This window comes from Mycobacterium sp. IDUB_39 (genome assembly GCF_055419205.1).
The window spans coordinates 568,649-657,807 of record NZ_JBVAXF010000005.1 but is presented as its reverse complement, the minus strand read 5'-3'; the positions used below and the strand labels follow the sequence as shown (position 1 = coordinate 657,807).

Sequence of the window (89,159 nt, the reverse complement as noted above, 5' to 3'; positions counted from 1 at the left end):
CACAATCGAGCACATCCACCGACGACAACGACCGCAACGGATCAACCACCATCGCCACCAACACCCGCTCCAACCGCTTCGCCAGTTCAGCGACTTCGACATTCGGAAACGGCTGCCCAGTACCCATCGTGCTGAGAAGGAGTTGAGTGCCTGCGCCCGAGAAGATCAGCCCCAAACCGCCCACCAGGCCAGCATTGGTCAGGGACGCCGACGCTGCCGAACCACCGAAATCCAACGTGAACGTGGATGGAAGGAAGTTGACGTTGACCCTGTTGGTCAACCGGCCTGCCGCCCGGGAGTTGACTCGGCGCTCAAGGCCATGCACCGGAAAGCGCTGATGCTCCAACGCTTCCCGGATACGGATGTCGACATGTTGACAGAAGCTTGCAACCGAGGATCGCGGACACGCCTTCAGTACAAGGGGCACGACCCCGGCGACCATCGCCGGGAGCGTCTTCGACTCCGGCTGCACGCGCCGACTGACCGGGAAGTCGAGCACCACCTCTGAGCCCTCAGTACCCCATCCACGTACCAGAAGTGCGCACGCCGCGGTGAGGACCGCCGATCGAGGGAGCTTCCATTCCTCGCAGAACGCCTCAACCCGGCGAAGCACAGCTGAGTCCAATGGCACTGGCACAGAGGGCCAACATTCATTGTCGGCTACTGCGGCTTGGGGTAGGTGCTGATCCGGTTCACGTTCGCCGGGAAGGTTGCGGCTCCAGTATTCCTGGTCCTCACGATGATCATCGGATGCTTCGTAATCCAGCTCGCAGTCGACCAGATCAGCCAATGAGCCGAACAATGGAGGTGTGATTGGTTCACCAGCAATGATCGCCGAGTAGACAGAAGCGACCCGACGGCCAACCAGGGCGATACCGGATCCATCCAGGACGATGTGGTGGCAGCACGCGAACAAACAGAAATCGTCGACTTGAGTCTGGAACAGTGCGAACTTGAACAATGGGCCAGTCAATGGCATTGGTGTGCGTTGCATCTCGGCCGCGCGCTCACGGGCCTCTTGCACGGGATCGGATGAGCCACTCAGGTCATGGAACGCCAGCTCGACATCGGGGTAATCGACCGGCCTCTGAAAAACCTGGCCGTCCACCTCGAAGAAGGCGGCTCTGACGGGTTCGGCCTCCTTTATGACCCGACGAATCGCCCACTGAAGGGCGTCATGTTCGACCGGCCCCTCGATTCTCACGAACAGCCCGATTTGCCACTCCGTGCCGGAGTGGCCCTTTTCCTGCGCAAGCCAGATGTCTAGCTGTGCACGTGTTACGGGCAGTGACCAGTCATCCAGCTGCATCGAATTCCCCCACCGCAAGATTCAATGTCCATGGCCCCCCATGGCCTCACCTGTTAGGCCCCCCGGCCTGTCTGTTAGACGCCTGGCCCGCGCGCCAGCCTGTCGCGCAGACTCTTGGGCCGTATATCCGGCCAGTTCTGTTCGATGAAGTCCAAACACGCAGCGCGGTCCGCTTCGCCATAGGTCACCCTCCAGCCGACAGGCACGTCGGCGAAGGTCGGCCACAGGCTGTGCTGTTCCTCGTCGTTGATCAAAACGACGAAGGTGCCGTTGTCGTCGTCAAACGGATTAACACTCACGCGATCCTCCCCACCTAGGGTGGACCGTGAAACTGACCAACGCTCCCGGATACAAGGCGATTGCCCCCAATGCCTTGCACCACGCTGTCCGCCTCGGCGGCCCCACCCAGCTATGACGCTCCTATTGCAGATCGTCAGCATATCCACTTTATCCGACGGGAGTGTCGAAATCATCAAGCCAGGCATAGTCTGTTGCTATGCCGCGGTCATTCGACTTCTCGGTTGACTCGTCGTCGACCGTCGAGCAAATCCACCTGGCCTTTGCCGACGAGGACTACTGGCGGGCGCGACTGGCGAAATTCGGCGGTCTCGGCAGCCTTGACTCGTTGAGCGTCGACTCCGATGGCTTGGTGACCGCGGTCGTCGTCACGGCGCTGCGCCATGACGGACTACCAGGGCCGGTCGCCAAGTTCTTTCCCCGCGAGTGGCGGGTGGTACAGAACGAGAAGTGGAATCCGGTGTGTGAGGGCCGGATGAGCGGGGAGGTCAGCGTCATCTCCCACGGAGCGCCGATGTCCGGGATCGGCACCGCCTTGATATCGCCGACGAGGAGCGGATCGCGGCTGAAATGCAATGCAACCGTGGGCGTTAAGGTTCCATTGATCGGCGGCAAGGTCGAAGGCATCGTGGGCCGACTACTGGTTCAGAACATCTCTGCGATGCAGGACTTCACGACGGAGTGGCTCTCGGAGCAAGCGTGAACCGCAGTCGGCGCCCAGGAGCGATGCCCACACGAATGGATTGCGGGCCATTGCCGAGTCCTGCGCCATCTGCGGGAGTTCCCATCCCCCGAGACGGTGGATGGGGCGCACATCCAGCTGGGCGTGTCGCGGCCCAGCGAGGGCGCCCATCGCGCAGCCTCTCGGATGGCGGAGCAAACGCGAGCTAAGCCGAAATAGATTTCTATTCGCAAATAGTTGGCGCAAATTGCAATCGAAACTATTAGCCAGTCACACCGAACCGGCAGCGGACTAACAGTTTTTTCAAATGATCAACGCATTTTGCGTCCGCAAACAAAATTCGGCGCCGACGGGCGGGCCGGCGCTGCGGTCCCAATGCCCGCCAGTACTCGCTAGCTGACCGCCGCCACGGCGAACGGCAGAACCTCGGTTGCGCCGGCCTGGCGCAGCACACGCGTCGCCATCGTCATGGTCCAGCCGGTATCGATCAGATCGTCGACCAGCAGCACCGGACCCTCAACCGTCGCAAGCAGGCCGGCGTCCGGCGGATCCCATGAACCAGTGAGGGCGGCAACTCGATATGCGGAGTTGGCTGCAGTGACTGGTCTGCGCTCGACGCCGTAGCGGAGCACGCCCAGGTGCTCGAGCCGGCCCACCTCCGCCAGCCGCCGTGTCAGCGAGGCAATGAGCTTCGGGTGCCGTTCGGAGTCAAGCCCCATGACCGCCGTCGGCCTGGTCTCCCATTTCCACGCCGCAAGCACGCCCACCGCGGCGCGCACCACGTCGTCGGGAACGTCGGCGTCGGGCTCATCGAGCACCTGGCGCAGGCGCGCACCCCAGCCCAAATCGGTCATCCTGCCGATCACCCGACCCGAGGCGGGACCGTCGGAGATCTTGCCGCTCAACGTGACTCCGAGCTTGCTCAGACCTGACGGCCACTGCTTGCGTGGCGTGACGTCGACACCGGGACGCATCAACCGCGCCCGTGTGTCCTCCGCGGCAGACGGGTCCACGTGGGCGTCGTAGTGCGCGCCCGCGCAATTGTCACACCTGCCGCAGCGATCGTCGGCTGCGAGTTCGGGATCGTTGAGCTGGCTGCGCAGGAACGTCATCCTGCACTCATCAGTGTCCAGATAGTCGAGCATCGCCTGCTGCTCCCTGGTGCGCGCCTCGTCGAGCCTGCGATAGCGGTCCTCGTCGTAGTCCCAAGACTCGCCGGTGCTGATCCAACCGCCCTTCACACGACGCACAGCACCGTCGACATCGAGCACCTTCAGCACCATCTCCAACCGCGTCCTGCCCATGTCCACCAGGGGCTCGAGCGCAGGGGTGGACTGTGCCCGGTCGGGCTCCAATGCACGAATAACGTTGCGCACCATGGCCTCGGACGGGAACGCCACAGAGGCGAAGAAGCGCCACACGTCGCGGTCCTCGGCGCCGGGCAGCAGCACGACCTCAGCGCTCTCGGTGGAGCGGCCGGCGCGGCCCACCTGCTGGTAGTAGGCGATCGGTGACGGCGGCGCGCCGAGGTGCACGACGAAGCCGAGGTCGGGCTTGTCGAAGCCCATACCCAACGCGGACGTGGCGACCAGCGCCTTGACCCTGTTGTCGAGGAGATCGGATTCCAGCTGTTCGCGTTCGGCAGCCTCGGTGGCACCGGTGTAGGAGGCCACCGCGTGCCCACGGTCGCGCAGCATGGCCGCGACATCGTTGGCCTGCGCCACCGTCAGCGTGTAGATGATTCCCGAACCCGGCAGCGAGTCGATGTGCGCGGCAAGCCATGCCGCGCGTTGCGCGGGGTTGCCCGCCTTCACGACGGCCAGCCTCAGCGACTCGCGATCCAGGCCACCACGCAATACCAGGGTGTCGCGCCCGCCGACACCGAGCTGACTTCGGACATCCTCCACGACTCGGTCATTAGCCGTGGCGGTTGTCGCCAACACCGGAATACCGCTGCCCAGCTCTCCGATCAGCGTGCGAATGCGCCGGTAGTCGGGTCGGAAGTCGTGACCCCAGTCCGACACGCAGTGCGCCTCGTCGATCACGACAAGGCCCGCGTCACGCGCCAACTCCGGAAGCACCTGGTCGCGGAAGTCCGGGTTGTTCAGCCGTTCCGGGCTGACCAGCAGCACGTCCAGCTCACCCGCCCCGACGGCGCGGTGCACATCCTGCCAGTCTGCGACATTGCTCGAGTTGATGGTCGCCGCGCGCACACCGGCCCGCTCAGCGGCGACGACCTGGTTGCGCATGAGCGCCAACAGCGGCGACACGATGACCGTCGGGCCGCGGCCCTGCGCACGGAGGAGCTTCGCGGCGATGAAGTAGACCGCGGACTTGCCCCAGCCGGTGCGCTGGACGACGAGCGCCTGGCGACCGTGCACGACGAGCGCCTCGATGGCCGTCCACTGGTCGTCTCGCAGTGTCGCCTGTGGCCCGGCCAACTGCTCGAGGAGGGTCTGAGCCTGTTCGCGGGTCGCCATGAGGCCATCCTGCCCGCTCGGTCCGACGGGGTCAGAACCCAGCAGCTCAGGTCACTCGGCTGCGGAGTCCGTGCCGCCGCCGGACTCCGAACCCGCACCGGAGCCGCCGTCCGAGCCCTGAGGGCCTGACGTGGCGGTGCCGCTGGGTGCTGCCGCCGGGCGCTTGCCGGTGATGGCGCCGATTCCGTTGGTGATCATGTCCTTGATCGGCTTGAACGGGTTGCTCCCAGGCGCACCGGATTTCGCGGTTGTCGGCGGCTTGGCCAGCGGGGCCCCGTTGACACCGGGTATCACGGTCGCCGGCTTCTTGGCGGAGGTCTGGGTGGTCTCGGATGCCGCGGTCTCCTCAACGGAGTCCTGCGCCAACGCCTCGCTGCCGGTCGCGGCGCGCTCAGCTGGCGCAGCGGGCTCGGCTGGCGCAGCGGGCTCGGCTGGCGCAGCGGGCTCGGCTGGCTCCGGCGCTGCGGCGACAGCCGCCGGTGCTGCTGCTGGTGCCGGTGCGGGAGCCGCAGGCGCAACGGCTGGTGGAACCGGAAGTCCGCCATTGGGCTGGACCACCCCGGGTGTCGGCGGGGTGAAGAGCGCGAACGGAGTGTTGGCGGCCGTCATGCCGGGCGCCAGTCCGAAGGAGAGAGTGGGCGGGAGGAGGAGACCGGTCTTGATGTACGGCAGGAATTTGAATTCGAAGGTCATCGGACCGATCTGGGTGACGGTGTGCAGGCCACCGACGCGGTAGTCGTAGAAGGGTCCGTTGGCGAAGTCCTGGTAGGTGACGAAGCCCGTGGTACCGGAATTGGTGAACACTCCGGGAATTCCGGCCGTCCACCGCCCGATGTCCACCGAGCTGAAGTTGTCCGGCTGACCGTTCACACCGGTCTGGCCGGTCGGGGCCTGGGTGAAGCCGATGGCCTTGAGCACGTTGAGGTCGAAGACGAACGGGCCGACTCTGTTTGCCATCTGCAGGACGCCGGCGTGGGTGGCGACGTAGGGGTCGTAGGACACAGCGTTGTCGGTGAAGCCCAGCGCGCCGGTGCTGCTGATCAACCCGGTGACGCCGGCCATCCACTGATCCATCTGGGTGTAGTTGGCCGTGCCGGCGGTGCTGCCGGGCGGTGGTCCACTGGCGCTGAACGACCTCAGCGAGTCGAGATCGAACTTGACCGGACCGAGCTGGTTGACGGTCTGCAGTGCGCCCCGCACTCCGGCGGCGGCGTCGGTGACGACTGCCGACACGGCGGCAGCACCCGTGGTGCTCGTCGACGGCGACGGCGCGACCGCCCACGGGAAGAGGCGGTAGAAGCTGGCGTTCGCCGTGGGCTGGACCTCCGGCATGGCGCGCTGGCCAGGCTCGGCCGCGAGGGCACCGTGCCCACCGAGCAGCAACGCTCCTGCACCGAAGGTGGCGATCCCAACACTGCCGGAGCGGCAAACGGTCTTCAACATGGACTTACCAGGCCGACGGTGTTGTGACATGACACCAGGGAACACTATTCACCCCGGCCAGGTCAAGATGGAACCGCCAAACAGCTAATTGAAAACGCTGCCATCTCGCCGTCCAGTGTCCGGACACGAAAGAGCCCACCGCGTCTAGAGGGATCGACGCGGTGGGCTCCTCCTGAACTCATTCAGGACATGCGGTCAGCGACTAGGCGGTCTTCAGCGCATCGGTGACCAGATTCGGTGTCACCTGGGTGCCGCACTGGCTGACCAGGTCTGTCACGGGCTGCTGGATATCCCGCAACTCATCGGCCACCTGCGAGTTCTCCGCGAAGTACGCACGGTAGGACTGCGTGGCCTCCGACACCGGCTGCTTGGCGATGTCCGAGAGTTCCTGGTCGGTCTGGGGGTGCGCCTGCAGGTATGTGCTCATCAGCGCCGACACTGAACTCTGCGTCGTGGCCATATCGCTCACGGAGCACGCACCGGCGGCGGGCTCTGTGGGCTGGGCGGGCTCGGCGTTGGCCATCGGCATGGCGATGGCTGCGGATGCGATGCCACTGAGCAGGCCGCCGGCGAGCATGCCGTACAGGCCGCGTCGCACGGTCGTTTCGGTCATCTTGTACTGGGTCATTCGACCCTCCCTTCGGTCTGCGATGCGGTGATCGCAGTCCTAGGCCTAACCGCGAACCGGGGTCGGCTAAACCACCCCGTGCCAGTCCCGGAGCGGACGAAGAAGCGTCCACCCAGGTCAGCTCACGTGTCGGAGGACCGAAAGTTTTTCATCCCGAGTGTGAATCTGACGACGCGATTACCTATCGGAGCGTCGTCAGATTCACACTGGGCACAGGATTTGCACCGAGGCCGGCTATCCAGCCGCGGCCGCGGCCTCCTGCTCGCGCTTGATCTCGAGGGCGATGTCGATGAGCTGGTCTTCCTGGCCACCGATGAGCTTGCGTTGACCCGCGCGGTGCAGCAGTTGATGCGCCGGGACGCCGTAGCGCTCGGACTGGCGGATGGCGTGCTTGAGGAAGCTGGAGTACACCCCGGAATAGCCCATGATCAGCGCATTGCGGTCCAGCAGGCACTCGGCGGGCATCGCAGGCCGCACCACGTCCTCGGCCGCGTCGGCGATCTCGAAGAAGTCGATACCGGTCTTGACGCCGATCTTGTCGAACACCCCGATCATGGCCTCCACCGGCGCATTGCCCGCACCAGCGCCGAACCGACGAGTGCTGCCGTCGATCTGCTTGGCTCCCGCACGCACGGCCGCCACGCTGTTGGCCACGCCCAGACCCAGGTTCTCGTGGCCGTGGAAGCCAACCTGCGCATCCGACCCGAGCTCGGCGACCAATGCCGCGACCCGGTCGGTCACGCCTTCGAGCACCAGGGCACCCGCCGAGTCCACGACGTAGACGCACTGGCATCCCGCGTCGGCCATGATGCGGGCCTGCGCGGCCAGCTTCTCCGGCGGAATGGTGTGGGACATCATCAGGAAGCCCACGGTCTCCAGCCCGAGTTCACGCGCGAGGCCGAAGTGCTGGATCGAGACGTCGGCCTCGGTGCAGTGCGTGGCGATCCGGCAGATCGACCCGCCGTTATTCTGGGCTTCCTTGATGTCGTCCTTGGTGCCCAAACCGGGCAGCATCAGGAAGGCGATCTTGGATTCCTTGGCCGTCTCGGCGGCCAGCTTGATCAGTTCCTGCTCGGGCGTCTTGGAGAAGCCGTAGTTGAAGCTCGACCCACCGAGGCCGTCACCGTGGGTGACCTCGATGACCGGGACACCCGCGGCGTCCAGCGCCGCGACGATGGACTGCACCTCGTCCTTGGTGAACTGGTGACGCTTGTGATGACTACCGTCGCGCAGCGACGTATCGGTCATCCGCACGTCCCAGACAGGGTTGAAGAAGATCTCTTCGCTGATGCTCATGCCTGGCCTCCAGCGGTTGCGGCGGTAACCCGTTCCTTGGCGATCTCCTCGCCGACCTTGGTCGCCGCGGCGGTCATGATGTCCAGGTTTCCAGCGTAGGGCGGCAGGTAGTCGCCCGCACCCTCCACTTCGACGAACGTCGTAACCAGCGCATAGCCACCCGAGTGCACCGATGGTGGGTCGAACTGCGGCTCGTTGAGCAATCGGTAGCCGGGCACGTAGGTCTGCACCTCGGCCACCACCTCCTTGATCGACCGGGTGATCGCGTCCTGATCGGCGTCCTCGGGAATGGCGCAGAAGATGGTGTCGCGCATGATCATCGGCGGTTCGGCGGGGTTGAGGATGATGATCGCCTTGCCGCGCGCGGCACCACCGATCTCCTCGACGCCCTTGCTGGTGGTCTTGGTGAACTCGTCGATGTTGGCCCGTGTGCCCGGACCCGCTGACGCCGAGGACACCGACGCCACGATCTCGGCGTAGGGCACGTCCACGACGCGGCTGACCGCGTAGACCATGGGGATGGTGGCCTGCCCACCGCAGGTGACCATGTTGACGTTCGGCGCATCCAGGTGCGCACGCAGATTCGCGGGCGGGATCACGCCGGGGCCGACGGCGGCCGGGGTCAGGTCGATGGCCCGGATGCCCGCCTCCTCGTATCGCGGCGCGGCGGCGCGGTGAACGTAGGCGCTGGTGGCCTCGAACACCATGTCGGGCCTCTCGTCCAGACCCAACAGCCAGTCCACACCCTCGTGGCTGGTCTCCAGGCCCAGCTTGCGCGCCCGGGCCAGGCCCTCGCTCTCCGGGTCGATGCCGATCATCCAACGCGGCTCGAGCCACTCCGAACGCAGCAACTTGTACAACAGATCGGTGCTGATGTTGCCCGACCCCACGATCGCCACAGATGCCTTATCAGCCATTGTTCGGCTCCTAAACTCGAAACATCACTCGAATGAAAGACGCACTGAACCCAGTCCGTCGAAATCTGCTACGAAATTGTCGCCAGGACGTGCATCTATCGCACGCGTGCACGACCCCGGCAACACGATGTCGCCGGCCTTCAGACGCACCCCGAACTGATCGACCTTGCGGGCCAACCACGCCACGGCGGTCACGGGATTACCCAGCACGGCGTCACTTCGCCCCTCGGCGACGACCTCGCCGTTGCACTTCAGTACGGCGTCGATATTGCGGATGTCGATGTCCTTGGGCGACACGCGCTCCTTGCCCAGCACCCAGCCCGCCGACGAGGCGTTGTCGGCGATGGTGTCGCACAACTTGATCTTCCAGTCGGTGATCCGGGTGTCGATCAACTCGATGGACGGCGCGAACGCGGCGGTCGCGGCCAGCACGTCGTCCTCGGTGCAGCCCTCGCCCGGGAGGTCGTCGGCCAGGATGAACCCGACCTCCACCTCGACCCGTGGATAGAGGAAGCGGCCCGCCTTGACCGGGACATCCTCGAAGACCTCCATGTCGTCGAGCAGGTGACCGTAGTCGGGCTCGTCGACGTTCATCATCTTCTGCATCGCCTCGGATGACAGGCCCACCTTGTGGCCGATGACGCGGGCGCCCTCGGCAACGCGCTGCCGGATGTTGATGAGCTGGATCTCGTAGGCGTCGACGACGTCGATACCAGGAACCCCGTCGGTCAACGGTTTCATGGGCACCTTGCTGCGCTCGGCCTGGGCCAGCTCGGCGGCCAGCTCGTCGCGCACCTCAAAGGACAGCATTCGTGAAGTCCCCTCGTTTGTTCGACCGGCACAGTTGTGGGTCGGCCGGGCAATTCTATAACGTGTTCTACATGACTGAGCAGGAGTACGACGTCGTCGTGGTCGGCAGTGGCGCGGCCGGCATGGTCGCTGCCCTCACCGCCGCCCACCAGGGACTCTCGACAGTAGTCGTTGAGAAGGCCCCGCACTACGGAGGTTCCACTGCGCGGTCAGGTGGCGGTGTGTGGATCCCAAACAATGAGATTCTGCGGCGAGACGGGGTCAAGGACACGGCTGAAGCCGCACGTACCTACCTGCACACCATCATCGGTGACGCCGTCCCGGCGGAGAAGATCGACACATATCTCGATCGCGGACCCGAGATGCTGTCGTTCGTGCTGAAGCACTCGCCGCTCAAGCTGTGCTGGGTGCCCGGGTACTCCGACTACTACCCCGAGGCCGCGGGCGGCAAGCCCACGGGCAGGTCGGTCGAGCCCAAGCCGTTCAACGCCCGCAAGCTCGGTCCCGACGAGAAGGGCCTGGAGCCGCCGTACGGCAAGGTCCCGATGAACATGGTCGTGATGCAGCAGGACTACGTCCGGCTCAACCAGCTCAAGCGCCACCCCCGCGGGCTGGCCCGCAGTCTCAAGGTCGGAATCAGGGCGACGTGGGCGAAGGCCACCGGCAAGAACCTGGTCGGCATGGGTCGCGCGCTCATCGCGCCACTGCGAGTCGGGCTGCAGAAGGCGGGCGTGCCGGTCCTCCTGAACACCGCCCTGACCGACCTCTACGTCGAGAACGGTGTCGTCAAGGGCATCTACGTACGTGACACGAATGGCCCCGAAAGTGCTGAGCCCCAGCTGATCAAGGCCCGCCGCGGTGTCATTCTCGGTAGCGGCGGGTTCGAGCACAACGAGCAGATGCGGGTGAAGTACCAGCGCGCCCCGATCACCACCGAGTGGACCGTTGGCGCGGTGGCCAACACCGGTGACGGCATCCTGGCGGCCGAGAAGCTCGGTGCGGCACTGGAGATCATGGAGGACGCCTGGTGGGGCCCGACAGTGCCACTCGTGGACTCACCTTGGTTCGCCCTTTCCGAGCGCAACTCCCCCGGCTCGATCATCGTGAACATGGCGGGCAAGCGATTCATGAACGAGTCCATGCCGTATGTCGAGGCGTGCCACCACATGTACGGCGGCGAGCACGGCCAGGGTCCCGGACCGGGTGAGAACATCCCGGCCTGGTTGATATTCGACCAGCAGTACCGCGACCGGTTCATCTTCGCGGGACTGCAGCCCGGCCAACGGATTCCGAAGAAGTGGCTGGAGTCCGGTGTCATCGTCAAGGCCGACACCCTCGAGGAACTCGCCGAGAAGACCGGGCTACCCACCGACGCCTTCAAGGCGACCGTGGAGCGGTTCAACGGCTTCGCCCGCAGTGGTGTCGACGAGGACTTCAAGCGCGGCGAGAGCGCCTATGACCGCTACTACGGCGATCCGACCAACAAGCCCAACCCGAACCTCGGCGAGATCAGCCACGGCCCGTACTACGCGGCGAAGATGGTGCCGGGCGATCTGGGCACCAAGGGCGGCGTCCGCACCGATGTGCACGGCCGCGCGCTACGAGACGACGACTCGATCATCGAGGGGTTGTACGCTGCGGGCAACGTGAGTTCGCCGGTGATGGGGCACACCTACCCCGGACCCGGCGGCACGATTGGGCCCGCGATGGCCTTCGGATATCTGGCGGCGCTTCACCTCGCAGGCAAGGAGTAACGGTGCCAATCGACCTCGACGTTGCACTGGGCGCGGAGCTGCCCCCGGCCGAATTCTCTTGGACCAGTAGCGATGTGCAGCTCTACCACCTCGGCCTCGGTGCAGGTTCGGATCCCATGGATCCGCGCGAGTTGCGCTACCTGATCGACGACAAGCCGCAGGTGCTTCCGACGTTCGGCAACGTCGCGCAGACCTTCCACGTGACGGAGCCTCCGGCGGTTAAGTTCCCGGGCATCGACATCGAGCTGAGCAAGGTGCTGCACGGCAGCGAGGCCGTGACGGTTCCGGGTCCCATTCCGGCGTCGGGAACGGGTATCGCCGTGACCCGGTTCACCGACATCTGGGACAAGGGCAAGGCCGCGGTGATCTGGTCGGAGACGACGGTGAAGTCACCCGAGGGCGCTGTGCTGTGGACCCAGAAGCGGTCCATCTTCGCTCGCGGCGAGGGCGACTTCGGCGGCGAGCGCGGGCCTTCCACGTCATCAGAACCTCCTGCGCGGGCACCGGACTTCGAGCTGACCATCCCGGTCTCACCGCAACAGGCGCTGCTGTACCGGATGTGCGGAGACCGCAATCCCCTGCACTCCGATCCGGCGTTCGCCTCGGCGGCAGGATTCCCAAGGCCAATCCTGCACGGCCTCTGCACTTACGGCATGACCGCCAAGGCGATGACCGACTTGCTCCTCGACGGTGACACGTCGCGGGTCGGGACTTACGGCGCCCGGTTCGCGGGTGTCGTGTTCCCGGGCGAGACACTCAAGGTGAGCATCTGGAAGGCGGGCGACGGCTTCCAAGCGGTCGTCACCGCACCCGAACGCGATGATGCGGTGGCGCTCGCCGGCGTCGAGTTGATTCCCGCTTAGCTCTGCGGGATTTGAATTAACCTCGTGCCCTGCGGCGATGGCTCCGCCATCGCAGTACCCGACGGTGACGTGGGGTGCGCTGGCGAATTCAGCGGCTCTTGCTGCGGCCGACGAATTCGAAAGCTACTCCCGTTCGCGCTGGTCACCGATGCCGCCCCGCCTTTGCGATGAATGCGCACAGCATCAAAAACCAATACCTCAAGCGAGGTTTTGACCGAAAGCCAATTGGGTATTGGGCTGTCGCGCACTGGCTTGTGGGGTATCCAACGGACTCACGAGTACCCCCAAGCCGACGGCGTCAAGCTGCTAGTTTCGACTGACGTGACTATTCCCGTCGGGGGATGACGCCAGTCGAAATGACTGACGAAACGATTCAGGAGGGCACGAAACCGTGAAGTACACCATGACGATCACCAAGTTGGCCGCCGCTGCGGTCGCCGCAGGTGCGATCGGCGTCGCCGGCGCTGGCATCGCCGCCGCAGAGGTAGCCGCAGAGGGTGCCGCCGCAGCAGCCCCCACCACCCAACCGATCGGCTCCCAGGGCAAGTTGGTGGAGGGCAACGTCGTTCAGGGCTGGACCGTGACGGGCCTCAAGCAGAGCACCGACGTCATTCCGTACCAGGCGGCAGGCACGCTTTGGGAGGTCACCGCCACCGACAAGGCCATCGAGGGCGGCGCCACTCCATTCGTGTCGAACTTCAATGCGCGCGCGAAGGACGGCCAGACCTACCGGGCGTTGTTCGGTGTCGCCACCCCCGAGGGCGTCAACCCGTCGACTCTCGCCCAGGGCCAGGAGACCAGCGGCAAGATCTACTTCGACGTGACCGGCGCCCAGCCGGACAGCGTGGTGTACAACGCAGGTGGCCATGACTTGCTGGTGTGGACGCCTCCGGCTCCGCAGCCCACCCAGTCCTCCCCGTCCACGCGGGGTGGACAGACCGCGTCGACCCCGGCGGCCTCGCCCGCCTCAGTCGAGACCAAGCCCGAAGGCACGATCGTCGAGCCAAGCACCGTGACCGAGGGCGCTCCGCTTCCCGCGAGCGCCGGTACCGTTCCCGGCGCGCCGCTTCCGGCGGGCAGCTCGGGAACTCCACTGGCGGAGACCGTCCCGGTCGCCGAGGGCACGCCGGCCGCCGCAGGTGTTCCGGCCGCCGTCCCAGCCACCGAGGGCACGCCGGCCACCGCTGGCGTACCCGCAGCCGTCCCGGCGGCCGAGGGCGCACCGGTCCCCGCAGGCAGCCAGGGCACACCGCTTCCGGCGGGCGTACAGGGTGAGCCCGCACCGGTTCCCGCTGCGGCCCAAGAGGTTCCGGCCCAAGAGGTTCCGGCCCAGTCGGATGCACCCGTGTCGCACGGCACGCCGGCCTCGATCGCACCCAGCACCACCGTGGTGGTACCGCCGCCGAGCTGATCCTCGTCGACGCGACACCTACAGTGGCCGCCGATCTGCCTCCGGGCAGGTCGGCGGCCATCGTCGTATCAGGCCCGTCATATGGGGCCCGATATGGGCACGGATCAGGAGTGCGATGTCCACCAGGTGTAGAGCTGTGGCAGCGTCGGCCCCTTCTCGTCGCCGCGGATCGCACTGACCAACAGTTCGGCGTCATCGGTCCACGCCACGAGCGGCAGGTCCCGCTGGTATCCGCAGAAGAGCGTGCCCGCGACCTTCTGCGGGGTGGCATTTCGCCGCCAGGGGCCGGGTGACTGGATCGAGCCCGGGCAGACAACCACGTTGGACCCCTTGATGATGTCCTCGAACGCGGCCTTGAGCGCCGCCTTGTCCGGGACCAGCGTGTAGGTCGCCAACGGAGGACCGCCCTCATCGAGGTTGCGCTCGCAGCCGAACTTGGCCACGGCGCCCTTCGGGGTCGCGACGGGCTCGCAGGCCGCATCGGAGTAGCCAGGGGGCAGCAGCGTGCGCAGTCGCTCCCGGGCGTCGGCGACCGGTGATGCCGACACCGTGGTCGTACTCGGCTCCGCCGGCGATGCGTCGTCGTCGGACGAGCCGAACATCCAGAAACCAAGTCCACCCAGGACCACGACGACCGCGGCCGCGATCGCGATGGGCCGCACGGGGATACTGGGCTTGACCCGGATCGGCACCTGGCGCGGGATCACCGGAGGCGGTGGCGGTGCAAACCCACCCGACCACGGGCCATCGTCATGCGGCTCGAAGCGACGGATGGGTCGCGACGGATGCTCTACGCGGTGGCCGAACTCGGGTGCGGGGTCTGGAGTGGGCACGTCGGGGGGCAGCTGGTCAACCCCCGACTCGGCATGCCACTCGTCCTCCACGACCTCCCAATCAGGTTGCTCGAGAGGCGGTTCCGCGGGAACGCGTAAGGGCCCGGTGTCCTCGTGGCCGCCCTCTTCGTGGCCGCTCTCTTCGTGGACGTCGCTATTGGGGTTGTCTTCATCCGATTCCAGCGAGTCTGGCTGGCGCGGATCCGATGGTGGGGGCACTGTCACGCCCGCACCTCGGTATGGCTCGCCATCACTTCACAACTCCTGCAATCCGCCCCCGGGTGGTGACTGGGGCCCTCCTGGCACATCCCGGCGCGGGCCGGGCTGCGGTACTGCAGCCCGAACCTAGCCGGGCCGCGGTACTGAGGGTAATAGTTGAAGGCGCCCGGCGCGGGTCGCGCGCAGAACGCGTCTCCGCAGCGGCGCTACATCCGGCGCGCGAGGTCGTCCTCGCCGCTTTGACGCGGCGGCTGCGGTGACTCGACGGGTGCGGGACCCACTCCGTGGCTCCCGGGTTCGGGTCCCGACGCGCCTACGGGTCCCTGCTCGACCGGGGGCCGTTCGACCACGTCATCGCGCCGTTCCTCGCGATCTTCGCGAGCCTCGGCGCGCTCCTGCCTGTCACCGGGGTTCTCCTCGCGCGGTGCCTGTGCGGGAGCCCCGGCCGGACCCTGTCCCTGGCCCATCGAGGCGGGCGCGCCACCGCCCTGCGGGGCGCCGCCCTGCGGAGATCCACCACCTTGTGAGCCACCGCCCTGCTGACCGATGCCCTGCGCGGCCTGCATGGCCTGCTGCATCATCTGGCCGAACATGCCGGAGCCGCCGCCCGCACCCTGGCCCGCCTGGCCCGCCTGCTGGCCCATCTGGCCCATCTGGCCGAGCATGCTGCTCAGTTGTCCGACCGACTGCCCTCCGGACTCGTCGGCGCCCTCATAGGCCGCCTGTGCTGCGCCCAACTTGCCGGAGAACATCGTCTCCTTCGCCTGCAATGAGGCGACACTCGCCTGTAGCGGAGCGGCGAGCATGGGAAGCAGAGCGGAAATCGTCATACTCATGGCGTCCTGCCCGGGCGGCAGCATCGGCACGGGGGGAAGCTCCACCGAGGCTGGGTCCCAGCTGATCCCCTGGGGCTTTTCGAACGTTGACATCAGCGCTCAACTCCTCTGATCGATTCGCTTGTGGCGCACCGCCGTTCACAAGTCATCGTCGTTCACCAGTCATCGTCGACGTCGTCCTCGGCCAGGTCGTACTCGAGAGCGGCAGGCGCCGCGAGCGACGAGGAGGAGCCACCGCCGGACTCCCCGCGGTGGGGCATCATGCCCATGCCGCCCATGCCCCCGGCCCCGACCGGGGCCAGACCGCCAACCGCGCCTCCGCCCGCACCGGCGCGCATGGCGGAGGCGTCCATGGAGGTGCCCATCAGACTCGCCATCATCGGGGTCTGCGCCCCGATACCGCCGGAACCCGGCAGCGACGCCGCCTTGACCATGCCGCCGCCGGAGCCCGCGCCCGATCCGCCGGCCAACGGGTGGTTCGAGAACGATGAGAAGGGCATGGCCCCAGCGCCGCCGGAACCCCCCTTGCCGCCGAACATCGATGTCAGCTGTTGCAGCGGCTGCGCCAACTGCTGCAGCGGCTGCATGAGTTGTTGCGGGGCCTGCGTCAGCATCCCGCCGATCTGCTGCGGCAGTTGAGCGCCCATCGAGGCCATCTGCATCATCATCTGCATGCCCTGCTCCGAGCCCATCCCACCGGCTTCCTCACCCGCCTTGGCCGCCTTCTCGGCGCCCTGTTGCATGGGCGCGGTGGGGGCTCCGGTCGGCGGGAGGGTGGGAGACACCCCGAGGCCGTTGGCGAGTTCGGCGGTGTTGGCGTTGACGTAGGCGGTGTTCTGCGCCAGACCCATCTTGAGCCGACTCTGGATCAGTTCCGCGGTGTTGCTGATAGGCATCGCCTGGATGGCCTCGCATTCCCGCTGCGTCTCCATCGCCGTCGCGTTGACCAGTGCCTTGGTCCGCGCAACGGTGACCTCCATACTGCGCAGCTTCAGCGCGATCGAGGCCGCCTGGGCGGCATTGGCCTCGTGCCCACCGATGATCGTGGTGGCCTCACCGGCCGCGGCGACCGCTCCCCCGCCCTTCCAGCTGTCCGAGAGCGACATCAACTGGCTCTGCTGCAGCGGTACGACCGATCCGGTCAGCTTTGCAGCCAACGCCTCGTACTGGGCCGCCGAAGCCGCGAGCGCGTCCTCGTCGACGTTGGGCCAACCAGGTCCCATAACCGTCTGCGACCCGTACGGGCTGACATCCTGCTGGAGTCCCATGACGCGGCTCCCCTTACGCGTGTCCGAGTGTCGTTCTAGACAGTACCGCCGCAGCACGCGGTTCGAAGGCGGCAATCTCAGGTTGCCGCGAGACCTCAGCCGAGGATGAGCCCCGAGGTGGGCACGCCCGTACCCGCCGTGACCAGGACATGCTCGACGTCCGGGACCGGGTTGACCGACGTACCGCGCAGCTGGCGAACACCTTCGGCGATACCGTTCATGCCGTGGATGTAGGCCTCGCCCAGTTGCCCGCCGTGGGTGTTGATGGGCAGCCTGCCGCCGATCTCAATGGCACCGTCGGCGATGAAGTCCTTGGCCTCACCCCACCCGCAGAAGCCCAACTCCTCCAACTGGATCAGCGTGAACGGCGTGAAGTGGTCGTAGAGGATCGCGGTCTGGATGTCTGCGGGCTTCAGGCCAGACTGAGACCAGAGTTGCTTACCCACCAACCCCATCTCGGGCAGGCCGTCGAGTTCGGGACGGTAGTAGCTCACCATCGAATACTGGTCCGGGCTCGCCCCCTGGGCGGCCGCCTCGATGATCGCCGGCCGATTCTTCAGGTCCTTGGCCCGCTCGGCCGAGACGATGACGAGCGCGACACCGCCGTCGGTCTCCTGGCAGCAGTCCAGCAGTCGGAGCGGTTCGGCGATCCATCGCGAGGCCTGATGTTCCTCGATGGTGATCGGCTTCTCATAGAAGTACGCCTTGGGATTGTTCGCAGCGTGCTTGCGGTCCGCCACCGAGATCGCACCGAAATCCCTGCTGGTAGCTCCGGAGAGATGCATGTAGCGCTTGGCGATCATCGCGACCTGCGCTGCCGGCGTGGAGAGACCGTGCGGGTAGGAGAACGAGTTGTCGACACCGGTTGAGTCGGCGTTCTCCACCAGCCGCATCTGCACCTGGCCGAACCGCATGCCGGAGCGTTCATTGAAAGCCCGGTACGCCACAACGCAATCCGCGACACCGGTGGCCACCGCGACAGCCGCCTGCTGCACGGTGGCACAAGCCGCCCCACCACCATGGTGAATCTTGGAGAAGAACTTCAGGTCCCCGATACCGGTGGCCCGCGCGACAGCGACCTCGGTGTTGGTGTCCATGGTGAACGTCGTCATACCGTCGACGTCAGCGGGTGTCAGACCGGCGTCGTCGAGCGCGTCGAGGACCGCCTCGGCGGCCAGTCGCAACTCGCTGCGCCCCGAGTTCTTCGAGAAGTCGGTGGCGCCGATGCCGACGATCGCTGCCTTACCGGAGAGCTCTCCCATCAGACACCCACCGTCAGGGTCGCGTTGGCGATGACGTGATCACCAAGGCTGTTGCTGCCCACGATCTTCAACGTGATCAAACCGTCCTCCACCGCAGTGACCTCCCCGGCGAACGTCACTGTGTCGTAGGCGTACCACGGCACCCCGAGTCGCAGACCGATGGTCTTGATTACCGCGGACGGGCCCGCCCAATCCGTGATGTAGCGCTGCACCAGACCGGTGTCGGTCAGGATGTTGACGAAGATGTCCTTGGAACCCTTGGCCTGGGCCTTGTCCCGGTCGTGGTGCACGTCCTGATAGTCGCGCGTGGCGATCGCGGTCGACACGATGAACGTCGGGTCGCCGTACAGCTTGAGTTCAGGCAGCGTGGTGCCGACCTCGATGACGGGTGCGCTCACAGGTCCGGCTCCCATGCGTAGTTGGTCCAAGCCGGCCCGACGTCGTTGGCCGGGAAGTCGATATACATTGCGCGGACGGGCATTCCGATCTCCACGGTGGAGGGGTCGACGTTGCGTAGTTCGCCGAGCATCCGCACGCCTTCCTCGAGTTCGACGAGGGCGATGACGAACGGGGGCGTGCGACCCGGCACCTTTGGCGCGTGGTGCACCACGAAACTGAACACGGTGCCCTTGCCGGAGGCGACGACGTAATCGGTCTCCTGCTCCTTGTCGAGCCAGAGCGCCGGCACCGGCGGATGCTGCAGCGAGCCGTCGTCGCGTTTCTGGACACGCAGTTCGCGCGCGTTGACGCCGTCCCAGAAGAACTTGGTGTCCTTGGAAGACGCCGGACGCATGGCGGAATCGGCATCAAGGTCATCTGGCACTGACGACGGCGCCTGCTCATGGTCAGCCGGAATGAACTTCATGATGCGCCACATCATCTCGGCGACATCCTCGTCGCCGACCGACCAGGTGATGCGCTGCGTGATGAAGAACGCCTCACCCAATGCGGTCCGCTTCGGGCCGACCACGTCAGTCAGTTCCGCGGCGACGCTGACTTCCTCGCCGGGACGCAGATAGCGGTGGTAGGTCTGCTCACAGTTGGTCGCTACGACACCGATATAGCCGGCGTCATCGAACAACTCGAGGATCTTGCCCAGCGGATCGTCGTCGGGCCGGACACCGCCGAGACCCATCATCGTCCACACCTGGATCATGGCGGGCGGTGCCACGACCCCGGGGTGACCGGCCGCCTTGGCGGCCGACTCGTCGACGTAGATGGGGTTCTTGTCACCGATCGCGTCGAGCCAGTGGTCGACCATCGGTTGATTGACCGGGTGCCTGCCGACCCGCGGCTTGCTCCTGCCCTCGGCCTTGACCCGCTCGGCCGCAGCCTGGATCTCGTCGATGCTCATCGGTCTCCTCGGCTCTTCGCGCAAGCGCTCATCGGGCTCCTCGGCTCTTCGCGCAAGCGCTCATCGCGGAACCCTCGGAACCTTGAGCCCCGACGCGGCGATCATCTCCCGCATCACCTCGTTCACACCGCCACCGAAGGTGATGACCAGATTGCGTTTCGTCTGTGAGTCAAGCCATTTGAGCAGTTCTGCGGTCTCGGGCTCGGCGGGGTTGCCGTATGCGCCGACGATCTCCTCCGCCAGCCGGCCCACCTTCTGGATGCGTTCGGTGCCGAACACCTTGGTGGCTGCGGCATCGGCGACCTCGATGGTCTCGCCGCCCGCGGCGACCTGCCAGTTGAGCAGCTCGTTGATCCGCCAGATGGCCTTGATCTCGCCGAGCAGACGCAGCACGTCGTCATTGTCGATGGGCGTCACGCCGTTGCCGCCGGGCTTGGAAGCCCACGCGTGCACCCGGTCATAGATCGACGCCACCTTGCCTGCGGGGCCGAGCATGACGCGCTCGTGGTTGAGCTGCGTGGTGATCAGGCGCCAGCCCGCGTTGACCTCGCCGACGACCATGTCTGCGGGCACCCGGACGTCGTTGTAGTACGTCGCGTTGGTGTGGTGGGCACCGTCGGACAGGATCATCGGCGTCCACGAGTAGCCCGGATCCCTCGTGTCGACGATGAGGATCGAGATGCCCTTGTGCTTCACCGCATCCGGGTCGGTGCGGCACGCCAGCCAGATGTAGTCGGCGTCGTGTGCACCCGTGGTGAACACCTTCTGGCCGTTGACGATGTACTCGTCGCCATGGCGGATCGCGGTGGTGCGCAGCGACGCCAGGTCGGTGCCCGCCTCGGGCTCGGTGTAGCCGATCGCGAAGTGCACCTCGCCGGCCAGGATGGCGGGCAGGAACTTCTTCTTCTGCATCTCACTGCCGTACACCTGCAGCGTGGGGCCGACGGTCTGCAGTGTCACCGCGGGCAGCGGCACATCAGCGCGCGCGGCCTCGTTGACGAAGATGGACTGCTCGACCGGCCCCAGCCCCAGCCCACCGAACTCCTTGGGCCAGCCCACGCCGAGCTTGCCGTCGGATCCCATCCGCTTGATGACGGCACGGTAGGCCTCGTTGTGCCGGTCGGACTCCATCGCCTGATTCTCTTCGGGCGAGATGAGAGTCGAGAAGTACTGTCGCAGTTCGGCTTGCAGCTGACGCTGCTCCGGAGTCAGTTCGATGTGCATTACGCTCCCACCAGATTGGAGGCCGCAAGAAGATTCAGACGAAGCGAGGGACCGCCCAACAGCCGGGTCAGATCCTTGATCGTGGAGTAGTAGCGGTCCATCGGGTAGGTGATGTCCATACCCATGCCGCCGTGCAGGTGATGACAGATCTGCATGACCGGCGGCGCCTGCGACGCCAGCCAGTAACCCAGCACGTCGAGGTCCTCCTCGGCGTCACGCCCCTCCGCCAGTCGCCACACCACCGACGTCGCGGCCAGTGAGATCGTGCGCGATGCGATGTAGACCTCGGCCAGCTGAGCGGCGACGGTCTGGAACGTCGACAACGGCTTGCCGAACTGCTCGCGGGTGGCGACGTAGTCGGCGGTCAACCGCAGCGCACCCGCGACGAGGCCCGCCGCGAACGCACCGATAGCGGCCAGTGCGAGCTGGTTGACCCGGTGCACCTGCGCGCCGGCCAGCACGTCGGTGTCGGGCACAGCCACCCCGGCGAACGTCACCGAGTACTCATCGGATCCGTTGGACGTCGGAGACTGGGCGAGCGTCACGCCGTCGGCCTTGGGCGACACGACGACGACACCGCTGTCGGTCGTGACGACGAGCCAATCTGCAAGTGCCGCAAAGGGGACGCCGATCTTGGTGCCCGACAGCTTGCCGTCGGCCAGAACAGTCGCCGGCCGTTCCGGCAGTGACGCGCCAGGCTCGTTGAGCGCCGCCGAGAGCACGCCGCCCTTGGCCACGCCGGCCAGGAAGCGGTCCTGCTGTTCCGAGGAGGCCAGATCGAGCAGCGGCAGAAGCCCCAGGCCGAGCGTCGCCAGTGCTGGACTGACGGTGCCATGTCTGCCGATCTCGGTGAGCGCCGAGGTGATCTCCGGCAGGCCAAGCCCGTCACCACCGAGCCGCTCGGGAACACCGAACGCGATGACACCGCCGTCGACGAGCGCGTTCCAGCTGTTGTCACGGCCGAGCGCTGAGGCCACCACGTCGGTGACGGCCTGCTGACCTTCGTCTGGACTGAAGTCCACCCGAATCCTCCTTGATTCGTGCGCCACGTCCGCGCGCGGCGACCCTGAAAGCGTAAGTGCTGTCTACGCCTTGGCGCCGGTGTAGTCGACCTGCCAGTGCTTGATGCCGTTGAGCCAGCCCGACTTCAGCCGCTCGGGCTCACCGATCGGCTTGAGATCCGGCATGTGATCGGCGATCGCGTTGAAGATGAGGTTGATGGTCATCCGGGCCAGGTTCGCCCCGACGCAGTAGTGCGCGCCGGTGCCGCCGAAACCGACCTGCGGGTTCGGGTCGCGCAGGATGTTGAAGCTGTGCGGATCGTCGAAGACCTCTTCGTCGAAGTTGGCCGAGCGGTACGACAACACCACCCGCTCGCCCTTCTTGATCTGCACACCCGAGAGTTCGGCATCCTCGAGAGCGGTGCGCTGGAACGCCGACACCGGCGTGGCCCAGCGAATGATCTCGTCGGCCGTGGTACCCGGGCGCTCCTTCTTGTAGAGCTCCCACTGATCGGGGTTCTGCGAGAACGCGATCATGCCGTGGGTGATCGAGTTGCGCGTGGTCTCGTTACCGGCCACCGCGAGCATGATGACGAAGAAGCCGAACTCGTCGTCGGACAGCTTCTCGCCGTCGATATCGGCCTCGATCAGCTGCGTGACGATGTCCTCGGTGGGGTTCTTGGCGCGCTCCTCGGCCATCTTCATCGCGTAGGTGATGAGTTCGAACGAGGACATCGCCGGGTCGACGTCGGCGTACTCCGGGTCCTCACCGGCGGTCATCTCGTTGGACCAGCGGAACAGCTTGTCGCGGTCCTCCTGCGGCACGCCCAGCAGACCGGCGATGGCCTGCAGCGGCAACTCGCAGGAGACCTGCTCGACGAAGTCGCCGGAACCCGCGGCCGCCGCGGTCTCGGCGATCTTCTGGGCACGCTCGGCGAGTTCGGCCTCCAGCCGCCCAACAGCGCGCGGCGTGAAACCGCGCGAGATGATCTTGCGCAGACGGGTGTGCTGCGGCGCGTCCATGTTCAGCATGACGGCCCGCTGCAGGTCGATGGCGTCGCGCGTCATCTCCTGCGGCCAGACCGGGATGGCTCCGTCGGGTGAGCTGCCGAAGACGTCGCTGCGCTTGGACACGTCCTTGACGTCGGCGTGCTTGGTGACCAGCCAGTAGCCCTTGTCCCCGAATCCGCCGGTTCCGCCCGGCACGTCGACCCAGTGCACGGGCTCTGACTTGCGCAACTCGGCGAGTTCGGCGACCGGAAGGCGCTCGAGGTTCAGATTCGCGTCGAGGAAGTCGAAGTCTGCCGGAATCATGGGGGGTGCCATAGGGGTGCTCTCCTCAATTGCAACGTGTTCTAGTGCCAGTAAAACATGGGTTCACCGCAGATCAAAGGCGTGGCGACATCGCAGCTTGTCAGACTTATGAAACGTGTTCTAGCCTGGCGAGATGGGTAACCCTGTCATCGTCGAAGCCACTCGCAGCCCCATCGGCAAGCGCAACGGTTGGCTATCCGGATTGCACGCGACCGAACTCCTGGGCGAGGTCCAGAAGGCTCTAGTCGCCAAGGCCGGCATCGACGCCGGTGACGTCGAGCAGCTCATCGGCGGCTGCGTCACCCAGTTCGGTGAGCAGTCCAACAACATCACCCGGGTCGCCTGGCTGACCGCGGGCCTGCCCGAGCACGTCGGCGCCACCACGGTGGACTGCCAGTGCGGCAGCGCGCAGCAGGCCAACCATCTGGTCCACGGCCTCATCGCAGGCGGCGCGATCGACATCGGCATCGCCTGCGGCATCGAGGCGATGAGTCGGGTGGGCCTGGGCGCCAACGCCGGACCGGACCGCTCGATCATTCGGGCCTCGTCCTGGGATATCGACATGCCAGATCAGTTCACCGCCGCCGAGCGGATCGCCAAGCGGCGCGGTATCACCCGTGAGGAGATCGACGCGTTCGGCTTCGCCTCGCAGCAGAAGGCCAAGGTGGCCTGGGCCGAGGGCCGGTTCGACCGCGAGATCTCGCCTATCGTCGCGCCGGTACTCGACGAGAACAAGCGGCCGACGTCCGAGCGGGCGCCCGTCACCCGCGACCAAGGGCTGCGCGAGACCACGCTTGAGGGCCTGGCCGCGCTGAAGCCCGTCATGGAGGGCGCCATCCACACCGCCGGCACGTCATCGCAGATCTCCGATGGCGCGGCAGCCGTGTTGTGGATGGACGAGGACAAGGCGAAGGCGCTCGGGCTGAAGCCGCGCGCCCGCATCGTCAGCCAGGCCAACGTCGGCTCGGAGGCCTACTACCACCTCGACGGGCCGGTGCAGTCGACCGCCAAGGTGCTGGAGAAGGCCGGTATGAAGATGGGCGACATCGACATCGTCGAGATCAACGAGGCCTTCGCATCGGTCGTCCTGTCGTGGGCCCGGGTGCACAACCCGGATATGGACAAGGTGAACGTCAACGGCGGTGCCATCGCACTCGGTCACCCGGTCGGCAGCACCGGGGCCCGCTTGATCACGACGGCGCTGCACGAGTTGGAGCGCACCGACAAGAGCACCGCGCTCATCACGATGTGTGCGGGCGGCGCACTGTCCACCGGCACGATCATCGAGCGAATCTAACCCGTGCCCGTTTCCGATGCCGAGCGCATCGCTGCGGCGAAGGCCTACATAGACGCGCTCGTCACCCACGACGGGGACGCTGTTCCGTTCGCACCGCAGTGCACTCGGATCGAGCAGGGCATGAAGAACGGATTCTCGGGAAACCACCTGCGGCGCAGCCTGAATCGCGGTCCGCAGTACCGCGTCATCGGGGCCACTACCCCGGCCGACTACACCATCGAAGGCGATGAGGTGAACGCCCGCTACGACGTGCTCACCAAGTTCTCGGTGGGCGGCACACGCGTGGCGGCACACGTCGACGAGACGTTCCTCATCCCGGCGAGTGACGGGCTGATCCACCACATCCGGGTCCGGTTCCACCCCTTCCTGCACCGCGCGTAACGCGATTAGGATCGCGCCATGCCGAAATCACGCCCCAAGTACATGGACACCGCATTCGGCGACTTCGCCGTGAAGTGGATGTCTCGCATCAACACCTTCATGTACCGCCGCAACAAGGGCGAGGGCCTCGGCGGCAACTTTCAGGGCATCCCGGTCGCGCTGCTGACCACCATCGGCCGCAAGACCGGCGAGCCACGCGTCAGCCCGCTGTACTTCCTTCGCGACGGGGACCGCGTGATCGTGGCCGCCTCCAAGGGCGGCAGCGACAAACACCCCATGTGGTACCTGAACCTACGCGACAACCCGAAGGTCACCGTCGAGATCAAGGACGAGAAGCTCGTCCTGACCGCACGCGAGGCCACCGAGGATGAGCGGAACCTGTACTGGCCCAAGCTCGTCGCGATGTACCCGACATACGACGACTACCAGTCCTGGACCGAGCGCAAGATCCCGCTGGTGGTCTGCGAGCCGGCATGAGTGCCGAAGCTCAGGCCGATCTGCACTTCTACTTCGACCCCGTCTGCCCGTTCGCCTGGCTCACGAGCAAGTGGGTGCGGGTGGTCGCCGCGCAGCGTGACTATCGGGTGGACTGGCGCTTCATCTCGCTGCGGATCCTCAACGCGAACATCGACTACGCGTCGCACTTCCCACCCGAGTACGAGGCCGGGCACACCGCAGGACTCCGGCTGCTTAGAGTGGCCGCACGAGTGCGCGCCGAATACGGCCGCGGTGCCGTCGGCCCCCTGTATGAGGCAATCGGCACCCGCATCTTCGACACATCGCGCGCCGTCGACCCGTTGTCGGCATCCGATCAGGGTGCACGGCACATGTTGGAGCCCCTCCTGAGTTCGGTTGGCCTGCCAACGGATCTGGCCGACGCGCTCGATGACACAGGTCTCGACGACGAGATTCGCGCCGAAACGGAGGAGGCGCTGGCCCTCACGGGTCGCGACGTCGGAACCCCGATCCTGCACTTTCAACCACCCGCCGGTACCGCGTTCTTCGGTCCGGTGATCAGTCGACTGCCCGATGAGGCCGACGCGGGCGTGTTGTGGGACCACGTCGTCGGGCTGGCATCGTTTCCCGGCTTCGCAGAGATCAAGCGCAGCCTGCGCGAGCGGCCGCAGCTGGCCAGCTTCGGTGTCGACGCCGACGCGGTCGGCACACAGGAGGACTGGCACGGCGGCAGCCGGCGCACCAAGAAGTAGCGCGTTTGGGAAGTGCCTCCCCTGGCTAAGCTCGGGAGATGGGCCGCACGGCGGATCGGATCCGGAACTCGACACTGCTGGCTCGGGCGATGAAGTACTTCGGGCGTGCCCACATCGCCGTGTACCGGCGCACCAATGGCAGGGTCGGCGCGAAACTCCTGTGGTTCCCAGCCGCACTGCTCACCACGACGGGCCGTAAGTCGGGTCTGCCGAGAACCACCGCGACGCTCTATCTTCGCGACGGCGAGAAGGTGGTGCTGCCCGCATCATTCGGCGGTCGTGACGGCAACCCCATGTGGTACCGCAACCTGAAGGCCAATCCCGTTGTGCAGGTACAGGTTCGCGACGAGCACCGGGCGATGACGGCCCGCGACGCGACCGACGAGGAACGCAGGCGGTACTGGCCGGTGCTGATCAAGATGTATCCGCCGTACAAGAACTATCGTGACGCCGCCGACCGGGTGGTCCCGCTGGTGGTCTGTGAACCCTGAGTTCGGCGCACCAGATTCGCGCTTTCCGGCGCCGCGGCCCATGGGAGAATGGGATCGCTGGCGAACCGATCGCCACGGCGGGCTGGGGAGGCGCGCATGGGTGTGCTCGATGCGTTCACGTCGACCTGGTCGAACGCTCGGACAACCTTCGGTCAGGGCACACCGCAGACGGGCGAACCGTTCGACGCCAGCAGCCAACTCGGCCAACTCGAATCCGACCTGAGCGCCGCTGCGCCCGGATCCCGGTGGACTGGATCGGCGTCCGCTGCCTATGCCGCGGTCAACACCGAGCACCGTCGGGTGATCGGCGAACTCGGCGGCCTGGACCAACGCCTGCGGACTCAGATCGACAGGACAGCTGCGGTGGTCACCGCCGGACGGGCCGACCTCGAGGCGGTCCGCAAGTGGGTGCTTGATGCGGCCAGCGCGATTCCCCGCAACGCGGCCGGCGAGCGGATGCTGCTGCCGATCGTGCAGAAGGGCCTCGGCGAGGTGGCCCAGATCGTCTCGCGGTCCAACGGCGAACTGAACGCCATCGGTGCCGGAATCCGTGGCCTCGATGCGGAGTACCGGGCACTGGGCGACCAGAGGTTCGCGGGTGGCGATCAGCACGGCAAGGACGGTGACAAGCCCGCCGAACCCCAGAACCCTTATGAGAAGGCCCTGCGCGAGGCGGGTCTGCTCGACGGCCCACCGCCAGATGGCTACTACCGGGAATGGCTCGAGAACGCCCAACGCCAGGGTGTGCCACCGGAGGTCATCGTCGACATCGCCCGCCGACACAACATCACCCCGGAGAGCTTCAAGGTGCTCAACGGCATGGAGAAGGTCACCGACAAGGACGGCAAGTCGTTCTTCCTCATCCCCAAGGGGACCTCGGGTGAGGACGCACGCAAGGCGGCCCTGATGACCTACGTTCTCAACGTGGGCACCGACTATGGCGATTCACCGGGCACGAAGGACTTCGCGGAGACCCCGTACTCCGCCGACGAGGTGCAGCGGATCATTGACCGGCAGGAAGCGAACTCCTGGAGTTACGACAAGGACGTCGGCTTCGTGGACAGCAACGGCGGTCGACTGATGACCACGCCGAACGGAATGCTAATGGGGCTCGGCGGCAACCAGTTACAGGACTTGTACAGCGAGGCAGGCGGCTCCACCTGGGGTGACATCTTCATGCTGAACATCGATGACCCCAGTGATGCCGCGCAGCAACTCAAACAGGTCGCCGAGTCCGGCCAGATGTGGTACCCGGCGGAGGACGGCAATGGGAGCCAGGGCCGGCTCGATCTCGATCGGATTCTTCATCACGAGGAACGCCATTCACAGCAGTGGGCCGACAAGGGTTACGGCACCATGCTCAGGGAGTACGGCTGGGAGATCTTCCGCGAGAAGGTCCTCGGCAAGACCAACAGACTCGAAGAGGACGCCGGGCTGTCCGACGGGGGGTATCACTGATGGGTCGTGTTGCTGCGGTGATCGCGATGATCGTCGCGCTCGTCGCTGGCTGTGGTCAGGACAGCTGGGAACAGACGGCCCCGTTCGCCCCGTCGCTGCGGCCGGCATTCGGCGCGCGTGTCACGGACGGCAACCTACAGATCTGGACGGGTTCTCCATGTCCTGGAGCCACGGCGTTCAGCCTGTACTTCGAGCCGGGCGAGGTTGAACTCGAACTCCGCGCACCGGGCAACGCGGCCTTCGACGCTGAGCACCTCACGGTGGGTGGCCCCTACCCGGGGTTGCAGGCCACCAAACCGCTGCCCGCTGACTTCGACTGGCGCAGTGCGGATTCGGTACGCATCTCTGTCTACGGAGGCGACGGCGGATGGGGCTCCACCGCACAGATCGCCGAGGTGATCGACGGGTCAGCCGACCATCCGAATGACACCTACTGGTTCCAGGATGTGGGCTGGCTCAACCCCGCTCAGGTCGCCGAACAGGACGGCAAGACGTTCCTGGCCACCTGCACCGATGACCCGGCGCAGGAATGATCGCCGTCATCACACGCGTTACCGCCGGACTGTTCGGGGCGACGGCCGGGGTGCTCTGGCTGTTGTGCGTGTACGTCGTTGCCAGTTCGGACGTGGCCTAGCGCCCAGGTCAGGCGCCGAAGACCGGCAGCGGCGTCCGCGACTTCGCCAGCAGGTCCGACACCACGGGGCCCAGTTCGGCTGGGTCCCAACGGGCGCCCTTGTCGACCTCGCCCCCGCGGGCCCAGCCCTCGGCGACGCGGATGATGCCGCCCTCGACCTCGAACACGCGGCCGGTGACCTCGCGGGACTCGACGCTGCCCAGCCACACCAACAGGGGTGAGACGTTCTCCGGCGCCATGGCGTCGAACGCGGACTCCTGCGTCGACATCATGTCGGCGAACACAGTCTCGGTCATCCGGGTGCGTGCCGACGGTGCGATGGCGTTGACGGTCACGCCGTAGCGGCCCATCTCGGCGGAGGCCACCAGTGTCAGCGCGGCGATACCCGCCTTGGCGGCGCTGTAGTTGGCCTGCCCCACGCTGCCCTGCAGACCCGCACCGCTGCTGGTGTTGATGATGCGTGCGTCGACCGCGTTGCCCGCCTTGGACTGCGCCCGCCAGTACGCCGCAGCGTGTTTCATCGTGGCGAAGTGTCCCTTGAGGTGAACCGCCGTGACGGCGTCGAACTCCTCCTCGCTGGTGTTGGCGAACATCCGGTCCCGCACGATGCCTGCGTTGTTGACCAACACGTCGAGCCCGCCGAACGCGTCGACCGCGGTCTGGATCAGGCCCTCGGCCTGCGCCCAGTCGGCGACGTTCGCCCCACTGGTGACGGCTTCCCCACCGGCGGCGACGATCTCATCGACGACGCCCTGCGCGGCACTACCGCCACCTGCGGCCGAGCCGTCCAGTCCCACGCCGATGTCGTTGACCACGACACGGGCACCCTCGGCGGCGAATGCCAGGGCGTGCGCCCGGCCGAGGCCGCCACCCGCGCCCGTCACGATGACCACACGTCCGTCAAGCAGTCCCATATTCGTTGTCTCCCTATATGTTCGAAGATGCGCTATTTGATGTCAGCAGTGGTTGTGGACAGGTAGTGCGGCGGCTCGCCACCGCCGTGCACCTCGAGCGATGCGCCGCTGATGTATGACGCGGCGTCAGAGGCCAGGAACGCGGTCGCCCAGCCGACGTCAGTCGGCTTGGCCAACCGGCCGAGGGGGACGTTGCGTGAGATCGCCGCGATCGAGTCGGCATCGCCGTAGAAGAGTTCGGACTGCTCGGTCTCGACCATCCCCACGACGACGGAGTTCACCCGAACCCTCGGCGCCCACTCCACGGCCAGCGTCTTGGTCAGGTTGTCCACGCCCGCCTTGGCCGCACCGTAGGCGGCGGTGCCCGGGGTTGGCCGGCCTCCGCTGACGCTAGAGACGTTGACTATTGTCCCGCCGCTGTCCTGGTTCTGCATGACAGCGTTCGCATGCTGCGAAACCGACAGCGGGCCAAGGAGGTTGAGTTCGATGATCTTGCTGTTGAACTTCGCCGACGCGTCGGCGGCCAGAACGTAGGGCGATCCGCCCGCGTTGTTGACCACGACGTCGAGGCGGCCGTGCTTACCGACGATGGCGTCGATGAGCGCTTTCACCGAGTCGTCGTCACGGACGTCGCAGGAGTGGAACTCATAGGGCGAGCCTTCGACGGGGCGTCGGGCACACGTCACGACGGTCGCCCCCTGATCGGCGAACACGGCACTGATACCGGCGCCGACCCCTCGTACGCCGCCGGTCACCAGAACTACCCGGCCACCCAGTTGCAGATTGATTCCAGCCCCGTCGGTCACTGTGCTAGCGTACCAAGCAAGTGCTTGCTTAGGTAGCCACCCCCCGGAGTAGCTGAGGTATTCGCATGACGATCACCACCAAAACGGTCGAACCGGGCATCGTCTCGGTCACCGTCGACTATCCAAAGGTCAACGCCATCCCGTCACGGGGATGGTTCGAACTCGGCGACGCCATCACCGCGGCGGGCCGCGACCGCAGCACCCACGTGGTGATCCTGCGCGCCGAGGGCCGCGGCTTCAACGCCGGCGTCGACATCAAGGAGATGCAGAACACCGAGGGCTTCACAGCGCTCATCGACGCCAATCGCGGCTGCTTCCACGCGTTCCGCTCGGTCTACGAGTGTGAGGTGCCGGTCGTCGCGGCCGTCAACGGCTTCTGCGTCGGCGGCGGTATCGGACTGGTCGGCAACGCCGACGTCATCGTCGCCTCCGATGACGCCACGTTCGGGCTGCCGGAGGTGGAACGCGGCGCACTCGGCGCGGCCACCCACCTGTCGCGCCTCGTCCCCCAGCACATGATGCGGCGACTGTTCTACACAGCCGCCACCGTGGATGCGCAGACCCTGCATCACTTCGGCTCGGTGCACGAGGTCGTGCCGCGCGCAGACCTCGACGAGTCCGCGCTTCGGGTGGCTCGCGACATCGCCAGCAAGGACACCCGGGTGATCCGCGCCGCCAAGGAGGCGCTCAACTACATCGACGTCCAGCCGGTCAACGCCAGGTACCGGATGGAGCAGGGCTTCACCTTCGAACTCAACCTGGCTGGGGTGTCCGACGAGCACCGCGACGCGTTCGCTGGAACGAAGAAGGGATCCGAGAAGTAATGATTCGGCGGGCACGAGCGAAGCGAGCGGGGAAGTAATGGCAGACAAACGGACCACTCTGGACGAGGCCGTCTCGTCCATCGAGAGCGGTATGACCATCGGTATTGGTGGCTGGGGATCGCGGCGCAAGCCGATGGCCTTCGTGCGGGCTCTGTTGCGCACCGACGTCACCGATCTGACCGTTGTGACCTACGGCGGTCCCGATCTCGGACTGCTGTGCTCGGCAGGCAAGGTCAAGCGCGCCTACTACGGCTTCGTCTCGCTGGACTCGCCGCCGTTCTACGACCCCTGGTTCGCCAAGGCCCGCACCACCGGTGCGATCGAGGCCCGCGAGATGGACGAGGGCATGGTGCGGTGCGGACTGCAGGCCGCGGCACAGCGGCTGCCGTTCCTGCCGATCCGCGCCGGACTCGGCAGCGACGTCCGAGCGTTCTGGGGCGACGAGCTGAAGACCGTCACCTCGCCCTACCCCACCGATGGGCACTTCGAGGAACTGATCGCGATGCCCGCGCTGAACCTCGACGCGGCGTTCGTGCACATGAACCTCGGTGACGCACAGGGCAATGCGGCCTACACCGGGATCGACCCGTACTTCGACGACCTGTACCTGATGGCCGCGCAACGTCGCTTCCTGAGCGTGGAGCGCGTCGTGTCCACCGAGGAACTCATCAAGTCGGTGCCGCCGCAAGCACTCCTGATCAACCGGATGATGGTCGACTCCGTCGTCGAGGCACCCGGTGGAGCCCACTTCACCACCGCCGAACCCGATTACAAGCGGGACGAGAAGTTCCAACGCCACTACGCCGAAGCCGCAGGCTCCGACGAGACGTGGCAGGAGTTCGTCGCCACCTACCTGTCCGGTAGCGAGGCCGACTACCAGGCCGCAGTCCGCAAGTTCGCCGAAGAGCAAGCCGCCGCAAAGGAGGCGTCCAAGTGATCTCCGTGACCCGAGCCGAGGTGTGCGCCGTCGCGTGCGCCGAACTGTTCCGCGATGCAGGCGAGATCATGGTGAGCCCGATGACGACCATCGTGTCGGTCGGTGCTCGCCTGGCCCGGCTGACGTTCTCCCCCGACATCGTGCTCAGCGATGGCGAGGCCCGACTGCTGGCCGATACCCCCGCCATCGGCGCGACCGGCGCCATCGAGGGTTGGATGCCGTTCGGCCGAGTCTTCGAGACGCTGGCCTGGGGTCGGCGCCACGTCGTCATGGGCGCCAACCAGATCGACCGCTACGGCAATCAGAACCTGTCGGCGTTCGGCCCGGTTCAGCACCCGAAGCGTCAGATGTTCGGTGTCCGTGGCGCGCCCGGCAACACCATCAACCACGCCACCAGCTACTGGGTCGGCAACCACTCGGCGCGCGTGTTCGGCGACAACGTCGACATCGTGTCGGGCATCGGCTGGGACAAGGTTGACCCCGATAACCCCGCCTATCGGTTCGTCAACGTGTTCCGGGTGGTGAGCAACCTCGGCGTGTTCGACTTCAACGGTCCCGACCGTCAGATGCGGGCGGTGTCGCTGCACCCCGGCGTCGACGCTCAGCAGGTCGCCGAGAACACCGGCTTCGAGGTGCACGGCCTGGACTCCGCCGACACCACGCGCCTGCCCACCGACGAAGAGCAGAGGCTGCTGCGCGAGGTCATCGATCCCAAGTCGCTGCGGGACAAGGAAGTCAAGGTCTGATCATGGGCAAGCTGCGCACACCGCTGACCGAGCTGGTCGGCATCGAGCATCCGGTCGTGCAGACCGGTATGGGCTGGGTCGCGGGTGCGCGGCTGGTCGCTGCGACCTCCAACGCCGGCGGACTGGGCATCCTGGCCTCAGCCACCATGACGCTCGAGGAGCTGCAGACCGCCGTCACCAAGGTCAAGGCCACCACCGACAAACCCTTCGGCATCAACATGCGTGCCGACCTCGGCGACGCCAATGATCGCGTCGACCTTCTGATCCGCGAAGGAGTCAAAGTCGCCTCCTTCGCTTTGGCACCCAAGCCCGAGCTGATCGCCAAGCTCAAAGATGCGGGCGTCGTGGTGATCCCGTCGGTCGGGCTGGCCAAGCACGCCAAGAAGGTGGCCAGCTGGGGCGCCGACGCGGTCATGGTGCAGGGCGGCGAGGGCGGTGGGCACACCGGCCCGGTCGCCACCACCCTGCTGCTGCCCTCGGTGCTCGATGCCGTTAAGGACACCGGGATACCGGTCATCGCCGCCGGTGGCTTCTTCGACGGCCGCGGCCTGGCCGCCGCACTGTCCTACGGTGCGGCCGGCGTCGGCATGGGGACCCGGTTCCTGCTGACGTCGGACTCGACGGTGCCCGACGCGGTCAAGCGGCGCTACCTGGACGCCGGCCTGGACGGCACCGTGGTGTCGACCCGCGTCGACGGCATGCCGCACCGCGTGCTGCGAACCGGCCTGGTCGAGAAGCTGGAGAGCGGATCACCCGTGCGCGGTTTCACCGCCGCGATCGGCAACGCCCAGAAGTTCAAGAAGATGTCCGGCCGCAGCTGGAAATCGATGATCAGCGACGGACTGGCCATGCGGCACGGCAAGGAACTGACCTGGTCGCAGGTCGTGATGGCCGGTAACACGCCGATGCTGCTGAAGGCCGGCCTCGTCGAGGGCAACACCGACGCCGGTGTGCTGGCATCGGGGCAGGTGGCGGGCATCATCGACGACCTGCCGTCGTGCGCCGAGCTGATCGACTCGATCGTGGCCGACGCCGTGAGGCACTTGACTGAAGCGTCCTCCTTCATTCAGCCATAGTGAAGTAAATAGCTTCATTTGATCCGAATTAAGCTATTGTCTTCATATGGCCGATGTGCAGCCGTCAGGTTCATCGAGAGCGACGCTGATCGGTGACGTCGTGGACTCACGCGGTTCCGCCGACCGGCGCGCGTTGCACCACGACCTGACCGCAGTCCTGCGCGCCGTCGCCCACAACGCGATCGACGCCCCGGCGTTCACAGTCGGCGACGAGTTTCAGGGCAGTTACGCCACCGTCGGCGAGGCCATCGCCGCGGCATGGGCGGTGCGTCTCGCGGTCGCCCCCGAGGTGGACGTCAGATTCGGTATCGGGTGGGGCGCGGTCAGCGTGCTCGACGAGGCCACCGGAATCCAGGACGGCCCCGGCTGGTGGTCGGCACGGGCCGCGATCGAGTGGACCGCCGACGCGCAACGGCAACCGGGACTCGCCCTGGTGCGCATCACCTACCGCAACGTCGGGAGCGACGGACCGTCCGCCGACACCGTCAACGCCGCACTGATGTGTCGGGACCACATGTTTGGATCACTCGATGAACGGTCCATCCGCATCCTGAGAGGTCTCATGTCCAACCGGTCGAAGAAGGATCTCGCCGCCGCGGAGAAGATCAGCCCGTCGGCGGTCTCCCAGCGCGTGAGCCGCGACGGTCTGGACCTCATCGTGCTTGCCTCGCAATACCTCTCGGAGATCCGATGAGCATGCTGGCGGTGTTGCTCATCGCCGTCGGCGTTGGTGACATCAGCCGGCGGCTGATCCGCACGACGTGGCTGCCGCCGCTGATCGGTATGACAGTCCTGGTGGGCGTTGCGCTGCCGGCCGGGCTCTGGCACCTCGGTGACCTTGTGCTGCTTGCGATCGCGGCCATCGCGTGCGTCGGATGGCAGGTGACATGCGAGCGCGCCGAGCGGACCGGTCGGTATCAGGCGACGCCGCTGGTGGTGTTCGGGATGACTATCGCGGTGCTGATCCTGTTGTCCGGCTGGGCATCCGATGTCGGTGGCCTCATCGGCCGCTGGACGTCGTGGGTGGGACTGGATGCCTCACCTGGCCGCGTATTGATGGTGCTCGGCGTGCTGCTGGTGCAACTGGCGACGGCCAATCAGGTGGTACGACTGGTCCTCGGTTCGGTGGGCGCGGTCAAGCCCGCCGGCCAGCCGCAGGCATCGGATCAGCTGAAGGGCGGCCGGCTGCTTGGTCCGATGGAGCGTCTCCTCATCGTCGGGCTGGGCCTGGCCGGCCAACTGACCATGGCGTCGGCGGTGGTGGCGGCCAAGAGCATCATCCGGTTCCCCGAGATCAGCTCCAAGCGCGACCGCGACGGCAACGCCGAGCGCGTCGGAATCGATGACGTCACCGAGTACTTCCTGGTAGGCAGCCTTGCCAGCTGGATCCTGGCGTTCGGCAGCCTGGCCTTGGTCGCCGCGACGCACTGACACCTCGAAGCTGCGAAAACGGCTCTGCGGGCCCGCGGCGTTCCTACTACTCGGCTCACGGACAACTGTGCGGGGGACGAGCACATGAAGATGAATGCGGCCGTGTTGTGGGACGTGAACACCGACTGGAGCGTCGAGGAGGTAGAACTCGACGGCCCGCAGGAGGGCGAGGTCCTGGTGTCGTTCGAGGCGACCGGGCTCTGCCACTCCGACCACCACGCGCGAACCGGAGACCTCCCCGCGCCCTTTCCGTTCATCGGCGGCCACGAGGGCGCCGGGATCGTGCGAGAGGTCGGCCCCGGCGTCCGGGACCTGAAACCCGGCGACCACGTCGTCGCTTCGTTCCTGCCGGCATGCGGCCGCTGCCGCTGGTGCGCCAGCGGACATCAGAACCTGTGTGACCTCGGCGCGCTCATCCTGACCGGAACCCAGGTCGACGGCACGTACCGCCGACACGTGCGGGGCCAAGACGTCGGCGCCGCTTCCCTGCTGGGTACCTTCGCGCAGTACGGCACGGTGTCGGAGACCTCGCTGGTCAAGATCGACGACGACATCCCGCTGTCTCGGGCGTGCCTGATTGGCTGCGGCGTCACCACCGGTTGGGGATCGGCAGTCAACACCGCGCGGGTCAGCCCCGGTGACACGGTTGTTGTGATCGGCTGCGGCGGCGTCGGCAGCGGTGCGATCCAGGGTGCCCAGCTTGCAGGCGCAGAGAAGATCGTCGTGGTCGATATCGTGGAAAGTAAGCGCGACAAGGCTTTCCAGTTCGGAGCCACCCATTTCGTCACGTCGATGCCAGAGGCAATGGCGTTGGTCGCCGACCTGACGCGGGGCGTGATGGCGGATTCCGCCCTGCTCACGGTGGGCGTCGCGGAGGGCCCGATGATCGGCGAGGCGCTCGACATCGTCCGCAAGGGCGGCGCGGTGGTGTTGACGGCGATCGCGTCGATGGCCGACGTCACGCCGACGCTGCCGATGGCGTTCTTCACGCTCTTCCAGAAGCGCCTGCTGGGCAGCCTCTACGGCGAGGCCAACCCGCGGGCAGACATCCCCCGGCTACTCAGCCTGTACCGCGACGGCAAGCTACTCCTCGACGAAGCCGTGACCGCGGAGTACAAGCTGAACGACATCAACGAGGCCTACGACGACATGCTCGCGGGCCGCAACATCCGCGGCGTCGTCATTCACGACCACTGACCCACACCACCATTTGTGAATTTCACGACGAAATCGGCCGCTCAGCGTCGTCAGGTTCACAAACGCGCCGTCTCACCACGTGAAGCCCCGCTCGAGCAGCGCGTTCTCGACGCGTGACACGTAGGTCGCACGCCGGAACTTGAGCAAGTCGCGGCTGGCCCTGATCACGCACCAGCCCAGCCGGGTCAGCTCGAACTGCTTGTCGATATCGCGTTGTCGTACGGCGGGTTCGCTCCAGTGCTGCGGACCGTCGTACTCGATCGCCACTTTCACGTCGTCGTAGGCCATGTCGACACGCGCGACGAATCCGCCGAACTCATCGAAGATCTCCACCTGGGTTCGCGGGGCAGGCAGTCCCGCGTCAATGAGCGCCAGCCTCGCGACTGTCTCCTGCGGCGACTCGGCGCCACCGTCGATCAGCGGAAGCAGCCGCCGTAGACGCGGCAGGCCTCTGGCTCCCGGGTGGGCAGCGATGACAGCCTCGACATCGACGACCTTCACACCGGTCGCATTGGCCAGCGCGTCGAGACGTTGCACGGCCTGAACGCGGCCGGCGGTGTGGCGACCGGTATCGAATGCCGTTCGGGCAGGGGTGGTTACAGCCATCGCGCCGAGGTTCAGCGTCTCCCCCGGTGCGAGCGACTCGGTGCGGACGACGAGCCGCGCCGGCGACTTCCGGTTGTCATGGATCAGCTCGGCTGGGTGTCTCCCGTCGACCCATTTGACGCCGAGCATCGCGGCGGCCGACTGGCCCGCCACGACACCGCGGCGCTTCGACCACAGCCACGCGGCCTCGGCGCGCTGTCGTGCCGAGACTTCGACACCTCGCGGCACGTACACGCCGGGATACAGCGGCTCATAGGACTTGCGCATCGCGCGCTCGGGGATGGCGGCGCTGGATAACGCCTCAGCGCCGACGAACGGCCACGGTATGTCGCCCACGCCTCGCAGCCTGCGTGCGAGGTCTGACGCGTTAAGTCCCCGCGTCGCGGTTATCCACAGGCACGCCTCGGCCAACCGCCGCTCGTTTGTGAATCTGACGACGAAATCGGCCTCGAAACGTCGTCAGATTCACAACGGCGCGAAGACTCGGCGGGAAACCTAGAGGCGCTCGATGATGGTGACGTTGGCGGTGCCGCCGCCCTCACACATCGTCTGCAGGCCGTAGCGACCGCCTGTGCGCTCCAAGGTGTTCAGCATGGTGGCGAACAGCTTGGCACCGGTCGCGCCGAGCGGATGTCCGAGCGCGATACCGCCGCCGCTGGGGTTTACCTTCGCCGGGTCGGCGCCGGTCTCCTTGAGCCATGCCATCACGACGGGCGCGAAGGCCTCGTTGATCTCGATGGTGTCGATATCGTCGATCGACAGCCCGGTCTTCTCCAGCGCGAAGTGCGTCGCCGGGATCGGGCCGGTCAGCATGAACACCGGGTCGGCACCACGGGCGCTGATGTGGTGGATGCGAGCCCGCGGCTTCAGCCCGTGCTCCTTGACCGCCTTCTCGGACGCGAGAAGTACCGCGCTGGCGCCATCGGAGATCTGGCTCGCCATCGCTGCGGTCAGGCGGCCGCCCTCGACGAGGGTCTTGAGCCCGGCCATCTTCTCCAGCGAGGTATCCCGCGGACCTTCGTCGGTGACGAAGCCGTCTACCGAGATGATCTCCTTCTCGAAGTGCCCGGCGCGGATGGCCTCCTGCGCACGCTGGTGGCTGGTCAGCGAGAACTGCTCCATCTCCTCGCGCGACAGGTTCCACTTCTCGGCGATCATCTCGGAGCCCCGGAACTGCGAGATCTCCTGGTCGCCGTAGCGGTGCAGCCAACTCTTGGACTCGTTGGTGGGCGATGTGAAGCCGAACTGCTCGCCGACGATCATCGCGGAGCTGATCGGAATCTGGCTCATGTTCTGCATGCCACCGGCGACGATGACGTCGGCGGTACCCGACAAGATCGCCTGTGCGCCAAAGGAGATGGCCTGCTGGCTCGACCCGCACTGACGGTCGACGGTGACGCCGGGCACCTCCTCGGGGAAGCCCGCGGCCAGCCACGACAGCCGTGCGATGTTGCCCGCCTGGCCACCGATGGCGTCGACGCAGCCGGCGATCACGTCGTCGACGGCACCCGGGTCGACGTCGTTGCGCTCGAACAGCCCACGCCAGACGGTGGCTCCGAGGTCGACGGGGTGCAGGCCGGCCAGCGATCCATTGCGCTTACCAACCGCGGTTCGCACAGCGTCGATGATGTACGCCTCGGCCATTTCTAGACTCCTTCTGTCGTGATGCCGCCAAGAACGATGGCGAGGTACTGGCGGCCGACCTGCTCGGCCGTGAGCGGCCCGCCTGGCTGATACCAGCGGACCGAGACCCAGGTGGTGTCGCGGATGAAGCGGTAGACGAGGTCGACGTCGAGGTCGGGTCGGAAACAGCCCTGCGCGACGCCCTGCTTCAGGATGTCCACCCACATGCTGCGCTGTTCGCGGTTGCGCTCGTCGACGAAGTCGAACTGCGGCAGCGACGACAGGCGCTTAGCCTCGTCCTGGTAGATGACGACCTGGGCGTGGCGGTGCTCGATCGCCTCGAACGAGGTCATGAAGAGCCCCGTGACACGCGCCAACGGGTCGGGTTCGGTCTCGACGATCTGCTGGTAGCGCGCGAACAGCCAGTCGAGGAAGTCGCGCAGGACCTCCTCGACCATCTGCTCCTTGGACTTGAAGTGGTGATAGAGACTGCCGGAGAGGATTCCCGCCGAGTCGGCGATGTCGCGCACGGTGGTGGCGCGCAGACCGCGCTCGGCGAACATCGTCGCGGCGAGGTCTAACAACTCGTCACGGCGGCTGAGCGGCGCCTTCTCCACCCACCCAGAGTATCAACCAAGCGCTTGCTCGGCTAGCTCGACTCCCTACGCCACGGGGACCGCTGGCGTTCGGGCCCGGTTCCGGTGATGAACCCCGACTGCGATCAGGCCGCCCACAGCGCACAGCTGCAGTGCGATGAGATACCAGGCCGGTGAAAGCAGGCTTCCACTGGAGGAGATCAGTGCCGTGACGATATAGGGGGCGAAGCCACCGAAGGCGGCATTGGCTACGGCGTAGACGATCGACAGATATGAGGCCCGCACATTGTCGGGTATCAGTTCGGACAGCATCGCGGTGGTGGGGCCGGCGGTGAGGCCGAGGAAGATCGCGAAGAGCACGACCGCGACACCAATCCGGATCGCTCCGCCTTGAATCAGCAGGTAATACCCCGGAACTGCGACCACGGCCAGTCCGACCGCGCCGACAGTCATGACCTTCCACCGGGCGATGCGATCGGCAAGCCAGCCGCCGAGAACGATGAATCCCGCGTAGGCGGTCAAACCGACGAGCGATGCCGTCAGCCCTTCCGACAACGGCCGGTGCAGGACGCCGCCGAAGAATGCGGGCAGGAACTGCAGGGTGGCGTATCCGCCCGCGGTCCACGACACTATGGCTGCCGTACCGGCCAGGATCATTCGCCAATGCCCTCGGAACACGTCTCGCACGGGATGTTCGGAGACCCTGCCCTCGTCCCGCATCTGGGCGAACGCGGGCGTCTCGTCGATGTGGCGCCGGATGTACCAACCGATGATGCCAAGGGGAAGCGCGAGCAGGAACGGGATGCGCCACCCCGTCGAGTGAAGGAACTCTTCGGACATGCTCGACGTCAGGGCGGTGCCCAACCCGGCAGAAACGGCTAATGCGGCCACGATGCTGGCGGGCTGAACCGATCCGAAAAGACCCCGCTTGTCCGGTGTCGAGTGTTCGAAGAGCAACGACGCCGCGCCGCCGAACTCGCCACCGGCGGAGAAGCCCTGGACCAGGCGCAACACGATGAGTGCGAGTGGAGCGAGGACGCCGACAGCGTCATACGACGGCAGCAGTCCGATCAGCGTGGTCGCGCCTGCCATGGTCAAGATGACGACCGACAGCACCCACCGCCGGCCTCTGCGATCACCGAGGTTGCCGAACACCAGGGCCCCGATCGGGCGCAGCACGAATGCCGCACCGAATACCGCCAAGGTGGCCAACAATCCGTTCAAGCCATTGGATTTGGGAAAGAACACCTCGGCGAGAACGGGCGCGAAGTAGCCGTAGATCGCGAAGTCGTACCACTCGACGAAGTTGCCGGCGGCCGCCGCGGCGATGATCTTGGGTTTTCCGACTGGCCGCGGGGTGGTTTCTGCGGTGTTCACAGGCCTCCTTATGGAAGTGGCGACGATAGGCGGTGCGGGCTGCGACGGCTACGCGGCCACCTCAGCCTGGTTGGTAATACGATTTACCAGACCCTACGATATGACTCGGATCACTGTCAACGACCCGATGAAATTCAGGCCTCCGGCGCCGCCGATCGTGGCCATCGTTCTGCGCCTTGGTAATTCACGCCATGCGTGCGACGCACAACCCGCCGCCGGTGTCCGGACGCGAAGCGAATCGTCAGGTTCGGTCGGGAAGCCGCGGGTCGCCCACCGTAAGGTAAAGCTCGCCGGACCAGGGTTAGATCGATCGGGAGGCAACGCGTGGCGACACCTTCAAGAGGGTCGACGGCTACCGCGGCCGACGTGGCACGACTGGCCGGTGTGTCGCCCGGTGTGGTGTCCCGACTTCTCAATGGCGACGAGACGCTGCGGGCCCGCGAGGAGACCAAACAGCGAGTTCGCCAGGCCGCCGCTGAGCTCGACTACACACCCAACTTCGCCGCCCGAGCACTGCGAAAGGCCAAGGTCGGGGTGATCGGCCTAGCGGTCCACGACGCGAGCAACCCGATCTACAGCCAGATCATCGCGGGGGCACAGGCTGAGGCGACCCGAGCCGGTTATGCCCTGATGCTGGCCGACGTCGATGCCCTGGCGACCGATCGCACCCTGTTCCAGCGTGTCGTGGCCAGCGGGGCGATCGACGGTCTTCTACTCCAACGCGCCGGCACCGCGTCCGACGCCCCGGTGGCGAAGATCGCCGCCGAACGGGTGCCGACTGTGCTGCTCAATGACCGCTCCCGCGGCACCATCGGCAGCGTGGCGGTTGATGACTACGGCGCTGCCCGGCTCGCCGTCTCGCATCTCATCGAACTCGGCCACCGCGACATCGGCCTGTTGCACGTCGACGGGCCGGCGAACCGCACCAGCCCACGGCGCAAAGGCTGGGCAGATTCGCTTGCGGCAGCCGGACTTCCCGCACCTGACACGCGCGTCGTCGCTGGTGGCCACACACCGGAGGCGGGGTACCGCGGAATGAGCACGCTGCTCGCGACGCCCCACCGGCCCACCGCGGTGTTCATCGCGAACTCGTTCTCCGCGGTTGGCGCCCTGGCTGCGGCGAACGACGCCGGGGTCGATGTTCCGGGCGATCTGTCGGTCATCGGATTGCACGACATGGCCTTGGCCGAGTTCCTTCGTCCCACATTGACGGTGGTCCGCCTCCCCCTGTTCGAACTCGGCGTGCGCGCTGTCACTTTGATGCTCGAGCAACTGGACGATGGGCCAGCGCGCCACGAGCGCATCGCCGATCCGGCGCCGGCCCTGGTGGTACGCGCGTCCGCCGCGCCACCCCGACCCGGCCGCTAACTGGGTTCACCACACTCGTCTTGACAAATCCTTCCCCGGTGGTAAATCGTATTACCAACTGAGGAGGTTGTGCTGTGCAGGAGTCCCGCCGGTCCGGCGCCGGAAGCCGACCGCTTCGCGGAATCACTTGGGATCATCCCCGCGGAGTCGCCGCGCTTTCCGCGTGCGCAGCGCAGTTCCGTCGCGAGACCGGCATCGCGGTGCAGTGGACGCCCCGGCCGCTCAAGGCATTTGAAGAGGTTCCCATCGTCGACCTCGCCGGTGACTACGACCTGGTGGCGCTCGACCATCCATTCATCGGTGACGCCGTGGCGGGCGGCGCGTTGGCCGCGCTCGATGACTTCTGGTCACCCGACGACATCGCGGATCGTATGAACGATTCGGCAGGACCCAGTCACGCCAGTTATCAGTGGGACGGGCGACTGTGGGGCGGTGCGGTCGATGCGGCCTGCATGGTCAGCGCGCATCAGCAGGATCGCGTGGAAATCGCCGAGGTGCCGACGCACTGGGACGCGGTGGAGCAGTTCGCACACCACCACGGACGCGAAAAGGTACTAATTGCCGCAAATCCCACGCATCTGTGGGGCACCTTGTTATCCGTGTGCGAAGCCGTCGCCGACGCCGATTCCAGCCACCAACGGAGTCGGCGCGCGGACGGCCGTCCGGACTGGTTCAGCGATTCCGGGATCGACACCGGCGTGCTCACCGCGGCGCTCGGGCACACCGCGGCGGTGCTACGGCACTGCGCACCGGAATCACTGCGGTGCGATCCGATCACCGTGCTCGAGCGACTGGCGGATCCCACCGACGTCGCCATCTACAGCCCGTTGGTATTCGGATACATCACCTACTCGCAGCCCACGGACCGTGGAGAGGTCGTCACATTCACTGACGCCCCGACCCTCGGCTGCATCAACGCATCCGTCGGCACCCTGACGGGGGGAGTTGGGCTGTCGGTATCGGCTGGATCGGAATTCGGCTCCGAGGCAGCTGAATTCGTTCGCTATGCAACGTCCGGTCCGATTCAGCAGGGTCTGTACAGCGCAGCAGGCGGTCAGGCAGGCCGCCGTTCGGTGTGGACCGACAGCCGCATCAACGAGCAGGTAAGCGATTTCTACCGCGGCACATTGGCCACGATGGACCGGGCCTTTCTGCGGCCGCGGCTCCGGGGATACCCGGCATACCAACACGCAGCCTCGCACGCTGTGCACGCATCGATCACTGCTGGCACCCCCGCCGGTGACGTGGTAACCGTCATCAATCGACTGTGGCGCGAGCATGTCCACAGCTGAGGGCCCCGCCACGGTGGCAGCGCAACTTGCCGCGGTCGAAGGGCTGCATGGCAATCACCGTGCACTGTGCTCGGCAACCGGATCCAGCGACGCGCTGACGTTCAACGATGTCGCTGAACTCGCCCGAGCCGCCACCGCGCTCTGGGCCGCACACGGCGCCGTACCCGGCGATCGGGTCATGTTGGTGCTGTCCAACAGCATGATCCTGCGAATCCTGGAACGTGCAGTCCTCGGCTCCGGGCTGGTGAGGGTGGCGCTGTCACCGCGGTTGCATCCACGCGAGGTCGCCGCCATCGCGATCGACTGTGAGGCCAGCACAGTCTGCTGCACAGCCGAGGCGCATGACGCTATTCGTGCCGCGCTCGACGAGATGCGATGTTCTGCGGTCCTTTTCGTATGCGATGACGAGCCAGGTCCCGGCGTACTGTCGCCCTCGTCGCTGAGCGGTCAGCCGTCAGCTTCGAAGATCTCCTGGCCCGCGCCGGAGCCCAATGACATCGCGATGCTGATGTACAGCTCGGGGACCACCGGAAGGCCAAAGGCCGCCGTCGTCACCCACCGCACGTGGGTAGCGCAGACGAATCGCGCGCTTGATCAGCTGCCACCATTGAGTCCAGACGATGTGGTGCTGGCGGTCGCCCCGATGACGCACTTCGGCGGTTCCATCGGACTTGACAGCGCGGTGTGCGGTGCGGCGACGGTGACCATGTCGAAGTTCGACCCCCATGTGGTGCTCAAGGCGATCGACTCGTTCGGGGTGACCGTGTTGCCGCTGGCCCCCGTCATGCTCGAACGCATCACCCGAGCCGCGGTGGAATCCCACTGGGCACCGGCCGGACTTCGCGCGATACCCTACGGTGGCTCACCGATCTCACTCGAGGTGCTGCGGTTGGCACACAACACTTTTCCCGGCACACTGGTCCAGTTCTACGGTCTGGCCGAAGCGCTCGCTCCCCTGACGGTCCTGACACCAGAGGATCACTCGACCACCGATCCCAACAGGTTGAGTTCTGCCGGACGCGTCTGCAGGGGTGTTGAACTCCGCATAGTCGACGGAGAGGTCGTCGTTCGGGCAGACACCGTGATGCCCGAATACTGGAACCGGGCCGGACTGACCGCAGAAGTGCTGTCTGACGGCTGGTTTCGCACCGGTGATCTGGCCCGAATCGACAGCGATGGATACGTTCACCTGCTCGGCCGCAGCACCGACGTGATTGTCAGCGGCGGCTTCAATGTCCATCCCGCCGAAGTCGAATGCGTGCTCACCGCGCTCGACGACGTGCGCGAGGCAGCAGTCCTCGGGCTGCCCCACCCCGTGTGGGGAGAAGGCGTCACCGCTGCCGTGGTGCTCGAGCCGGCGTCACGTGGACTCGACCCGGAATCGCTGTCAGACCGTATCGCCGCGGCGTGCGCCCGGCGCATCGCCGGCTACAAGAAGCCGGTAGCCGTGCACGTTGTCGACGAACTCCCACGCAATCCAGCCGGCAAGCTCGACCGCACCGCGCTGCGGAATCGCCTGTCCCAACCAGAGAAGGACTGAGCCATGCAAGCACTCGACTCCATCCGCATCCTTGACTTCACTCAGATGATGCTGGGCCCGTTCGCCACCCAACTGCTCGCTGACCTCGGTGCCGACGTCATCAAGGTGGAGAGGCCCGATGGTGAATGGGAACGCGACCTGGCAATGATGGGTGGCTACGTTTCCGGGCAGTCGGCCGCCTTCCTCGCGATGAATCGCAACAAACGCTCGATCGCTCTCGATCTCAAACAGCCCAGCACCCGCGCGGCACTTCTCGAACTGGCGGCTACCTGCGATGTCGTCGTCGAGAACTTCCGACCGGGCGTGATGGACCGTCTCGGACTGGGTTACAACGACTTCAAGGCCGTCAGGGACGACATCATCTACTGCTCGGGATCAGGCTGGGGCCAGGACACCGCGCTGGCCAGGGAGGGTCGGCCCGGACAAGATCTGCTGATCCAAGCCATGTCCGGGCTTGCCGCCTCGACGGGCCGGCGCGGCGATCCGCCAACCCCCGCCGGCACCGCGATCGTCGATCACGCCACTGCGCTGACGCTCGCCAACGGAATCCTCGCGGCGATCATCGCCAGAGACACCCATGGGGTCGGCCAGCGGGTGGAGGTCGACCTGTACTCGGTCGCCATCGCCATGCAGTGCCAGGAGATCTCGGCGCAGGTCAACCAGAACACCGAGTACCAACGATCCGAATCCGGGATCGGACAGTCGTGGCTGTCCGCCCCGTTCGGGGTATACGAGACCAGCGACGGCTGGATGGCCATCGCAATGGCGCCACTCGAGGACATCGCCGCCGCACTGGAACAGCCCGAACTGGCCGGGTTCGACGCCTGGACCGAACGAGATATCGCCAAGCAGAGCATCGAGCGGACGATCCGAACGAACACCACCCGACACTGGCTCGACATCCTTGTCCCCGCGGGCATCTGGGCCGCCGCGGTGCGCACCACCAAGGAGGCCGTCGACGAGCTGCGCGATATCGACTCCGACCTACTCGTCACCGTGGATGGCCCAGCGGGCACCCCGATCGAGCTCGTCGGGTGCCCCATCAAACTCAGTGCAACCCCGTGGCAGCAGCGCCTGTCACCGCCGCGGGTGGGTGAACACACCGCAGAGCTTCTCGGAAGGGGAAAGGCATGACCTCAAACACCATTGAGTACCCCCACCCCCACCTGGCAGTCGAAGACCACAGTGTCGAAGACGGCGCTGCCATCCGTGTCCTGCGTATCGACCGGGTAGAGAAGCTCGGCGCTCTCTCGGGTGACCTGGTGGCCGCGCTAGGCGTACAGATCGCCCGGATCAGAAGCAGCCGCACCATCCGAGCGGTCGTACTGACCGGCACCGGGCGCGGATTCATCGCAGGCGCCGATGTCGGCGAGTACTTTCAGGCCTCCGTCGAGGAGTTCAGCGAGTATCAGCTCACATCCCGCCGCGTGTTCGAGTCATTGGAGGCCCTACCGCAGCCCACCGTCGCCGCAGTCAACGGCTACGCGTTCGGCGGCGGTTTCGAGCTGGCCCTGTGCTGCGACTTCATCATCGCGTCCGAGCACGCGCGCTTCGCCCTACCCGAAGTCAAACTCGGCTTGATACCCGGGGGCGGTGGGACGCAGCGCCTTGCGCAGAGCGCGGGTGCCCGATTCACCAAAGAGATCGTGATGACGGGTCGGACCATCAGACCGGATGAGGCGCTGCGGCGCGATCTCCTGATCGAGGTCACTGACGCCGAGCAATTGCTGCCCCGCGCAATCGATTTCGCAACCACTCTGGCGACCAGTGCGCCACGTGCGGTCCGGGAGGCAAAGCGGGTGATCGATGACGGAATCGTCAGTGATCGCCGTGCCGCGTTGACCGCCGAGCAGAGCGCGCTCGGCCGTCTGTTCGACAGCGCCGACGGCCGCGAGGGTATCGACGCCTTCGTCCACAAGCGACACGCACGCTTCACCGGCGCCTGACAGTCCGCCCCAATCCGAACGGAACCTCGCATCATGAGCCAGTCCGCTGATCGACTCCTCGCAGTCCTTCGAGCTCCCACTGCGGAGTCGTTTCCCACTCTTGCCGCCATTCTCGTCGACGAGGGATTCCGGCGTATCGAAGTCACCCTGTCCACGGCAGGCGGGATCGACGCCATCCGCAGCATCCGGGAATCTGCACCCGACGACGTCGTCGTCGGCGCCGGGTCGGTCACGACCGTAACCCAAGTGCACGAGGCTTCAAGCGCCGGAGCGTCATTCGTCGTCTCGCCCCACACCGACCTGGCTGTCGTACGCGCGGCGACTGCTCTTGGCCTCGAGGTCTACCCAGGCGCTTTCACCCCCACCGAGGTGTGCGCCGCCTGGGCAGCCGGAGTGACGGCGGTGAAATTGTTTCCGGCCGGCCGGCTCGGCATCGGCTACCTCCGCGACATCAGGGCGCCGCTGCCAGACATCCCTCTCATCCCCACCGGCGGCATCGGACTCGAGGACATCGGCGACTGGCTCGATGCCGGGGCCCGGGCGGTCGGCCTCGGCTCGGTATTGCAGGGGGACTATCACCGAAGCGGAGACGACGCGGGCCTACGTACCCGCGCCGCAGTTGCCGTGCGAAACGCAAGCCGATGACGCAACGCATTCCTTCTCTGGTCACCGTCGGCGAGACGATGGGCCTGCTCGCCTCCCCCTCCCCCGGCCCCCTGCGACACCAAACCCACCTGGCCCTGTCCATCGGCGGTGCCGAGTCGAACGTGGCGATCGGGGTTGCTCGCCTGGGGATACGCTCGACCTGGATATCGAGGCTGGGCGCAGACGCCATCGGCGATCTCATCGAGCGCGAACTGACAGCTGAGCACGTTCGTGTCGTCGCGTGCCGCGAGCCGAGCCGACCCACCGGCCTGATGATCAAGAACCGGCATTCGATAACGCACACCGAAGTTCTCTACTACCGCTCGACAAGCGCAGCGACCGCGCTCACGCCAGCTGATATTGATGAAGGCGTGCTCGACGGCGCGACATATGTCCACCTCTCCGGGATCACACCGGCGCTGAGCGAGAGTTGCCGCGCCACGGTCGAGCACATCCTCGCGCTTGCCCATGCTCGCGGCATCCCCATCTCGTTCGACGTCAATTACCGCAGCGCACTGTGGGATCAGCAGACCGCAGCAGAGATCCTCACACCGATGCTCGGCCAGGCCGATATCGTCTTCGCCGGCCTCGACGAGGCCCACATGTTCACCGGCGCCCGAGATCTACGCGCAACGTGCGAGGCAATGACTGCGCTCGCACGCGGCTACGCGGTGGTCAAGCTGGGCGAGGAGGGGGCGGCAGCATCGGTCGGCGGTGAATTCCACCGTCAACACCCGCACCAGGTCACCTCAGTCGACACCGTCGGCGCCGGAGACGCTTTCGTCGCCGGGTATCTCGCGCACACCATGACGGGTCATACCGTCCCGGAGAGCTTGGCGGCAGCAGCAGTGTGCGGAGCCCTGGCCTGCACTGTGCCCGGTGACTGGCAGGGCGCACCGACAACCGCCGATCTCATGCGTGCCATGTCGCCGGCCGCTGACCCGGTCCGCCGGTGAGTCCCTTCGTGAACGGACCGGCTCGAACTACTCGACGTACTGCGGGCAGGTGGCGGTCGCCGGGTCATCACCGCTGGCGCGCCACCGCGACAGGTTGAACTCGTACCACGCGTCCGGCGCGTCAGCGCGATAGTCCGCGCACTGCCGCATCGCCTCGGGCAGCCGGGCCAACGCGGACTCGGCATCCGATGACAGCGACAGCAGGTACGAGGCGTCCAGCTGCCCCGTCTGCTCATAGCGGTCGATATTGCGCTCGGCGATCAGCCGCTCCGGGTTGATCGCCGCCAGCCCGAGCAGCGCAACGGCACCGGACACCAGGACCGCGCGCGGCAGCCAACGTGCCGTCATGCCGACGCCTGCGAGCGCAATCAGCACGAACACCGCGCCGAGCCACACCTCGATCGTGATGACCACTAGCCGCTGCACGCTGAAGCCGTACGCCTCCTGATAGAGCCACATTCGGTGGATCGCCGAGATCACCACGACCACCGAGGTGACGCACGTCGTCCCGACAAGCAATCGCAACACCCGCCGGTCGGCATCGGTCACGCGGGCCGCCACCCGCACGACGACGGAGATCACCAGCAGTGTCAGCGCCGAGACCCAGAGCAGCTGCCAGAACCCCTGCCGCGCGTACTCGGCGTACGTCAGCCCCTCGGTTTCGAGGACGTGGCGGTGGCCTCCGAAGAGGACCGTCGCCTGTACGGCTACGAACGCCACGAACAACGCGTCGAGCACACCCAGCGGCACCGCCCACTCCCACCTCGGCACGGGTCGCATCGCCGCGGGCGCCAGGGCGTCCAGCCGCGGCGCGAAGCGCACAAGATAGCCACCGCCGAGCACGAATCCCGCGGCGAGCGCGAACACCAGAGCACGCGGCACGACTCTGTCGAGGTCCAGAGTGGGGATGACGTTGTCGATCAGGTGCGCGAACGCGGGATCCGCAGCGGTGAACAGACCACCGAACACCAGCACCAGCGTCACCGTGATCCCGACGACGGCCGCGGCGCGGGTCAACTTCGCCCGACCCACCGCGTGCGGCGCCAACTCGGGCGCCGACCGTCGCACCCAACCAGTCAACCGGGCAGGCAGCAGCCACGGCACGAAAGGCGCCGCGAACACCGCGGTCCAGGTGCGACCGCCGATTAGCGTGCACCAACCGACCAGCCATGCCGCCATGATGCAGAGCACGCCGAGCCACTCCGCCGCGAGCACGGCCGGCACCGACAGCAGCGCGAGCGTCACCGCCATGCCCAGCCAATCGCCGCGACCGGGCCGACGCTCACCGATGCCGTAGACCACGCCGAACACCAGCACGCCGACGACGAGGTAGCCGATGCTCAGCACCATCGGCCGCCACACCACGGCACCGAGTGCGCCGACCACCAGGGCGGCCACCAGGAGCCGGCGCGGCGCCCGCGCCAGCGGATCGAGGGGCCACACGCGGTGCGGCCAGACGGTCCAGCCGGGCTCGCCGTAGCCGGGGCGCGCGGGCCCCAGCAGCGGCGGCAGGGGTGGGGATGGCGCTGCCTGCCGGCCAGGAACCAGCACGGTCATATGAACTCCTCGGTCGTCTGGGGGATGGTGACCGCTATGCGGCAGCCGGTACTGGTGTCCATGACTTCGACTGCGCCACCGTGCAGTTCGGCCGCCCACCGAGCGATCGCCAACCCGAGGCCTGTGCCTCCCGCCGACGTCGCACCACGGGTGAAGCGCTGGAACAACCGTTCACGTTCGGCAGCCGGTATGCCCGGGCCCTCGTCGCACACCTCCAGGCGCAGTTCCGTGAGCGTGGCGGCACTCGCGTCGACCGACACGCGACCCCCAGCTGGACTGTGCCGAATCGCGTTGTCCACCAGGTTGACGACGACCTGCCGAAGCCGCGCCGGGTCCGCGACGGCGATCAGGTTCGGCGGCGACACCCGCACCACGATCTCGACATCGGGTGTCGACACCGCGACGTGCGCGATCGCCTCGCCGAGAAACTCGCCGACTCGGAATGGGCCCTGCTGCAGCGAGATCGCACCGCCCTCGAGCCGCGACAGGTCAAGCAGGTTGGTCACCAGCTCGCCGAGTCGCTCGGTCTGCGACAACGCCAACCGCATGGTCTCGGCATCCGGTTTTGCCACACCGTCGACGACGTTCTCCAGCAGCGCGTGCAACGCCGCGATGGGTGTCCGGAGTTCATGCGAGACATTGGCGATGAGCCCGCGCCGGTACTCGTCGGCGGCACCCAGATCGGCCGCCATCTGGTTGTAGGCCGTAGCCAGCTGTCCCACCTCGTCCCTGGACGTGGCGCGCACACGCACGCTGTAGTCACCCCGCGCCATGGCACGGGCTGCCGCGGTCATCTGACGCAGCGGGGAGGTCATCCCGTGCGCGAGAAACTGAGTGAAGACGAGCGAGACGACGAGCGCGGCGAGCAGCGTGTATCGGAGCTGCCACCCCGCGCCGATCTGGAACGTGAACGCGATAAGGGTGATGGCGCTGACAACCAGCAGACCCATCTTGACCTTGAACGAGGCGAACGGGTCCAACGGGCGCGGCAGACGGTCCCATACGGCGGCCAGCCCGCTCATCGTGGCGGCTCCAGCGCGTAGCCGACGCCGTGCACCGTGCGGATGAGTTCCGCTCCGAGCTTGCGCCGCAATGCCTTCACGTGGCTGTCCACCGTGCGGGTCTCCACCCCCGAGGCCCAGCCCCAGACATGCTCCAGGAGCGTCTCACGGGGCACCGCAGCCCTTGGCCTCCCCGCGAGGAAGGCCAGCACGTCGAATTCCAGCTTGGTGAGGTGGATTTCCTCATCGGCCCGGTGAACACGACGCGCCTGCACGTCGATTCGGTAGTCACCGACCGAGACCGGTGATGTCTCGCTCGTCCGATCCGCGCGGCGCAGCAACACACGAACGCGCGCGACGAGTTCGCGCATGCTGAAGGGTTTGGTCAGATAGTCGTCGGCCCCTATGCCCAGGCCCACCAGCATGTCGGTCTCGTCGCTGCGGGCCGTGAGCATTAGTACCGGCGTCGGGCGCACGGCGTGGATGCGCCGGCACACCTCCAGGCCGTCGAACCCGGGCAGCATGACGTCGAGCACCACCAGGTCGGGATCGGTCGCCGCAGCCATCGCTACCGCAGACGGTCCGTCGACGGCGGTTTCCACCAGGAATTCCTCGGCACGAAGGCGAGCGGCCACCGCCGCCAGGATGGTCGGCTCGTCGTCGACCACCAGGATTCGCTTCACACTCCAGACTGTAAGTGCCTGGTGTGGTGCTTCCGGGGTGCAGTTGTGAAGATACGGTGGAGAAAGGCTGGCGTCAGCCGAGGTCGCCGATCTTGACGTCCTGTTTGTCCTCGGGCGTGCAGAGCTTCGCGAAGGCGGATCGCTGGGACACGATGTCACCCGTCGACGAGTTCTTGCCGTCGCGCTCCTTCAGGTACCTGGCCACGGTCGCGTCCTGGTCCTCGGTGCGCATTGCCAGGAAGTCCGCGCATGTTGTGCGGCCGCCCGAGTTGCTGGCGCCCGAGCATCCGGTCAGTACCGCCACCACAGCCAGGGCCAACGCCAGTCGCTTCACGCCGCCCAGCGTACGGGGCTCACGCGCGCTGACTGGATACCGATATGACCTCTCCGGTCAGGTAACTGGAGTAGTCACTGGCCAGAAACGCGATAGTGGTCGCGATCTCCCATGGCTCGGCCGCCCTGCCGAAGGCCTCATCGCCGGCGAGCCGGTCCAACAGTTCAGTCGAGCTGGTCTTCTCAAGGAACTTGTGTCGCGCGATGCTCGGGGACACCGCGTTGATGCGGACGCCGAACTCGACGGCCTCGATTGCGCTGCAGCGGGTCAGCGCCATCACACCGGCCTTGGCCGCCGCGTAGTGCGACTGGGAGTGCTGTGCGCGCCAACCCAACACACTCGCGTTGTTGACGATGACTCCGCCCCGGCTGATGTCGCCGGCGGCCCGGCTCCGGTGGTCCACGTCACGGAAGTAGCGCAGCGCCGCGCGGGTCGCGCGCATCACCGAGGTGAGCGTGACGTTGACGACGCGGTCCCATTCGTCGTCGGTCATATCGATGACCGGTGTCTGCCCACCCAGGCCCGCGTTGTTGACCAGCACGTCGAGCCGGCCCATCTTCTCCACGGCAGTGGAGATCAGCGCGTCGACAGCCTCGGTCGATGTCACGTCACACACCACCGCGTCGACACGGCCCAGGCCCAGACCCGCCAGCTCGTCGCGCGTCTCACCGAGGCGGCGTTCGTGGAAATCGGACACCACGACATCGGCGCCCTCCAGCAGCGCCCGCCGTGCGGTCGTCGAACCGATGCCGGTTCCCGCGGCTGCCGTCACCAGCACGACCTTGCCCTTGAGCAATCCGTGGCCGTCGATCTCCTTGGGCGCAACCGCCAGACTCATTAGCCCTTGACCTCTCGTGGCAGGCCGAGCACGCGCTCGGCGATGATGTTTCGCTGAATCTCGTTGGAACCGCCGTAAATCGTGTCCGAACGGGAGAAGAGGTAGAGCCGCTGCCACTCGTCGAACTCGCCGCCGACGAGCGCCAGGCCCGCCATCCCCTGAATGTCCATCGCGATCTCGCCGAGTTCGCGATGCCAGTTGGCCCACAACAACTTCGACACGTTGTCCTGACCCGGCTGCTCGACGTCCATCGTGGCCAGCGCGTAGGACCGCATGGTCTGCAGACCGGCCCAGGACCGGGTGAGTCGTTCCCGCACCAGCGGATCGTCGATCGCGCCGGTCTGCTTGGCCAGCTCCACCAGGCCGGAAAGCTCACGTGCGTAACGGATCTGCTGACCGAGCGTGGAGACGCCACGCTCGAAGGTCAGGGTGCCCATGGCGACCCGCCAACCGTCGCCCGGCTCCCCCACCACCAGCGCGGCGTCGGTGCGGGCGTCATCGAAGAAGACCTCGTTGAACTCCGAGTCGCCGGTCAGCTGGACGATCGGACGGATCTCCACCCCCGGCTGATCGAGAGGCACCAGCAGGTAGGACAGTCCGGCGTGCCGCTTGGAGCCCTTCTCCGTGCGGGCGATCACGAAGCACCACTGCGCCCAGTGCGCCAGTGACGTCCACACCTTCTGCCCGTTGATCACCCAGGCGTCGCCGTCGAGCTCGGCCGACGTCGACACATTGGCGAGGTCGCTACCGGCACCGGGCTCGGAGTAGCCCTGTGACCAGAGTTCGGTGACGTCGAGAATCTTGGGCAGGAAGCGCTTCTGCTGTTCGGGCGTGCCGTGGGCGATCAGCGTCGGACCCAGGAGTTCCTCACCGAAGTGATTGACCTTGTCCGGCGCGTCGGCCTTGGCGTACTCCTCGTAGAACGCAACGCGGTGCGCCACCGACAACCCACGACCGCCGTGTTCCACCGGCCAGCCCAGACACGTCAGCCCCGCCTTCGCGAGATGCTGGTTCCAGGCGCGCCGTTCCTCGAACGCCTCGTGCTCACGTCCGGGCCCACCCAGACCCTTGAGTGCCGCGTACTCACCGACCAAGTTGTCGGCGAGCCATTGCCGGACCTCGGTCCGGAACTCCTCGACTTCCAACATTCTTGTAGGCTAACCTACCAAGCACTTGCTTTGTTAGAGGAGCATCAATGACGACGCCTGGCGGGCAGGAGCGCAGCGACTTGGAGTCCTCGCAGCCCAGGACCATCCCCGCAACCCTGCACCGGATAGCCGGCGAGTTTCCCGACCGCGCTGCCGTCGTCACCGACGATCGCGTGCTCACCTACGCCGGCCTGAAGGACGAGGTCAGGCAAGCCGCGGCGGCGATGATCGCCCTCGGCGTGGGCCCAGGAGACTGCGTGGCGATCTGGTCACCCAACACCTGGCACTGGGTCGTCGCCAGCCTCGCCACGACCTACGCAGGCGGGGTCGTCGTACCGCTGAACACCCGCTACACCGCCAGTGAGGCCACCGACATCCTGGCCCGCACCAAGGCGCCACTGCTGATCGGCATGGGCGAGTTCCTCGGCGCCGACCGAGTTGGCGAACTCGACCTGAGCGCCCTGCCCGACCTACACCACGTTGTGCGGGTGCCCGTGCAGGACGGTGACGTCGACTCGGCCGCATCGTGGGACGCGTTCATCGCGCGCGGCACCGACGTCGCCGCGGCCGATGCCCGCGCGGCGGCCGTTCGCCCCGACGACGTGTCCGACATCCTGTTCACCTCGGGCACCACGGGCCGCAGCAAGGGTGTGCTGTGCGCGCACCGGCAGTCGCTCGATGCGCCTGCGGCCTGGGCCGACTGCGCCGAACTCACCAGCGACGACCGCTACCTGTGCATCAACCCCTTCTTCCACAACTTCGGCTACAAGGCAGGCATCCTGACCTGCCTGCAGAGGGGTGCGACACTCATCCCGCAGTTGACGTTCGACCCCGAGCGGGCGATGCGCGCGGTGCAGGAGCACCGCATCACGGTGCTGCCCGGCCCCCCGACGATCTACCAGACGCTGCTCGACCATCCCAAGCGCGCCGAGTACGACCTGACATCACTGCGATTCGCCGTGACCGGGGCGGCCACCATTCCGGTGATCCTCATTGAACGGATGCAGTCCGAACTCGATATCGACATCGTGCTGACCGCCTATGGGCTGACCGAGGCAAGCGGTTTCGGCACCATGTGCCGATCCGACGATGACGCCGTCACGGTCGCCACCACCAGCGGGCGTCCCATCGCCGGCTTCGAACTCCGGATCGACGCGGCGCCAACAGGCGGCGACGAACCAGCATCCGGTGAGGTGCTGCTGCGGGGACCCAACGTCATGCTCGGCTACCTCGACGACCCCGAGGCCACCGCGGCAGCCATCGACGCCGACGGCTGGCTGCACACCGGGGATATCGGAAACCTGGACGAGGCAGGCAATCTGCGGATCACCGACCGCCTCAAGGACATGTACATCAGCGGCGGTTTCAACGTGTACCCGGCGGAGGTCGAGCAGGTGCTCGCCCGCATCGACGGAGTCGCCGAGGCCGCCGTGATCGGTGTGCCCGACGAGCGCATGGGCGAGGTCGGCAAGGCGTTCGTCGTGGTGAAGCCGGGTGTCGAACTCGACGAACAGACCGTGATCGCCCGCGCCCGCGAGCATCTGGCCAATTTCAAGACGCCGCGTGCTGTCGCGTTCGTGAACGCGCTTCCACGCAACGCCGGCGGCAAGGTCGTAAAACCCCAACTGCGAGAGATGATTTGATGGACTTACAGTTCGACGAAGCGACCGAGGAGTTCCGGGCCGAGGTCCGCGACTTCCTCGCCGCCAACACCGCGCACTTCCCGACCAAGTCCTACGACATCGCCGAGGGCTTCGAGCAGCACCGGCACTGGGACAGGGTGCTGTTCGACGCGGGCCTGTCGGTCATCGCGTGGCCCGAGAAGTACGGCGGCCGCGATGCCACGCTGTTGCAGTGGGTGGTCTACGAGGAGGAGTACTTCCGCGCGGGCGCACCCGGCCGGGCCAGCGCCAATGGCACCTCGATGCTGGCGCCGACCCTGTTCGCGCACGGAACGCCCGAGCAACTGGACCGAATCCTGCCCAAGATGGCCAGCGGTGAGGAGATCTGGGCGCAGGCGTGGTCAGAGCCCGAAGCGGGCAGCGACCTGGCATCCCTTCGGTCCACCGCCACCAGAACCGACGGCGGCTGGAAGCTCAACGGTCAGAAGATCTGGAGCTCCCGGGCCCCCTTCGGCGACAGGGCGTTCGGCCTGTTCCGCTCGGATCCCGAGGCCCAGCGGCACAAGGGGTTGACCTACTTCATGTTCGACCTAAAGGCCGACGGCGTCACCGTGCGGCCCATCGCCCAACTCGGTGGTGACACCGGATTCGGCGAGGTCTTCCTCGACGACGTATTCGTCCCCGACGAGGACGTCATCGGCGGCGTCAACGACGGCTGGCGCGCGGCCATGAGCACCTCGAGCAATGAGCGCGGCATGTCGCTGCGGAGCCCGGCTCGATTCCTCGCACCGGCCGAGCGACTCGTCGACCTCTGGAAGTCCGACCGCAATCCGGCATACGCCGAGCGCGTCGCCGACGCCTGGATCAAGGCACAGGCGTACCGGCTGCACACATTCGGCACGGTGACGCGCCTGGTCGGTGGCGGCGAACTCGGCGCCGAGTCGTCGGTCACCAAGGTGTTCTGGTCCGACCTGGACGTCGCGCTGCACCAGACCGCGCTGGACCTGCGGGGTCCCGACGCCGAGCTGGCAGATTTCCCCGGACGCGAGGAGGAAGGCTACAACTGGACCGAGGGCCTGCTGTTCGCGTTGGGCGGTCCGATTTACGCGGGCACCAACGAGATTCAGCGCAACATCATCGCCGAGCGGCTGCTGGGTCTGCCTCGCGAGAGCAAGGGGCAGTAACTGTGAACTTCGAGATCGACGAACAGCAGCGCGATTTCGCCGCGAGCATCGACGCGGCTCTCGGCGCGGCCGACGTACCCGCCGCGGTGCGGGCCTGGTCGGCGGGCGACGCTGACCCCGGCCGCAAGGTGTGGGCGACCCTGGCAGACCTGGGCGTGACGGCACTGGCCGTGCCTGAGCGCTTCGACGGTATCGGCGCGCATCCGGTCGATCTGGTGGTCGCCGCCGAACGTCTTGGCTACTGGGGTGTTCCCGGACCGGTGTCCGAGTCCATCGCCGTCGCGCCGGTGCTCCTCGCCGACGACGAGCGTGCGGCCGGTCTGGCCTCGGGTGCGCTGATCGCCACGGTCGCGATGGCTCCGCACACCCCGCGCGCCGTCGACGCGGACAAGGCAGGCCTGCTCCTGGTCGCCGACGACGGCGGCGTCCGCGACGGGATCGCAGGGCAGGCCCACGAGTCCGTCGACCCCGCCCGCACCCTGTTCGATGTGTCGGCGAGCGGCGAGTCCCAGCAGGCCGACACCGCCCGCGCCTTCGAGTTCGGTGCGCTCATCACGGCCGCCCAACTGGTCGGAGCGGGCCAGGCGATGCTGGACGCATCGGTGGCATACGCCAAACAGCGCAGCCAATTCGGCAGGCTGATCGGGTCATACCAGGCGATCAAACACAAGTTGGCCGACGTGCACATCGCCGTCGAGCTGGCCCGTCCCCTGGTGTACGGCGCCGCACTGTCGCTGGCCGACTCCTCGCCCGACACCGAGCGTGACGTCAGCGCGGCGAAGGCCGCCGCGTCGGATGCCGCCCTGCTCTCGGCACGGTCGTCGTTGCAGACGCACGGCGCCATCGGGTTCACCCAGGAGCACGACCTGTCCCTGCTGCTGCTGCGCGTGCAGGCGCTGCGCTCGGCGTGGGGCGACGCGACGTGGCACCGCCACCGGGTACTGGAGAGGCTGACTAGCGCATGAGTGAAGAGCGGGATCTGTTGCGCGACACCGTCGCCGCACTGGTCGACAAGCACGCCTCGCCCGAGGCCGTCCGTACGGCAATGGCGTCCGAGCGCGGCTACGACGAGGGACTCTGGAAGCTGCTGTGCGAGCAGGTCGGCGCGGCCGCGCTGGTGGTGCCCGAGGAGCTGGGCGGTGCTGGCGGCGAACTCGGTGACGCGGCCGTGGTGCTCGAGGAACTCGGCAGGCGTCTGGTGCCGACACCGCTACTGGGCACGACGCTGACCGAACTGGCACTGCTGGCCGCCGACGAACCCGACACCGACGTGCTGGGCGCGCTGGCGGAGGGTACGTCCATCGGGGCCGTGGTGTTCGATGCCGACTACGTCGTCAACGGCGACGTGGCCGACGTGGTGGTCGCGGTTGACGGCGACGCCCTGGTGCGGTGGACGACGTTCACTGCCGAGCCGATCACGACGATGGACCCGACGCGCAGGTTGGCCAAGCTCGCACCGCAGGAGACCGCACCGCTGGGCGCCAACCCAGCGCTGGCGGACACCGCGGCCATCCTGTTGGCCGCCGAGCAGATCGGCGCGGCGGCCCACTGCCTGGACTTGACCGTCGCGTACACCAAGGACCGGGTGCAGTTCGGCAGGCCCATCGGCAGTTTCCAGGCGCTCAAGCACCGGATGGCCGATATGTACGTCAAGGTGCAGTCGGCACGCGCGGTGGTCAACGACGCGATCGCCGATCCGTCGCCGACCTCGGCCGCGCTGGCACGTGTCGCGGCCAGCGAGGCGTTCAGCGCGGTGGCCGCCGAGGCGGTCCAGATGCACGGTGGCATCGCGATCACCTGGGAGCACGACATCCAGCTGTACTTCAAGCGTGCGCACGGCAGCGCGCAGCTTCTCGGACCGCCGCGAGACCATCTGCGCCGGCTCGAGGCCGACCTGTTCTAGCCTGGCTCGGGTGAGCAATCGCGTCGCGTTACGAGCCGGGATACCGCCGTTCTACGTCATGGACGTCTGGCTGGCCGCCGCGGAGCGCCAACGCGCGCACGGCGACCTGGTGAACCTGTCAGCGGGTCAGCCGAGCGCCAAGGCGCCCAGCCCGATCATCGAGGCGGCCGCGCGGGCCCTGTCGCAGGACAACCTGGGCTACACCGTCGCGATGGGCATCCCCGAACTGCGCGAGGGGATCGCCGCATCGTATGACGCACGGTACGGCGTCGCGGTGGACCCCGACGAGGTCGTCGTCACCACAGGGTCCTCGGGTGGCTTCCTGCTCGCGTTCCTGGCCTGTTTCGACGTCGGTGACCGGGTGGCCGTGACCAGCCCCGGCTACCCCTGTTACCGCAACATCCTCTCCGCGCTCGGCTGCGAGGTGGTTGAGGTGCCATGCGGGCCCGACACCCGATTCCAGCCGACGGTCGAGATGCTCGCCGAGATCAGCCCACCCATCAAGGGTGTCGTGATCGCGAGCCCGGCCAACCCGACCGGCACAGTCATCCCGCCCACCGAGCTGGCCGCGATCGCATCATGGTGCGAGACCTCGGGTGTGCAGTTGATCAGCGATGAGATTTACCAGGGTTTGGTGTATCCCGGTGCGCCGCAGACGAGTTGCGCGTGGGAGACATCGCGCGACGCGATCGTGGTGAACAGCTTCTCGAAGTACTTCGCGATGACCGGTTGGCGGCTCGGTTGGTTGCTGGTCCCGCGACCACTACTGCGCGCCGTGGACTGTCTGACCGGGAACTTCTCGATCTGCCCGCCGACGCTGCCGCAGAAGGCCGCCGTCGCGGCGTTCACGCCTGCGGCGATCGCCGAGGCCGACGCACTGGTCCATGAGTACGCGGTGAACCGGGAACTGCTACTGACCGGGTTACCCGATATCGGGTTGGGCCGGCTGGCACCCGCCGACGGCGCGTTCTACGTGTACGCCGATATCTCCGACTACTCGTCGGACTCCCTGGCCTTCTGCGCGAAGCTGTTGGCGGACACGGGTGTTGCGATCGCTCCGGGGATCGACTTCGACACCGTCCACGGGGGCTCCTACGTCCGATTGTCCTTCGCCGGCGCGGCCACCGACATCTCCGAGTCGCTTCGCCGCATGGGCCCCTGGCTGGCAGCTCAGCGCTAGCGGGCGCTCCAGCCGCCGTCCATCGTGTACGAGGCGCCGGTCACCATGCCCGCACTCGGTGAGGCCAACCAGCCCACCAGCGCCGCGACATCCTCGGGCTCCACGAGTCGCTTGATGGCGCTCTCGGTGAGCAACACCTTGCTGAGCACCTCATCCTCGGTGATGCCGTGGGTCCGGGCCTGATCGGTGATCTGCTTGGCCACCAACGGGGTTCGCACGTAGCCCGGGTTCACACAGTTGCTGGTGACGTCGTGGGGTCCGCCCTCCAACGCCGTGACCTTGGACAGTCCCTCCAGACCGTGTTTGGCGGTGACGTAGGCGACCTTGAACTCCGATGCCCGCAGACCGTGCACCGAGGACACGTTGACGATCCGGCCGAAGCGCTGTGCGTACATGTGTGGCAGGGCCGCGCGAATCAGCAGGAAGGGTGCCTCGACCATCAGTGCGAGCATGGAGCGAAACCGCGCCGGGTCGAACGCGGTGATCTCCTCGACGGTCTGCACGCCGGCGTTGTTGACCAGCACGTCCACCTGCAGCTGTAGATCCTCCAGCGCCTTGACGTCGAGAAGGTCGACCGCCCATGCGGTTCCGCCTATCTCATCGGCAAGCGTCTTGGCCGCCGCGTCATCGACGTCGGCCACGGTCACCGACGCGCCCCTACTGGCCAGTTCGCGGGCACATGCCGCACCGATACCGCTCGCCCCTCCGGTGACCAGCGCCGAACGACCCGTCAGGTCCGACATCACACGCCGGCCCGGGTGCGCTCGGAAGCCACCGCCTCCGCGTCGGCGATGTCGAGAGACTCCAGGTCGATACCCTTGGTCTCCCTGGTGAACAGCACCGCGACCAGCGTGATGGCGCAGGCCGCGGCCAGGTATATCGAGATCGGCACCGGGGAGCCGTAGATCTCGAGCAGCTTCACCGCGATGAGCGGCGCCAGCGACCCCGCCACGATCGAGGTGACCTGATACCCAAGGGAGACACCCGAATACCGCATCCGGGTGGGGAACATCTCCGCCATGATCGCCGGCTGCGGCGCGTACATGAACGCATGGATGATCAGGCCGAGTGTGATCGCGGTGGTGACGATCACGAAGTTGCCGCTGTTCATCATCGGGAAGGCGAAGAAGCCCCAGGTGCCGCCCAGGATCGCCCCCACCATGTACACGGGACGCCGTCCCAGCCGGTCCGACAGGTACCCGACCACGGGGACGGCGGCGAAGTGCACCGCGTGCGCGACAAGGAGGTACCACAGGATCGAGCTGGTGTCCGCGCCCACCTGAACCTTCAGATAGGTGATCGAGAACGTGACCACCAGGTAATACATGATGTTCTCGCCGAACCGCAGGCCCATGGCGGTGAAGACACCGCGCGGGTAGCGCTTGAGCACCTCGACGACACTGAACGACGTCGCCTTGATCTTCTCGGCCTCCTGTTGTGCCGCAACGAAGATCGGTGCGTCGGTGACCTTGGTGCGGATGTAGTAGCCGATGAGGACCACCACCGCCGACAGCCAGAACGCCACGCGCCAACCCCACGACAGGAACGAGGACTCCGACAGCGTGGCGGTGAGCACCAGCAGCACGACGGTCGCGAGCATGTTGCCCACGGGCACACCGGCCTGGGGCCAACTGGCCCAGAAGCCGCGCTGCTTGTTCGGGCTGTGCTCGGCCACCAGCAGTATCGCGCCGCCCCACTCGCCGCCGACCGCGAAGCCCTGGATGAACCGCAGCGCGACGAGCAGCCCCGGTGCCCAGTAGCCGATCTGGCCGAACGTCGGCAGGCATCCCATCAGGAATGTCGCCGCGCCGACCAGAAGCAGCGAGAACTGCAGCAGCTTCTTGCGGCCGAACTTGTCGCCGTAGTGGCCGAACACCACGCCGCCGAGCGGGCGCGCGACGAAGCCGACGGCGTAGGTCGCGAACGCGAGGAAGATCGCGTTGAGTTCACTGGTGGTCTCCGAGAAGAACACCTTGCTGAACACCAGGGTGGCAGCGGTGCCGTAGAGGAAGAACTCGTACCACTCGACGACGGTGCCCGCCATCGACGCGGCGACCACCCGCTTGAGGCCGGTCGGTATCGAGCTGGTCATCGAATGACTCCTCCTGTGATGCGGCACACAACCGCATCTGAGTATTGATGCAGGCGCATGGCAGAGGCAATGCCCAAAACTGCAGGATAAATCTGCGAAAATGCAGATATGCCAGCTCCCGCACCACAGCGACGCCTCAGCGCCGATGACTTACTCGTGCTGCTGGCGGTCGGACGATCCGGTCGGTACACCCAGGCCGCCGACGAACTCGGCGTCAACCACACCACGATCGCGCGCCGCATCGCCGCGCTGGAGCAGTCCCTCGGCGGCCGGCTACTCGCGCGGGTCGGCGGCGGCTGGGAACTCACTGATCGGGGGCGTGAGGCGCTCGGTGCCGCAGAGGCGGTGGAGTCCGCGGTCCGCGCGCTGGCCGCGGACCCGGCCAGTCCGCCGGTGCTCGAGGGCGTGGTGCGCATGTCGGCGACCGACGGATTCAGCGCCTATATCGCCGCGCCTGCCATCGCCGAGGTGCAACGGCGCCATCCCGGTGTGGCGGTCGAGATCGTGGCCACCACGCGACGCGCAACACAGCAGCGGTCCGGCCTCGACTTCGAGGTGGTGGTCGGTGAACCGCAGGTTCATCGCGCCCAGGCGATTCGACTCGGTGACTACCACCTGGGCCTGTACGGGTCACGCGACTATCTGGCCCGACGCGGGGCTCCGGCCTCGCGTGCCGAGTTGACGGGCCACCCGCTGATCTACTTCATCGATTCGATGCTGCAGGTCGACGATCTGGACCTGGCCCGAAGCGTCGCCCCCGGTATGCGCGAGTCCATCACCTCCACCAATGTGTTCGTGCACGTCGAGGCGACGCGTGCGTCCGCAGGCCTGGGCCTGCTGCCCTGTTTCATGGCCGCCCGTCACGACGATCTGGTCCGCGTGCTGCCCGACACCGTCGCACTGCAACTGTCGTACTGGCTCGTCACACGCGCCGAGACGATGCACCGACCCGAGGTGGCCGCCGTGTTCGACGCGATCCGCACCCGCATGGCCGACCAACACGACGCGCTACTGGGCCTCGTGCCCTAGCGTGCAGACATGCCGTTCCTCGACACCGATGGCCCAAGCGTCTACTACCGGCACTGGGCCAGCGCCGAACCGAGTGCCGCGGTCGTGTTCCTGCACGGATTCGGCGAACACACCGGGCTGTACCACCGCTACGCATTCGCGCTGAACGCCAAGGGAATCGACGTGTGGGCCGTCGACCAGCTCGGACACGGGCTGTCCCCGGGAACGCGCGGCGACTTCGGCTCCATCGAGGCGTCCTCGGCGCTCGCCGAGGAGCTGACGCAGCTGGCCGAGCAGAGCAGCCCCGGGTTGCCGCTGGTGGCCGCGGGTCACTCGTTCGGCTCCATCGTCACGCTCTTTCGGGTGCTCGAGAATCCCGCCCGGTACCGGGCCGCAGTCATATCGGGTGCCCCGCTGATCCCGATCGCCGAGATGCTGGACGCCGACAGTTCATTCGACCTCGATCCCAGCTGGCTATCGGCAGACCCCTTCTACCTGGACTCGCTGGAGAACGACCCGTTGGCGTTCGTCAACGCCAACGGGGCCACGCTGACCCGGGAGCTGGACAGAGCGTGGGACAGACTCGGTGCCGACCTACCGTCGCTGGCGATACCGACGCTGGCCGTGCACGGCGAGTCCGACCCGATCGCCGACATCGGCGCGGTGCGCGCATACGCCGAGCAGATCGAACGGCTCGAACTGGTGGAATTGCCCGGCGGTCACCACGACATCCTCAATGACGTCACCCACCGCGAAGTCGCGGCGGTGGTCGCGGACTTCGTCATCGCGCACACCCGGTCGTGAACCGGCCGGGCATGGCGCTCGCCGCAGCCGTCGCCGTCTTCACCTGCATATCAGCAGCCTGCTCATCGGAGACTGCCGGCGTTGACACGGCAGCGGAGCTGAACGGCACCTTCAGCGCCGCGTTCGGCCCCAGCACCACACTGGGCGGCAACGTGATTCCCGACAGCGCCGCCACCGTCACGTGGGTCGCACGCTCGACGTGCCGGGACACCGGCTGCGTCGCCGCCGCCACGGAGGTTGGGTCCGCCGCCTCTAGTGACCCCCGGCCGCCGGCCATGGTTCTCGACTTCGTTGGCGGCCACTGGGTATCGGTAGGCGAGGTGCCATCGGAATGTGTCAACTCCAAGGGTGAGTCGATCACCGTGCAGGGCTGGCAGACCTACGTGCTGGCGCCCAAACCCGACGGGACTCTGGTCGGCACGTACACCAACCGGTCGTCGGTCGGCGGCGCGTGCCACAACTCAACGCAGACCGTCACCCTGTCGCGCACGGGCGATGGCGATCCCGCCGTCGAGGTCACCGACCCCGCGACACAACCCGCCCGGCAGTCGTCCCCCGCCGCTGCCCTGTGGGGCGAGTACCGGCAGGTGCAGACCAACCCCCGCTCCGGCCAGGTCTATCCGCCGACCACCTACTCCGGCAACACACAATGCCTGCGCACCGGCGAGCGGTGTCTGACCTATCTCGTCGACCCCGACTCGAAGGCCATCCTGGTCATGACATTCGCGCAGGGGCAGTGGACCTCGACGAGCGCGCCCCTCGACGCCACATGCCCCGACGGAGGCGCCGCGATATCGACGCTCACCGGACAGTTCGCGCTCCCCCAGCCAGTCTCCGACCCCATCCCCAAACTGACGGGCACCCAACGCACCACGCAGACCGGGAACTGTCCCGGATCGCTGACGCTTGACGTCACCCTCGACCGGGTCGGGGACGGCACGGGACGGGCACCGTGAGACGCCGCATCCTCGGCGCCGCAGTGGCCGCACTGCTCATCGCCGGATGTTCGTCTCAGGCCTCGCAGACCGGCATCGACACGGCCACCGGCGCCGCACAGCCCACGCCGGCCTTCGACGGCACATACAGCGTGTCTCAGGTACCGGGCACCGGCGCGGATACGTGGATCGCTCGCTCGGTGTGCGACGGCGACCGCTGCGTGGCGACGGTGTCCATCGTCGACCCCAACCGAACCGACGGTGTTCCGTTCCGCACCAAGGTCTTCGACTTCCTCGACGGTCGGTGGACGGCCGTCGCCGAGGACCCGGGCCAGTGCACTCCCCAGGCGACCGGTGAACCGCTCGACACGGCGGTGTGGACCGTCATCTCCCTCGAACCCAAGCCGGACGGCACACTGACCGGGACATACGAGGAGGCCGCCGCCGTGGGCGCGTGCACCGGTCAGCGCACACTCGAACTCACCCGGGTCGCCGACGTCAACCCGCGGATCCGACTCGCCGACCCGAACACCGTCCCGCGCCGGACGGCCTCTCCCGCGACGGCGTTGCGTGGCAGCTACAGCTACTCCCAGACCCATCGGCCCACCGGCACGACGTTTCCCATCGAGAACTATCGCGGCGAAACCCATTGCCTACGAACGGGTGAACGCTGTCAGACGCTGCTTCAGGGCGATAACGACGCGGTGCTCGCCCTGACCTTCGCCGATGGCCGGTGGACCGAAACCACACCGCCACTGCCCGCCGACTGCCCTGGCACGACCACGTCCCGCTACGTCACGACCAGCAGATACGACCTACCTGAACCACCGGTGGACCCACTGCCGGCGCTGACCGGCCGCGCACATCAGGTCGTTACAGGCGGCTGTGACTCCACCTTCGATCTCGACCTCGAACTGCGGCGCACCGGAGACTAGAGCCAGGTGTCGGCAGTGGTGGTGGTGATGAACTGCTCGAGATCGTCACGCCACTGCGCGGGCGTGTTCTTGTCGGGTTCGATACCGGTGTACTCGCCGCGGTAGAACAGCAGCGGTCGGGGCTTGCGCTTAGGCACCTCCGAGAGCGAGTGCACCGAGCCGAAGACGACGAAGTGGTCACCGCCGTCATGGACCGACGCCACCGTGCAGTCGATGTGCGCCAGCGTGTCCTTGATCAGTGGTGACCCGAGTTCGGAGGGGCTCCAGTCGATTCCGGCGAACTTGTCGGGCTCCCGTGAGCCGAACCGCGCGGAGACGTCCTTCTGCTTCTCGTGCAGCACGTTGACGCAGAACTTTCCACTGGCCTCGATGGCCTGCCACGACCGCGAGACCTTGGTCGGGCAGAACAGCACCAGCGGCGGATCCAGCGACAGTGCGGCGAACGACTGGCATGCGAACCCCACCGGCACGTCCTCGTGCATCGTGGTGATGATCGTGATGCCGGTGCAGAACTGGCCAAGCACGCTACGGAATGTGCGCGGGTCTATCTCGTTGGCGGTCACGATATCGACTACTTGAACCCGACGCTGAAGTCGTGACCCCACAGGCTGACCGCGGTACTCTCCCTGGCCACCCAACCGTCGTCTTCGACCTCGAGTCCCTCACAACCGAACTCGATGTCGAACCCGCCGGGGGTCTTCATGTAGAACGACAGCATCTTGTCGTTGACGTGGCGACCCAGAGTCGCCGACATCTTCACCTTGCGGCGCAGCGCGCGGTCCAGGCACAGGCCGACGTCATCGGCGCTGCCCACCTCGACCATGAGATGGACAATCCCGCTGGGGGTTTCGCCCGGCATGAACGCCAAACTATGGTGCCGAGGATTCACCCCGAGGAAGCGCAGCCAAGCGGGCGGCCCGTCGGCGGGACGGCCGACCAATTGCGGGGGCAGACGCATCGAGTCGCGCAGGCTGAACCCGAGGACATCGCGGTAGAAGTGCAGAGTCTCGGCATCGTCTCGGGTGGTCAACACGACGTGACCAAGGCCCTGCTCCTCGGTGACGAACTTATGGCCATACGGACTGACCAGACGCCGGTGCTCGAGAGCCACGCCGTGAAACACCTCAAGCGTGTTGCCCGACGGGTCATCGAAGACGATCATCTCGTCGACACGACGCTCGGCCAGTTCGGCGGCGGTCGCCTCCTTGTAGGGCGTGCCCTCGAGGTCGAGACGCTTGCGGATCTCCTGCAGGTCTGCGGCGTTCGCCGCTTCCCAGCCGGACTCCAGCAGCCGGTCGTGCTCGCCAGGCACGATGACCAGGCGGGCCGGGAACTCGTCCATCCGCAGGTAGAGCGCGCCGTCAGTGGAGCCGGAGCCCTCGACCATGCCGAGGACCTTCAGCCCGTACTCGCGCCAGGCCGATATGTCGGTGGCCTCGATGCGCAGGTATCCAAGTGACTTGATGCTCATCGCTCAACTCCCAAGAAAATCAACCGTCAGCTTGTTGAACTCGTCGAACTTCTCCAGCTGTGCCCAGTGTCCACACTGACCGAACACGTGCAGTTGAGCGCGCTGAATCTGCTTGAGCGCCACCAGCGCACCATCGAGCGGGTTGACGCGATCCTCGCGTCCCCAGATCAGTAGCACGGGCTGACGCAGCTTGTAGACCTCGCGCCACATCATGCCGAGTTCGAAGTCAGCACCCGCGAACGACTTGCCCATCGCCTTGGCCGCCGCGAGCGAGTCGGGCTGGCTGGCGATCGCGAAACGCTCGTCGATGAGTTCAGGTGTGACCAGGTTCTGGTCGAACACCATGATGCGCAGGAACTTCTCCATGTTCTCGCGCGTGGGTTGATGGGTGAACTTGCCCAGCAACTTCACACCCTCGGTGGGGTCGGGCGCGAACAGGTTCACGCTCAGACCTCCGGGGCCCATCAACACCAGCCGACCGGCGCGCTTCGGGTTGTCCAGCGCGAACCGCACCGCGGTGCCGCCACCGAGCGAATTACCCACCAGGGCAGCACGTTCGATGCCCAGCTGATCGAACAGAGCCAGCAGGGCGTTGGCGCTGTACCGGTTGTACTGCTCGTGCTCGGTGTGCTTGTCGGAGTGGCCGTAGCCGGGTTGATCGACGGCCAGCACGTGGAAGTGCTGCGCCAGCACGGCGATGTTCTTGGAGAAGTTCGACCAGCTCGACGCCCCGGGACCACCGCCGTGCAGCAGCACGACTGTTCCGCCGGTCTCCCGGTTGCTGACGCCCGCTTCGTGATAGTGCAGGCGCATGTCGTCACGCACCTGCGCGTACCGCGAGGTCGCCTCGAACGTGACTTCGTCTACCGCAGTCATCAGACCATCGTGTCCTGCGGCGGCAGGCCGAAGGCCTCGTTGCCGAAGATCAGGTAGGCACGCTCCGGCTCATTCGCCGCGTGCACACGGCCGGCATGCGCGTCACGCCAGAACCGCTGCAACGGAGCATCGACGCTCAACGCCGTGGCGCCGGATGCCTCGAAGAGCTTGTCGATCGAGGAGATCGCACGCGCGGTGGCACGCACCTGGTCGCGACGGGCGCGGGCACGCAGCTCGAACGGAATCTCCTTGTCCGCCTTGAGCAGTGCGTACTCGTCGCCGACATTGCCGATCAGCTGACGCCACCCGGCGTCGATGTCACTGGCAGCTTCGGCGATACGCACCTTGGCAAACGGGTCGTCCTTGGACTTCTCGCCCGCGAACGCTGCGCGCACGCGCTTGCCCTGATGCTCGACGTGAGCGTCGTAGGCGCCGTAGGCCATTCCCATGATGGGAGCCGAGATGGTGGTGGGATGCACAGTGCCCCAAGGCATCTTGTATACCGGCGCGGTGTTGTTCTCCAGGCCGCCTGCGGTGCGGTCGTTCATCGCCTTGTAGGACAGGAAGCGGTGCGACGGCACGAACACGTCCTTGACCACGACGTTGTTGCTGCCAGTGCCCTTGAGGCCCACGACGTTCCAGACGTCGTCGATGCGGTAGTCGGTGCGCGGAATCAGGAAGCTGCCGAAGTCGACCGGCTTGCCGTCCTTGATCACCGGACCGCCGAGGAACGCCCAGGTGGCGTGATCGCAACCGGACGACCACTGCCAGGCTCCGCTGACCAGGTAGCCGCCGTCGACGACGACGCCCGCACCCATCGGGGCATACGAGGACGAGATGCGGACCGTCGGATCCTCGCCCCAGACCTCGTCCTGCGCCTGCTGATCGAACAGCGCGAGGTGCCAGTTGTGCACACCGATGATCGAACTCACCCAACCGGTCGAGCCACACGCGCTCGCGAGCCGGCGGGCCGCCTCGTAGAACAGGGTCGGATCGCACTGCAGGCCGCCCCACTGCTCGGGCTGCAAAAGCTTGAAGAAGCCAACCTCGTCGAGATCGGCCACGGTCTCGTCAGGAAGACGGCGCAAATCCTCGGCCGCCTGTGCCCGCTTGGCGATACGCGGCAACAAATCATCGATGCCGTCTAGGACCGACTGCGCGTCTCGTTGTTCAATGGACGTCACTGAATTGCCTCCAGGATCGGCGGGGCTAGGTATTTAGAGTATCCAGCTCTAGTCGCAAGATTAGAACACGTTACGATTTGTGTCGAGTAGGGCCTATCCATGGCGGCTAGACCTGCGGAAGCGCATTTTTGTAACATGTTCTAGTTCTGGCCATACAACGTGACGAGAGGGGACGGACCGTGACGGACGAGCCACTCGGCAACCACGTGCTCGAACTGGAGTTGGCGGGCGTCGTCGAGGAGACCGCGGATGCGCGATCACTCGTGTTCAAGACTCCGGATGGAGCCGACGTACCGGCCGACCGGCTGCGATACGCGCCCGGCCAGTTCCTCACACTGCGGGTGCCCAGTGACCGCACCGGGTCGGTGGCGCGCTGCTACTCACTGAGCAGCTCGCCCTACACCGACGACGCGCTCACGGTCACCGTCAAGCGCACCGACGGGGGATACGCGTCGCACTGGTTGTGCGATAACGCCCACGCCGGTATGCGCATCCACGTGCTCGCACCGTCGGGCACCTTTGTGCCCAAGACGCTCGACACCGACTTTCTCCTGATGGCCGCGGGCAGCGGCATCACGCCGATGATGGCGATCTGCAAGTCCGCGCTGTCCGAGGGCTCAGGCAAGGTGGTGCTGGTCTACGCCAACCGCGACGAGAAGTCGGTGATCTTCGCCGGCGCGCTGCGCGACCTGGCGGCCAAGTACCCCGACCGGCTGACGGTCGTGCACTGGCTCGAGACGGTGCAGGGACTGCCGTCCGCGGCCGCGCTCGCCACGTTGGTATCGCCGTATGTGGGCCACGAGGCGTTCATCTGCGGCCCCGGCCCGTTCATGGCCGGCGCGCAGGAGGCGCTCAACACCGCGGGCACCGCGCCCGAACGGATCCACGTCGAGGTGTTCAAGTCGCTGGAGTCCGACCCGTTCGCGGCAGTGGTGATCGATGACTCCGACGACGACGACGACCGCGGCCCCGCCACCGCCGTGGTGACGCTCGACGGCGAGACCCATGAGATCCGTTGGCCACGTAGTGCCAAGTTGCTCGACGTGTTGTTGGACAAGGGCCTCGACGCGCCGTTCTCCTGCCGCGAGGGGCACTGCGGTGCGTGCGCTGTGCTGTTGAAGAGCGGCGAGGTGGACATGGAGGTCAATGACGTGCTCGAGGCATCCGATCTCGAGGAAGGCCTGATCCTGGGCTGCCAGGCGATCCCGAAATCCGATTCGGTCGAAGTCACCTATGACGAGTAGAGCGCGGGCTAACGTGGGCCCGACCGCATCGGCGGGCAGGAGCGCAGCGACCCGGGAAGAAGTGATCGCGGGTCAGAGCGCAGCGACTCGGGAGAATGTGTGAGGAACAATATGAAGCGGCTCGCCACCAGCGCTGCCTTGTTCTCGGCGTCCTGGCTGACGCTGGCACTCGTCACGCCGATGGCGGTGTCGGCCGCGGCGGAGAACAGTGCGACGGCATCGATCCCCATCGATCCGGTGGTCACGCTGGAGATGCACACGACGGCCAATTGCGTTCTCGCCGAGAATCGGTGCTTCTTCACCACCGCGGCCAACCTGCGCGGCCCCGACGGGCCGATCCCCTTCCCGTGGGACTTCTACGGCAAGCAGAGCACCACGATTCGGTCGATGGACCGCGACATGTACATGGATTCGGACTTCAACGCGCCGAACACTCGGATGTTCAAGTCCATCAACGACACTCAGTTCGCGACTGTCTACGCCGGCAGCGGCCCACCGGAGAAGTTCATGCTGCACGGCAGCACCCGCACCACCGACTGGGCGACCGGCCGGCCCAAGACCGACGCCGACTACATCGTGTGCTCCTACATCCAGGTGGTCTACGGCACGGTGAACCTCACCACGCCGACTGCCTGCGCGCAGACCACCTACTGAGACTGCCGAGCAGACGCAAAACTGCCCCTTTTCGCGTGAAAAGGGGCAGTTTTGCGTCTGCTCGCGGGAGAAACGGGGTCAGCGTGGCAGGCCCAGTAACCGCTCGCCGGCGAGGTTGAGCAGGATCTGCTCGGTGCCGCCCGCGATGGACAGGCACAGGCTGTTGAGGAAGTAGCGGACGTCGGGCGAATCCACGATGCCCGCACCCAGTTCGGAGTCCATGATCGCCTCGGCCAGCCGCTGCCGGTACCGCACGCCGATCAACTTGCGCACGCTCGACGGTGCACCCGGGTCGTGGCCGCCGACGGCCATCTTCGCGATCAACTGGTCGAGCAGAGAGCCGACCTGAGCCAGGACGATCAGTGCGCCGAGCCGGTCCGCGTCGACCGGGTCGAGTTCGGCGTCGCCGATCATGGCGAGCAGGTGCTCCATACCCTTGTCGAGCGCACCGCCGGCGGCGATCGCCACACGCTCGTTGGCCAGCGTGGTGCGGGCCAGCGGCCAGCCGCCGTCGACGGGTCCGACCACCATGTCGTCGGGGACGAACAGGTCATCGAAGAACACCTCGTTGAACAGTGCCTCGCCGGTGATCTCGCGCAGCGGCCGGATGTCGATGCCCGCCGACTTCATGTCAACCAGGAAGTAGGTGATGCCCTTGTGCTTGGGCACGTCGGGGTTGGTGCGGGCCAGGCAGATGCCCCAGTCGGCGCGGTGCGCGTTCGACGTCCAGACCTTCTGCCCGGTCAGCTTCCAGCCCGACTGACCATTGCTCCTCGCGTCCGCACCGTCAGTGCGAACGGCCTTGGTACGCAACGCCGCAAGGTCGCTACCCGCACCCGGCTCACTGAAGAGCTGGCACCAGTAGACGTCACCGTTGAGCGTGCCGGGAATGAACCTCTCGATCTGCTCGGGGCTGCCGTGGCCGAAGATCGTCGGCGCGGCCCACCAGCCGATCGAGATGTCGGGCCGGACCACGCCGGCGGCCTCAAGTTCCTGATCGATCACCAATTGCTCGGCGGGAGTCGCATCCCGGCCGTAGGGCTTGGGCCAGTGCGGTGCCATCAGGCCGGTCTCGGCGAGCGCGGCCTGGCGCTTCTCGGCCGGCAGGGCGGCGATATCGGCGGCAATCGCGGCGACCTCCGCCCGGATGCCCTCGGCACCGCTCACATCGACGTGCAGGTGCCGACGCACACCGGCACGCGTCAGGTGCGCGCACCGCCGCAACCAGAATGACCTGCCGCCCAGGAACTGTGCGTTGGCGTAGGCCCGCCGCAGGTACAGGTGGGCGTCGTGCTCCCAGGTGAAGCCGATCCCGCCGAGCACCTGGATGCAGTCACGCGCGTTGTCCTTCTCGGCCTCGATCCCGACGGCCGACGCGACCGCGACCGCGATCGAGAGCTGGTCGGACTCGGGATCCGACACGGCACTCGCCGCGTCGGCGGCCGCTGTCGAGATCTGCTCGGAGCGCAGCAGCATCTCCGCGCACATGTGCTTGACGGCCTGGAAGCTGCCAATGGGCTTGCCGAACTGCTCGCGGACCTTCGCGTACTCGGTCGCGGTCTCGACCATCCAGCGCGACAGGCCCGCTGCCTCGGCGGCCAGCAGCGTCGCGGTCAGATCGGCCACCCGCTGATACGGCATGTCGATAACCGAGGCCGGCGCAGCCGACAGTTCAACACGGGCCAGTGGGCGGGAGAAGTCGGTGGCCGACAGGGGTTCGACCGTGACACCGGTGGCGGTCGCGTCGACCACCAGCCAGCCATCGCCTGCGGGCAGTATCAGCACCCCGCCCGGTTCCGCACCGGTCACGAATGCGGCGCTACCGGTCGCGGTGCCCGCCGCCGAATCGAAGGTGATGTCGGAGCGCAGCGCCACACCCGCCGTGCGCTCACCGGAGACGAGCGCGTCGAGCAGCGCCTCGTCGGTGACCACGAGGGTGGCCAGCGCCGTGGTCACGACGGGACCGGGCACCAGCGCAGCGGCGGCCTCGGCGACCATCGCGCCGAGGTCCTCGATGCTGCCGCCGGCCCCACCGCGTTCCTCGTCAACCGCGACACCGAAGAGCCCGAGATCGGCCAGACCCCGATACGGGGCACGCCACGCGTCGGGGCTGCCCTCCTCGACGGCGCGTACCGCCGGGATCGACCCGGATGTCGCAGCCCAGCTCCGGACGAGTTCACGCGCAGCAAACTGTTCGTCGGTGCCTGGTGCGGTTCCCGCCGCAAGAGAAGCAGCCATCTCGAGCCTCCTAGCCTTATGCGAGAAAACGTTGCTTCTCACTAGAACGTGTTCTAATGGTGACAGCGTTCGAACGTCAAGTCGACCGCCATAACGGCAGGACACCTAGAGGGTCCCAGGGGCACGGAGGTGGGAAATCAGAGATCGGAATGCGTATCCTTTCCACCCAGTGTGCAAGGAGAAGGAGCTGACCGCCGAATGTCAGGGACTTCGCTGCCAGCAGCGACCAACTCGGGTTCGGGGTCGGATTCGACCACCGGCCCACGCCAGGTGACGAACGTGGCTGTCCTAGCTGAATCCGAACTCGGATCCGAAGCTCAGCGCGAGCGCCGCAAACGCATCCTCGACGCCACCCTGGCCATTGCCTCCAAGGGCGGCTACGAGGCTGTCCAGATGCGGGCCGTCGCCGAACGCGCCGACGTCGCCGTCGGCACTCTGTACCGCTACTTCCCGTCCAAGGTGCACCTCCTGGTGTCAGCCCTGGGCCGGGAGTTCGAACGCATCGACGCCAAGACCGACCGCGCGTCCCTCACCGGTGGCACGCCGTATCAGCGGCTGAACATCATGGTCGGCAAGCTCAACCGCTCGATGCAGCGCAATCCCCTGCTGACCGAGGCGATGACGCGCGCATTCGTGTTCGCCGACGCGTCGGCGGCCGGTGAGGTCGATCACGTCGGCAAGCTGATGGACTCGATGTTCGCCAGGGCGATGAGCGACGGCGAGCCGACCGAGGATCAGTACCACATCGCACGCGTCATCTCCGATGTCTGGCTCTCGAACCTGCTGGCCTGGCTGACCCGCCGGGCCTCGGCCACCGACGTCAGCAAGCGACTCGATCTCGCGGTGCGACTGCTGATTGGCGACGGGGAACACCCTAAGATCTGACGGGTGCTACCGGCAGAACTCATCCGGGCGCTCGACGTCGCCGCCGCGACACCGCGCCTGCTCGTCACGTCCGACTTCGACGGCACCCTGGCCCCCATCGTCAACGATCCCGCCGCGGCTCGTGCGTTGCCCGCTGCGGCGCAGGCCCTCATCGCGCTCGCCGCTCTGCCCGACACCCACACCGCGCTGGTGTCGGGCCGTGCACTGGCCGTGCTGCGTGAGCTGTCCGCGATGCCCGCCCAGGTGCACCTGGTGGGGAGCCACGGCGCGGAGTTCGATGCCGGGTTCTCCCACGACGTGGACGAGACGCTGCTCGGGCGGATGATCGCCACACTGGACGCCATAGCGACGAATCGTCCCGGTGTCGCCGTGGAGACCAAGCCGGCCAGCGTCGCCCTGCACATTCGCAACGCCAGCGATGCCGACGGCGAAGCAGCGCTGGCAGCCGCACGTGCTGCGTCCGCCGGATGGGACGCACACGTCACGGCGGGCAAGGCCGTGCTGGAGTTCGCCGTCATCGACACCGACAAGGGCGAGGCCGTCGACATCCTGCGCGAGCAGACCTCGGCGACAGTCGTGGTGTTCCTCGGCGACGATGTCACCGACGAGAAGGCCTTTCGCCGAATGCGCGAGGACGATATCGGGATCAAGGTCGGCCCGGGTGACACGGCCGCGAGCTTCCGCATCGACTCACCAGAGGACGTGGCTGAGGTTCTGGCCTACCTGCTCGCGGCGCGGCGCAGCTGAAATCCGCTCGACCCGCAGCTGTTTGAACGCAATACTGGGCACGGTGCTGACCCCTGAGCAGATTGCCGCACGAACCGCACGCGCAGTTGCCGCCGCTACATTCGCGGGCCGCGAGCTAGGGCTCCGGGTCGAGAATCCGCGAGCGCTCTACGACGTGTTCTCCGTCATCGTCCACCTGGCCCCGACACCCGTGGTGGTTCGGGTACCGACCGTGCTGCCGCCATCGCAGACGGCGGATCCCGAATCCCAGACCGCACAGCAGCGTTCAGAGTTGACGGTGGCGGGGTGGCTCGCCGACAACGGCCATCCCGTGGTACCGCCGAGCCCACTGGTGCCGCGTGAACCTGTTCGGCGCGAGGGCTTCTCGATGACGTTCTGGCAGTACGTCGATCAGGTGGCCGATGTCGAACCGGACATGGTCAGACGTGTCGAGCAGACGGCGCGGCTACATGCGGTGCTGCGCGACTACGCCGGTGACGATCTGGGGTTCTGGGCACCGTTCGGTACCTACATTCCCGACGGATTGGCGGCGTTGGAGCACCTCCCCGATCTCCTCGATGCCGGCGATCTCGAACGGGCACAGCGAGAGTGGGCCGTTCTCGAGCCCGTCCTCACGTCACGGTCGGCGTTCGAGTCGACCTTCCCCGGCGTCGATATCCAGCCGATTCACGGAGATGCGCCGTACCACAACATGATCACGACCGCTGATGGGGAACTGTGGTCGGACTTCGAACTCGTCACCATGGGTGCCGTCGAGTCCGACCTGGCCATGGTGGGACCCGACGGCGTGGCCGCCTACAACGAGGCGGCCACGGACTTGGGCCTACGCCCGCTGGACGGCCGAGTTCTGCGCGTCACCGACGCCGCGGGCCTGCTGGCGGCGGTCGCGTGCCTGGCCATGGCTCCACAGCTGCCGATGCTGACAGAGGGCGTGCAGCCGATCCTCGACCAGTGGCGGGCAGGCCCGCCACTGGTCGAGATCCCGTCCTAGGCCTGCGCCTAGCCCAGCAGCCAGTCGTTCGGGCTGAACAGCTCGCAGTGCACCTGCTCGGCGGGTACCCCGAGGTCGGTCAGCTGGGCCCGCACCGCTCGGACGAATCCGTCATTGCCGCATAGGTATACCTCGGCGCCCGCGGGCACGGACACGTTGGACAGCACCATGCGTCCGGCGTGCACGCCGGCGCGCTCACCGGTCAAGCCGTCCTCGTACCAGATGTCGAGAGTGGCGTTGGGCAGCTGCGACACCAACTCCTGTTGCCGTTCCCGCAGCGGATGCTCCTGGTCGCCTCGGTCGGCGTGTAGGACGTGGACCTGGCGATCGGGTGACTGCGCCGCGAAGTACTCGAGCAGCCCGATCATCGGGGTGATACCGATCCCCGCCGACACCAGCACCGTCGGACGCTGCGCGTGCGCGGGCGCGGGCAGATCCCCGAACGGCATCGTGATGTCGAGCAGGTCACCCACCCGGACATTGGCCCTGATCCAGGTGGACACCTCGCCCGCGGGCGCGTCGCCGTCAGCGTTGACCGGCTTCACCGCGAACGTGAGTTCCTCGGCTCCTGGCGCGTTGACCAGACTGTACTGCCGTAGCTGGCGTGCACCATCTGCCATTGTCACGCCGACTGAAATGTACTGTCCGGGAACATTGTCCGGGATCGGTCCGCCGATGGGGCGGACCGACAGCAGCACGGCACCGGATGGGTCGTCGACCCGGGACACCACCGCTGCCCGCCGATGGACGTCACCGTCGGCCACACCCGCGGCGGCATAGAGGTCGCGCTCCAGTGCGATGAGGGTGTTGGCCATGATCCAGTACACCCGGTCCCATGCTGCGGCGACATCGGCGGTCACCGTGTCGGCGCCGAGCACCTCGACGATCGCCGCGAAGAGGTTCTCGTACACGATCGGATACTGGTCGGCCGTGATGCCCAACGATGCGTGCTTGTGCCCGATGCGTGACAGCAGCTCCGACGGATGGGGCAGCTCCGGGTCGATGAGGTGGGTCGCGAAGGTCGCGATCGACGCCGCCAGTGCCCGCTGCTGTGCACCCTGGGCCTGGTTGCCCCGATTGAACAGATTGCGAATCAGCGCAGGGTGATTGGCGAACAACGTCCGGTAGAACACCGTGGTGATCTCACCGATGTTCGCCCCGACCAGCGGCAGGGTCGCCTTGATCATCTCGGCGTGGTGCGGCTCGAGTTCATCGTTGACGATGGGCGGCTCTGGCAGGGTGACGGTCATTGGTGTTCCCTTCTTTCGATTGTTTGCAAAACGATGGGCAGACTTGGGCTTCCGACGAGATCGGCGACGGTGTGGCGGTCGAGTTCGGAGTAGAAGGCCTCCTTGGCGTCATTCAGCGCACGACGCAGCCGGCACGCCGCGATGAGCGGGCAGGGATCGTCGCCGCCGCATTCGACGACCTCCCGATCTCCCTCGAGCCGACGGATCAGCCAGCCGATCGAGGCAACGCGCCCGGCATCGGTCAGCTCGAGTCCCCCGACGCGTCCGCGCCGCGCGTTGACCATGCCGAGATCGACCAGGCGCGACACCGCCTTGGCGACGTGGTGCTCAGAGGCGCCCGCGCCGGCCGCGATCATGCGGGAGGTCACGCGGCGATCATTGGACTCGCCCGCAGCCAGCAGCATCATGGCCCGGAGGCCAAGATCGGTGAACCGTGTCAGCTGCATGCGTCCGACGGTATTAATTCCGCATCTAAAATGCGAGTTTTACGCCTATGCGCTTTAACACCACGTCACACGCGGTTTTTTGACCTGCGCCAACGTTCTCAGGCAGGCGGGCCGGACGTGCGACCGCGGACGAGTTCGGTGTCGAGCACCTCGATCACCGGAAGTCCGGAGCGCGGCGGATCGTGCAGCAGGCGACCCGCCCGCAGACCCTTCTGGACGCTGGGCTGGCGGACCGTGGTGAGGCCCCGCGCCAATGCATCGGGGATGCCGTCGAAACCCGTCAGCGTCATCTGGCCTGGCACGTAGATGCCCCGCGAGCGGAGTTGGTCCATCGCCGACAGCGCGAGAACATCGGCGGTGCACATCAGCGCCGTCACGCGCGGATTTGCCTCCAGCGCCACCTCCGCGGCGATACCACCCGAGGTCGGCAGGTGCTCGGAACTCTCCACGACGGTCAGCGATTCGGGTTTCAGCCCCGCGGCCGCCAGGGCGTCATAGACACCGTGCACACGCTCACTTTGAACGTGGAAGTGCGATGTCTGCACCCGCTCGGCATCGGCCACCCCGGCCGCCTGCTCGCCGTGCGGCCACTCCCTGCCCAGACGCATTGTGAGAAGGCCTATCTCGCGGTGCCCCAGACCGATGACGTGGTCGGCGATCTCGCGCATCGCGGCGCGGTCGTCGATACAGACGCGCGACGCACCGGTCACGTCCTTGGGCTGGTCGACGACCACCAGGGGCAGCGCACGCTGCGCCACCACGGGAAGATACGGGTCGTCATCGGATGCGGAGTACACCACGAAGCCGTCGACGCCGGCGGACAGGACCGCAGCGGTGCCCTCGCTCACGGTGCGGTTGGGGCCCGCGGCGACGAGGAGCAGACCCTGACCGGCCTCCTCACACGATTCGGCGAGGCCCGCGACGAAGTCGAGCGCCGCCGGATCGTTGAACCAGTAGCTCAGCGGTTCGGTGATCATCAGGCCGACCGCACCCGCTCGCCGGGTCCGCAGGGAGCGCGCCACGGGGTCAGGACCCGGATAGCCCATCTGCTTGGCGGTAGCCATCACACGCTCGCGCAGATCGGCCGACAGTTGGTCTGGCCGGTTGTAGGCATTGGAGATTGTGGTCCGCGAAACCTTGAGTTCGGCGGCCAACGATGCCAGGGTGGCCCGACGTCTGGGCAGTGGTCCTCTGGACATGCTCCATGAGGTTAGACGAGTAATCGCCTGCTCAGGTGCGCGGCGAGGGATTGGGGCAGCAGGGATGCGTCCGGGGGCCGCCACCGGGCCGGGTTTCCGTGCTCACACCCAGATCCCTGGACGACGGCGACCCCTCGCACGTCGCCGTCCAGAAACTCCCATCGAGCCCGCCGTCCCCCTTGCGACGTGCGTCGATCCGCGGTGGCGACCCCGAACGACCGCCGCGTTGATAGTGGCAGCAGCGCAGCGTCAGAGGAATCGGGGAAACCCCTACGTTTCTCAAAGAGAGGTCGTTTGCCGTCAGATATCGGCGGGCGCGGCGCCGTGTGTCGGCACCGGCACACTGCGGTCACGGCCGCGGCGCTGCCCAACGGCCCACACCGCCAGCCAGATGATCGTCACGATGGTGGTGATCACGAAACTCGGCGGCACGTTGAACATCGCCGAGATGGCCAGACCCGCCCATACCGATCCGACCGCCAGCACCGTCGCCAGCACCATGGCCGATCCAGGCCGCGCCGTGATCAGAATCGCGGTCGCCGCGGGCGTCACAACGAGCGCAAACAACAGCAGCGTGCCAACGGCCTGCACGGCCATCGTCACTGACAGCCCCAACAGCACCATGAAGATCACGGACAGCGCCCGCACCGGCACGCCCTTGGCCTCAGCGACCTCGGGGTTGACCGAGGCGAACAGCAGCGGCCGGTAGATGAACGCGACCACGGCGGCAATCACCGCCAGGCCCACACCGAAGGTCAGCAACTGCTGATGCGTCACCGCGAGCAGATTGCCGAACAGGACGTTGGTGACGGTGCTGCTGCTCTTGGTCGCCAGCGAGCTGAAGAACAGCCCGAGGCCCGTCGCCGCGGCCAGCACGGTGCCCGTCGCGACCTCGCGTTCATCGGCCCGCTTGCCCAGCGCACCGATGACCAGTGCGCCACCGACGCAGAACACCGCAAGGCCTGCCGTCACGGGAATGCCGAGCAGGACCGCACCGGTGGCACCCGGAAAGCCGATGTGAGCCAATGCATGTGCCGCGAACGCGCTGTTGCGCACGATGATGAAGTAGCCGATCAAGCCGGCCGCCAACGCGACCAGCGTGCCGCCGATCAGCGCGTTGCGCATGAAGTCCGACGTCAAGATGTCCCACCAGTTGTGCTGATAGCCCAGCGCCACGACCGATACCGACATCACACGCTCCGCATGTAGAGATCACCCTGCGGGGTGTGCACGACCTGGATCGACGTGCCGTACAGGTGGGTCAGCAGTTCCTCATCGACGACCTCGTCCATGGTGTCGAAGTGGGCGTGCCCGTCGAGCAGGTAGATCGCGCCGTCGAGGATCCCCAGCAGCGGGTTGAGATCGTGAGCGACAACGATGATGGTGACGCCGAAGTCATCCCGAATCCTGGCCAGCAGTCCGACGATGGCGCGCTGGTTGCGCACGTCGAGCGACGTCAACGGCTCGTCGAGAATGAGCAGTCGCGGCCTTCCGACGAGCGCCGCGGCGATGGCGATGCGCTGACGCTGGCCACCTGAGAGTTGTGACAGCCGCCGCGAGGCGAAGTCGCCTGCGTCGACTGCGTTCAGGATCTCGTCCACCCGCCGACGCTGTGCAGCCTCGGGCCGGCCGAAACCCCAACGGTTTCCGGTGAGTCCGAGCATCACTGCGTCACGGGCCCGGATGGCGCCGCCTGCCGCGGCCGCGTAGTTCTGTGGCACATAGCCGATGAGCCCGGTGGCTTCGCCCGGCGGCTTGCCGAGCACCCGGATCTCCCCGGACGCCGTCGGGATCATCCCCAGCACCGCGTGCAACAACGTGGTCTTGCCCGAACCGCTCGATCCGATGACCGCGACGATGCCGCCCGAAGGCACCTCGAATGTGCCCTCCGACCAGATCAGCCGGCCGCCGCGAACGACGCTGACGTCATCGAGGGACAGCGCCACGGGCTCAGATGTCGACACCGAGTGCCTTGGCCAGTGAAGTCAGTTGGTCCACCTGCCAAGCCTCGAACGAATCCGCGCCGGGTGTCACCGTTTCAGTCACTTCCACCACCGGAACGCCAGCTTGCTCGGCGGCGCCTCGAATCTGCTCCGGGACCGAACCCTGCGTCTGGGTGTTGTAGATCAGCACGTCGACACCTTTGTCGCGCAGCAAGCTCAGGAACGCGTTGAGGTCAGCTGGCGACGGGTCGGTCTCGTTGTTGGATGCGGTCTGGTAGCCCTGCGGGGTCTTGTTCTGCAGGCCGAGCGCCGTGGCCATGGGGTCGAACACGGCCTCCGTCGCGGCGTAGGTCTTGCCGGTCGCGGAACCCTTGATCGCGGCTATGGCCTCGTCGTACGGCGCGAACGCCTGCCCGAGGTCGCTGCGCCGCTGCGTGAAGTAGTCGGCGGCCTGCGGTGCGAGCTTCTTGAGCTCCGTGGTGACGGCGTTGCTGACGGTCGTGACCGCCGCGGGGTCGTACCAGACGTGCGGGTTCTGCCCGCCGTGATCGTGACCGGCCTCGTCGTGCCCGGCCTCGTCATGCCCGGCCTCGTCATGCCCGGCCTCGTCATGGGCACTGAGTTCGACGGCGTCCACCACTGGGACCCCGGGGGCGGAGCTGGCGGCCAGCTTGGCCGCCCACTCGTCGTAGTGACCGCCGTTGATGACGATCAACTGCGCATCACCGAACTTCGCGGCGTCGGCCGGTGACGGCTCGTAGTCGTGCGGGTCGACCGATGAGCTGGCCAACAGCGTCGTGACGTTGGTGCACGCCCCGCCGAGCGCGGAGACGATCTCGCCCCACTGGTCGACGCTGACCACGACCTCGACGGGTGTCACCGGACACGGCGGCGCGTCCGAGGTCGCCGTGGTACGTGATGCATCGTCACCGCTGCTGCCGCAGGCGACCAGGGCGAACGGGGTGGCCAGAAGGAGAGCCGCTGCGACGCGGCGGCGCGAGGTGATCAGCACAGCGATAACGATAACCGTTTCCATTAAGTTGTGCCGCATCGGGTGGCGCCAACGCGCAGCGCCCACTCAGTCGCCGGTGGCCACCGGGCGCGACGAGTCCGCAGACCACTGTGACCAGGAACCGGGGAACAGTGCCATCGGCGAGCCGACCACCGCCGACGCCGCGACCACGACCGACGCCGTCACGCCCGATCCGCAGTACGCCCCCGTCGCGTCGCGCAGCGCCCGGCTCAGATCGGCATCGGGCAGGAACGTGCCGTCGTCGGCCAGCAGTGACGTGCTCGGCACGTTGGTGGCGCCGGGAATGTGACCGGCGACCGGATCGACGGGTTCGGACTCGCCGCGGAAGCGCTCCGGCGCCCGCGCATCGATCAGGCGCGGCCCGAGCCTGGCCGCACCATCAGCGGTCACCGTGGGCAGCGCACCGAGATACAGATCATCGTAGTCAGCCGACACATCACTGGATTGAACTGTGGGCGTGCCGGTTTCGAGTTCACCACCGATCGCCGTCCACGCAGCCAGTCCCCCGTCGAGAATCCGCACACCGGGGATCCCCGCCGCCGTCAAAACCCACCACGCGCGGGACGACCCGGCACGGTTCCAGTCGTCGTAGACCACCACCGGCACACCCGGGCGGATGCCCCAGCGTCGCGCGGCCTGCCCCACGGCGGCGCCCGATGGAAGCGGGTGGCGACCTCGCCCGTGCAGGGAGTGGTCGCTGAGTTCGTCATCGAGCGAGACATACACAGCACCCGGGAGGTGGCCGGCACTGTGGGCGGCCCCACCGTCGGGTTCGGCGAGTTGCCAGCGCACGTCCAGCAGAATCACCCGCTCACCCGCGGCCAGCAGCCGTCGAAGTTCGGTCGCGGTGATCAGGACGTCGTCACGGCGGGAACTCACAGAGCAATCCTCCCACCTATGCTGGCCGGCGTGACCGCGCACGAGTTCAGCGAGCAGGAACGACGCGCGGTGTACCGCGCGATCGCGCAGCGTCGCGACATGCGCGAGTTCGTTCGCGGCGCGACGGTGCCCGCCGACGTCCTGGCTCGTCTCCTCGTCGCCGCGCACGCCGCCCCCAGCGTTGGGCTGATGCAGCCGTGGCGGTTCATCCGGGTGACCGATACCGCGCTGCGCCGCGATATCCACGACCTGGTCGATGAGGAGCGCCACCGGACCGCCGAGGCCCTGGGCACCCGCGGTGACGAGTTCCTGGCGCTCAAGGTCGAGGGCATCCTGGACTGCGCCGAACTGTTCGTCGTCGCTCTCGGTGAGGGACGTGACCGGCACGTCTTCGGCCGAAGGACGTTGCCGCAGATGGATCTCGCGTCGGTGTCGTGCGCCATCCAGAACATCTGGCTCGCCGCCCGCGCCGAGGGCCTCGGGCTGGGCTGGGTGTCGATATTCGACCCCGCCGCGCTGGCAAGCCTCCTACAGATGCCCGACGGCGCGGAGCCCGTCGCGATCCTGTGCCTGGGCCCGGTTCCGGAGTTTCCGGACCGGCCGGTCCTCGAACTCGAGGAATGGACGATCGGCAGGCCGCTGTCGGAGTTCGTCTCGGAGAATCAGTGGGCGCCGACGGCCACTGCGGCACCGCCTCGGCCGTAGGCTGGCCCACGTGTCCGCCGCGACCATCGATCTCAATGCCGACCTCGGCGAGGGCTTCGGAGTCTGGCGCCTCGGCGACGACGAGGCGATGCTCGATGTGGTCTCCAGCGCCAACATCGCGTGTGGCTTCCACGCCGGTGACCCCGCAGGACTGGCCAGCACCTGTCGCGCCGCGGCCGATCGCGGCGTGCGCATCGGCGCCCAAGTCGGTTACCGGGACCTGGCCGGCTTCGGTCGACGGTTCATCGACGTCAGCCCCGCCGACCTCACCGCCGACGTCATCTACCAGATCGGCGCACTCGCGGCCCTGGCCCACGCCGCCGGCGCAGCCGTCAGCTACGTCAAACCCCATGGCGCGCTGTACAACACGATCGTCACCCACCGCGCCCAGGCCGAGGCGGTCGCGCAGGCGGTTCATGCCGTCGACCCGGAGTTGGCGGTCCTCGGTCTGGCCGGGTCGACGTTCTTCGACGCGGCGCAGAGTCTGGGCCTGCGAACCGTCCCCGAGGCGTTCGCCGATCGTGCCTACCGCCCCGACGGCACACTGGTGCCGCGCACCGATTCCGGTGCGGTGCTGCACGACGTCGCCGAGATCGCCGAACGCGTCGCGATCATGGTCGACCGCGGCAAGCTCACGGCCATTGACGGAACGATCATCGACGTCACGGCGGAATCGGTGTGCGTCCACGGTGATTCGCCCGGCGCCGTTGCTATCGCACACGCCGTCCGGGACCGCCTGATCGCCGACGGCGTCGTGCTCGCGGCGTTCGCCTGATGCGCCTGCGACTCGGCAGGCCCGATCTGGGCGACTACGCCAAACACTTCGACGCGCCCGCCGCCGCACCGTCGTCGCCACTGACCGTGACGTGGGCGGGTGTCACCACGCTGCTGATCGACGACGGCACGTCGGCCGTGCTGACCGACGGCTTCTTCTCACGCCCCGGCCTGATCGCCGTCGGCGCCGGACGATTGACGCCGTCACTGCCCCGCATCGACGGCAGCCTGGCCCGGCTGGGCATCGAGCGTCTGGACGCCGTGCTGCCCGTTCACAGCCACTTCGACCACGTCATGGACAGCGCGGTGGTCGCCGGCCGCACCGGGGCGGTCGTGGTCGGCGGGAGGTCGACCGCCAACGTCGGACGCGGGGGCGGCCTGGCCGAGGACAGGGTGGTCATCGCCACGCCCGGACAACCGGTGCCGCTGGGCGCCTTCGACGTCACCCTCGTCGAGGGCCACCACTGTCCGCCCGACCGCTTCCCCGGCAGCATCAGCGCTCCGGTGGTGCCGCCGGTGCGGGTGTCGGCCTATCGCTGCGGTGAGGCGTGGTCGACCCTGATCGGGCACCGGCCCAGCGGACGCAGTCTGCTGCTGGTGGGCAGCGCCGGTTTCGTGGCGGATGCACTCGTCGGTCATCGCGCCGATGTGGTGTACCTGGGCATCGGCCAACTGGGCCATCAGCCCGAGTCCTACATCGTCGACTACTGGACCGAGACGGTGCGCACGGTCGGCGCCCGCCGTGTTGTCCTGGTGCACTGGGATGACTTCTTCCGGCCACTTCACGAACCGCTGCGGGCGCTGCCGTACGCGGGTGACGATCTGGATGTCTCGATGCGGGTGCTGACCCGATTGGCCCGCGAAGATGCTGTGCCGCTGCATCTTCCGACACTGTGGGCGCGCAGCGACCCGTGGAGCTGACCCTGGCGCTCGTCGCGCTGGCGGTGGTGCTCGCGTTCGCGCTTGCCCGTCCACGTGGTCTACCGGAGGCGTTGGCCGCCGTGCCCGCCGCGGGTCTGCTGATCGCGGCCGGTGTCGTGTCGAGTGAGGCCGCACTGGCCGAGATCGCGCGCCTGGCACCGGTTGTCGGATTCCTGACCACGGTGCTGGTGCTGGCGAAGCTGTGCGACGACGAAGGCCTCTTCCACGCGGCGGGGGTGGCCATGGCGCGCCGCAGCGCCGGTGATCCGCGGCGCCTGCTGGTGACGGTCTTCGTGATCGCCGCCGTCACCACCGCCGTACTCAGCCTGGATGCGACGGTGGTGCTGCTGACACCCGTGGTGCTGGCGACCGCTCGGGCCATGCGCGTGCCGTCGCGCCCGCACGCGTATGCCACCGCACACCTGGCCAACAGCGCGTCGCTGCTGCTGCCGGTGTCCAACCTGACCAACCTGTTGGCGTTCAGCGCCGCCGGCCTGACCTTTGCCCACTTCAGCGCCGTCATGACACTGCCGTGGCTTTTGGTGATCGGAGCCGAGTTCGTCGTGCTGCGCTGGTTCTTCCGGCGCGAGTTGGCGGTCCCGGCCGAGGATGACGCACCCGATATCGCTGAGCCACCGGAGGTGCCGGTTTTCGTCCTTTCCGTCCTCGGGCTCACGCTGGCCGGATTCGCCGTCACATCCCTGCTCGACACGTCACCGGCGTGGGCCGCGCTCGGCGGCGCGATCGTGCTGGGTGTGCGCGCACTGGCCAGGGGCCGCACCACGGTGGTCGGCATCGTGGCGGCCGCCAACGTGCCGTTCCTGGCGTTCGTACTGTGTCTCGGCGTGGTGGTCGCCGGGGTGATGCAGCACGGGCTTGGTGACGCGATGCGCCACCTGCTGCCGATCGGCACGACGCTGCCCGCCCTGCTCGGAATCGCCGTGGTGGCGGCGCTCCTGGCCAACCTGGTGAACAACCTGCCGGCAGTCCTGGTGCTGCTGCCGCTGGTCGCCGGGGCTGGGCCGGCGGCGGTGCTGGCGGTGCTCATCGGGGTGAACGTGGGGCCGAACCTGACCTATCCCGGCTCACTGTCGAATCTGTTGTGGCGCCACGTCGTCCACCGCGACCGGATCGCCGCACCGTTCGCCGAATTCACCCTGGTGGGGTTGTGCACCGTGCCGGTGACACTTGTCCTCGGCGTGCTCGGGCTGTGGTGCAGCGTGCGATATCTCGGCGTCTGAGCCGCCTGGAACGTAGGAGAATCAGTTCCGGCGCTGGCGGGCGATCTCGGCCAGAACCACGCCCGCGGCCACCGAGGCGTTGAGCGACTCCGTCGGGCCCGCCATCGGGATCGACACGATCGCGTCGCAATGCTCCCGGACCAGCCGCGAGAGGCCCTTGCCCTCCGAGCCGACGACCACGACCATCGGGCCGTCGCCCTGGAGTTCGTCCAGTTCGGTGTCACCGTCAGCGTCCAGGCCGACCACCATCAGACCGGCATCCGACCAGCTCTTCAGCGTGCGGTTGAGGTTCGTGGCGCGCGCGACGGGTAGCCGCGCCGCCGCCCCGGCACTGGTGCGCCAGGCCACCGCGGTGACCGAGGCCGACCTGCGCTGCGGTATCACCACGCCGTGGCCGCCGAATGCCGCGACCGAGCGCACGATGGCACCGAGGTTGCGGGGATCGGAGATGTTGTCCAGCGCGACCAGAAGGGCAGGCGTGACATCGCTGGTCGCCGACGCCAACATGTCGTCAGGGTGGGCGTACTCATACGGCGGCACCTGCAGCGCGATGCCCTGGTGCAGGCCATTGGTGCTCATCCGGTCCAGGTCATGACGCGCGACCTCGAGAATCGCGATGCCGGAATCAGCTGCACGCGTGACGGATTCGGTCACACGCTCGTCGGTGTCGATGCCGATCGCGACGTAGAGCGCGGTCGCGGGCACGCCCGCACGCAGACACTCGACGACGGGGTTACGGCCGAGCACGACCTCGGTGGTGTCCTCGGACTTCTGCCGCCCCTGCTTCTGCCGGGTGGCCCTGGCGGCGCGCTTCGCGGCCGGATGGTGCGGGCGCTGGTGCGCGGGCGGTGTGGCGCCCCTGGCCTCCAGACCGCCTCTCCGCACTCCGCCGGACCCGACGACCGGGCCCTTCTTCGTGCCTGCCTTGCGTACGGCGCCACGCCGCTGAGAGTTTCCCGCCACTTACTTGCCGCTTCCATCGATGAGAGACCATTGCGGACCGTCCGCGGTGTCGGTGACCTCGATACCGGCGGCCTTGAGCCGGTCCCGGATTTCGTCTGCCTGCGCCCAGTCCCGATTGTCCCTGGCCTCGTGACGCTGGACAAGCGCCCACTGCACCAACACGTCGACGGCGGCCAGCGCCGCGGACGTCTCGTCGCGCGACTCCCAACGCTCATCGAGGGGATCGCAGCCCAGAATGCCCATCATGGCCCTGATCGACTGCGCGTGTTTCATCGCGCCCTCATGGTCACCGCTGTCCAGCGCGCGATTGCCCTCAGCGCGGGCCGCGTGCACCTCGGCCAGAGCGGATGGCACCGCCAGATCGTCGTCGAGGGCGGCCGCGAACTTCGCCGTCCACTCGCCGGGGACCACGGGCCCCACCCGGCTGCACACCCGGTGCAGGAAGTCCTCGACACCGGAGTAGGCCCGCACCGCGTCCTGCAGCGCGTTCTCCGAGAACTCCAGCATCGACCGGTAGTGCGCGCTACCCAGGTAGTACCGCAGCTCGGCAGGTCGAACACGTTGCAGCACGGCGGGAATCGACAGCACGTTACCGAGAGACTTGCTCATCTTCTCGCCGCCGAGCGTCACCCAGCCGTTGTGCAACCAGTACTGCGCGAAACCGTCGCCCGCCGCCTTGGCCTGTGCGATCTCGTTCTCGTGGTGCGGGAAGACGAGATCCATCCCGCCCGCGTGGATGTCGAACTCAGCACCCAGGTACGACTCGCACATGGCGACGCACTCCGTGTGCCAGCCGGGTCGGCCAGGCCCCCACGGCGTCGGCCACGACGGCTCGCCGGGCTTGGCACCCTTCCACAGGGTGAAGTCGCGCTGATCGCGCTTGCCGGTGGCCACACCCTCGCCCTGGTGCACGTCGTCCACGCGGTGCCCCGACAGCTTGCCGTAATCCGGGTAGCTGGCCACGTCGAAGTACACGTCGCCATTCCCGGCATAGGCGTGCCCCTCGGCGATGAGCCGCTCGATCAGCTCGACCATCTGCGTGATGTGCCCGGTCGCCCGCGGTTCAGCCGACGGCGGCAGCACGCCCAGCGCGTCGTAGGCGGCGGTGAAGGCGCGTTCGAACGTCGCCGCCCACTCCCACCACGGCCTGCCCGCATCGGCGGCCTTGTTCAGAATCTTGTCGTCGATGTCGGTGACGTTGCGGATGAAGGCGACGTCGTAACCCTTTGCGGTCAGCCATCGCCGCAACACGTCGAACGCAACACCGCTGCGGACGTGGCCAATGTGCGGTAGTCCCTGCACGGTGGCACCGCAGAGGTAAATCGACACGTGGCCCTCGCGCAACGGCACGAACTCTCGCACACCACCCGCCAGGGTGTCATGGAGGCGCAATACGCCGCGATCGGTCACGACGCGCCAGCTTACCGGCCTGAGCGGCTCAAACCTTCATCGGGAACTATGAGAGCCGTCGCGATGGCCGCCAGGCCCTCTCCGCGGCCGGTCAGACCAAGCCCATCGGTGGTGGTCGCCGACACCGATACCGGGGCTTCGAGGAGTTCGGACAGCAGCGCCTGCGCCTCGGCGCGGCGCGGCCCGATCTTCGGCCGGTTGCCGATCACCTGAACGGCGGCATTGCCAACCGTGAATCCCGCAGTTCGAACCAGGGAGTGGACGTGACGGAGCATGTCGGCTCCGCTGACACCGCGCCACTGCGCGCGGTCGGTTCCGAAGACCTCACCGA

Annotated in this window: 89 protein-coding genes (1 of these 89 cut by a window edge); 43 read left to right on the top strand and 46 right to left on the bottom strand. The window is 66.9% G+C overall.

Annotated elements, in window-relative coordinates; translation table 11 throughout:
* Together ACZY0X_RS21885 and ACZY0X_RS21880 are read right to left on the bottom strand one after the other, a co-directional pair.
* Nucleotides 1-1,309 (bottom strand): condensation domain-containing protein (locus ACZY0X_RS21885; protein WP_463773339.1); only part of this gene is annotated, 1,309 nt, incomplete at its 3' end.
* A 74-nt stretch (nucleotides 1,310-1,383) separates the two neighbouring features.
* Nucleotides 1,384-1,608, bottom strand: a complete 225-nt coding sequence (locus ACZY0X_RS21880) for an MbtH family protein (protein ID WP_463773338.1) — start codon at nucleotides 1,606-1,608, stop codon at nucleotides 1,384-1,386.
* 197 nt (nucleotides 1,609-1,805) lie between these two features.
* On the opposite strand from ACZY0X_RS21880, the gene ACZY0X_RS21875 reads away from it, so the two are divergent.
* Nucleotides 1,806-2,309, top strand: coding sequence for a DUF2505 domain-containing protein (locus tag ACZY0X_RS21875; RefSeq protein ID WP_463773336.1), 504 nt, complete (start codon nucleotides 1,806-1,808; stop codon nucleotides 2,307-2,309).
* A 371-nt stretch (nucleotides 2,310-2,680) separates the two neighbouring features.
* On the opposite strand, the gene ACZY0X_RS21870 is transcribed toward ACZY0X_RS21875, so the two are convergent.
* The 6 genes from ACZY0X_RS21870 to ACZY0X_RS21845 all read right to left on the bottom strand — a co-directional run bounded on the left by ACZY0X_RS21870 (nucleotide 2,681) and on the right by ACZY0X_RS21845 (nucleotide 9,862).
* Entirely contained in the window at nucleotides 2,681-4,768 is a 2,088-nt protein-coding gene (locus tag ACZY0X_RS21870) for a RecQ family ATP-dependent DNA helicase (protein WP_463773335.1), read from the bottom strand.
* 51 nt (nucleotides 4,769-4,819) lie between these two features.
* Nucleotides 4,820-6,211, bottom strand: a complete 1,392-nt coding sequence (locus ACZY0X_RS21865) for a hypothetical protein (RefSeq protein ID WP_463773333.1) — start codon at nucleotides 6,209-6,211, stop codon at nucleotides 4,820-4,822.
* A 202-nt stretch (nucleotides 6,212-6,413) separates the two neighbouring features.
* Nucleotides 6,414-6,839 (bottom strand): hemophore-related protein, encoded by a 426-nt coding sequence (locus tag ACZY0X_RS21860; protein ID WP_463773332.1) that lies wholly within the window; start codon nucleotides 6,837-6,839, stop codon nucleotides 6,414-6,416.
* Between the two features lie 234 nt (nucleotides 6,840-7,073).
* A complete protein-coding gene (gene dmpG / locus ACZY0X_RS21855) occupies nucleotides 7,074-8,135 on the bottom strand; it encodes a 4-hydroxy-2-oxovalerate aldolase (protein ID WP_463773331.1) in 1,062 nt (353 codons plus the stop codon).
* Nucleotides 8,132-9,052, bottom strand: a complete 921-nt coding sequence (locus ACZY0X_RS21850; protein ID WP_241402944.1) for an acetaldehyde dehydrogenase (acetylating) — start codon at nucleotides 9,050-9,052, stop codon at nucleotides 8,132-8,134. The genes dmpG and ACZY0X_RS21850 overlap by 4 nt, the downstream gene beginning before the upstream one ends.
* Nucleotides 9,053-9,076: 24 nt before the next feature.
* Nucleotides 9,077-9,862 (bottom strand): 2-keto-4-pentenoate hydratase, encoded by a 786-nt coding sequence (locus ACZY0X_RS21845; protein ID WP_463773329.1) that lies wholly within the window; start codon nucleotides 9,860-9,862, stop codon nucleotides 9,077-9,079.
* 71 nt (nucleotides 9,863-9,933) lie between these two features.
* Here ACZY0X_RS21845 and kstD point away from each other — a divergent pair, with 71 nt between their 5' ends.
* From kstD to ACZY0X_RS21830, 3 genes are all read left to right on the top strand, one after another.
* Nucleotides 9,934-11,616: a 3-oxosteroid 1-dehydrogenase gene (kstD, locus tag ACZY0X_RS21840; RefSeq protein WP_463773328.1), complete on the top strand. Its 1,683-nt coding sequence runs from the start codon at nucleotides 9,934-9,936 to the stop codon at nucleotides 11,614-11,616.
* A gap of 2 nt (nucleotides 11,617-11,618) precedes the next feature.
* Nucleotides 11,619-12,479, top strand: a complete 861-nt coding sequence (locus ACZY0X_RS21835) for a MaoC/PaaZ C-terminal domain-containing protein (protein ID WP_463773327.1) — start codon at nucleotides 11,619-11,621, stop codon at nucleotides 12,477-12,479.
* 391 nt (nucleotides 12,480-12,870) lie between these two features.
* Nucleotides 12,871-13,890 carry an MPT63 family protein gene (locus ACZY0X_RS21830; RefSeq protein ID WP_463773326.1) on the top strand — a complete coding sequence of 340 codons (1,020 nt, stop codon included), beginning with the start codon at nucleotides 12,871-12,873 and terminating at the stop codon, nucleotides 13,888-13,890.
* A gap of 104 nt (nucleotides 13,891-13,994) precedes the next feature.
* On the opposite strand, the gene ACZY0X_RS21825 is transcribed toward ACZY0X_RS21830, so the two are convergent.
* The 9 genes from ACZY0X_RS21825 to ACZY0X_RS21785 all read right to left on the bottom strand — a co-directional run bounded on the left by ACZY0X_RS21825 (nucleotide 13,995) and on the right by ACZY0X_RS21785 (nucleotide 23,213).
* Entirely contained in the window at nucleotides 13,995-14,948 is a 954-nt protein-coding gene (locus tag ACZY0X_RS21825; RefSeq protein ID WP_463773324.1) for a hypothetical protein, read from the bottom strand.
* 200 nt (nucleotides 14,949-15,148) lie between these two features.
* Complete coding sequence (locus ACZY0X_RS21820; protein ID WP_463773321.1) at nucleotides 15,149-15,871, bottom strand: PE domain-containing protein; 723 nt, start codon at nucleotides 15,869-15,871, stop codon at nucleotides 15,149-15,151.
* 62 nt (nucleotides 15,872-15,933) lie between these two features.
* A complete protein-coding gene (locus ACZY0X_RS21815; RefSeq protein WP_463773319.1) occupies nucleotides 15,934-17,046 on the bottom strand; it encodes a hypothetical protein in 1,113 nt (370 codons plus the stop codon).
* Between the two features lie 95 nt (nucleotides 17,047-17,141).
* A complete protein-coding gene (locus tag ACZY0X_RS21810) occupies nucleotides 17,142-18,308 on the bottom strand; it encodes a lipid-transfer protein (protein WP_463773318.1) in 1,167 nt (388 codons plus the stop codon).
* A complete protein-coding gene (locus tag ACZY0X_RS21805; protein WP_463773317.1) occupies nucleotides 18,308-18,721 on the bottom strand; it encodes a MaoC family dehydratase in 414 nt (137 codons plus the stop codon). The genes ACZY0X_RS21810 and ACZY0X_RS21805 overlap by 1 nt, the downstream gene beginning before the upstream one ends.
* Nucleotides 18,703-19,662 (bottom strand): bifunctional MaoC family dehydratase N-terminal/OB-fold nucleic acid binding domain-containing protein, encoded by a 960-nt coding sequence (locus ACZY0X_RS21800; protein WP_463773315.1) that lies wholly within the window; start codon nucleotides 19,660-19,662, stop codon nucleotides 18,703-18,705. The genes ACZY0X_RS21805 and ACZY0X_RS21800 overlap by 19 nt, the downstream gene beginning before the upstream one ends.
* 60 nt (nucleotides 19,663-19,722) lie before the next feature.
* On the bottom strand, nucleotides 19,723-20,886 hold the full coding sequence (fadE29, locus tag ACZY0X_RS21795) for an acyl-CoA dehydrogenase FadE29 (protein WP_463773314.1): 1,164 nt from the start codon (nucleotides 20,884-20,886) through the stop codon (nucleotides 19,723-19,725).
* Nucleotides 20,886-21,908 carry an acyl-CoA dehydrogenase family protein gene (locus ACZY0X_RS21790; protein ID WP_463773313.1) on the bottom strand — a complete coding sequence of 341 codons (1,023 nt, stop codon included), beginning with the start codon at nucleotides 21,906-21,908 and terminating at the stop codon, nucleotides 20,886-20,888. The genes fadE29 and ACZY0X_RS21790 overlap by 1 nt, the downstream gene beginning before the upstream one ends.
* 63 nt (nucleotides 21,909-21,971) lie before the next feature.
* A complete protein-coding gene (locus tag ACZY0X_RS21785; protein WP_463773311.1) occupies nucleotides 21,972-23,213 on the bottom strand; it encodes a cytochrome P450 in 1,242 nt (413 codons plus the stop codon).
* A gap of 121 nt (nucleotides 23,214-23,334) precedes the next feature.
* On the opposite strand from ACZY0X_RS21785, the gene ACZY0X_RS21780 reads away from it, so the two are divergent.
* The 7 genes from ACZY0X_RS21780 to ACZY0X_RS21750 all read left to right on the top strand — a co-directional run bounded on the left by ACZY0X_RS21780 (nucleotide 23,335) and on the right by ACZY0X_RS21750 (nucleotide 28,569).
* Nucleotides 23,335-24,498, top strand: a complete 1,164-nt coding sequence (locus tag ACZY0X_RS21780) for a steroid 3-ketoacyl-CoA thiolase (protein ID WP_463773310.1) — start codon at nucleotides 23,335-23,337, stop codon at nucleotides 24,496-24,498.
* A gap of 3 nt (nucleotides 24,499-24,501) precedes the next feature.
* Nucleotides 24,502-24,879 (top strand): DUF8021 domain-containing protein, encoded by a 378-nt coding sequence (locus tag ACZY0X_RS21775; RefSeq protein ID WP_463773309.1) that lies wholly within the window; start codon nucleotides 24,502-24,504, stop codon nucleotides 24,877-24,879.
* Nucleotides 24,880-24,897: 18 nt separating this feature from the next.
* Nucleotides 24,898-25,356 (top strand): nitroreductase family deazaflavin-dependent oxidoreductase, encoded by a 459-nt coding sequence (locus ACZY0X_RS21770; protein WP_463773307.1) that lies wholly within the window; start codon nucleotides 24,898-24,900, stop codon nucleotides 25,354-25,356.
* A complete protein-coding gene (locus tag ACZY0X_RS21765; protein ID WP_463773306.1) occupies nucleotides 25,353-26,087 on the top strand; it encodes a mycothiol-dependent nitroreductase Rv2466c family protein in 735 nt (244 codons plus the stop codon). Before ACZY0X_RS21770 ends, ACZY0X_RS21765 begins: the two co-directional genes overlap by 4 nt.
* Nucleotides 26,088-26,125: 38 nt before the next feature.
* The gene (locus tag ACZY0X_RS21760) at nucleotides 26,126-26,578 is read left to right on the top strand and encodes a nitroreductase family deazaflavin-dependent oxidoreductase (protein ID WP_463773305.1); all 453 of its coding nucleotides are present in this window, start codon (nucleotides 26,126-26,128) and stop codon (nucleotides 26,576-26,578) included.
* Nucleotides 26,579-26,674: 96 nt separating this feature from the next.
* A complete protein-coding gene (locus ACZY0X_RS21755; RefSeq protein ID WP_463773303.1) occupies nucleotides 26,675-28,036 on the top strand; it encodes an EspA/EspE family type VII secretion system effector in 1,362 nt (453 codons plus the stop codon).
* On the top strand, nucleotides 28,036-28,569 hold the full coding sequence (locus ACZY0X_RS21750; protein ID WP_463773302.1) for a hypothetical protein: 534 nt from the start codon (nucleotides 28,036-28,038) through the stop codon (nucleotides 28,567-28,569). The genes ACZY0X_RS21755 and ACZY0X_RS21750 overlap by 1 nt, the downstream gene beginning before the upstream one ends.
* A 109-nt stretch (nucleotides 28,570-28,678) precedes the next feature.
* Here the strand turns inward: ACZY0X_RS21750 and ACZY0X_RS21745 are convergent, their stop codons facing one another.
* On the bottom strand, nucleotides 28,679-29,584 hold the full coding sequence (locus ACZY0X_RS21745; protein WP_463773300.1) for an SDR family oxidoreductase: 906 nt from the start codon (nucleotides 29,582-29,584) through the stop codon (nucleotides 28,679-28,681).
* A gap of 32 nt (nucleotides 29,585-29,616) precedes the next feature.
* Nucleotides 29,617-30,390: an SDR family oxidoreductase gene (locus tag ACZY0X_RS21740; protein WP_463773299.1), complete on the bottom strand. Its 774-nt coding sequence runs from the start codon at nucleotides 30,388-30,390 to the stop codon at nucleotides 29,617-29,619.
* A 65-nt stretch (nucleotides 30,391-30,455) separates the two neighbouring features.
* Between ACZY0X_RS21740 and echA20 the strand changes: the two genes are divergently transcribed.
* The 7 genes from echA20 to ACZY0X_RS21705 all read left to right on the top strand — a co-directional run bounded on the left by echA20 (nucleotide 30,456) and on the right by ACZY0X_RS21705 (nucleotide 36,601).
* Nucleotides 30,456-31,214, top strand: a complete 759-nt coding sequence (echA20, locus tag ACZY0X_RS21735; RefSeq protein WP_463773298.1) for a (7aS)-7a-methyl-1,5-dioxo-2,3,5,6,7,7a-hexahydro-1H-indene-carboxyl-CoA hydrolase — start codon at nucleotides 30,456-30,458, stop codon at nucleotides 31,212-31,214.
* Nucleotides 31,215-31,251: 37 nt separating this feature from the next.
* The gene (gene ipdA, locus ACZY0X_RS21730; protein ID WP_463773296.1) at nucleotides 31,252-32,151 is read left to right on the top strand and encodes a cholesterol ring-cleaving hydrolase subunit IpdA; all 900 of its coding nucleotides are present in this window, start codon (nucleotides 31,252-31,254) and stop codon (nucleotides 32,149-32,151) included.
* Nucleotides 32,148-32,897, top strand: coding sequence for a cholesterol ring-cleaving hydrolase subunit IpdB (ipdB, locus tag ACZY0X_RS21725; RefSeq protein ID WP_463773295.1), 750 nt, complete (start codon nucleotides 32,148-32,150; stop codon nucleotides 32,895-32,897). Before ipdA ends, ipdB begins: the two co-directional genes overlap by 4 nt.
* A gap of 2 nt (nucleotides 32,898-32,899) precedes the next feature.
* The gene (gene ipdC, locus ACZY0X_RS21720) at nucleotides 32,900-33,973 is read left to right on the top strand and encodes a (3aS,4S,5R,7aS)-5-hydroxy-7a-methyl-1-oxo-octahydro-1H-indene-4-carboxyl-CoA dehydrogenase (protein WP_463773294.1); all 1,074 of its coding nucleotides are present in this window, start codon (nucleotides 32,900-32,902) and stop codon (nucleotides 33,971-33,973) included.
* 46 nt (nucleotides 33,974-34,019) lie between these two features.
* Complete coding sequence (locus tag ACZY0X_RS21715; RefSeq protein ID WP_463773293.1) at nucleotides 34,020-34,667, top strand: SatD family protein; 648 nt, start codon at nucleotides 34,020-34,022, stop codon at nucleotides 34,665-34,667.
* On the top strand, nucleotides 34,664-35,404 hold the full coding sequence (locus ACZY0X_RS21710; RefSeq protein ID WP_463773291.1) for a hypothetical protein: 741 nt from the start codon (nucleotides 34,664-34,666) through the stop codon (nucleotides 35,402-35,404). Before ACZY0X_RS21715 ends, ACZY0X_RS21710 begins: the two co-directional genes overlap by 4 nt.
* 84 nt (nucleotides 35,405-35,488) lie before the next feature.
* The gene (locus tag ACZY0X_RS21705) at nucleotides 35,489-36,601 is read left to right on the top strand and encodes an NDMA-dependent alcohol dehydrogenase (protein ID WP_463773290.1); all 1,113 of its coding nucleotides are present in this window, start codon (nucleotides 35,489-35,491) and stop codon (nucleotides 36,599-36,601) included.
* A 72-nt stretch (nucleotides 36,602-36,673) separates the two neighbouring features.
* Here ACZY0X_RS21705 and ACZY0X_RS21700 read toward each other — a convergent pair whose 3' ends face one another.
* The 4 genes from ACZY0X_RS21700 to ACZY0X_RS21685 form a co-directional block, all read right to left on the bottom strand.
* The gene (locus tag ACZY0X_RS21700) at nucleotides 36,674-37,543 is read right to left on the bottom strand and encodes an endonuclease domain-containing protein (RefSeq protein WP_463773289.1); all 870 of its coding nucleotides are present in this window, start codon (nucleotides 37,541-37,543) and stop codon (nucleotides 36,674-36,676) included.
* A 159-nt stretch (nucleotides 37,544-37,702) separates the two neighbouring features.
* Nucleotides 37,703-38,851, bottom strand: coding sequence for a steroid 3-ketoacyl-CoA thiolase FadA6 (fadA6, locus tag ACZY0X_RS21695; protein ID WP_463773287.1), 1,149 nt, complete (start codon nucleotides 38,849-38,851; stop codon nucleotides 37,703-37,705).
* Between the two features lie 2 nt (nucleotides 38,852-38,853).
* Nucleotides 38,854-39,447, bottom strand: a complete 594-nt coding sequence (gene kstR2, locus ACZY0X_RS21690) for a TetR family transcriptional regulator KstR2 (RefSeq protein WP_354523035.1) — start codon at nucleotides 39,445-39,447, stop codon at nucleotides 38,854-38,856.
* A 45-nt stretch (nucleotides 39,448-39,492) separates the two neighbouring features.
* Nucleotides 39,493-40,803, bottom strand: coding sequence for an MFS transporter (locus tag ACZY0X_RS21685; protein WP_463773286.1), 1,311 nt, complete (start codon nucleotides 40,801-40,803; stop codon nucleotides 39,493-39,495).
* A gap of 366 nt (nucleotides 40,804-41,169) precedes the next feature.
* On the opposite strand from ACZY0X_RS21685, the gene ACZY0X_RS21680 reads away from it, so the two are divergent.
* From ACZY0X_RS21680 to ACZY0X_RS21650, 7 genes are all read left to right on the top strand, one after another.
* Nucleotides 41,170-42,171, top strand: a complete 1,002-nt coding sequence (locus tag ACZY0X_RS21680) for a LacI family DNA-binding transcriptional regulator (RefSeq protein ID WP_463773285.1) — start codon at nucleotides 41,170-41,172, stop codon at nucleotides 42,169-42,171.
* Nucleotides 42,172-42,245: 74 nt separating this feature from the next.
* Nucleotides 42,246-43,463 carry a hypothetical protein gene (locus ACZY0X_RS21675; RefSeq protein WP_463773283.1) on the top strand — a complete coding sequence of 406 codons (1,218 nt, stop codon included), beginning with the start codon at nucleotides 42,246-42,248 and terminating at the stop codon, nucleotides 43,461-43,463.
* Nucleotides 43,450-45,003, top strand: a complete 1,554-nt coding sequence (locus tag ACZY0X_RS21670; protein WP_463773282.1) for a class I adenylate-forming enzyme family protein — start codon at nucleotides 43,450-43,452, stop codon at nucleotides 45,001-45,003. Before ACZY0X_RS21675 ends, ACZY0X_RS21670 begins: the two co-directional genes overlap by 14 nt.
* A gap of 3 nt (nucleotides 45,004-45,006) precedes the next feature.
* Entirely contained in the window at nucleotides 45,007-46,137 is a 1,131-nt protein-coding gene (locus ACZY0X_RS21665; RefSeq protein WP_463773280.1) for a CaiB/BaiF CoA transferase family protein, read from the top strand.
* Nucleotides 46,134-46,949, top strand: coding sequence for an enoyl-CoA hydratase/isomerase family protein (locus ACZY0X_RS21660; RefSeq protein ID WP_463773279.1), 816 nt, complete (start codon nucleotides 46,134-46,136; stop codon nucleotides 46,947-46,949). Before ACZY0X_RS21665 ends, ACZY0X_RS21660 begins: the two co-directional genes overlap by 4 nt.
* 33 nt (nucleotides 46,950-46,982) lie before the next feature.
* Nucleotides 46,983-47,594 carry a bifunctional 4-hydroxy-2-oxoglutarate aldolase/2-dehydro-3-deoxy-phosphogluconate aldolase gene (locus ACZY0X_RS21655; protein WP_463773278.1) on the top strand — a complete coding sequence of 204 codons (612 nt, stop codon included), beginning with the start codon at nucleotides 46,983-46,985 and terminating at the stop codon, nucleotides 47,592-47,594.
* Nucleotides 47,591-48,550 (top strand): sugar kinase, encoded by a 960-nt coding sequence (locus tag ACZY0X_RS21650; RefSeq protein WP_463773276.1) that lies wholly within the window; start codon nucleotides 47,591-47,593, stop codon nucleotides 48,548-48,550. The genes ACZY0X_RS21655 and ACZY0X_RS21650 overlap by 4 nt, the downstream gene beginning before the upstream one ends.
* Before the next feature lie 27 nt (nucleotides 48,551-48,577).
* Here ACZY0X_RS21650 and ACZY0X_RS21645 read toward each other — a convergent pair whose 3' ends face one another.
* The 6 genes from ACZY0X_RS21645 to ipdE1 form a co-directional block, all read right to left on the bottom strand.
* Nucleotides 48,578-50,107, bottom strand: coding sequence for a DUF4153 domain-containing protein (locus ACZY0X_RS21645; protein ID WP_463773275.1), 1,530 nt, complete (start codon nucleotides 50,105-50,107; stop codon nucleotides 48,578-48,580).
* The gene (locus ACZY0X_RS21640; RefSeq protein ID WP_463773273.1) at nucleotides 50,104-51,129 is read right to left on the bottom strand and encodes a HAMP domain-containing sensor histidine kinase; all 1,026 of its coding nucleotides are present in this window, start codon (nucleotides 51,127-51,129) and stop codon (nucleotides 50,104-50,106) included. Before ACZY0X_RS21640 ends, ACZY0X_RS21645 begins: the two co-directional genes overlap by 4 nt.
* Nucleotides 51,126-51,791: a response regulator transcription factor gene (locus tag ACZY0X_RS21635; RefSeq protein WP_463773272.1), complete on the bottom strand. Its 666-nt coding sequence runs from the start codon at nucleotides 51,789-51,791 to the stop codon at nucleotides 51,126-51,128. The genes ACZY0X_RS21640 and ACZY0X_RS21635 overlap by 4 nt, the downstream gene beginning before the upstream one ends.
* Nucleotides 51,792-51,864: 73 nt before the next feature.
* Nucleotides 51,865-52,125, bottom strand: a complete 261-nt coding sequence (locus ACZY0X_RS21630) for a hypothetical protein (protein ID WP_463773271.1) — start codon at nucleotides 52,123-52,125, stop codon at nucleotides 51,865-51,867.
* Nucleotides 52,126-52,144: 19 nt separating this feature from the next.
* Nucleotides 52,145-52,963 carry a (5R,7aS)-5-hydroxy-7a-methyl-1-oxo-2,3,5,6,7,7a-hexahydro-1H-indene-carboxyl-CoA reductase gene (ipdF, locus tag ACZY0X_RS21625; protein WP_463773269.1) on the bottom strand — a complete coding sequence of 273 codons (819 nt, stop codon included), beginning with the start codon at nucleotides 52,961-52,963 and terminating at the stop codon, nucleotides 52,145-52,147.
* A complete protein-coding gene (gene ipdE1 / locus ACZY0X_RS21620; protein ID WP_463773268.1) occupies nucleotides 52,963-54,111 on the bottom strand; it encodes an acyl-CoA dehydrogenase IpdE1 in 1,149 nt (382 codons plus the stop codon). The genes ipdF and ipdE1 overlap by 1 nt, the downstream gene beginning before the upstream one ends.
* A gap of 47 nt (nucleotides 54,112-54,158) precedes the next feature.
* Between ipdE1 and fadD3 the strand changes: the two genes are divergently transcribed.
* The 5 genes from fadD3 to ACZY0X_RS21595 are packed head-to-tail and all read left to right on the top strand — an operon-like array spanning nucleotide 54,159 to nucleotide 60,000.
* On the top strand, nucleotides 54,159-55,754 hold the full coding sequence (fadD3, locus tag ACZY0X_RS21615; protein WP_463773267.1) for a 3-((3aS,4S,7aS)-7a-methyl-1,5-dioxo-octahydro-1H-inden-4-yl)propanoate--CoA ligase FadD3: 1,596 nt from the start codon (nucleotides 54,159-54,161) through the stop codon (nucleotides 55,752-55,754).
* On the top strand, nucleotides 55,754-56,917 hold the full coding sequence (locus ACZY0X_RS21610) for an acyl-CoA dehydrogenase family protein (RefSeq protein WP_463773266.1): 1,164 nt from the start codon (nucleotides 55,754-55,756) through the stop codon (nucleotides 56,915-56,917). Before fadD3 ends, ACZY0X_RS21610 begins: the two co-directional genes overlap by 1 nt.
* A 2-nt stretch (nucleotides 56,918-56,919) precedes the next feature.
* On the top strand, nucleotides 56,920-57,882 hold the full coding sequence (locus ACZY0X_RS21605; RefSeq protein ID WP_463773264.1) for an acyl-CoA dehydrogenase family protein: 963 nt from the start codon (nucleotides 56,920-56,922) through the stop codon (nucleotides 57,880-57,882).
* Nucleotides 57,879-58,820, top strand: coding sequence for an acyl-CoA dehydrogenase IpdE2 (ipdE2, locus tag ACZY0X_RS21600; protein WP_463773263.1), 942 nt, complete (start codon nucleotides 57,879-57,881; stop codon nucleotides 58,818-58,820). Before ACZY0X_RS21605 ends, ipdE2 begins: the two co-directional genes overlap by 4 nt.
* Nucleotides 58,821-58,830: 10 nt before the next feature.
* Entirely contained in the window at nucleotides 58,831-60,000 is a 1,170-nt protein-coding gene (locus ACZY0X_RS21595; protein WP_463773261.1) for a pyridoxal phosphate-dependent aminotransferase, read from the top strand.
* Here ACZY0X_RS21595 and ACZY0X_RS21590 read toward each other — a convergent pair.
* Nucleotides 59,997-60,743 carry a 3-hydroxybutyrate dehydrogenase gene (locus ACZY0X_RS21590; protein WP_463773260.1) on the bottom strand — a complete coding sequence of 249 codons (747 nt, stop codon included), beginning with the start codon at nucleotides 60,741-60,743 and terminating at the stop codon, nucleotides 59,997-59,999. The genes ACZY0X_RS21595 and ACZY0X_RS21590 overlap by 4 nt on opposite strands.
* Complete coding sequence (locus ACZY0X_RS21585) at nucleotides 60,743-62,092, bottom strand: MFS transporter (protein ID WP_463773258.1); 1,350 nt, start codon at nucleotides 62,090-62,092, stop codon at nucleotides 60,743-60,745. Before ACZY0X_RS21585 ends, ACZY0X_RS21590 begins: the two co-directional genes overlap by 1 nt.
* Nucleotides 62,093-62,200: 108 nt before the next feature.
* Here ACZY0X_RS21585 and ACZY0X_RS21580 point away from each other — a divergent pair, with 108 nt between their 5' ends.
* Genes ACZY0X_RS21580 through ACZY0X_RS21565 form a run of 4 tightly spaced genes read left to right on the top strand, consistent with a single transcriptional unit; the run spans nucleotide 62,201 to nucleotide 65,774 of the window.
* The gene (locus ACZY0X_RS21580; RefSeq protein ID WP_463773256.1) at nucleotides 62,201-63,121 is read left to right on the top strand and encodes a LysR family transcriptional regulator; all 921 of its coding nucleotides are present in this window, start codon (nucleotides 62,201-62,203) and stop codon (nucleotides 63,119-63,121) included.
* 9 nt (nucleotides 63,122-63,130) lie between these two features.
* Nucleotides 63,131-63,904 carry an alpha/beta hydrolase gene (locus ACZY0X_RS21575; RefSeq protein WP_463773254.1) on the top strand — a complete coding sequence of 258 codons (774 nt, stop codon included), beginning with the start codon at nucleotides 63,131-63,133 and terminating at the stop codon, nucleotides 63,902-63,904.
* 11 nt (nucleotides 63,905-63,915) lie between these two features.
* Nucleotides 63,916-64,860 carry an Rv2253/PknI dimerization domain-containing protein gene (locus ACZY0X_RS21570; protein WP_463773252.1) on the top strand — a complete coding sequence of 315 codons (945 nt, stop codon included), beginning with the start codon at nucleotides 63,916-63,918 and terminating at the stop codon, nucleotides 64,858-64,860.
* Nucleotides 64,857-65,774, top strand: a complete 918-nt coding sequence (locus ACZY0X_RS21565; RefSeq protein ID WP_463773251.1) for an Rv2253/PknI dimerization domain-containing protein — start codon at nucleotides 64,857-64,859, stop codon at nucleotides 65,772-65,774. The genes ACZY0X_RS21570 and ACZY0X_RS21565 overlap by 4 nt, the downstream gene beginning before the upstream one ends.
* On the opposite strand, the gene hsaB is transcribed toward ACZY0X_RS21565, so the two are convergent.
* The 4 genes from hsaB to hsaA are packed head-to-tail and all read right to left on the bottom strand — an operon-like array spanning nucleotide 65,771 to nucleotide 69,305.
* On the bottom strand, nucleotides 65,771-66,337 hold the full coding sequence (gene hsaB / locus ACZY0X_RS21560) for a 3-hydroxy-9,10-secoandrosta-1,3,5(10)-triene-9,17-dione monooxygenase reductase subunit (protein ID WP_463773249.1): 567 nt from the start codon (nucleotides 66,335-66,337) through the stop codon (nucleotides 65,771-65,773). The genes ACZY0X_RS21565 and hsaB overlap by 4 nt on opposite strands.
* Nucleotides 66,338-66,345: 8 nt before the next feature.
* Nucleotides 66,346-67,245 (bottom strand): iron-dependent extradiol dioxygenase HsaC, encoded by a 900-nt coding sequence (hsaC, locus tag ACZY0X_RS21555; RefSeq protein ID WP_463773248.1) that lies wholly within the window; start codon nucleotides 67,243-67,245, stop codon nucleotides 66,346-66,348.
* A gap of 3 nt (nucleotides 67,246-67,248) precedes the next feature.
* Nucleotides 67,249-68,121 (bottom strand): 4,5:9,10-diseco-3-hydroxy-5,9,17-trioxoandrosta-1(10),2-diene-4-oate hydrolase, encoded by an 873-nt coding sequence (gene hsaD / locus ACZY0X_RS21550; RefSeq protein WP_463773246.1) that lies wholly within the window; start codon nucleotides 68,119-68,121, stop codon nucleotides 67,249-67,251.
* Nucleotides 68,121-69,305, bottom strand: a complete 1,185-nt coding sequence (gene hsaA, locus ACZY0X_RS21545) for a 3-hydroxy-9,10-secoandrosta-1,3,5(10)-triene-9,17-dione monooxygenase oxygenase subunit (RefSeq protein ID WP_463773245.1) — start codon at nucleotides 69,303-69,305, stop codon at nucleotides 68,121-68,123. The genes hsaD and hsaA overlap by 1 nt, the downstream gene beginning before the upstream one ends.
* 179 nt (nucleotides 69,306-69,484) lie before the next feature.
* Between hsaA and ACZY0X_RS21540 the strand changes: the two genes are divergently transcribed.
* Complete coding sequence (locus tag ACZY0X_RS21540) at nucleotides 69,485-70,549, top strand: 2Fe-2S iron-sulfur cluster-binding protein (protein ID WP_463773243.1); 1,065 nt, start codon at nucleotides 69,485-69,487, stop codon at nucleotides 70,547-70,549.
* Between the two features lie 111 nt (nucleotides 70,550-70,660).
* A complete protein-coding gene (locus ACZY0X_RS21535) occupies nucleotides 70,661-71,203 on the top strand; it encodes a hypothetical protein (protein ID WP_463773242.1) in 543 nt (180 codons plus the stop codon).
* Between the two features lie 78 nt (nucleotides 71,204-71,281).
* Here the strand turns inward: ACZY0X_RS21535 and ACZY0X_RS21530 are convergent, their stop codons facing one another.
* Nucleotides 71,282-73,441 (bottom strand): acyl-CoA dehydrogenase family protein, encoded by a 2,160-nt coding sequence (locus tag ACZY0X_RS21530; protein ID WP_463773241.1) that lies wholly within the window; start codon nucleotides 73,439-73,441, stop codon nucleotides 71,282-71,284.
* Nucleotides 73,442-73,720: 279 nt separating this feature from the next.
* Here ACZY0X_RS21530 and kstR point away from each other — a divergent pair, with 279 nt between their 5' ends.
* From kstR to ACZY0X_RS21515, 3 genes are read left to right on the top strand one after another with little or no spacing between them, the layout of a single operon-like run.
* Nucleotides 73,721-74,326, top strand: coding sequence for a cholesterol catabolism transcriptional regulator KstR (gene kstR, locus ACZY0X_RS21525; protein WP_170292386.1), 606 nt, complete (start codon nucleotides 73,721-73,723; stop codon nucleotides 74,324-74,326).
* A 3-nt stretch (nucleotides 74,327-74,329) separates the two neighbouring features.
* Entirely contained in the window at nucleotides 74,330-75,073 is a 744-nt protein-coding gene (otsB, locus tag ACZY0X_RS21520; RefSeq protein WP_463773239.1) for a trehalose-phosphatase, read from the top strand.
* Nucleotides 75,074-75,116: 43 nt separating this feature from the next.
* On the top strand, nucleotides 75,117-76,064 hold the full coding sequence (locus ACZY0X_RS21515; protein ID WP_463773238.1) for an aminoglycoside phosphotransferase/kinase family protein: 948 nt from the start codon (nucleotides 75,117-75,119) through the stop codon (nucleotides 76,062-76,064).
* Nucleotides 76,065-76,072: 8 nt separating this feature from the next.
* On the opposite strand, the gene ACZY0X_RS21510 is transcribed toward ACZY0X_RS21515, so the two are convergent.
* The 7 genes from ACZY0X_RS21510 to ACZY0X_RS21480 all read right to left on the bottom strand — a co-directional run bounded on the left by ACZY0X_RS21510 (nucleotide 76,073) and on the right by ACZY0X_RS21480 (nucleotide 82,814).
* Complete coding sequence (locus ACZY0X_RS21510; RefSeq protein ID WP_463773236.1) at nucleotides 76,073-77,314, bottom strand: NO-inducible flavohemoprotein; 1,242 nt, start codon at nucleotides 77,312-77,314, stop codon at nucleotides 76,073-76,075.
* Complete coding sequence (locus ACZY0X_RS21505) at nucleotides 77,311-77,760, bottom strand: RrF2 family transcriptional regulator (RefSeq protein WP_463773235.1); 450 nt, start codon at nucleotides 77,758-77,760, stop codon at nucleotides 77,311-77,313. Before ACZY0X_RS21505 ends, ACZY0X_RS21510 begins: the two co-directional genes overlap by 4 nt.
* Nucleotides 77,761-77,858: 98 nt before the next feature.
* On the bottom strand, nucleotides 77,859-78,959 hold the full coding sequence (locus ACZY0X_RS21500) for a LacI family DNA-binding transcriptional regulator (RefSeq protein WP_463773234.1): 1,101 nt from the start codon (nucleotides 78,957-78,959) through the stop codon (nucleotides 77,859-77,861).
* Between the two features lie 300 nt (nucleotides 78,960-79,259).
* On the bottom strand, nucleotides 79,260-80,150 hold the full coding sequence (locus ACZY0X_RS21495; protein ID WP_463773232.1) for a metal ABC transporter permease: 891 nt from the start codon (nucleotides 80,148-80,150) through the stop codon (nucleotides 79,260-79,262).
* Nucleotides 80,150-80,923: a metal ABC transporter ATP-binding protein gene (locus tag ACZY0X_RS21490; protein ID WP_463773230.1), complete on the bottom strand. Its 774-nt coding sequence runs from the start codon at nucleotides 80,921-80,923 to the stop codon at nucleotides 80,150-80,152. Before ACZY0X_RS21490 ends, ACZY0X_RS21495 begins: the two co-directional genes overlap by 1 nt.
* Nucleotides 80,910-81,938, bottom strand: coding sequence for a metal ABC transporter solute-binding protein, Zn/Mn family (locus tag ACZY0X_RS21485; protein ID WP_463773401.1), 1,029 nt, complete (start codon nucleotides 81,936-81,938; stop codon nucleotides 80,910-80,912). Before ACZY0X_RS21485 ends, ACZY0X_RS21490 begins: the two co-directional genes overlap by 14 nt.
* A gap of 42 nt (nucleotides 81,939-81,980) precedes the next feature.
* The gene (locus ACZY0X_RS21480) at nucleotides 81,981-82,814 is read right to left on the bottom strand and encodes a sulfurtransferase (protein WP_463773229.1); all 834 of its coding nucleotides are present in this window, start codon (nucleotides 82,812-82,814) and stop codon (nucleotides 81,981-81,983) included.
* A gap of 18 nt (nucleotides 82,815-82,832) precedes the next feature.
* Between ACZY0X_RS21480 and bluB the strand changes: the two genes are divergently transcribed.
* Genes bluB through ACZY0X_RS21460 form a run of 4 tightly spaced genes read left to right on the top strand, consistent with a single transcriptional unit; the run spans nucleotide 82,833 to nucleotide 86,455 of the window.
* Nucleotides 82,833-83,519: a 5,6-dimethylbenzimidazole synthase gene (gene bluB / locus ACZY0X_RS21475; protein ID WP_463773227.1), complete on the top strand. Its 687-nt coding sequence runs from the start codon at nucleotides 82,833-82,835 to the stop codon at nucleotides 83,517-83,519.
* Between the two features lie 10 nt (nucleotides 83,520-83,529).
* Nucleotides 83,530-84,294 (top strand): LamB/YcsF family protein, encoded by a 765-nt coding sequence (locus ACZY0X_RS21470; RefSeq protein WP_463773225.1) that lies wholly within the window; start codon nucleotides 83,530-83,532, stop codon nucleotides 84,292-84,294.
* Nucleotides 84,294-85,214: an MBL fold metallo-hydrolase gene (locus tag ACZY0X_RS21465; protein ID WP_463773224.1), complete on the top strand. Its 921-nt coding sequence runs from the start codon at nucleotides 84,294-84,296 to the stop codon at nucleotides 85,212-85,214. Before ACZY0X_RS21470 ends, ACZY0X_RS21465 begins: the two co-directional genes overlap by 1 nt.
* Nucleotides 85,205-86,455 (top strand): SLC13 family permease, encoded by a 1,251-nt coding sequence (locus ACZY0X_RS21460; protein ID WP_463773222.1) that lies wholly within the window; start codon nucleotides 85,205-85,207, stop codon nucleotides 86,453-86,455. The genes ACZY0X_RS21465 and ACZY0X_RS21460 overlap by 10 nt, the downstream gene beginning before the upstream one ends.
* Before the next feature lie 21 nt (nucleotides 86,456-86,476).
* On the opposite strand, the gene rlmB is transcribed toward ACZY0X_RS21460, so the two are convergent.
* The 3 genes in view from rlmB to ispF are tightly spaced (at most 11 nt apart) and all read right to left on the bottom strand, a layout consistent with a single transcriptional unit that may run on beyond the window.
* Nucleotides 86,477-87,418 carry a 23S rRNA (guanosine(2251)-2'-O)-methyltransferase RlmB gene (gene rlmB, locus ACZY0X_RS21455; RefSeq protein ID WP_463773221.1) on the bottom strand — a complete coding sequence of 314 codons (942 nt, stop codon included), beginning with the start codon at nucleotides 87,416-87,418 and terminating at the stop codon, nucleotides 86,477-86,479.
* Entirely contained in the window at nucleotides 87,419-88,828 is a 1,410-nt protein-coding gene (cysS, locus tag ACZY0X_RS21450; protein ID WP_463773220.1) for a cysteine--tRNA ligase, read from the bottom strand. It lies immediately after the preceding gene.
* Between the two features lie 11 nt (nucleotides 88,829-88,839).
* Nucleotides 88,840-89,159 carry the 3' portion of a 2-C-methyl-D-erythritol 2,4-cyclodiphosphate synthase gene (ispF, locus tag ACZY0X_RS21445; RefSeq protein WP_463773218.1) on the bottom strand. The gene runs 175 nt beyond the window's last position, so the window shows 320 of its 495 coding nt (coding positions 176-495); the start codon falls outside the window, past its right edge; its stop codon occupies nucleotides 88,840-88,842.

Coding starts and splice junctions, on each gene's coding strand:
- ACZY0X_RS21760 (WP_463773305.1), top strand. CDS start 26,126: ATGGGCCGCACGGCGGATCGGATCCGGAACTCGACACTGCTGGCTCGG.
- ACZY0X_RS21820 (WP_463773321.1), bottom strand. CDS start 15,871: ATGTCAACGTTCGAAAAGCCCCAGGGGATCAGCTGGGACCCAGCCTCG.
- ACZY0X_RS21785 (WP_463773311.1), bottom strand. CDS start 23,213: ATGGCACCCCCCATGATTCCGGCAGACTTCGACTTCCTCGACGCGAAT.
- ACZY0X_RS21805 (WP_463773317.1), bottom strand. CDS start 18,721: ATGGGAGCCGGACCTGTGAGCGCACCCGTCATCGAGGTCGGCACCACG.
- ACZY0X_RS21570 (WP_463773252.1), top strand. CDS start 63,916: ATGGCGCTCGCCGCAGCCGTCGCCGTCTTCACCTGCATATCAGCAGCC.
- ACZY0X_RS21585 (WP_463773258.1), bottom strand. CDS start 62,092: ATGACCAGCTCGATACCGACCGGCCTCAAGCGGGTGGTCGCCGCGTCG.
- ACZY0X_RS21800 (WP_463773315.1), bottom strand. CDS start 19,662: ATGAGCATCGACGAGATCCAGGCTGCGGCCGAGCGGGTCAAGGCCGAG.
- ACZY0X_RS21850 (WP_241402944.1), bottom strand. CDS start 9,052: ATGGCTGATAAGGCATCTGTGGCGATCGTGGGGTCGGGCAACATCAGC.
- ACZY0X_RS21865 (WP_463773333.1), bottom strand. CDS start 6,211: ATGTTGAAGACCGTTTGCCGCTCCGGCAGTGTTGGGATCGCCACCTTC.
- ACZY0X_RS21755 (WP_463773303.1), top strand. CDS start 26,675: ATGGGTGTGCTCGATGCGTTCACGTCGACCTGGTCGAACGCTCGGACA.
- ACZY0X_RS21870 (WP_463773335.1), bottom strand. CDS start 4,768: ATGGCGACCCGCGAACAGGCTCAGACCCTCCTCGAGCAGTTGGCCGGG.
- ACZY0X_RS21530 (WP_463773241.1), bottom strand. CDS start 73,441: ATGGCTGCTTCTCTTGCGGCGGGAACCGCACCAGGCACCGACGAACAG.
- ACZY0X_RS21705 (WP_463773290.1), top strand. CDS start 35,489: ATGAAGATGAATGCGGCCGTGTTGTGGGACGTGAACACCGACTGGAGC.
- ipdC (WP_463773294.1), top strand. CDS start 32,900: ATGGGCAAGCTGCGCACACCGCTGACCGAGCTGGTCGGCATCGAGCAT.
- echA20 (WP_463773298.1), top strand. CDS start 30,456: ATGACGATCACCACCAAAACGGTCGAACCGGGCATCGTCTCGGTCACC.
- ACZY0X_RS21500 (WP_463773234.1), bottom strand. CDS start 78,959: ATGTCCAGAGGACCACTGCCCAGACGTCGGGCCACCCTGGCATCGTTG.
- ACZY0X_RS21810 (WP_463773318.1), bottom strand. CDS start 18,308: ATGGGAGAGCTCTCCGGTAAGGCAGCGATCGTCGGCATCGGCGCCACC.
- ACZY0X_RS21650 (WP_463773276.1), top strand. CDS start 47,591: ATGACGCAACGCATTCCTTCTCTGGTCACCGTCGGCGAGACGATGGGC.
- ACZY0X_RS21535 (WP_463773242.1), top strand. CDS start 70,661: ATGAAGCGGCTCGCCACCAGCGCTGCCTTGTTCTCGGCGTCCTGGCTG.
- ACZY0X_RS21485 (WP_463773401.1), bottom strand. CDS start 81,938: ATGGAAACGGTTATCGTTATCGCTGTGCTGATCACCTCGCGCCGCCGC.
- ACZY0X_RS21845 (WP_463773329.1), bottom strand. CDS start 9,862: ATGCTGTCCTTTGAGGTGCGCGACGAGCTGGCCGCCGAGCTGGCCCAG.
- ACZY0X_RS21660 (WP_463773279.1), top strand. CDS start 46,134: ATGACCTCAAACACCATTGAGTACCCCCACCCCCACCTGGCAGTCGAA.
- fadD3 (WP_463773267.1), top strand. CDS start 54,159: ATGACGACGCCTGGCGGGCAGGAGCGCAGCGACTTGGAGTCCTCGCAG.
- ACZY0X_RS21815 (WP_463773319.1), bottom strand. CDS start 17,046: ATGGGACTCCAGCAGGATGTCAGCCCGTACGGGTCGCAGACGGTTATG.
- ACZY0X_RS21710 (WP_463773291.1), top strand. CDS start 34,664: ATGAGCATGCTGGCGGTGTTGCTCATCGCCGTCGGCGTTGGTGACATC.
- ipdA (WP_463773296.1), top strand. CDS start 31,252: ATGGCAGACAAACGGACCACTCTGGACGAGGCCGTCTCGTCCATCGAG.
- ACZY0X_RS21645 (WP_463773275.1), bottom strand. CDS start 50,107: ATGACCGTGCTGGTTCCTGGCCGGCAGGCAGCGCCATCCCCACCCCTG.
- ACZY0X_RS21670 (WP_463773282.1), top strand. CDS start 43,450: ATGTCCACAGCTGAGGGCCCCGCCACGGTGGCAGCGCAACTTGCCGCG.
- kstD (WP_463773328.1), top strand. CDS start 9,934: ATGACTGAGCAGGAGTACGACGTCGTCGTGGTCGGCAGTGGCGCGGCC.
- ACZY0X_RS21510 (WP_463773236.1), bottom strand. CDS start 77,314: ATGACCGTCACCCTGCCAGAGCCGCCCATCGTCAACGATGAACTCGAG.
- ACZY0X_RS21860 (WP_463773332.1), bottom strand. CDS start 6,839: ATGACCCAGTACAAGATGACCGAAACGACCGTGCGACGCGGCCTGTAC.
- hsaD (WP_463773246.1), bottom strand. CDS start 68,121: ATGACTGCGGTAGACGAAGTCACGTTCGAGGCGACCTCGCGGTACGCG.
- ipdF (WP_463773269.1), bottom strand. CDS start 52,963: ATGAGTCTGGCGGTTGCGCCCAAGGAGATCGACGGCCACGGATTGCTC.
- hsaC (WP_463773248.1), bottom strand. CDS start 67,245: ATGAGCATCAAGTCACTTGGATACCTGCGCATCGAGGCCACCGACATA.
- ipdE2 (WP_463773263.1), top strand. CDS start 57,879: ATGAGTGAAGAGCGGGATCTGTTGCGCGACACCGTCGCCGCACTGGTC.
- ACZY0X_RS21875 (WP_463773336.1), top strand. CDS start 1,806: ATGCCGCGGTCATTCGACTTCTCGGTTGACTCGTCGTCGACCGTCGAG.
- fadE29 (WP_463773314.1), bottom strand. CDS start 20,886: ATGCACATCGAACTGACTCCGGAGCAGCGTCAGCTGCAAGCCGAACTG.
- ACZY0X_RS21655 (WP_463773278.1), top strand. CDS start 46,983: ATGAGCCAGTCCGCTGATCGACTCCTCGCAGTCCTTCGAGCTCCCACT.
- ACZY0X_RS21575 (WP_463773254.1), top strand. CDS start 63,131: ATGCCGTTCCTCGACACCGATGGCCCAAGCGTCTACTACCGGCACTGG.
- ACZY0X_RS21765 (WP_463773306.1), top strand. CDS start 25,353: ATGAGTGCCGAAGCTCAGGCCGATCTGCACTTCTACTTCGACCCCGTC.
- ACZY0X_RS21745 (WP_463773300.1), bottom strand. CDS start 29,584: ATGGGACTGCTTGACGGACGTGTGGTCATCGTGACGGGCGCGGGTGGC.
- ACZY0X_RS21610 (WP_463773266.1), top strand. CDS start 55,754: ATGGACTTACAGTTCGACGAAGCGACCGAGGAGTTCCGGGCCGAGGTC.
- ACZY0X_RS21505 (WP_463773235.1), bottom strand. CDS start 77,760: ATGCAGCTGACACGGTTCACCGATCTTGGCCTCCGGGCCATGATGCTG.
- ACZY0X_RS21590 (WP_463773260.1), bottom strand. CDS start 60,743: ATGTCGGACCTGACGGGTCGTTCGGCGCTGGTCACCGGAGGGGCGAGC.
- ACZY0X_RS21495 (WP_463773232.1), bottom strand. CDS start 80,150: ATGTCGGTATCGGTCGTGGCGCTGGGCTATCAGCACAACTGGTGGGAC.
- ACZY0X_RS21580 (WP_463773256.1), top strand. CDS start 62,201: ATGCCAGCTCCCGCACCACAGCGACGCCTCAGCGCCGATGACTTACTC.
- ACZY0X_RS21665 (WP_463773280.1), top strand. CDS start 45,007: ATGCAAGCACTCGACTCCATCCGCATCCTTGACTTCACTCAGATGATG.
- fadA6 (WP_463773287.1), bottom strand. CDS start 38,851: ATGGCCGAGGCGTACATCATCGACGCTGTGCGAACCGCGGTTGGTAAG.
- ACZY0X_RS21780 (WP_463773310.1), top strand. CDS start 23,335: ATGGGTAACCCTGTCATCGTCGAAGCCACTCGCAGCCCCATCGGCAAG.
- ACZY0X_RS21640 (WP_463773273.1), bottom strand. CDS start 51,129: ATGAGCGGGCTGGCCGCCGTATGGGACCGTCTGCCGCGCCCGTTGGAC.
- dmpG (WP_463773331.1), bottom strand. CDS start 8,135: ATGAGCATCAGCGAAGAGATCTTCTTCAACCCTGTCTGGGACGTGCGG.
- ACZY0X_RS21770 (WP_463773307.1), top strand. CDS start 24,898: ATGCCGAAATCACGCCCCAAGTACATGGACACCGCATTCGGCGACTTC.
- ACZY0X_RS21750 (WP_463773302.1), top strand. CDS start 28,036: ATGGGTCGTGTTGCTGCGGTGATCGCGATGATCGTCGCGCTCGTCGCT.
- ipdE1 (WP_463773268.1), bottom strand. CDS start 54,111: ATGTTGGAAGTCGAGGAGTTCCGGACCGAGGTCCGGCAATGGCTCGCC.
- ACZY0X_RS21465 (WP_463773224.1), top strand. CDS start 84,294: ATGCGCCTGCGACTCGGCAGGCCCGATCTGGGCGACTACGCCAAACAC.
- bluB (WP_463773227.1), top strand. CDS start 82,833: ATGCTGGCCGGCGTGACCGCGCACGAGTTCAGCGAGCAGGAACGACGC.
- ACZY0X_RS21715 (WP_463773293.1), top strand. CDS start 34,020: ATGGCCGATGTGCAGCCGTCAGGTTCATCGAGAGCGACGCTGATCGGT.